The sequence below is a fragment of the Micrococcus sp. UYEF5 genome, assembly GCF_040546065.1.
In the GTDB taxonomy this organism is placed as follows: Bacteria; Actinomycetota; Actinomycetes; order Actinomycetales; family Micrococcaceae; genus Micrococcus; species Micrococcus luteus.
The window spans coordinates 226,356-339,875 of record NZ_JBEPNB010000001.1; the positions used below are offsets into that span (position 1 = coordinate 226,356).

The following is a 113,520-nucleotide window of genomic DNA, read 5'->3' on the forward strand; positions in this document are numbered from 1 at the left end:
CGAGGACGACGTCGTCCGCGCCGACGTCCGGGACGCCGTCGGCGGTCACCTGCAGATGGCCCGGCGCAGGCCGCAGGTGCAGGTGGGCCCACGGGGCCACCACGAGCACGGACGCCCCGATCATCTCGGTCAGCTCCTCCGCGTGCGTCGCGACGTGGTAGGCCAGGGTGCTGCGCCCGATCCCGAAGACGAGCGGCACCGCCTCGAGGACGATCGCGCCGAAGAAGAACACCGCGCCGCCCGCCACCGTCAGCGCTCGGGTCCGGCGGGGCAGGGCGACGGTGCACAGCGCGAGCAGCCCGAGGACGACGATCGCGGCCGGCGCGCCGAGGATCAGCCACTGGAACGCGGGCAGCGGGTTCTCCCCCGCGAACGGCAGGACCTCCCACAGCTGGCCGGCCTGCTCGTGGAGCTGCGTCGACTCGTCCAAGCTCATGGCCGCCAGCAGGGCCGCGGGGGTCAACCACGCGAGCAGGCTCGGCCGCCGGTCCGCCCCCAGCGCGCGACGCACGAGACCCACCGTGGTGAAGCCCGCGGCCCCCAGCAGGAGCAGGCCCGAGCTCCACCACGCCGTGAGGTTGGCCTCGTGGTTCACGTCGAAGACCTCGCGCCACCACGGCACCTGCCGCGGGCCCAGCCCGAACACGAAGGGGAGGGCGAACGACCAGGTGGCGAGCAGGACACTGACGCCGATCAGCCCGCCCGCCGCGCGCCGGGCCCGCGGTGCCCGCCCGGGCGTCGACGGGTCAGACGGAGAGGTCCACCTCGGCCGCACGGGCGGCGCCGATGGCCGCGGCCAGCGTGGCCGCGGTGTCTCCGGACAGCGCCCCGTCCAGGGTCAGCACGGCCAGGGCGGCGCCCTCGTCGTCGCGCGAGACGTCCATGCCGGCGATGTTCACGCCCTGCACCCCGAGGGCCTGGCCCAGGACGCCGATCACACCCGGGCGGTCCTGATAGGCGAACACGAGCAGGTGGTCGGCCAGCGGCACCTCGAGCTCGTGCCGGTCCACGCCCACGAGCTTCTGCACCTGGCGCGGGCCGGTGAGTGTGCCGGTGACGGCGGTCTGGGAGCCCTGCGCGGTCGCGGCGCGCACCGTGACGGTGTTGCGGTAGGACTCGGACACCGCGGTGGTGGTGAGGCGGCACTCGACGCCGCGCTGCTCGGCCAGCACGGGGGCGTTCACGTAGGAGACCTGGTCCGAGACGATGTCCGTGAACACGCCCTTCAGGGCGGCCAGGCGCATCGCGGAGACGTCGTGCTCGGCGATCTCACCGGCGATCTCCACCTCGACGGCCGTGATGGACTGCTCGCCCACCAGCGCGGTGAGCACGCGGCCCAGCTTCTCGGCCAGCGGCAGGCCGGGGCGCACGTCCTCGTGGATCGCGCCGCCGGCCACGTTCACGGCGTCCGGCACGAGCTCGCCGGAGAGGGCCAGGCGCACGGAGCCGGCGACGGCGACGCCCGCCTTCTCCTGGGCCTCGGCGGTCGAGGCGCCCAGGTGGGGGGTGACGACGGCGGAGTCGTGGGCGAAGAACGCCAGGTCCGTGGCCGGCTCGGAGCTGAAGACGTCGATGCCGGCACCCCCGATGGTCCCGGCCTCGAGCGCGCGGGCGAGGGCGTCCTCGTCCACGAGGCCGCCGCGGGCCACGTTCACGATGATCGCGGTGTCCTTCATGCGGGCGAACTGCTCATCGCCGATCATGCCGACCGTCTCGGGGGTCTTGGGCATGTGGATCGTGACCACGTCGGCGCGCTCGAGCAGCTCGTCCAGCTCCACGAGGCTCGCGCCGAGCTGCTGCGCCCGGGCGGTGGTCACGTAGGGGTCGTAGGCGAGGATCTCCATGCCGAACGCCTTCATGCGCTCGGCCACGAGCGCGCCGATGCGGCCCAGGCCGATCACGCCCAGCCGCTTGCCGTACAGCTCGACGCCCGTGTACTTCGACCGCTTCCACTCCCCCGCCTTGAGCGAGCCGTGGGCGGCCGCGATGTTGCGGGCGGCGGCCAGGATGTGGCCGCAGGTGAGCTCGGCGGCGGAGATGATGTTCGACGTCGGCGCGTTGACGACCATGACGCCGGCCTCGGTGGCGGCGGGCACGTCCACGTTGTCCAGTCCGACGCCGGCGCGCGCGATGACCTTCAGCTGCGGCGCGGCGGCGATCGCCTCGGCGTCCATCTGGGTGGCCGAGCGGATCAGCACCGCGTCGACGTCGCGCAGGTCCTCGAGGAGGCGGGCGCGGTCGGCGCCGTCCGTGCGGCGGATCTCGAAGTCGGGGCCGAGGGCCTCGACGGTGGCGGGCGAGAGTTCCTCGGCGATCAGGACGACGGGCTGGGCTGCGCTCACGGGTGCTCCTGGAGGTGTGGTGCGGTGGGATGGGAGGCGGGCCGGCCCGCGCTCCGGTCCGAGCCTAGACGCGCGAACGGGCCGTGGCCGGAATGCGACGCCGGCCCCGGAGCGCGATGCCCGGGGCCGGCGTCGGGGGCTCAGGCGGCTCAGCGGGCCGCCGTGCCCTCGGTGTAGTCGTCGTCCGCGTCCTTGAGCCAGGAGAACATCTGGCGCAGCTCGCGGCCGGTCTTCTCGATCGGGTGGGCCTCGCCCCGGGCGCGCAGCTCCTTGAACTCGGGCGCACCGGCCCTCTGGTCGTCCATGAAGCGCTGCGCGAAGGCGCCGGACTGGATGTCGGCGAGGACCGCCTTCATGTTCTCCTTCACGTCGGGGGTGATGACGCGGGGGCCGGAGACGTAGTCGCCGTACTCCGCGGTGTCGGAGATGGACCAGCGCTGCTTGGCGATGCCGCCCTCGACCATGAGGTCGACGATGAGCTTCAGCTCGTGCAGCACCTCGAAGTAGGCGATCTCGGGCTGGTAGCCGGCCTCGGTGAGGGTCTCGAAGCCGTACTGCACGAGCTGGGAGGCGCCGCCGCAGAGCACGGCCTGCTCGCCGAACAGGTCGGTCTCGGTCTCCTCGGTGAAGGTCGTCTCGATGACGCCGGCGCGGGTGCCGCCCACGGCCTTGGCGTAGGACAGGGCGAGGGCGTGGGCCTGGCCGGAGGCGTCCTTCTCGACGGCGATCAGCGCGGGCACGCCGCGGCCGGCCTCGAACTCGCGGCGCACCACGTGGCCCGGGCCCTTGGGGGCGACCAGGGCGACGTCGACGCCCTCGGGGGCCTGGATGTAGCCGAAGCGCACGTTGAAGCCGTGCGCGAAGAACAGGGCGTCGCCCTCCTGCAGGTTGCCGGCGATGTGCTGGTCGTACACGTCGGCCTGGACCTGGTCCGGGGTGAGGATCATGATCAGGTCGGCCTCGGCGGCGGCGGTGGCGACGTCGACGACGCGCAGGCCCTCGGCCTCGGCCTTGGCGCGGGACTTGGAGCCCTCGGCGAGGCCGATGCGCACGTCCACGCCGGAGTCGCGCAGCGACAGGGCGTGGGCGTGGCCCTGGGAGCCGTAGCCGATGACGGCCACGGTGCGGCCCTGGATGATCGACAGGTCGGCGTCGTCGTCGTAGAACTTCTTCACGGTCATGCTGTTCTCCTCACGGGATGGGTGGATCGGGACGGGTCAGCGGGCCAGGCCGCGGTCGGTCATGGACCGCGGCCCCCGGGCGAGGGCGAGGGTGCCCGAGCGGACGAGCTCACGCACGCCGTAGGGCTCCATCATCTCGAGGAAGGCCTCGAGCTTGTCACGGGTGCCGGTGGCCTCGAGGGTCAGGGACTCCGGGGCCACGTCGACGACGTGGGCGCGGAACAGGTCGGCCGCCTGGACGACCTGACCGCGGGTGGCGGCATCGGCGCGCACCTTCACGAGCAGGTGGTCGCGCTGAACGGAGGAGTCGGGCGTGAGCTCGACGACCTTGATCACGTTGATCAGCTTGTTCAGCTGCTTGGTGACCTGCTCGAGCAGATCCGTGTCGGCGTCGACGACCACGGTGATCCGGGACAGGCCCCCGACCTCCGTGACGCCCACGGCCAGCGAGTGGATGTTGAACGCGCGCCGGGCGAAGAGGCCGGCCACGCGGGTCAGGGTGCCGGGCACGTCCTCGACGAGCACGGACAGGGTGTGGCGTTCCATCGGTTGCCCTCCTCAGTCTTCCTGGTCCCAGTCGGGCGTCATGCCCCGGGCCACCTGGATCGCGTCGTTGCTGACCCCCGCGGGGACCATCGGCCAGACCATGGCGTCACGGGAGACCACGAAGTCCACGATCACGGGGCGGTCGTCGATGGCGAGGGCCTGCCGGATGGTGTCGTCCAGGTCCTCCCGGCGGTCGCAGCGCAGGCCCGCGGCGCCGTAGGCGTCGGCGAGCTTGACGAAGTCCGGCACCCGGGCGGTGTCGTAGCCCGTGTTGAGGTCCGTGTTCGAGTAGCGCCCGTCGTAGAAGAGGGTCTGCCACTGGCGCACCATGCCCAGCGAGGAGTTGTTGATCACCGCGATCTTGATGGGGATGCGGTTGATCACGCACGTGGCGAGCTCCTGGTTGGTCATCTGGAAGCAGCCGTCGCCGTCGATGGCCCAGACCACGCGGTCGGGTTCGCCCACCTGCGCCCCCATCGCGGCGGGGACGGCGAAGCCCATCGTCCCGAGGCCGGCCGAGTTGAGCCACTGGCGCGGACGCTCGTAGGCGACGAACTGGCTGGCCCACATCTGGTGCTGGCCGACGCCGGCCACGTAGGTGGCCTCGGGGCCGGACAGGGCCGACAGGCGCGAGATCACCTCCTGGGGCGCGAGGAGGCCGTCCTCGGTCTCGGTCCAGCCCATCGGGTAGGTGTCCTGCAGGCGCCGCAGCACCGCCCACCAGTCGGCGAGGTCGGGCAGCGCCTCGGTGTCCGTCGCGAGCTCGGCCACCAGGTCCGGGATGATCTCCTTGACGTGGCCGACGATCGGCACGTCCGCGGTGCGGTTCTTGGAGATCTCGGCCGGGTCGATGTCCGCGTGGATCACGCGGGCGCCGGGGGCGAACGAGGGCAGGTGACCGGTCACGCGGTCGTCGAAGCGGGCGCCGAGCGTGATCAGCAGGTCGGCCTGCTGGAGCGCGGCCACGGCGGGGACGCCGCCGTGCATGCCCGGCATGCCCAGGTGCTGGGGGTGCGAGTCGGGGAAGACGCCGCGGGCGGTGAGGGTGGTGACCACCGGGGCGCCCGTGAGCTCGGCGAGGGCGCGCAGCTCCTCGTGGGCCTCGCCGCGGGCCACGCCGCCACCCACGTACAGCACGGGGCGCCGGGCCTCGCGGATCAGCCGGGCGGCCTCGCGGATCTGCCGGGGGTGGCCGCGCAGGACGGGGCGGTAGCCGGGCAGGTCGATCCGGGGCGGCCACGCGAACTCGAACTCGCCCTGCTGGGCGTCCTTGGTGACGTCCACGAGCACGGGCCCGGGCCGGCCCGTGGCGGCGATGTGGAACGCCTCGGCGAGGGCCTGGGGGACGTCCTCGGGCCGGGTCACGAGCCGGGAGTGCTTGGTGATGGGCATCGTGATGCCCACGATGTCCGCCTCCTGGAAGGCGTCCGTGCCGATCGCGGCGGAGGAGACCTGGCCGGTGATGAACACGACCGCCTGGGAGTCCATGTGGGCGTCCGCGATGGCGGTCACCAGGTTGGTGGCACCGGGACCGGAGGTGGCGATGGCCACGCCGACCTTGCCGGTGGCCAGGTGGTAGCCCTGCGCCGCGTGACCGGCGCCCTGTTCGTGGCGCACCAGGATGTGGCGGATCCGATCGGAGTCCATGAGCGGGTCGTAGGTCGGCAGGATGGCGCCGCCGGGCAGCCCGAACACGTCCGTGACCCCCAGCTCCTCCAGGGAGCGGATGATGCCCTCGGAGCCGGTCATCCGGGTCGGCTCGACGCGGGAGCCCTCGCCGGGCACCCGCGGCTCGACGATCTCGGGCCGGGGGGCCGGACGGCGCTCCTGGACCCGGGCGGTCTCCGTCGGGCGGGAGGCCGGCGTCGGGACCTGCGGGACCGCCGCGCGGGCGTCGCGGGGGGTCGTGCTCATGGGGTCACCTCACTGCGTTCGTCGCTGCGTGTCCGTCGCGGGGGCGTCGGACGGTCGTCGTTCGGATCCGTCGGGCGTCGGGGACCGTGGCCGCGTCGATGACGGATCGGGCCGGCGTGGTGGAGTCTGAGGTGGGGACACGGGCCGCCGGGTCCTTCGGGGGTGGTCTCAGTATCGACAGCCGTGCGCCCCGTCCGCCATCGACCACCCGCCTGTCTCGCAATGTGAGATAAAGCGTCACATCGTGAGACGACCGGGCGGTCGGGGTCGGATCCCGGGCCTGCGCCCACCCTAGTCAGCCGCCGCGGGGGCGGCCGCCTTCACCCACGTTCCGTGATGGAGCACCCCGCGCACCTCGAGCTCGGGGCCGAAGACGACGGCGTCCGCTCGGCTCCCGGCTCGGAGCCGGCCGACGTCGGGAAGCCCCAGGGCGTCCGCGGGCGCGGCCGTCGCCGCCCGCAGCGCGGCGTCGAGGTCGACCCCGGCGACGACGGCGGAGCGCACCGAGCCGGTGACCGTGGCCGTGGACCCGGCGATGGCCCCGGCTGCGCCGTCCGCGCCGACCACCCGCGCGACGCCGTCGTGGACCCGGACCCGCAGCGGCCCGAGGGGGAACTCGCCGTCGCCGCAGCCGGCGGCGGCCATGGAGTCCGAGACGAGGATCCACCGCTCCCCGGCCTCCCGGGCGACCCGCCGCACCGTGGCCGCATGCAGGTGGACGCCGTCCACGATGGTCTCGATCCCCACGCGCGGGTCCTCCAGCAGGGCGACGGCCGGCCCGGGCTCGCGATGGTGGGTGGGCCGGCACGCGTTGTGCAGGTGCGTGGCCATCCGCGCCCCCGCGTCGATCGCCGCGCGCGTGGTCTCGTAGGAGGCGTCCGTGTGGCCGATCGCGACGACGACGCCCGCCTCCGCCAGCCGGCCCACCGCGTCGAGGGCCCCGGGCAGCTCGGGGGCCAGCGTGACCATCGCCAGGTGGCCCGCGCCGACCTCGACGAGGCGAGCGACGTCCTCGGGCTCCGGCGCCCGCAGCGACGCGGCCCGGTGCGCGCCGCAGTGCAGGGGCGAGAGCCAGGGACCCTCGAGGTGCACGCCGGCCAGCACCCCCTCTGCGCACAGGGGCGTCAGGGCCGTCAGCTGCGCCGCGAGCGCGTCGACCTCGTCCGTGACGAGGGAGGCCACGACCGTGGTCGTGCCCGCGCGGGCGTGGGCCGCGGCCGCCGCGCGTGCCGCGGCCGCGCCGGACTCGACGGCGTGTCCGCCGCCGCCGTGGCAGTGCACGTCCACGCAGCCGGGAGCGAGGAGGGCGTCGCCGAGGTCGTGGACGGGGCCGTGGGTGCGCGGCGGGTCCCCGGTCCCGACGGCCACCACCCGGCCCTCGGCCAGGGCGATCCAGCCGGGGCCGCCGAGGCGCTCGCCGTCATGGACGCGGTCCGCGCGCAGCACCGACGGGGACGCGGCGGCCTGCGGCGCCTGCTCGGCGCGCGGCCGGTGAGGGACCGAGGCGGGCACGGATGCACCTTCCGGGGTGGGCGGGTCGATGGACGAGGGGCGCTCAGAGGCCCTGCCAGGACGGCTTGGCCTCCCACATGTGGCGGTACTCCCCCGCGAGCTCGAGTCGCCCGGCGGCGGCCTCGTCCACGAGGACGGTCACATGCGGGTGCAGCTGCAGGGCCGTGACCGGCCAGCGCGCGCTCACGGGGCCCTCCACGAGCTGCCGCACCGCCTCGGCCTTGCCCTCGCCCCGGGCCAGCAGGACCAGGTGTCGGGCGTCGAGGATCGTGCCCACGCCCTGGGTGAGGCAGTGGGTCGGGACCTGGTCGAGGTCGCCGTCGAAGAAGCGGGCGTTGTCCCGCCGGGTCTGCTCGGCGAGCACCTTGATGCGCGTGCGGGAGGCGAGGGAGGAGCCGGGCTCGTTGAACGCGATGTGCCCGTCCGTGCCCACGCCGAGCAGCTGCACGTCCACGCCGCCGGCCTCGCGCAGCGCCTCCTCGTAGGCGGCGCAGGCGCCCGGGACGTCCGCCGCCCCGCCGTCCGGACCGTGCACGGCCTCCGGGGCGATGTCCGTGCGCACGACGAACTCCCGCTCGATCACGGTGCGGTAGGACTCGGGGTGTCCCGCGGGCAGGCCGACGTACTCGTCCAGCAGGAACGCGCGGCAGGAGCGCAGGGACAGCTCCCCGTCCCGGACCCGGCGGGCGAGCTCGTCGTAGACGGGCAGGGGCGAGGAGCCGGTGGCCAGCCCCAGGACGGCCTCGGGACGGGCCGCCACGTGGGCGGCCACCGCGTCCGCGCCGTGCCGGCCCAGGGCGGCGGCGTCGGGCAGGATGACGACCTCCATCAGCGCGCCTCCCGCCCGGGACGCGGCGCGGGTCCCCCGGCCCGGGCGTCGATCGCGTGCATGCTCATCCTCTGCTCGTCTCGGCGTGCGGGCCGACCGGGCCTCAGCCCAGGTAGGCGCCCTCGGCGGCGGAGTGCACCAGCTTGGCGTACTTACCCAGCACGCCCGTGGTGAACTTCGGCTCCACCGGCTCCCAGGACTCGCGGCGGGCGGCGAGCTCGGCCTCGTCCACGAGCAGGTCCATGGTGCGTCCGGCGATGTCCACGCGGATGCGGTCGCCGTCCTGCACCAGCCCGATCGGCCCTCCCTCGGCGGCCTCGGGGGCGATGTGGCCGATGCACAGGCCGGTGGTGCCGCCGGAGAAGCGCCCGTCGGTGATCAGCAGGACGTCCTTGCCCAGACCCGCCCCCTTGATCGCGCCGGTGATCGCGAGCATCTCGCGCATGCCCGGACCGCCCTTCGGCCCCTCATAGCGGATGACCACCACGTCGCCGGCGGCGATGGTCCCGTCCTCGAGGGCGTCCATGGCGGCGCGCTCCCGGTCGAAGACGCGCGCGGTGCCCTCGAAGACGTCCGCATCGAAGCCGGCGGACTTCACGACAGCGCCCTCCGGGGCCAGCGAGCCGTGGAGGATCGCGATGCCGCCGTTGGGGTGCAGCGCGTCGTCCATGGTCCGGATGACCTTGCCGTCCACCGGGTCCGGATCGAGCGCGGCCAGGTTCTCGGCGAGGGTCTTGCCGGTGACGGTGAGGGTGTCCCCGTGCAGCAGGCCCTCGTCCAGCAGGGCCTTCATGACCACCGGGACGCCGCCGATGCGGTCCACGTCCGTCATGACGTACTGACCGAACGGCTTGAGGTCGGCGATGTGCGGGGTGCGGTCGGCGATGCGGTTGAAGTCGGACAGCTGCAGGTCCACGCCCGCCTCCCGGGCGATGGCGAGCAGGTGCAGCACGGCGTTGGTGGAGCCGCCGAACGCCATGGTCACGGCGATCGCGTTCTCGAACGCGGGCTTGGTCATGATGTCCCGGGCCGTGATGCCCTGGCGGAGCATGTTCACCACGGCCTCGCCGGAGCGGCGCGCGAAGGCGTCGCGGCGGCGGTCCGCGGAGGGGGCGGCGGCGGAACCGGGCAGGGACATGCCGAGGGCCTCACCGATGGAGGCCATGGTGTTGGCGGTGTACATGCCGCCGCAGGCGCCCTCACCCGGGGCGATGGACTTCTCGATGCGGAGCAGGTCCTCCTCGGACATGAGACCGCGGGCGCAGGCGCCGACCGCCTCGAAGGCGTCGATGATGGTCACCTGCCTCTCGGTGCCGTCGGTCAGGCGGGCCACGCCCGGCATGATCGAGCCGGCGTAGACGAACACGGACGCCAGGTCCAGGCGGGCGGCGGCCATGAGCATGCCCGGCAGCGACTTGTCGCAGCCGGCGAGCAGGACGGAGCCGTCCAGGCGCTCGGCCATCATCACGGTCTCCACCGAGTCCGCGATCACCTCGCGGGAGACGAGCGAGAAGTGCATGCCCTCGTGGCCCATGGAGATGCCGTCCGAGACGGAGACCGTGCCGAACTCCAGCGGATATCCGCCGGCGGCGTGGACGCCGTCCTTCGAGGCCTGGGCGAGGCGGTCCAGGGAGAGGTTGCAGGGAGTGATCTCGTTCCAGGACGACGCGATGCCGATCTGCGGCTTGCCGAAGTCCTCGTCCCCCATGCCGACCGCGCGGAGCATGCCGCGGGCGGCGGTGCGCTCCATCCCGTCGGTGACGTCGCGCGAGCGCGGCTTGATGTCGGGAGCGGCGGACGGGGTGCTGGGAGTCGACGCGGCGGAGTCCATGCCGCGGAGTCTAGTGAGCACGGCGCCACCGGGCCGACGCGACGTCCCCGTGTGACGGGTGCCGCAGCATGACACGCGCGGACGGGTCCGCGTACGTTGGGCCCATGGACACGCCCACCCTGCACAGACGGCTGCGCCGCGTCTTCGATGCGCGCGTGTTCAACCACGGCGACTACAACGTCGTCTACGGCCAGCCCTCGGGCTCCTCCTCCCCCCTCGTGATCGGCTACCGCCACCAGCCGCTCGAGATGCTGCTGTGCCCGTTCGACCCCACCTCCACCCCGGACGACCACGACCGCCGCGCGCCGGGCGTGGCCGAGGACGACCCGCACGGCCCGGTGACCGAGGCCTCCACGGACCGCGCCGACGTCGTCGAGGTGGGCCTGGCCAACGTGGCCACCGTGGCGGACACGGGCAGCGGCTATCAGGTGGAGACCGTCACGGGCTTCCGGACGTGGTTCGACGTCCCGGAGCACACGCGGGTGCCGGTGGGCGACCTCACGGAGGACGGCACCGCGGAGCTCGACCAGGCCGAGGACGCCACCGACTTCCACGCCTTCATGACCGCCTTCATGGACGAGCTGGACCGCCTCTACGCGACCCCGGAGACGGACGCGACGGACGTCACGCCCCCCGATTTGCGCGGTGTCTGAAACCCCTGGTAGGGTTTCACCTCGTTGCACGGCGCACCGGAGAGATCCGAGAGGCGGTGCGGCACCTGCACCTCTAGCTCAACCGGTAGAGCATCTGACTCTTAATCAGCAGGTTCCGGGTTCGAGTCCCGGGGGGTGCACCCACCGAAGCGAAGGCCCCGTCTCCACGGAGACGGGGCCTTCGTCGTCCCCGCTCCCCGCCCGGGCCCACCGTAGGCTGGGGCCCATGACCGACACGACCCAGCACCGCCTCCAGCCCGGCGACACGGCACCCGCGTTCACCCTCCAGGACCAGGAGGGCCGGCCCGTCTCGCTGCGCGACAGCGCGGGCAAGCACACGATCGTCTACTTCTACCCGGCCGCGTCCACGCCCGGCTGCACCACGCAGGCCTGCGACTTCCGGGACAGCCTCGCCTCCCTGACCGCGGCCGGCTACGTCGTCCTGGGGATCTCCCCCGACCCGATCGGCAGGATCATCCGGTTCGCCGAGCAGGAGGGCCTGACGTTCCCCCTGCTCTCGGACGAGGACCACGCGGTGGCCGAGGCCTACGGCGCCTGGGGCGAGAAGAAGAACTACGGGCGGACCTTCGAGGGTCTGATCCGCTCCACGATCGTCGTCGGCCCGGACGGGAAGGTCACCCACGCGCAGTACAACGTGAAGGCGACCGGCCACGTGGCCCGACTGCGCCGCACCCTCGGCCTCGACGAGGCCTGATCCGCGCCCGGGCGCCGCACGGTAGGATCGGGCCTCGCCCCGCCCGCGCGGGGTGTGCGCGGGCGTGGCGGAACTGGTAGACGCGCTGGATTTAGGTTCCAGTGTCCTGGACGTGGGGGTTCGAGTCCCCCCGCCCGCACTCCCCGGGCCCGCCCGACCCCGACGTCACCTGCCAGAGGAGGCCGCCATGCAGCCCACTCGCCGCGCCTTCCTCGGCGGGGGCCTGGGCCTGCTCGGCCTGAGCGTGGCCGGCTGCACGACGTCGCCCGCGGCGCCGTCCTCCGCCGCCCCGACCTCCTCGGGCCCGGGCCGACTGCTCGTGGTCGGCGCCCCGGCGCGGGCGCTGACGCGAGATCCGGCCCGCGCGCTGGACGTCGAGTCCTTCCGTCTGATCCGCCAGGTCTTCGAGACGCTGCTCGGCGTGGACGCGGACACCGGCGCCCCCACGCCCCGCCTCGCCGAGCGGCATGAGGAGTCCGACGGCGGCCGCCTCCACACGTTCCACCTGGTCTCCGGGGTGGTGTTCGACGACGGCGAGCCGTGCGACGCCGCCGCCGTGGTCGCGAACATCGAGCGGTGGGCCTCCGCCCCTGCGCCCGTGGACGGGACCGTCGCCCCGCCCTCCTCGTTCGTCTCGGCCTTCGGCGGATACGCCGGGGATGCGGACTCCGCCTTCGCCGGCGTCGAGGCCCGCGGAGAGCTCGAGGTGCGGCTGCGCCTGCACTCCCCCCGCCGTCACCTCGCGGCCGCGCTGGCCTCGCCGGCCTTCGCGATCTCCTCGCCGGCCTCGTGGGACCGCACGGTCGACGTGGACGGCTCCGAGGTCACCACCCCCGCCGGCACCGGCCCCTACCGCTGGGCCGACGCCGCGGAGACCGCCGAGCTCACGCGCGCCCACCCGGGCGCCTCGGGCGCGACGATCCTGGTCCCCAGCGCCCGCCACCGCGGCTCCGATCCGGCGGCGTACCCGGTGGCCGTGCAGGCGTGGGGTCGGGCCTCCGTGCGCCTGCGGGAGCTGCGGCGCGGCTCGGCGGACGTGATCGACGTCGTCGCCCCCGGCCAGCTGCGCCCCCTCGTCGAGGCCGGCACCCAGGTGCTGCCCCGGGACCCCCTGGGCGTGCTCTACGTGGGCATGAACCTGGACCACCCGCGCGTGCGCTCGCAGTACCTGCGCCAGGCGATCGCGTACGCGGTGGACCGCCCGCGCATCGCCGGCAGCGACGTCTTCCTCGAGGGCACCCGCCTGGCCCACGACCTCGTCCCCCCGTCCCTCGGCGTCGGCGACGAGGAGGCGCGGCGCTACGACGTCAACCCGGGCCGGGCCCGCGAGTTCCTCCACCTGGCGGGATACGACGGGGAGCCGTTGGAGTTCCTCTACCCGGCCGGCACGGCCCGCCCCTCCCTGCCCGAGCCGGAGCGGGTCTACGCGATGGTCGCCCGCGACCTCGGCGCGGTGGGGATGCACATCGTGCCCGTGCCCGTGCCGGAGGACCAGGACTACCTGCACGCCGTCGTCTCCCGGCCCACCCGAGCCCTGCACCTGATGGGCCGCACCGGCGACTATCGCGACCCGCACGCGTTCCTCGAGCCCTTCGCGCGCTCGGGCCGCGCCGAGACCGGCTACCGCAACCCGCGCGTCGTCGAGGACGTGGACGCGGCGGCGGCCGAGAACGACGACGACGCGCGCCGCGCCCTGTTCCGCCGCGTCGTCCGGGCCATGGCCCTCGACCTGCCGGCGCTGCCGCTGGTCTATCCGATCTCGGCCCTGGCCACCGGCCCGCGCGTGGCCTCCTACCCGACGTCGCCGCAGCTGGACGAGCCCTTCTCGCGCGTCAGGCTGACCGAAGGCTGAACGCACCGGTAGTACAGTGGGAGATCACGGCGCCCGGCCCGACCGCCACTGCTCGGCCTGGTCGCACTGCGCCCACCCGCCGTCGTTCTGCTTCAGGAGTTGACCGTGCCCACCACCTCGTCCACCGCCACCCACGACGTCGTCCTGATCGGCGGCGGCATCATGAGCGCCACCCTGGGCGTGCTGCTGCAGAAGCTCGAGCCCACCTGGTCCATCGCCCTGTACGAGAGCCTCGATCAGGCCGGCCTGGAGTCCTCCGACCCGTGGAACAACGCGGGCACCGGCCACGCCGCCCTGTGCGAGCTGAACTACTCGCCCATGGACAAGAACGGACGGGTGGACGTCACCAAGGCGCTGGGCATCAACGAGCAGTTCTGGACCACCCGCCAGTTCTGGTCCTCCCTGGTGGCGGACGGCACGCTCAAGGACCCCAAGTCCTTCATCAACCCGCTGCCGCACATGTCCTTCGTGTGGGGTGACGACCACGCGGACTACCTCCGCACCCGCTATGAGGCCATGTCCGCCCAGCCGCTGTTCGCCGGCATGGAGCACAGCGAGGACCCGGAGCAGATCCGTGCCTGGGCCCCGCTGCTGATCGAGGGCCGTGAGCCGGGCCAGCGCCTGGCGGCGTCCCGCAACACCGGCGGCACCGACGTCGACTTCGGCTCCCTCACCCGCCAGCTCATCACGGCCATGGCCGGCGCCGGCGCCGAGGTGCGCTTCGGTCACAAGGTCACCGGCCTCACCCGCGGCACGGACGGCCGCTGGGAGGTCAAGGTCAAGAACAAGGCCGCCGGCTCCGAGCTCGTGGACCGCGCCCGCTTCGTCTTCGTCGGTGCCGGCGGCGGCGCCCTGCCCCTGCTGCAGAAGTCCGGCATCCCCGAGGCCAAGGGCTTCGGCGGCTTCCCGGTCTCCGGCCAGTTCCTGCGCTGCACGGACGAGTCCGTGGTCAACCAGCACATGGCCAAGGTGTACGGCCAGGCCGCCGTCGGCGCCCCGCCGATGTCCGTGCCCCACCTGGACACCCGCTTCGTCAACGGCAAGCGCTCCCTGCTGTTCGGCCCCTACGCCGGGTTCTCCACGAACTTCCTCAAGACCGGCTCCTACCTGGACCTGCCGCTGTCCGTGCGCCCGCACAACCTCAGCACGATGCTGGACGTGGCCAAGGACAACATGGACCTGACCAAGTACCTCGTGACCGAGGTGCTGAAGTCCCGGGACAAGAAGATCGACGCGCTGCACGAGTTCTACCCGGAGGCCGACGGCGGCGAGTGGGAGCTGATCACCGCGGGCCAGCGCGTGCAGGTGATGAAGCGCAAGGGCCGCTTCGGCGGCGTCCTGCAGTTCGGCACCGAGGTCGTCACGCACGCGGACGGCTCGCTCGGCGGCCTGCTCGGCGCCTCGCCGGGCGCCTCCACCGCGGCCCCCATCATGGTGAAGCTGCTCGAGCGCTGCTTCCCCGCGAAGATGGCCGGCTGGGACGGCACGCTCAAGGAGCTCATCCCGTCCCTGGGCCACACGCTCAACGACGACCCGGCGCTGCTGGACGAGGTCCGCACCGTCACGGACGCCGCACTGAAGCTGGCCTGACGCCCCGATGGGAGCGCTCGCACGGTTCTCACTCGGTCGGCGGGCGCTCGTGGCGCTCGTCACCGTGTTCATCGCGGTGTTCGGCGTCCTCTCCGCCGGGCAGCTCAAGCGGGAGCTGATCCCCCCGCTCGAGCTGCCCGTCATCTCCGTCTCGACGCTCTACCCGGGGGCGTCCCCCGAGGTCGTGGACGCTCAGGTGGGCGAGCCCCTCGAGACGGCCCTGCAGGCCGTGGAGGGGCTCGAATCCTCGCGGTCCACGTCGCAGTCCGGCTTCAACGCGGTCCAGCTGGAGTTCGCCTACGGCACAGACCTGAACCGGGCCCGGTCCCAGGTGGACCGCGTGGTGGCCAACCTGGGGCCGCAGCTGCCGGAGGAGGCGGAGACCTCGTCCTTCGCGGGCTCCGTCTCCGACTTCCCGGTGGTCTTCCTCGCCCTGTCCGGGGACGAGGACCTCAACACCCTGCGCCGCCGCGCCGAGGACGTCCTGGCCCCGCGGCTGCAGAAGATCGACGGCGTCCGCGGCGCCGACGTCCTCGGCGGCACGGACGAGAACGTCTCCGTGGTCCCGGACCCGGCCGCGCTCGCCGCCGCCGGGCTGACCACCTCCGACATCACCGACGCGCTCGAGGAGAACGCCGGCCTCTTCCCCGTCGGCCAGGTCACCGAGGGCGCGACCACCTATCCCGTCCAGGCGGGCGCCGCCGTCGAGGACCTCGAGGGCCTGCGCGGGATCGTCGTCGCTCCCTCCGGCGACGGCGAACCGCGCACCCTGGACGAGGTCGCCGACGTCACCCTCGTGGCCGCGGCCCCCACCTCGCTGACCCGCACCGACGGGGTGCCGACGCTGTCCGTCTCCGTGACCGCGACCCCGGACGCCGACCTCGTGGCGGTCTCTCAGGCCGTGCGCGACGCCCTGCCGGAGCTGGCGTCCCTGGTCGGCGGCGGCGCGGACCTGACCGTGGTGTTCGACCAGGCCCCGTTCATCCAGCAGTCCATCGACACGCTGTTCCAGGAGGGCCTGCTGGGCCTGGCGTTCGCCGTGCTGGTGATCGCCGTGTTCCTGCTCTCGGTGCGCTCCACCCTCGTCACCGCCATGTCCATTCCGCTGTCCCTGCTGGCCGCCCTCATCGGGGTCGCGGCCTTCGGCTACTCCCTCAACACGCTGACGCTCGGGGCGCTGACGATCTCGATCGGCCGGGTCGTGGACGACGCGATCGTGGTGGTGGAGAACATCCGCCGGCACCTCGGCCTGGGCGCCGACCGGCGCACCGCGATCCTGGACGGCACGCGCGAGGTCGCCACCGCGATCACCGCCTCCACCCTGGTCTCCGTGGCGGTGTTCCTGCCCATCGCCTTCGTGGGCGGCCTGGCCGGCGAGCTGTTCCGGCCCTTCGCCGTGACCGCCACGGTCGCCCTGCTGGCCTCCCTCGTCGTCGCCCTGACGATCGTGCCGGTGCTGTGCTGGTGGTTCCTGCGCGCCCCGCGGCGCGGGGCCGAGACCACGGCCGCGCCCGCCGTCCCCGGCGACCGGCCCGTGGCGGCCGGCGGATGGCTCACGCGGGCCTACCGCCCGGTGCTGCGCTGGACGCAGCGGCACACCGTGGTCACCCTCGCCGCCGCCCTGGCGCTGCTGGCCGGCACGGCCGCGCTGGTCCCGCTGATCCCCACGAACCTCCTGGGCGACTCGGGACAGAACTCGTTCGTCGTCACGGCGGAGCAGGAGCCGGGGGCGTCTCTGGAGACCACGGCCGCCGCCGCCGAGCGCATCGAACGCGTGCTGCTGGACACCGACGGCGTCGAGACCGTCCAGTGGACGGCCGGCACCGCCGCCGGCCCGATGGGGGCCTTCGGCGGCTCCTCGGCGGACCGGGCCCGGTTCACGGTGGTGACCGACCCGGATGCGGACCAGGTGGCCCTTCAGGACGGGGTGCGCGCCGAGCTCACCGGTCTCGACGGCGTGGGCGACGTGTCCGTCTCCACGCAGCAGGGGCCGAGCGGCGGCCAGGACATCGAGGTGTCCGTCTCCGCCCCCGACCCGCAGGCCCTCACCGCGGCCGCCGATCAGGTCGCCGAGGCGCTGCGGCCCGTCGAGGGCGCCCGCGAGGTGACGACGCCGGCCTCGGACCTGCGCCCGACGTTCCAGGTGGACGTGGACACCGTCGCCGCCGCCCGGCTCGGCCTGACCGAGGAGGCGGTGGCCGGCCAGGCCGCCGCCGCCCTGCAGGCCGCGCCCGTGGGCGACGTCCGCTTCGGGTTCGAGAGCTTCGCGGTGCAGCTGGGTGACCCGGAGCCGGTCGAGTCCCTCGACGCCCTGCGCCAGGTGCCCGTGGAGACGGCCGAGGGACCCGTGCCGCTGGGGGACCTCGCCGAGGTCTCGCGGATGTCCGTACCTGCCCGGGTGACGTCCTCGAACGGCGAGCGGACCGCCGTCGTCACGGTGACCCCGGACGACGAGGACCTCGGGGCCGTCTCGCGCCGGGTCACGCAGGCCGTGGCGGAGCTGGACCTGCCCGAGGGCGTCACCGCGGCCGTGGGCGGCGCGGCGGAGCAGCAGGCGCAGACGTTCCGGGACCTCGGACTGGCGCTGCTGGCCGCCGTGGCGACCGTGTACGTCGTGATGGTGGCGACGTTCAACTCGCTGCGCCAGCCGCTCGTGCTGCTCGTGTCGATCCCCTTCGCCGCCACGGGCGTGTTCCTGGCGCTGCTGGCCACCGGCACGCCGCTGGGACTGTCCACGATGATCGGGCTGCTCATGCTGGTGGGCATCGTGGTGACGAACGCGATCGTGCTGATCGACCTGATCAACCAGTACCGCCGCGACCGCGGCATGACCCTGGACGAGGCGATCGAGGTGGGCGCGCTCAACCGCGTGCGCCCGGTGGTGATGACGGCCCTGGCCACCATCCTGGCCATGACCCCGATGGCCCTGGGCATCACGGGGCACGCGGGGTTCATCTCCCAGCCCCTCGCGGTGGCCGTGGTGGGCGGCCTGGTGTCCTCCACCCTGCTCACGCTCGTGCTCGTGCCCGTGCTGTACCGGCTCACCGAGGTCCGCGGGGAGCGCCGCCTGCAGGAGGAGCGCCGTGTCGCGGCCGAGCGGGAGGCGCAGCGCGTCGCGGCCGAGCGCGCGGCCGAGCAGGCGCGCCGGGCTGAGGAGCGTTGGGCGGCCCCGTCCGAGCTCGACGCCGGACGCCTCGGCCGACTCCGGCAGCGCCTCCGCCGGCGGTGGCGCCGGGCCTGACCTCACGCGTGGCGCGGGCCGGGGCGGCGGGGCGCACCCCCGTCGCTCAGGCGCCGTCGTGCACCGCGAGGCTCGAGCCGCGCCGGTCCTTGCGCACCTCGAGGCGCACGCCGATCTCCTGCCTCATCCGTTCGACGTGGGAGACGAGGCCCACGGTCCGGCCACCGGTCCGCAGGGTGTCCACGACGTCCAGGACGTCGTCGAGGGTGTCCGCGTCGAGCGAGCCGAAGCCCTCGTCCACGAAGAGCGTGTCCAGTTCGATGCCGCCGGCTTCGGCCTGCACGGTGTCCGCGAGCCCCAGGGCGAGGGCGAGGGAGGCCATGAAGGTCTCGCCGCCCGAGAGCGTGGCCGGGTGGCGCGTCTCGTCCACGTAGTGGTCCCGGATGACGAGTTCGAGGCCCTTGTTCCCGCGCCCGCCCACGGCGTCGGAGTACTCGATCGAATACCGCTGGTCCGTCATGGCGAGCAGACGCTCGGTGGCCGCGGCGGCGACCTCCTCGAGCCGCCCGGCGAGGACGTAGCTCGTCAGGGGCATCTTAAGCAGGTTCTCCCCGCCGCCGCGGACGAGGTCGAGCAGCCCCCGCACCCGCGTGTGCTCGGCGATGAGCCCGGCGGACCGCTCCAGGACCTCGGTCAGGGCGGCTGACTGGCGGCGCACCGTGGCGACGAGTGAATCGAGTCGCCCGACCGCCGTCGCCCGGGACGAGCTCGCGGCCTCGGCCGCGGCGAGCGCCTCGGCGGCGGCGCGGGTCTGCTCCTCGGTCGGCGGCTCGACGCCCGCCTCGGCGAGGGCGCGGCCCCGGCGGACGGGCTCGCTCGCCTCGAGCTCGGCGAGGCGGGCCCGTTCGGCGTGCCACTCCTGCACGGCGGCCGTGCGCGCGGCGGCCTCCGTCTCCTCGAGGCGGGCCGCGCGCGCCGCGTCGACGTCGTCGAAGCGCTGTTCGGCCAGCGCGGCGGTGAGCGCCTGGTCGGTCTCGTCGGCGACCGCCCGGGCGCGCGCGTCCTCGTCCTGCGCCGCAGCGAGGGCGGCCAGGACCCGGCGTGCGGCGGTGACCTGGTCGCGGCGGGCGTCGAGGGTCTCGGCGTCACCGCGGGCGGCCTCGACGGCGTCCCGCAGCTCGGTCAGCCGGGCGGCACGGTGGGCGGCGGCCTCGGCGAGCCGACCGTCCTCGGCCGCGAGCGCGGCGGCGGTCTCGTCGGCCCCGGCGAGCGTCTTCTCGGCGGCGGTCAGCCGCCGGCGGTCCGCGGCGAGGTCCTTCGCCGCCTGGTCCAGCGCGGCCCGTTCGGCCTCGGCGCGCTCGAGCGCCTCTCGCGCGGCCTCGGGTGCGAGCCCGGCGGCGGCCTCGCGCGCCGTGCGGAGGGTCTGCTCGGCGGCGCGCAGGGCGGTCTCGGCGTCGGTCGCGGCCCGGTCGGCCGCGGTCCGGGCCTGCTCGGCGTCCCGCACGTCCGCCTCGGTCACCGTGGTGTCCGCGGTGGCGGCCGGGGCCGGGTGCTCGGGCGAGCCGCACACGGCGCACGGCTCGCCGGGCACGAGCCGCTCCGCCAGTTCGGAGGCGGCCTGCTCGTACCGGGCACGCAGCAGACCGACGTGCCGTTCGGCGGCCTCGCGTCGCCGCTCCTGTGCCTCCCGGTGGGCCCGGGCCGCGGTCTCTGCCTCGACGGCGCGGGCGGCCGCGGCCTCGGCGGCCGTGCGGCGAGCGGCGGCCTCGGACACGGCGCGGTCCACGGCCTCCCGGGCGCCGAGACGCTCGGTGCCGCGTTCGACGGCCGCGCGGTGTGCCGCGACGGCCGCCTCACGCTCGGGGCGGGACTCGACCAGGGCGGCGCGGTCGCGGCCGATCTCGGCCCGACGCTCCGCCGCGGCGGCCGCCTCCTGCTCCAGCTCGCCCATCCGGGCACGGTCCTGGACGGCGCGTGCCACCGCCTCCGCGGCGCGCTCGGCCTCCCCCAGCGCCTGGCGGGAGGCGGGCGCGTCGGCGGCCCCGTCCGCCCGGGCGGCGGCGAGCCACGCCGCCGCGGTCGGCTCGTCCTCGACGTGCGCCAGGGCCTCCGTCACCGTCTCCGACGCGGTGCCGGCGGCGTCCGCCGCCGCGGTGGCCCGCTGGGCGGCCGCGAGCACCCGCCCGGCGCGCTCATGGGCGTCGACGGCGCGGCGCCGCGCCGCGGCGGTCTCGGCCTCGGCGTCGTGGTCGCGTCGACGGCTCGCCCACGCCTCGGCCGCGGCCAGGTCCCGCCCGCGGGTCTCCAGCTCACGCGCCGTCACCCGGGCCCGCTGCTCCGCGGCGCGGGCCGTGGCGAGGTCGGCCCGCGCGTCCTCGTGGGCGCGACCTGCGCGCTCGGCGGCGAGGGCGAGCAGCCGGTCGTCCGTGTCCGGTGACGGCTCCGGCGCATGCCAGTCCGGGCCGAGCGCCTCGTGGAGCGCCTCGGCCAGCTGTGCCCGCGCGGTCCGGGCCACGTCCGCGTCCACGGCCACCGCGGTGTCCAGCCGGGCCGTCTCGACGCGCAGGTGCTCCTCGACGCCGTCGAAGCGCTGCGTGCCGAAGAGCCGCCGCAGCAGGACGCGGCGCTCATCCGACTTCGCGGTGAGGAACTGGGCGAACTGTCCCTGAGGCAGCAGGACCACCTGCATGAACTGCTCGGCGTCCAGGTGCAGGACGGCCGCGATCTGCTGGCCGACCTCGTCCGCCCGGGTGAGCGGCGCCGTCCATTCCCCGTCCACGCGTTCCCGCAGGGAGACCGTGGCCTGCGTGGTGACGGTGGCGCCGCCCGCCGCGCTGCGTCTCCGGCGGGGCCGCTCGTGCTTGGGCGAGCGGACCACCTCGAAGCGCCGGCCCTGCACGGTGAACTCGACCTGCACCTCGGGGATCACCGCGCCGGGCTCGCGCAGCGTGGTCACGAGCGACTCGGCCGACCGTCCGCCCGGCACGGTCCCGTAGAGGGCGAAGCACAGCGCGGCCAGCACCGTGGACTTGCCCGCGCCGGTGGGCCCGTCCAGCAGGAACAGGCCGCCCGCGTTGAGCCGGTCGAAGTCGACGTCCTGCGCCTGGGCGTAGGGCCCGAGCCCCTCCAGGCGCATCCGATGGATCCTCATGCGCGCACCTCCCCCGCGCGAGCGGCCTCGAGGGCGTCCCGCAGCAGGTCCTGCTCGGCCCCGCTGGCCGGCCGCTGCCGGACGTGGTCCACGAAACCGACCGCGAGCGCGTGGTCCGAGGGTGCCTGCCGCAGGACCTGGGCGTAGGTCCGCTCCCGGGCCCGCCTCCCGCCGGCCGGTTCGTGGCGGAAGACGAGCACGGAGGGGAACCGGGTCTTCAGGCGCTCCAGGGCCCGCTCGGGGCGTTCGTCGTCGGTGACGGTGACCTGCACCCAGCACTGCTCCGCCCACGCGAACTCCGGGGACTCCAGCAGGTCCTCGATCGGCCCGGACAGCACCGCCAGGCGCCGTCCGGCGTCCCAGTCCACGGCCTCGACGTCGGTGACGGCCCCGCCCGTGACGTGGACGAGCCAGCCGCCCTTGCGGTGGCCCGCCTCGGAGAAGGAGTACGGCAGCGGTGAGCCGGAGTACCGCACGTGCTCTGCCAGCCGCTGGCGGCCGTGCAGGTGGCCCAGGGCCGCGTAGTCGAGCCCGTCGAACACGGAGACCGGCACCTGCCCCAGCGTGCCCACCAGCATCTCGGGCGGGGCGTCCGGCTCGACGTGCTCGCCCTCGCCGATGTCCCGTTCGGACTCGGAGCCGTGGCCCCCGGCCGCGAACAGGTGGGCCAGCACGACGGCGGCCACCGGCTCCGGCGTCTCGGCGCGGCGGGCGGCCAGATCGGCGTGGACGCGGCGGACCGCCTCCGTCAGCACGGCCGTGTGGTGGGCCTCCACGCCCCAGGCCGGTCCCTGGTGGCGCGGTTCGAGGTAGGGGATGCCGTAGACGGCCACGGTCTGGCCCGCACCGCCGTCGACTCCGGGCTCGGTGAGCAGCACGGGGCGGTCCAGCTCCGCCGCGTCCGCGCGCACGTGCACGCCCGCGGCCGCCAGGAGTCCGCCGCCGAAGCCGAGGCGCACCGCCGAGTCGTGGTTGCCGCTCGTGAGCACCACCTGGGCGCCGGCCGCGTGCAGCCGGGTGAGCGTCCGGTCCAGCAGCCGGACGGCGTCCGCCGGCGGCAGCGCGCGGTCGTACACGTCCCCGGCCAGCAGGACGGCGTCCACGCCGCGCTCCGTCACGGTCGCGACGAGGGCGTCCAGGACCTCCTCCTGGGCCTCGAGCAGCCCGGTGCCGTGGAACGACCGGCCCAGATGCCAGTCCGAGGTGTGCAGCAGGATCATGCGGCCCACTCTAGGGAGGGTGTGGACGGGATAAGCACGACGCGGTGCAGCTCGTACGATGGCGGCATGTCCGCCACCGCGCCCGAGCCCACCGCCTCCTCGTCCACGCCCCTGCCCGGCCCCGAGCACGCCGACCGGGTCCTGGCCCTCCTCGCGGCCGGTGCCGCCGGGGACGCGCTGGGCGGCGTCGTCGAGTTCACCCCCGCGTCGGGGATCGCGGCGGTGCACGGCCCCGCCGGCGTCACCGACGCCGCGGACCTGCTCGCCCAGGAGGGCGCCCACGCCCTGCCGATCACGGACGACACGCAGCTGACGCTGTACGTGCTCGACGGCCTGCTCGAGTGGATCGAGTGGCAGAACGACGGCGTCCCGGCCGATCCCGCGGCGTGCGTGTGGCTCGCGTGCCTGCGCTGGTTCGCCACGCAGGACGGCGCGCTGCCCGAGGGCGCTCCCCCGGCCCCGTCCCGCTGGATCGACGCGCACGCGGAGCTGAAGGTGCGCCGCGCGCCGGGCACCGCGTGCCTGACCGGGCTCGCCGAACCGGGGATGGGCCTGCCGGGCGACCCGCACAACCCGGGTTCGAAGGGCTGCGGGACGGTCATGCGCTCGGCCCCGTACGGGATGGTGCCGGGGCTCGAGGACCCGCACGTCGTGTCCCTTGCCCGCCAGGGGGCCGTCCTCACGCACGGCCACCCCACCGCGTGGGTCGCGGCGGCCGCGTACGCCCTCGTCATCGCGGCCCTGCTGCGCGGCCTGGACCTGGCCGCCGCGGTCGCGCACGCCCGCGCGTGGCTCGACACCCTGGGCGAGGAGGCCGAGGAGACCCGCGCCGCCGTCACCGCGGCGGTCGACCTGGCCGGCACCGTCGACGCCGACCCCGGCGCCCCCGGCGCCCTCCCCACCGCGCTCGGCGAGGGCTGGGTCGCGGAGGAGGCCCTGGCCATCGCGCTCTATGCCGCGCTCACCGCGCAGGCGGCACACCCGGCCGATCCGGCGGCGGCGCTCGCCCTGGCGCTGCGGATCGGCGTGAACCACGACGGCGACTCCGACTCCACGGCCTCGCTGGCCGGGCAGGTGCTCGGCGCGGCGCACGGCACCGCCGTGTTCGGCGCGCACGACCCCGCGGACCGCGCCGCGGCCGAGGCCTCCGTCCCGGGGTGGGTCGCCGAGCGCGAGGTCGTCCTGGAGGCCGCCCGGCGCTGGAGCGCCGCGACCACCTGAGTGGTTCAGCGCGCGGCGTCCGGCCAGTTCCCGTCGAGCATCTGCAGGAACTCCCCCTCGGAGACCAGGGCGATGGCCTGCCCACGGTCCCGCCGGCGCAGGGCGTCCCGCGTCTTGCGGTGCGCCAGCGCCGTGGTCACGGCCTGCGGTGCCCCGTCCTCGGCGCGCGGGCGGTGCAGGTCCGCGGCCTCGAAGCCGTCCCCCACGACGAGCATCGTGGTGGCCGCGCCCACCCGGTTCGCGGTCTGCGCGCCGTGCGCGGCCGCGCGCGTCTTGGCACTCTGACGCGACATGCCGATGCCGCCCGTGAACACCACGGTCTGGCCGAACAGGGGGTGGCCCGGGTCGGCGGCCGGGTTCGGGAGCGGATTGACGCCCTCGTCCGGCCAGCGCATGAAGTCGGGCATGGCGCGTTCGTCCCGCAGCGGGACCCGCGCGTCGAAGACGCCCTCGGTACGCCGGGCCTGGCGGGTGGCCTTCGACTCGGCGCCCGATCCCGCCGCCCGGGGGGCGAGGACGCTGACGCTCAGCCCCTGGGCCCGCATCAGGCGGTCGACGCCGCGGCCGGCCGGCGCGTCGGTCAGCCCGGGCAGAATCTCCGCGTCGGCCGGCGGCGCCCCCAGCACGCGCCGGCCGATGTCCACGAGGATGGCCGCGCAGGCCTCGGCGTCGGCCAGTGCGTCGTGGTGGCGCCCCGGGGTGAACCCGGCCTCGCGCGCCGCGGAGGGCAGGGCGTACGAGGGCAGGTCGTAGACGCGGCGCGCCAGCACCAGGGTGCACACGAACTCCAGGCCCGGCACGTCCCGGCCGGAGACCTCGAGGCCGGACTCGATGACGCCGACGTCGAAGCCCGCGTTGTGCGCCGCGAGCACGTCCGTCCCCACGAAGTCCGCGAGCTCGTCGTACACCTGCGCGAACCGGGGGGCGTCCAGGACGCGGTCCTCGGTGATGCCGTGGATGCGCACGTTGCGGGGATCGAACCGGTCGAAGCCGACGGGCGGACGGATCAGCCACTCGGCACGGTCCACCATGACCCCGTCCCGCACCCGGACGGCGCCCACGGCGCACGGGGAGCCGCGGAAGCCGTTGGCGGTCTCGAAGTCGATCGCGGTGAAGTCCAGCCCCGGCACGGGGACGCGCCCGCCGCTCACGGGCGCGCGTCGAGCGCGTCCACCAGGTAGGGCAGCAGGGCGCGGAAGGCGTGCCCCCGGTGGCTGATCGCGTTCTTGTCCTCGGGGCTCAGCTGCGCGGTGGACACGTCCCGGCCCTCGGGCCGCAGGATCGGGTCGTAGCCGAAGCCGCCGTCCCCCACGGGCTCGCGCAGCAGCGTGCCGGGCAGGCGGCCGTGCTCGACGTGCTCGACGTGGATGGCCCGGGCGCCCGCGGCGTCCGGGCCGCTGGGGACCGCGAGCGCGGCGGCGCACACGAACTGGGCACCCCGATGCTCGTCCGGCACGTCGGCCAGCTGGGCCAGCAGCAGCTCGAGGTTGGCACGGTCGTCCCCGTGGCGCCCGGCCCAGCGGGCCGAGAAGATCCCGGGGGCGCCGTGCAGCACGTCCACGGCCAGACCGGAGTCGTCCGCGACGGCGATCAGCCCGGTGTGCGCGGCCACGGCGCGGGCCTTCTTCAGCGCGTTCTGGGCGAACGTGACGCCGTCCTCGACGACGTCCGGGGCGCCCACGGCGCCCGCGTCCACCACCGCGGCCTCCACGTCGAGGCCGGGCACGGCGCCGGCGAGCAGCTGCCGCAGCTCGCGCACCTTGCCCGCGTTGTGCGTGGCGAGCACGATGCGGGCGCCCTCCGGCAGGCCCGCCGACGAGGAGGCGGGCGCGCTCACGCCCGGTCCTCCGTGGCGGCGGCCAGGGTCTCGGCCTGGATGCGGGCCAGCTCACCCGTGCCGATCAGGGCCAGGTCCAGCAGGGTGTCCAGCTCGGCGCGGGTGAACGGCGCGCCCTCGGCGGTGCCCTGCACCTCCACGAACTCCCCGGCCCCGGTGACGACCACGTTCATGTCCGTCTCCGCCTTCACGTCCTCCACGTACGGCAGGTCGAGGACGGGCACCCCGTCCACGATGCCCACGGACACCGCGGCGACGGAGTCCTTGAGGACGGCGGCGCCCTTGGCGAGGATCCCCTCGCGCCGCGCCCAGGCCACCGCCTCGGCGAGGGCGACGTAGGCGCCCGTGATGGCGGCGGTGCGGGTGCCGCCGTCGGCGTCGAGGACGTCGCAGTCCAGGACGATGGTGTTCTCCCCCAGGGCGGACAGGTCGATGACGGCGCGCAGGGACCGGCCGATCAGGCGGGAGATCTCGTGGGTGCGCCCGCCGATCCGGCCCTTGACGGACTCGCGCTGGCTGCGCTCGTTGGTGGCCCGCGGGAGCATCGCGTACTCGGCGGTGACCCAGCCGGTCCCCTCGCCCTTGAGCCAGCGCGGCACGCCCTCGGTGAAGGAGGCGGTGCACAGCACGCGGGTGTTCCCGAACTCGATCAGGGCCGAGCCCTCCGCCTGCCGGGACCAGCCCCGGGTGATGGTGATGGGGCGCAGCTCGTCGACGGCGCGGCCGTCCGGGCGGGGGGCGGTGGGGGCGGGAGAGCTCATGGCCTCCAGTCTAGGCACGCCCTCAGACGCCGTAGCTCAGCCCCGAGACGGCGACGGCCAGCGGGCCGTCGTACACCGCGCGGGCCTCCTGGACGGCGCGCTGCGGATCGTTCCACACCGGCAGGTGTGTGAGCAGCAGCTTCCGGGCCCCGGCCTGCGCCGCCGTCTCGCCGGCCCGTCGGCCGGTCAGGTGGACGCCGTCGATGCCGTCGTCCCGGCCCTCGTGGAAGGCGGCCTCGCACAGGAACACGTCCGCGTCCCGCGCGGCCTCGACGAGCCCCTCACACGCGTCGGTGTCCCCGGAGTAGGTGAGCACGCGGGTGGTGACGTCGCCGTCGTCGTCGACGCGGTCCACCTCGACCCGGATCGCGTAGGCCTCGTCGATGGGATGGCGCACGGGGACCGGGGTGAACCGGAACGGACCGAGCCGCTCGGTGCGGCCGGCGGCCCAGCACCGGAACTCGAAGTCCTGGTGCATCCCCGGCTCGGGGTCCATCCCGTACGCCTCGGCGATGCGGTCGGCGGTGCCGGCGGGTCCGTAGACGGGCAGCCGGCCGCGGTCCCAGCCGGCCGGGTTCCAGCGGATGGCCACGTGCATCCCGCACAGGTCCATGAAGTGGTCCGGGTGCAGGTGAGAGAGCAGGATGCCGTCCAGGTCCTCGAGCTCGACGTAGCGCTGCAGCACGCCGAGGGCGCCGTTGCCGAGGTCCAGCAGGATCCGCCATGTGCGCGGGGTGACGCCGTCCTCGGCCACGCCCTCGGCGGTGAGGAGGTAGCACGAGGCGGGTGAGCCCGGGCCGGGGAAGGACCCGGAGGCCCCGATGATGGTCAGCTTCACGTCACACCCTCCTGCTCGGCGCCCAGCCGCACGAAGGCCGTCGAGCGCGTCGGGACCGGCGCGGCCGCGGGGCGGGGCGCGCCGATCGTCTCCAGGCGGCGCACGGACTCGACCTCGGGTCCGAGGAAGCGGCGCGCGAGGGCCTGGAAGTGGTCGGGGTCGCCGGTGGCGGCGAAGCGGTGGCGGGTGGCCTGGCCGGAGCCCGCGGCCGAGTGGGGGTGCTCGAGGCCGAGGCGGACCAGTTCCCGGTAGAGGTCCTTGGCGGTCTCCTCCGCGGAGGAGACGAGCGTGACGTCCTCCCCCATCACGAGCGAGAGGGCGCCGGTCAGCAGCGGGTAGTGGGTGCATCCCAGCACGAGGGTGTCCACGCCCGCCGCGCGCAGCGGGGCCGTGTACTCCCGGGCGGTCTCCAGCAGTTCGGGGCCGGTGGTGATGCCGGCCTCCACGAACTCCACGAACCGCGGGCACGCGACCGAGGTGATCTCGAGGTGCGGGGCGGCCGAGAACGAGTCCTCGTAGGCGCGGGACCCGACGGTCGCCTCGGTGCCGATCACGCCGATCCGGCCCGTGCGGGTGGCGGCCACGGCGCGGCGCACGGCGGGCTGGATCACCTCGATCACGGGGATGCCGTGGCCTCCCGTGTAGCGCTCGCGGGCGTCGCGCAGCACGGCGGCCGACGCGGAGTTGCACGCGATCACGAGCGCCTTGACGCCGCGCGCGACGAGCTCGTCCATGATCGCCAGGGCGAGGGCCCGTACCTCGGCGATGGGCCGCGGGCCGTACGGCGAGTGCTCCGTGTCGCCCACGTAGAGGATGGACTCGTGGGGCAGCTGGTCCATGATCGCCCGGGCCACGGTCAGCCCGCCCACGCCCGAGTCGAACACGCCGATCGGCGCGGCGGCGTCCACGGCGGCGCGCTGGCCGCTCACTGCTCGTCCTCCGCGTCCCCGGCGCCCGGCGCGGACTCGTCCGCGCCCTCGGGCAGCTCGCTGAGCATCTCCGTCATGAGCGTCTCCAGCAGCCACGAGGTGAAGTTGTAGAGCAGGGCCATGGTGGACTCGACGTCCTCCGCGCTGCGCCAGTCGTCCACGGCGTGCACGCGGGCGGCGTCCTCCTCGGTCTCGACGCCCAGGCGGGCGGCCAGGACGAGGCGCACGTCGTTGAGCGCGCGGCCGAAGGCCGGCGCCTGGTCGTGCGGCACCTCCACGCGCGTCGAGCGCAGCAGCTCGAGGGCCAGGCGCGCGTCCGCGAGCTTCCCCTCCGACAGGGCGTCCTCGGTCAGGGCCCGGTGGGCGCCCTGTTCGGCGGCGCCGGCCTGGGGCATCGCATCCGGCAGGAGGCGTGCGACGGCCGGGTCGGTGGGGGCCGAGCGCTGCGGCTCCGGGTCCTGGCTCAGGTGCAGGCCGGAGACCAGCCCCCAGAACGCGGCGTCGGACGCGTCCAGCCCGGCCACGGGGCCCGCGTCCTGCGCGGCGGACACGGACGGCGGCGCCGCCGGGGGATCTTCGGGCGTGTCGACGCCGTCCTCGGCGGCCGGGGCCTCGGCGGGGTCCGCCTCGGCGGGGCGCACGTCCGCGCGTCGGCCCTCGAGCAGGGCGACGACGTCCCTGACCAGCCCGCGCAGCAGGCGCACCTCCGGCAGCTCCAGCTGCGCCGTGTACCCCCGCCGCGTCCAGCGGAACCGTTCTGCCATGCCCCTCCTCAGTCCTCCGCCTGCTCCAGCGTGGCCCACAGACCGTAGCCGTGCATCGCGCCCACGTGCAGCTCGGCCTTCTCCTTGGTGCCCGTCGCCACCACGGACCGGCCCCGCTCGTGGACCTCGAGCATGAGCCGCTGCGCCTTGGCGGCGGAGTAGCCGAAGTGGGTGCGGAACACGTAGGCGACGTAGCTCATCAGGTTCACCGGGTCGTTCCACACCACGACGTTCCACGGCCGGTCCCGGGCTGTGTCCTCGTGAGGCCGCTCCAGCAGGGCGGTGTCGGTGGCGCCGGCGGGGACGGACTCACCCGGCGCCGGACGCACGGCGCGCGGCGCGGACGGATCGTGGCGGGTCAGCACGGACATGCGCCCCAGTGTACGAGGCGGGCGGGCCAGGACCGGCCCCGCCACGGTCCACTAGGGTGGGCGCGTGAGCCAGAACCCCGTGCCCAGCGCCCCGCGGACCGCCGACGACTGGCAGATCCCCACGGCGCTGATGACCGACCACTACGAGCTGACCATGCTCCAGGCCGCGCTGAAGGCCGGCACCGCGCACCGCCGCTCCCGCTTCGAGCTGTTCACCCGACGCCTGCCCAGCGGCCGCCGCTACGGCGTGGTGGCCGGCGTGGGCCGCGCGCTGGAGGGCCTGTCCCGCTTCCGGTTCGACACGCCCGAGCTCGACTTCCTCGCGGACACCACCGCCCTCGACGACGCCACGCTGGCCTGGCTCGCCGACTACGAGTTCACGGGCGACATCGTGGGCTACGCCGAGGGCGAGGCCTACTTCCCGCATTCCCCCCTCCTGCAGGTGGAGTCGACGTTCGCCGAGGCGTGCATCCTGGAGACCTACCTGCTCTCCATCTACAACTACGACTCCGCCGTGGCCTCCGCCGCCTCCCGCATGACGGCCGTCGCGGACGGCCGCCCGTGCGCCGAGATGGGCTCGCGCCGCACGCACGAGGAGTCCGCCGTGGCCGCCGCCCGCGCCGCGGCCATCGCGGGCTTCACCGCCACCTCGAACCTCGAGGCGGGCCGCCGGTACGGCATCCCGACCGTCGGCACCGCCGCCCACTCCTTCACCCTGCTGCACGACTCGGAGCGCGCCGCCTTCGAGGCCCAGGTCGCCGCGCTCGGAGCGGACACCACCCTCCTCGTGGACACGTATGACGTGGAGCAGGGCGTGCGCACCGCGGTCGAGGTGGCCGGCCCGGCCCTGCGGAACGTCCGGGTCGACTCCGGCGACCTCGTGATCCAGGCCCACCGCGTGCGCGAGCTGCTCGACGAGCTGGGCAACACCGAGACCGGGATCATGGTCACCTCGGACCTGGACGAGTACGCGATCGCCGCCCTGCGCTCCGCCCCCGTCAGCTCGTACGGCGTGGGCACGCGCCTGGTCACCGGGTCCGGCGCGCCCACCGCCTCCATGGTCTACAAGCTCGTGGCCCGCCAGGACGACGACGGCACGTGGGTGGACGTGGCCAAGGCCAGTTCCGGCAAGGCCAGCCGGGGCGGCCGCAAGGAGGCCGCGCGCCGCCGCGACCCGCGGGGCCGGGCCACCGCCGAGGTGATCGGCGTCAACCGCAGCGCCGCGCCCGACGCCGACGACCGTCCCCTGCTGCACCGTTTCGTGCACGCCGGCGAGCTGGCCGAGGGCTGGACCGGCCCCGAGGCCGTCACCCGCGCCGCCGAGCGGCACGCCGCCTCCCTGCGCGAGCTGCCCGCCTCGGTGGGCCGCCTGCAGCCGGGCGACCCCGCCATCCCGACCATCTTCCTGGAGGACTGACCCATGGAGAACCTGAACCGCGCCCTGGTGATCGTGGACGTGCAGAACGACTTCTGCGAGGGCGGCGCCCTCGGCGTGGCCGGCGGCGCCGCCGTCGCGGCCGGGGTCAGCGAGCACCTGGCCGAGCACGCGGACGCCTACGCGGCCGTGGCCGCCACGCGCGACTGGCACGTCGACCCGGGCACGCACTTCGCCGCGGCCACCGGCGCCGAGCCGGATTTCCGCACCACCTGGCCGGTGCACTGTGTGGCCGGCACCGCCGGCGCCGAGCTGCATCCCGACCTGGACGCCGAGCACCTCGACGCCGAGTTCCTCAAGGGCCTGCACACGGACGCCTACTCCGGCTTCGACGGCGCCCTCGGCGAGCCCGACGCCGTCCCGACCGGGGCCGCGGGCGAGCGCCCCTCCGGGACCGTCGGCCCGTACGGGGCCACCGCCGTGGCCGCGGCCGCCGTCGAGTCCGGCGCCCCCGGCCTCGACGAGTGGCTCCGTGAGCAGGGCGTGGACGCGATCACCGTGGTGGGCATCGCCACGGACCACTGCGTGCGCGCCACCGTGCTCGACGCCCTCGACGCCGGCTACGAGGTCACCGTGCTGACCGACCTGGTGGCCGGCGTCGACGAGGCGGCCGCCCAGGCCGCGCTCCACGAGATGGAGGCCGCCGGGGCCATCCTGGCGACCTCGTGAGCGGGTGCGGCCCCGGCGGGCGTGCCGGAGCCGGTCCCCGACGTCGACGAGGAGAGCAGCCATGACCGACTCCCCCATCGCCGCAGACCGGGACGGCATCCGCTACCTCTCCGGGGCGATCCCGGCCGCCGACGATGTCCGCGCCCTCTACGACGCCGTGGGCTGGTCCGCCTCCACGGGGGACATGGACACGCTCATGGGCGGGCTGCAGGGCTCGGCCACCGTGGTGACCGCCTTCGACGGCGGCCGACTGGTCGGTCTGGCCCGCGTGGTCTCCGACGGACACACCATCGCCTACCTGCAGGACATCCTCGTGGATCCGGGGCACCAGCGCCGCGGCATCGCCTCCGAGCTGCTGCGCCGCGTCTTCGCGCGGTTCGGCCAGGTGCGTCAGCACGTGCTGCTCACGGACACCGAGGAGCGTCAGCGCGCCTTCTACGAGGCCCATGGATTCCGCGAGTCCCATGACGTGGAGGGCGACGAGCTGCGCGCCTTCGTGCGCTTCCAGTCCCGGGACGGCTGAGCCCGGCGCTCAGGCCGACACGGCCTGCCGCTCCCCCCGGGCGGGGGCGGCGGTGAGATCGCCGAGCCGCTCGGCCTCGTGCGGGCCGGGCTTCATGGCGCGCAGCGCGTTGACGATGGCCACGACGTCCACGAGCTCCTGGAACAGCGCGCCGACCAGAGCCGGGATGGCGCCCGTGGCGGCGATGACCATCAGGACCAGGGAGAGCGCGATGCCGACCCAGATCGACTGCGTGGCCACCTGCAGGGTGCGCTGGCCGGCGGCCACGGCGACGGCGACCTTGGAGACGTCGTCGGCGAGCACCACCACGTCGGCGGACTCGGAGGCGGCGGTCGAGCCGCGGGCGCCCATGGCCACGCCCACGTCCGCGGCGGCGAGCACGGGGACGTCGTTGACGCCGTCGCCGACCATCATCACCGGGCGCTCAGGGCGCTCGGAGAGCAGGCGGACCTTGTCCGCGGGCAGCAGGTCCGCGTGGACCTCGTCGATGCCCGCCTCACCGGCGATGTGCCGTCCGGTGGCCTCGGCGTCGCCGGTGAGCATGAGGACCCGGCGTGCGCCGAGGCGGTGGAGCGCCTGCACGGTGGCGGCGGACTCGGGGCGGATGCGGTCGGCCAGCAGCAGGACGCCGGCGAAGGCGCCGTCCACGGCCACGTAGACGGCCGACTGACCGGGGGCGAGGTCGGCGGTGACGGTGTCCGGGGCGGCCTGCGTGACGTAGGCGCGCTTGCCGACGACGACGCGGCGCCCCTCCAGCACCGCGACGACGCCGTGGGTGGCCTCCTCCGTGGCATCCTGCGCGGTCGCCAGGGACAGCCCGCGCTCCTCGGCCGCCGCGCGGATGGCGTCGGCGAGCACGTGCACGGAGTACTGCTCGGCGGAGGCGGCCAGGCGCAGCAGCTCGTCCTGGGCGAAGCCGGCGGCCGGGCGCACGCCGACCAGCTCGGGGCGGCCGGCGGTGAGGGTGCCGGTCTTGTCGAAGCCCACGGTCTGCACGGAGCCGAGGGCCTCGATGGTCCCGCCGGACTTCACGATCACCCCGGACGTGGCGGCGCGGGACATGCCGCCGAGGAAGGCCACCGGAGCGGCGATGAGCAGCGGGCATGGCGTGGCCACCACGAGCACCTCGGCGAAGCGGACCGGGTCCTGGGACAGCCACCAGGCCAGGCCGGCGATCAGGTAGGCGACGGCGGTGAACGGCACGGCGTAGCGGTCGGCCAGGCGCACCATGGGGGCGCGGGACTCGGCCGCCTGCTGCACGAGGGAGACGATGGCCGCGTACTGCGAGTCGGCCGCGGAGGCGGTCGCCTCGAGCACGAAGGCGCGGGTGCCGTTGAGCGCGCCGGACATCACGGCCGAGCCGGTGCGGTGCGTGACGGGCAGGGACTCGCCGGTCAGGGAGGACTCGTCCAGGTCCACGGCGACCTCCCCGCCGTCCTCGGCGGAGGCCACGGTGCCGTCCACGGGAAGCACCTCGGCGGGACGCACCAGGAGCCGGTCACCGGGACGCACCTCCTCCACCGGCACGTCCTCCACGGAGCCGTCCGGGCGCAGTCGGTGCGCGCGCTGCGGGGCGCGGTCCAGCAGGGCGGACAGATCCCGCCGGGCGCGGCCGGCCGCGTAGTCCTCGAGGGCCTCCCCGCCGGTGAGCATCAGGCAGACGAGCACGGCGGCGAGGTGCTCCCCCACGAGCACGGTGGCGACGATCGCGGTGACGGCGAGGACGTCCACACCCCAGTGCCCGCGCATGAGGTCCCTGACCATGCCGACCGAGGTCCACGCGGCCACCACCAGGGCGTACGCCGAGGCGATCCAGCGCGCGGGATCCTCCGCCCCCGCCAGGTGCAGGCCGAGGGTGAGGGCGACGACGACCAGTGTCGCGAGCACCCACGGGTACCGCGCGGCGAACCCGAGGACGGCGGGGCGCGACGACGACGGGGACGGGGCGGACACGGGCATGGCGACTCCTGACATCGTGCCCCCATTCCAGCCCGTCCCCGTGCCGGGTGCCAGCCAGGGGAGGCGAACCTCAGCCCGCGAGCGCCCGCCGCGCTCCCGACGGACCTCAGGTCCGGCCGACGAACCACCCGCGCAGGGTGCTCAGCCGCTTCTCCAGCTGCTCGCGGGAGGCCTGGGCCACGGCGGGGCCGCCGGAGATCTCCCGCAGGCGGTTGTGGATCACCCCGTGCGGCTGGCCGGAACGGGCCGCCCAGGCGGACACCGTCTTGGACAGCTCGGAGCGCAGCTCCTTCATCCGCCGGTGGTCCACGACGTCGGCGGGCTCGGCCGCCTGCGCACGCGGCCGGCGCTGGATCTGCTCGGCCTGCCGCTGCCGCAGCAGGGCGGAGACCTGCTCGGCGTCCAGCAGGCCCGGGATGCCGAGGAAGTCCTGCTCCTCCTCCGAGCCGACGGCGCCGCCGAGGCCGAACTCGCCGCCGTCGAAGAGCACCTTGTCGAAGCTCGCCCGGGACTCGAGGGCCTCGAACTTCTCCCGCGTCAGCGCGTCCGAGCCGCTCTCGGCCCGGTTGGCCTCCGCGATGAGGTCCTCCTCGGGGGCGTCCTCGAGGTCCTCGACCTCGACGGCGCCCTCCTTGCGGTCCAGCGCGTGGTCCCGCTCGAGCTCCATCTCGTTGGCCAGCAGCATGAGCGCGGGCACGGACGGCAGGAACACCGAGGCGGTCTCCCCACGCCGGCGGGAGCGCACGAAGCGGCCCACGGCCTGGGCGAAGAACAGGGGCGTGGATGTGGACGTGGCGTACACGCCCACGCACAGGCGGGGCACGTCCACGCCCTCGGACACCATGCGCACCGCCACCATCCACCGCTCGTCCGACGCGGCGAACTCCTCGATGCGATCCGAGGCGCCCTTGTCGTCCGAGAGGATCACGGCCGGCCGCTGGCCGGTCAGCGCCTCGAGCTGCGCGGCGTACGCGCGCGCGTCCTGGTGGTCCGTCGCGATCACGAGGCCGCCGGCGTCGGGCACGTTGCGGCGCACCTCGCTGAGCCGCCGGTCGGCCGCGCGCAGCACGGACGGGATCCACTCGCCCGCCGGGTCCAGCGCGGTGCGCCAGGCGGAGGCGGTGATGTCCTTCGTGGCGGCCTCGCCGAGCTGAGCCTCCATGACCTCGCCGGTGGAGGTCTTCCAGCGCATCTGCCCGGAGTAGGCCATGAAGATCACCGGGCGCACCACGTGGTCCCGCAGCGCCGGGCCGTAGCCGTACGTGTAGTCCGCCTTCGACCGCTCGATGCCGTCCGCACCGAGTTCGTAGCGGACGAAGGGGATGGAGGCGGTGTCCGAGCGGAACGGGGTGCCGGTCAGGGACAGACGCCGCGTGGCCGGCTCGAACGCCTCACGGATGCCCTCGCCCCAGCTCAGGGCGTCGCCTCCGTGGTGGATCTCGTCCAGGATCACCAGCGTCTTGGCGGCCTCGGTGCGGTTGCGGTGCAGGACGGGCTTGTTCGCCACCTGGGCGTACGTCAGCGCCACCCCGCGGTACTCGGCGCCGTGCCGCCCGTCGGCGTTCTTGAAGTTCGGGTCGATGGCGATGCCCACGCGCGCGGCGTTGTCCGCCCACTGGCGCTTGAGGTGGTCCGTGGGCGCGACGACGGTCAGCCGCTGCACGACGCCGGAGTCCAGGAGGATCTTGGCCACGCGCAACGCGAACGTGGTCTTGCCCGCGCCGGGGGTCGCGACCGTCAGGAAGTCCTGCGGCGCGCTCTCGAGATAGCGCTCCAGCGCCTCCTGCTGCCACTGGCGCAGCTTGGGGGCCGTCCCCCACGCCGCGCGCTCGGGCATGGCGGGGGGAAGGTCCTCGCCGATGTGGAACAGGTCGTGCTGGACGCTGCCGTCCGGGGTGCCGCTCGTCAGGGAGCGGCCGTCAGCCACGGCCGCGGCCTCCGAACCAGCCACCGCGCTTGCCGCCGCCGTCGCCGTCGCCGCCGTCCTGCGGCTCGCGCAGGCCCTCGTAGATCTCCTTGCACGTGGGGCACACGGGGAACTTGTTCGGGTCCCGGCCCGGCACCCACACCTTGCCGCACAGGGCGATCACGGGGGCACCGGTGACGGCGGACTCCGTGATCTTCTCCTTGCGGACGTAGTGGGCGAAGCGCTCGTGGTCGCCCGGCTCGATCTCCTGGCGCAGCTCCTCACGCTCGAGGACGGACGTGCCGCCGCCGGCGGGCGCGAAGGGGTCGTTCAGGTCGGGTTCGCCGGTCACACTCATGCGGGCCAGTCTAGCCGCGCCCCTCAGAAGGCGGCCACGGCCTGGTAGGTCTCGGCCTGCGCGCGGTCGTACCAGCGCGCCCCCAGGCGCACGCCCAGCCACAGCGCGACAGCGCCCCACGCGAGCCCGAGCGCCACCGTCACCCACCCCCACACGGCGGCCCCGGTGATGAGCCGGACCACGAAGGGCACCAGGAACGGCACCGCGAGCGCCAGGCTGACCAGCATCGCGGCGCCCTGGACGAGCATCGTGCGCATGGCCGCGCCCTGCGGCGTCGCGAACGGGCTGTCCCCCGGCTTCGGGACCGGGTAGACGAAGCGGGCGGAGACGAACGCGGACAGCCCGGCGGTCGTCCCGAACAGGCCGAGGGCCAGGCCCAGCATCGGCGCCAGCAGGGACCAGTCACCCGCCGCCGCCGCCACCGTCGCCGTCGTCACGAGCAGGATCATCGGCACGCCCCAGCCCGCCAGGCCCAGGACCCGGCCCCAGCGGTCGTCCACGCCCCGCACGCCCGAGACGACGTGCAGGTGGAACGCCGTGTGGTCGTAGGCGATGTCCGCGGAGATCGAGTAGGCCAGGGACCAGGCGGTGATCGGCCCGAGGACCAGCAGCAGGCCCAGTCCGGGGCCCCCCTCCCCGGCCATGCCCCCGGTGAACCACAGCAGGACGGCCATGAGCGGGATGATGATGAGCCCGGCCGCGTACCGCGGGTCGGCCAGCCAGTAGCGCTGGGCGCGGGCCGCGATCGCGGTGCGCGGGCCCGTGGCCGGTCGGCCCAGCCAGCGCAGCGGCGTCGGGTCCGCTCCCGCGGCGACGCGGCGGGACCGACCGCCGCCCACGGCCACCGGCTCCACGGTGCGGCGCACGGCCAGGTGCCACAGGGCCAGGGCGGCCAGGCACCAGGCGGCCGCCACCGCGAGGTGGAGCGCGACGGCGGCGCCGCGGCCCTCGGCGGCCGCCCACGCCGCGGCGGGGCCCGCCCCGAACGGGGTCCACGCCGCGCCGCGGGCGATCTGGGGCGCGATCGCCAGGAAGTCCTCGAACGACGCGACGGCCCGCGAGAGGGCGAGGCCGCCGAGCATGAGCGGGATGAACAGCAGGACGGAGACGACGTCCCGCACCCGACGCCGGCTCGCGTAGGCGGCCAGGAGGCCGGCGAGGCCGGAGCCGATCGCCACGGCGGTCACCGCGGTGATCGCGCCCCCGGCCAGGCCCGCTGCCAGCGCGGCCGGCCGGTCCCACCAGCTGGCCCCCAGGCCCACCAGCACGGCCAGCGTGGCGAGCCCGACCGGCGTCGTGAAGGCGCTCAGGACCAGACCGGCGATGAGGGTGCGGGCCGGGACGGGGAAGAGCACGAAGCTGTGCGGGTCGAGGGTGGCGTCCACGCCCGTGACGAACGGCGGGATGACGAGCCAGGCGAGCACCACGACGGCGGCGGCCAGCACGGTCGTGGCGCCGCGGGCCTCGTCCGGCAGGGCGGGCAGGCCCGTGACGAGCAGCGTCACCGCCACGGCGGCCATGCCGAGCACGTACAGCGCGCCGAGCACGCTCATCACCAGGGTGAACGGGGACCGCCGCCACTGGTTCAGGGTCAGCGTCCAGCGCAGTCGGACGAGCGTCAGAGCCATGTCAGCCCCGCCGAGCCGTGGCGGCCGCCGACGAGGTCCACGAAGCGGTCCTCGAGGTCGCGCCCGTCCCGGACCTCCTCGAGCGTGCCGGCGGCCCGCAGCGTCCCGGCCGCGATCACGGCGACGTGGGTGCACATGCGCTGGACGAGGTCCATCACGTGGCTCGAGACGATCACGGTGCCGCCCCGCTCCACGTACGAGTGCAGGATGTCCCGGATGTTCGCGGCGGAGACCGGGTCCACGGCCTCGAACGGCTCGTCCAGGACGAGCAGGTCCGGGGCGTGGACCATGGCGGCCGCCAGGGACACCTTCTTGGTCATGCCGGCGGAGTAGTCGGCGACGAGCTTGTGGCCGGCGTCCTCCAGGTCCATCACCCGCAGCAGGTCCGTGGTCCGCTCGGCCACGGTGTCCGCGTCGAGCCCGTGCAGCAGCCCGGCGTAGGTCACGAGCTGCGCGCCCGTGAGGCGGTCGAAGGTGCGCACGCCGTCGGCGAGCACGCCGACCCGTCGCTTGGCCTCGAGGGGCTGCTCCCACACGTCGACGCCGTGGATCCAGGCGCGGCCGTGGTCCGGGCGCAGCAGCCCGGTGGCCATGGACAGGGCGGTGGTCTTGCCCGCCCCGTTGGGCCCGACCACCCCGAAGAACGATCCGGCCGGGACGTCCAGGTCCAGCGCGTCGAGCGCCAGCTTGTCCCCGAACCGCTGGGTCAGCCCGCGCGTGACGAGGGCGAGGTCCGGATCGGGGGCGTCCACCGCGCGACGACGGGCGGCGGCCGCCAGGTGGGCGGGGGCAGGCTCGGGCGCATGCGGAGTCATGCCTGGGACGTTACCCACCGTCAGGCGGACACGGCGTCCTCCTCAGGGATGAACCGTGGGTCCCTCAGAACAGCGCTGCGGCCAGCCGACGCCGCGAGGCCTGAACACGGGGATCGTCCGTGCCCACCACGGTGTAGAGGTCCACGAGGTGGGCGCGTGCCGTCTCGCGGTCGTCGCCGGGGTGGAGGGCGATGAACCGCACGAGCCGGGCGAAGGCGTCCTCCACGTGGCCGCCGAGCACGTCCAGGTCGGCGACGGCGAGCTGGGCGGCGACGTCGTCCGGGCCGTCCGCGGCGGCCGCGCGCACCGCCGCAGCGTCGGCGTCACGGGTGCGCAGCATGAGGCGGGCCGCGGACAGGCCCTGCTGGGCCACGGCGTCCGCGGGGCTGTCGGCCAGCGCCGCCTCCCACGCCGAGACGGCCCCGGGCAGGTCGTCGGCGGCGAGGGCCTCATGGGCGGCCCGGTGCAGCGGCGGCACGGGCGGAGCCTCCGCGGCCGCGGCGTCGGCGTCCTGGCGCGCCGGGGCGACGGGGGGCACGGTGCCGGCGACGCCGTTCTGACGGGCCACCTCGAGGATCTCCCCCATGAGCTGGCGCAGCGTCTCCTCCGGCACCTCCTGATTGACCAGCGGCACCGGCTGCCCCGCCACCACGGCCATGACCGCGGGGCCGGCCCCCAGGCCGAGCGCCTGCAGCACGGCGGGCTCCTTCGCCACGTCCAGACGCGCGAGCACGAGCCGTCCCGCCTGGGCGTCGACCGCGTCCGCGAACTGCCGGTAGAGCGCCTCGCTCGCCGCGTCCCCGGGCACGTGCAGGTGCAGCAGCACCGGCACCTGGGCGGAGAGCTGGACCAGCTGCTGCAGCAGACCCTGGTCGGCGTCCGCGATCACCCACGAGCCGCCGCCGGCGCCGGCGTCGGCCCCCGGCGCGGTCCGCCCGGCCGGGGCCGGGGTGCCGAGCGAGGACAGGTCGACGGCGCCGCGCAGGTGGGACGGGGCGTCGGAGGGGGGCTGGGCGGTCACGTCGGTCACGATCCTTCCGGTCCGGGTCCGCCCCGTCGCCGGCGCGAGAGGCGTTGTCACTGCGCCCCACGGTAGCCTCCCCGGCGTGGCGCGGTCAGGCCGGGGCCCTGACGTACGCTGAGCGCGTGGAGGAGAAGGAGACCGCATCCGGCCCGGACGCCGCCGGCGTCGCCGACGTCCGCGCCCCGGCCGAGCCCGAGGGCACCGAGCAGCCGCCCGTGGCCGGCATCCCCGTGGAGCCGGTCGGGGTGGCCGCCGCGCCGCCGTCGCACGGGCCGACGCCCGCCGGGCGTCGTCGACTGCCCCGCCTGGGCTCCGTCCTGCGGCGGCGCCGACCCTTCCTCGAGGAGGACCGGGTGGACCCCGAGTCGGTCCCCGTCGACGGCGCCGAGGATCCGGCGGTCGCGGCCGTGGCCGTCGAGTCCCCCGGGCTGACCGGCTTCCTGCTCGCAGTCGGCGTGGCCCTGGCCATCGGCGTCGTCTCGGTGCTGCGCACGAACGGACAGCTCATCGTGTGGATCGCCGCGGCCCTGTTCATCGCCCTGGGCCTGGATCCGCTGGTGCGCCGGGTCGAGTCCTGGGGCGCGCCCCGCTGGGTCGGCGTGCTCACGGCCGCGCTCGGCCTGGCCGCCGTGGCCGGGGCGTTCGTCGCCCTCCTGGTCCCCACGGTGATCGAGCAGTCCACGCAGCTGGTCCAGGACCTGCCGGCCATCATCGACGGGGTGATGACCGCCGAGTGGTTCGTGCAGCTCGACGAGGAGTTCCACCTCCAGGAGGCCGTTCGCGCCCAGACCGAGCGCCTCGCCGCCGACGGCGTCGCCGTCACCGACCTGTTCGGCGGGCTCCTCGGCTTCGGCCAGACCGTGCTGAACGCCGTCTTCTCGGTGCTCGTGGTGGTCGTGCTGACGCTGTACTTCCTCTCCTCCCTGCCGCACATGAAGTACTGGGCCTACCGGCTCGCACCGCGCTCGCGCCGGCCCCGGATCGAGGCGCTGTCCGAGCAGATCACCTCCTCGGTCGGCCACTACGTGATGGGCCAGTCCTTCGTGGCCGCCCTCAACGGCGCGGTGGCGTTCACGGCGCTGGCCATCGCCGGCGCCCCCTTCGCCGTCCTGCTCGCCGCGATCGCCGCCTTCATGGCGTTCATCCCGCTGGTGGGCGCCGCGATCGGCGGCACGCTGCTGACCCTCGTGAGCCTGCTGACGTCGTGGCAGACCGCCGCCGTGTTCGCGGCCATCTACTTCGTCTATCTGCAGATCGAGGCCTACGTCATCTCGCCGCGCGTCATGGCGCGCGCGGTGTCCGTGCCGGCGGCCGTGGCCGTGATCGCGGTGATCGCCGGAGGCGCGCTGCTGGGCGTCCTCGGCGCCCTCATGGCGATCCCGCTCGCCGCCGCGCTGCTGCTGCTGGTCCGCGAGGTCTTCATCCCCCGTCAGGACGCCCGGTAGGCCCACGACGGCGGCGCGGCCCGGACCGTCGCGGTCAGCGGCTCGGGCGGGTGCGCCAGCACACCGGGTGCCAGTGCCGCCGGTCCGCTCCCGCGTCCTCGTCCCCCATGATCCAGTCGGCGCGCCAGGCCACGAGGTGCGCCTGGCCCTGCCGGATCACCCGGCCGCAGCCGGGGCACGTGTAGTCCTTCACCGCGCGCCACGCGGGGATCTGCCGGACGTGCCAGCCGCCGTCGGACCCGGACTGGCGCGAGTAGCCCGCGTCCAGGCCGAGGAGCTCCTCGAGCGGGTCGGACCGCCCCGGCGACGGCCGGGACCGCCGGGAGACGCCGGAGGCCCCGCGCTCGCTCCGCCGAGGCGCGGACGAGCGGCGGGGACGGTTCGAACGGGGCATGTCCCCATGCTGACACACGAGCGGGTGGGCACGGTCCGCCTAGGATGGACCGGTGCGACTCGTCATTGCCCGCTGCTCCGTGACCTATGAGGGCCGCCTGAACGCCCACCTGCCCACCGCCACCCGCCTGCTCATGGTGAAGGCGGACGGCTCGGTGCTGGTGCACTCCGACGGCGGTTCCTACAAGCCCCTCAACTGGATGTCGCCGCCCGCGACCCTGCACGTGGAGGAGCCCTCCCCCGATCAGGCCGACCAGGGGGTGACGCAGGTCTGGCGCGTGCAGGCCAAGAAGTCCGACGACCGACTCATCGTGCTCATCGAGGAGGTCCTGGCGGACGACTCCCACGAGCTCGGCGTGGACCCCGGCCTCGTCAAGGACGGCGTGGAGGCGGATCTGCAGCGTCTGCTGGCCGAGCAGATCAGCCTGCTCGGCGACGGCCACACCCTCGTGCGCCGCGAGTACATGACGGCGATCGGCCCCGTGGACATCCTGGCCCGCGACGCCGACGGCGGCACCGTGGCGGTCGAGCTCAAGCGCCGTGGGGACATCGACGGGGTCGAGCAGCTCACCCGCTACCTCGAGCTGATGAACCGGGACCCGCTCCTGGCGCCCGTGCGCGGCGTGTTCGCGGCCCAGCAGATCAAGCCCCAGGCCCGCACCCTCGCCGAGGACCGCGGCATCCGCTGCGTCACCCTCGACTACGACGCGATGCGCGGCGTGGACGACGCCGAGTCCCGCCTGTTCTGAGGCGCCGGGCGGGCTCAGCGGCGCCAGAAGGACGACGCCGCGGACGGCCCCGCCTCGCTCCAGGCGCGCAGGGCGCCGGCGTCGTCGGGGTCGACGACGACGCGCACCGGACGTGTGCCGGCGCTCAGCTCCAGGACGGCCCGGCCGGCCTCGTCCGCCGGGAGGCGGTCGATCTGCAGGCGGCTCCGGTCCGCGCTCCAGCGCTCTCGCGAGAGGCGCCAGCCCCCGGTGAGGCGCAGGCGGGACTCGTCGTACACGCCGATCACACGCTCACGCCCCGGGCCCTCCCGCTCCAGGACCGCAGGGAAGGCGGCCGTGACACGGGCGAGGGCCCGGCGCCGCATCACCAGGGCGAGTGCCGACAGCACGATGACTGCCACCACGGTCGCCGAGGCGATGAGCACCGGGCCCTCCACCGTCAGGTCCTGCCGCGCCGCGTCAGGCCGCCGCGGCGTCGCCCAGCCGGGCGGACGTCGCGGCGATCACGACACGGTCGTGGTCCACGGAGAAGAAGCCGCCGCGGGCCTGCGCGGTGACGGTGCCGCCGTCCGTGGTCCGCACCACGACCTCGCCGTCGCCGAGGACGGCGAGCATCGGGGTGTGGCCCGGGAGGATGCCGATCTCACCGTTGACGGTGCGCGCCGACACGGCCGACGCGGCGCCCGACCAGATGGACCGCTCCTCGGAGACGATCTCGACGTTGAGCTCAGCCATGATCGATCAGCCCTCGGCCTGGATCTTGGCCCACTCGCGCTCGACGTCGTCCAGGCCGCCCACGTTGTAGAAGGCCTGCTCCGCGACGTGGTCCAGGTCGCCGTCGGCGATGGCCTTGAAGCCCTCGACGGTGTCCTTGACCGGCACGGTGGAGCCCTCGACGCCGGTGAACTGCTTGGCGGTGTAGGTGTTCTGCGAGAGGAACTGCTCGATCTTGCGGGCGCGGCCCACGGTGATCTTGTCCTCCTCGGAGAGCTCGTCCACACCGAGGATCGCGATGATGTCCTGCAGCTCCTTGTTCTTCTGCAGGATCTGCTTCACGCGGATGGCCACGTCGTAGTGGTCCTGGCCCACGTACTGCGGGTCGAGGATGCGCGAGGTCGAGGCCAGCGGGTCCACGGCCGGGTACAGGCCACGGGACGCGAGGTCACGGGTCAGGTTGGTGGTCGCGTCCAGGTGCGCGAACACGTTGGCCGGGGCCGGGTCGGTGTAGTCGTCCGCGGGGACGTACACGGCCTGCATCGAGGTGATGGAGTGGCCGCGGGTCGAGGTGATGCGCTCCTGGAGCACACCCATCTCGTCCGCCAGGTTCGGCTGGTAGCCCACGGCGGAGGGCATGCGGCCCAGCAGCGTGGAGACCTCGGAACCGGCCTGCGAGAAGCGGAAGATGTTGTCGATGAACAGCAGCACGTCCTGGTTCTGCACATCGCGGAAGTACTCCGCCATGGTCAGCGCGGACAGGGCCACACGCAGACGCGTGCCCGGCGGCTCGTCCATCTGGCCGAACACGAGGGCGGTGTCCTTCAGGACGTCCGCCTCGTCCATCTCGACCCAGAGGTCGTTGCCCTCACGGGTGCGCTCGCCGACGCCGGCGAACACGGAGGTGCCGCCGAAGTTGCGGGCCACACGGGTGATCATCTCCTGGATGAGCACGGTCTTGCCCACGCCGGCGCCGCCGAACAGGCCGATCTTGCCGCCCTTGATGTAGGGGGTCAGCAGGTCGATGACCTTGATGCCGGTCTCCAGCATCTCGGTGGAGCCCTCGAGGGACGCGAAGTTCGGGGCCGGGCGGTGGATCGGCCAGCGGTCCTCGGCCTGCAGCTGCGAGGCGGGCATGTCCAGGGTCTCGCCGAGCACGTTGAAGATGTGGCCCTTCACGGCGTCGCCGACCGGCACCGAGATGGGGGCGCCGGTGTCCACGACGTCGGTGCCGCGCACCAGGCCGTCGGTGGACTGCAGGGAGATGGCGCGGACCATGTTGTCGCCGAGGTGCTGGGCGACCTCGAAGGTGACCGTGCGGCGCTGGCCGTTGAGGTCGATCTCGGTGGTCAGCGCGTTGTAGATCTCCGGCATCGCGTTGGCCGGGAACTCGGCGTCGATCACGGGGCCGATGACGCGTGACACGCGTCCGGTGGCACCGCCGGTGGGGGTCCCGGTGCCCTGGTCAGTGATGGTGGCAGTCATCTCTCTCACTTCTATCGTGTGTGGATGGCGAGTCTGGTGAGTCCCGAACGGGCTCAGGAGTTGTTGAGCGCGTCCGCGCCCGCGATGAGCTCGGTGAGCTCCTGGGTGATCTCGGCCTGACGGGCGTTGTTCATCAGGAGGGTGTAGTCCTTGATGAGGCTCGTGGCGTTGTCGCCCGCCGACTTCATGGCGCGCTGACGGTTGGCGAGCTCCGAGGCCGCCGACTGCAGCATCGCGTTGAAGATGCGCGACTCGATGTACTTGGGCAGCAGCGCGTCGAGGACCTCCTCCGCGTCCGGCTCGTACTCGTAGAGCGGCAGCACGTCCTCGGCGGTGGCGGCCTCCTCCTCGACGACCTCGAGGGGCAGCAGACGCACCACGTGGGGGTTCTGCTTCACGAGCGAGACGAACTCGGTGAACACGACGTGGATCTCGTCCACGCCGCCGTCCGCCGTGTCCGTGAGGAACGCGTCCACGAGCACCTCGCCGATCTCGGCGGCGCGCTCGGCGACGGGGGCGTCCGTCTGACCGGTCCACAGCTTCCTGTAGCCGCGGCCGCGGAAGTCGAAGTACGTCTGCGCCTTGCGGCCGACGACGTACACGTCCACGTCCTTGCCCTCCTCGCCGAGGCGGGCGAGGAGCTGCTCGGCCTTGCGCAGCACGTTCGCGGAGTACGCACCGGCGAGGCCGCGGTCCGAGGACATGATGAGCACGGCCGCCCGGGTCGGGTTCTCGGGCTCCGTGGTGAGGACATGATCGATGTCGTGCTGGCTCGACACGGCCGAGACGGCGCGGGTGATCGCGTTCGCGTAGGGCAGCGACGCGCTGACGCGCTCACGTGCCTTGGTGATGCGAGACGTGGCGATCAGCTCCATCGCCTTGAAGATCTTCTTCATCGACGACGTCGACGCGATCTTCTGACGGTAGACCCGGATCTGGGCTCCCATGGTGGTCCTTTCCCTGGCGGGAGGGCGGCCCGGCGTCGTCCCCGTGGGGTCCGACGCCGGACCGCTCCCTCACCGACCGGCGGTCAGCGCTTCTGCTTGGTGATCTGCTCCTGCGCGACCTGGTCCTGCTCGATCGCGCGGTGCTCCTCGTGGCCGGCCTGCACGCCGCCGTCCTCGGAGGACTGGAAGCCCTTGGAGAACTCGGCGACGGCCGACTCGAGCGCGGACACGGTGCCGTCCTCGAGCTTGCCGGTGGAGGCGATGTCGGTCAGGACGGAGGTGTGGCGACGCAGGTGGTCGATGAACTCGCGCTCGAAGCGCAGCACGTCCTGCACCGGCACCTCGTCGAGGTGGCCCTTGGAGCCGGCCCAGATGGACACGACCTGCTCCTCGACCGGGTAGGGCGAGTACTGCGGCTGCTTGAGCAGCTCCATGAGGCGCTCACCGCGGGCGAGCTGGCGGCGGGTGGCCGGGTCCAGGTCGGAGGCGAACATGGAGAACGCCTGCTGGTCGCGGTACTGCGCCAGGTCCAGCTTCAGCGTGCCGGAGACCTTCTTCATGGCCTTGACCTGGGCGGCGCCGCCCACGCGGGACACCGAGATGCCCACGTCCACGGCAGGACGCTGGTTGGCGTTGAACAGGTCCGACTGCAGGAAGATCTGGCCGTCGGTGATGGAGATGACGTTGGTCGGGATGTAGGCCGACACGTCGTTCGCCTTGGTCTCGATGATCGGCAGGCCGGTCATCGAGCCTGCGCCCATCTCGTCCGAGAGCTTGGCGCAGCGCTCGAGGAGCCGGGAGTGCAGGTAGAAGACGTCGCCCGGGTAGGCCTCGCGGCCCGGCGGGCGGCGCAGCAGCAGGGAGACGGCGCGGTAGGCCTCGGCCTGCTTCGACAGGTCATCGAAGATGATCAGCACGTGCTTGCCGCCGTACATCCAGTGCTGGCCGATGGCCGAGCCGGCGTAGGGGGCGAGGTACTTGAAGCCGGCCGGGTCGGACGCCGGGGAGGCCACGATGGTGGTGTACTCCAGGGCGCCGTGCTCCTCCAGCGTGGCGCGGACGCCGGCGATGGTGGAGGCCTTCTGGCCCACGGCCACGTAGACGCAGCGGACCTGCTTCTCGACGTCGCCCGACTCCCAGTTGGCCTTCTGGTTGAGGATCGTGTCGACGGCGATCGCGGTCTTGCCGGTCTGGCGGTCACCGATGATCAGCTGACGCTGGCCACGGCCGATCGGGATCATGGCGTCGATGGCCTTCATGCCGGTCTGCAGCGGCTCGTGGACCGACTTGCGCTCGGTCACGGTCGGCGCCTGCAGCTCGAGGGCACGGCGGCCCTCGGCCTCGATCGGGCCCAGGTCGTCGATGGGCTGGCCCAGTGGGTCCACCACGCGGCCCAGGAAGGCGTCGCCCACCGGAACGGAGAGGATCTCGCCGGTGCGCTGCACCTCCATGCCCTCGCGGATCTCCTGGAACTCGCCGAGGACGACGACACCGATCTCGCGGGTGTCGAGGTTCTGGGCCAGGCCCTGGATGCCGTTCTCGAAGCGCAGCAGCTCGTTCGCCATGACGGAGGGCAGACCCTCCACACGAGCGATGCCGTCCGCCGCGGAGATGACACGGCCGACCTCGGTGCGATCGGTGCCCGACGGTTCGTACGATGCCGCGAAATCATTCAAGGCATTGCGGACATCGTCAGCGTTGATGGTCAATTCGGCCATCTGCAGTCCCTGCTCTCTGTGCTTGGTGATCATCGACGTGACGATGATGCTTACGTTCGTGGGTGTTCCGGATGCGGGCGGGAGCCGGCGTCAGCCGGCCATCCGCCGCTGGAGGTCGTGGAGGCGCGAGGCCATGGACCCGTCGACGACGTCGTCGCCGACCTGGACGCGGATGCCGCCCACCACGTGGGGGTCCACCGTCACGTCCATGACGAGATCGCGGCCGAAGGCGCGGCGCAGGCCCAGGGCCAGCCGCTCCTGCTGCTCGGCCTCGAGCGGCCGGGCCACGGTCACCTCGGCGATCCACTGGCGCTGCCGCTCGGCGACGACGTCCGCGGCCTTGCGGACGGCGGCCGACGGCTTCAGGCCGCGCGGGGCCGAGACGGCGCGCTCGACCAGCAGTCGGCCGGCCGGGCTGGCCGACTCGCCCAGGAGACGACCGGCCAGAGCGGCCCGTGCCTCGAGGGGTGCGTGCTGATCGGTGAGCGCCCGCTGCACCTCGTGCGAGTCCTCCACCGTGCGGTTGAAGGCCAGCAGCTCGCCCGAGAGGGCGGCCAGGCCCGCGTGTCCGCCGCGTGCGGCCTCCGCGGCGGCCGCGTGCGCGGCCACCGTCTCGAGGGCGTCCCCGAGATCGCGCTCCGCCGACCAGCGGCGGCCGGCCAGGTCCTTCAGGACCTGCAGTGCACCGGGGGTCACCCGGGCGCCGAACAGCGAGTCGACGAGGCCGTGACGGCGCTCGGTGGTCCAGGCGGGGTCGGTCAGGGCGCGGCGCAGCGCGCCGTGCTCGTCCACCACGTCCAGCGCGCCGAACAGCTCGCGTGCCAGGGCCACGCCGCCCTCGTCCAGCACCGGACCGACGGCCTCCAGGGAGGCGGCCAGGGAGTCCCTCGATGCGCCCGTCATCATTCGGCGACACCTGCGCTCTGGTGACGGTCCAGGTCAGCCAGGAAGCGGTCGACCACGCGCTGCGAGCGGGCGTCGTCCTCGAGGGACTCGCCCACGATCTTGCCGGCCAGGGTCGTGGCCAGCGAGCCGACCTCGCCCTTGAGCTGCGCGGCGGCCTGCTGACGCTCGGCGGCGATCTGCGCCTGCGCCTGCTCGGAGATGCGCGTCGCCTCGGCGGTCGCGCGCTCGCGCGCCTCGGCCACGATCTCGGCGGCCTCGGTGCGGGCATCCTCGCGGATGCGGTTCGCCTCGGTGCGGGCGTCCGCCAGCTGCGACTCGTAGTCCGCCATCATCGCGTTCGCCTCGGCCTGGGCCTTCTCAGCCTTGGCCAGACCGCCCTCGATCGCCTCGACACGGTCCTGGTAGGACTTCTCGAGGGTCGGGACGATGAACTTGATGACGATGAACATGAGCAGGGCGAAGCCCACCACGACGACGAGGATCTCCCACGGGTTGGGGATCAGGGGGTTGGCCCCCTCAGCCGCCGCGAGGATCAGTCCGTTGCTGATCATGTTTCAACCATCCTTCGGTCAAGAGTCCTGTGGAGAGGGAGCACCGACGGTCTCACCGTGCGGGCGCTCCGTGGACGCGGCGCGTCAGGCGCCGATGACGAAGGCGAAGACGAGGCCCAGGATGGCGAGGGCCTCGGCGAGCGCGAAGCCCAGGAGGGCGATCGGCTGCAGGATGCGCTGGGCCTCCGGCTGACGGGCGACGCCGTTGATGTAGGCGGCGAAGATCAGGCCCACGCCGATGGCGGAGCCGATGGCGGCGAGGCCGTAGCCGATCATGTTGAGCGAACCGTGCAGTTCCATGGTGTTCCTTTCACGAGGCCGAGGTGTCCGGCCGGGTTGTGGAGGGTCGGCCTCCCGGGTGGTCCTCCTGCGGAGGGCCGGGAAGACTGGTGGCGGGCTCTCCCGCCGTACCGCGGCCGCCTGGGTCGTGCCCGAGGCGGCCCCGGAAGATCAGTGGTCGTTCGCGTCGATCGCGCCCTGGATGTAGATCGCGGTCAGCAGCGTGAAGACGAAGGCCTGCAGGTACATGATCAGCAGCTCGAGGAAGTACAGGGCCACCGAGCCGAGGATGACCAGGATGCCGGTGCCCTGCAGGGCCAGGCTGCCGGTCTGCGTGATCAGGTAGGCGGCACCGGCGCCGGCGAGCATCACGATCATGTGGCCGGAGAGCATGGTGGCCATCAGACGCAGGGAGTGGGTCAGCGGGCGCACGATGAAGTTGGAGATGATCTCCAGCGGCACGAGCAGCGGCAGGATCCAGCCGGGCACACCCGAGGGCACGACGGCCAGCTTCAGGTAGCGCACGCCGTGGCGCTTGATGCCGACGCCGATCCAGATCGCGTAGACGATGAGGGCCAGGCCGTAGGCGGCGCCCGCGTGGGAGAAGGTCGGCAGCTGCAGCACCGGGATGGCGCCGAACAGGTTGTTCAGCAGCACGAAGAAGAAGATGGAGAAGAGCAGCGGGACCCACTGCTTGAAGTTCTTCTCGCCCAGGATGTCCTTCGCGATGTCGTTCCGGACGAAGGAGTAGCCGGACTCGGCGAGCCACTGGGCCTTGCCGGGCACGAGCCGGGGACGGCGCATGGCCCACGCGAAGAAGGCGGTGATGAGCACTACGGAGAGCAGGACGAGCAGCATCTGCTTGCCGAAGCCGGTGCCGTACTCCGCACCCCAGGGGAAGATCTCCGGGAGGTGACCATCAGAGATGGTGGGGGGCACGAATGATGCGTTGGCCAGCACGAGGGTCAGCACGCGGTTCCTCTCCGAAGTGATGCAGTCGACGGGACCGCAGCCTCGTCCCCGGACCACAGGCGGGCGCCGCGACATTGCGGGGGTACCGGTGCGATGCGAGACACGGATGGCGGCAGGTGGGCGCCGTCGAAGTGTTCGCCGCCAACGATACCAAACGGTGACCCGTGCTCCGTACCGCAGAAGGGGCCCACGACATGGCCCCCGGCTCGGTGTCTTCGCCCCTCGGGCGGGTCAGTCGGTGTAGATCCCGCGGCGGGTCCGCGCGAAGACGAGGACCTCCGCGGCCTGCCAGACGAGGATCGTCACGAGGGCGGCGATCGCCGCCGCGTCCGCCCGGACCCAGCCGGGGCGGGGCAGGACCCCCAGCAGCACCGCGAACACCGCGATCTTGAGCACGAACAGCCCCACGCTGACCGGCAGCGCCGCCTCGCGCGCCCGGTCCCACACGAGTGCCGTCGTCGCCCCGGTGAGCGCCGAGAGCGCGAGCACCGCGCCGCCGCCCAGCAGGGCGCTCCCGGCCGCCTCCCCGCCGACGGAGAGCAGCCACGCGGCGCACGTGATCGCCAGGGCAGCCCCCGCCGCGGTCAGGGACCACCCGAGGATCCCCCACCAGCCGCGGCGGTTCTCCCAGCGGCGCCGGCGTCGGCGGCCGCCCGCCCCGGTCACGCGTCCCCCCGCTCGTCCGGGTGGGCCGCGGCGTCGTGCCGGTCCGCGCGACGGCGCTCCACGATCGGATGCAGGGTGAGGTAGCCGGCTCCGGCCAGGGCCACGGCGAGCACGGGCAGGACGATCATGTGGTCCACGAAGTTCAGGGACACCGCGCCCCATGCCACGAGGAACGCCCAGAGCCAGAGCAGCGCGACGGCCTGCGCCTGGGTGTAGCCGCCGTCCACGAGCTTGTGGTGCAGGTGCCCGCGGTCCGCCGAGAAGGGGCTGGTGCCCTTGGCCGTGCGCCGCAGCACGGCCAGGGCGAGGTCCGCGAGCGGCAGGGCGAGGACGGCGACGGGCAGCAGGATCGGCATGTAGGCGGGGACGTTGCGGAAGCGCATCCCGTCCAGGGCGTTGACGTCGGCGGTCACGGCGACCGCGGCCGCGGCCATCAGCAGGCCGATGAGCATGGCCCCCACCTCGCCCATGAAGATGCGGGCCGGGGACAGGTTCCACGGCAGGAAGCCCACGCACGCGCCGACGAGCAGGGCCATGAGCAGGGTGGCGAGGTTGGCGTAGTCGAACTGGTTGATGGTCCGCGTCAGCAGATACGAGTAGACGAAGAAGGCCGAGCCGCCGATCAGCGCGACGCCCGCCGCCAGGCCGTCCAGACCGTCCACGAAGTTGATCGCGTTCATCGTCAGCACCACGGCGAACACCGTGAGGATGACCTGCGTGGTCTCGTTCCCCACCGGGATCCAGCCCACCGGCATCGCCTCGATGCGGATCCCGCCCAGGGCCACCGCGAGTCCGGCCAGCACCTGGCCGGCCATCTTCACCCACCAGCGCAGGTCCCACATGTCGTCGGCGATGCCCACGACGAGCACGACGGCGACGGCGACCAGGAGCCCGCGCATCGCGGCGTCGTCCGCGTAGATCCCCTGGAGGAACGGCACGACTCCCCCGACGGCGAATCCCACCAGCACGGCCGCGGCCATGGCCACGCCGCCCAGCTTCGGCACGGGGTGCCGGTGCACATCCCGCTGGCGCAGCGGGGTGAACACGCGCGCGCCCAGCCCCAGCCGGCGCATGAGGGGCGTCAGGGCCCCGCAGGCGACGGCCGTGACCATGACCAGGACGAGATACGCGCGCATGGGGGCCGGTCAGGCCTCCCGGTCGGCGGGGCGCGCCGCGGCGGCGTCGTCGGCGGCCGCGATCCGCTCGGCGGCGACCGGCGGCTCCTCGCCCTCGGCGAGCAGGTCCGGCACCACCGCGCGCAGCTCCTCCAGGGGCACGGAGCCCTGCCGGGCCACGCGGAACGGGGTGACGGTGCAGTCCACGATCGTCGAGGGATCCCGGCTCTCGCGGGGGCCGGCGTCGAGGTAGAGGGCCACGGACTCCCCCAGCATCGAGCGGGCGGCGTCGGCGGTGGTGGCGGCGTCCATGCCGGTGCGGTTCGCGCTGGAGACGGCCATGGGGCCGACGGCGTAGAGCAGTTCGCGGGCCACCGCGTCGTCGGGCACGCGCAGGGCGACGGTGCCGCGGGTCTCGCCGAGGTCCCAGGTCAGCGTGGGCTGGGACTTGAGGATGAGCGTGAGGGCGCCGGGCCAGAAGCGCCCGGCGAGGGCCTCGGCCTCCTCCGGCACGTCGTACGCGAGGCCGGCCATGACGCGGCGGTCCGCGATGAGCACGGGCGGCGGCATGGTGCGGCCACGGCCCTTGGCGGCCAGCAGCACGGCCACGGCCAGCGGGGAGAACGCGTCCGCTCCGATGCCGTAGACGGTGTCCGTGGGCAGGACCACGCAGCCGCGGTCCGCGAGGACCTCGCGGGCGCGGGCCACGGCATCCTCGAGGGCGGCCGGATCCGAGACGTCGATGAAGTCACTCACGTCGGTCATTCTTCCACCTCCGCGCCCGCCACGGCGTCGCAGGACCGGCGCGCCGTGAGGAACCGGTCTCGTCCGGTGAGGTCCTGGTGGACTCGGACGCCCGTGAACCGCCGGTCCGCGCCGAGGGCGGCCAGGAGGGCCGGGCCCTGCGTCTCGTGGTGCTCCATGGCGAACAGGCCGCCCGGGACGAGCAGGTCCGCCGCCCGGTGCGCGATGGCGCGCGGGATCCGCAGCCCGGGCGCGTCCCCGCCGTAGAGCGCCCGCGCCGGGTCCAGTCGGGCCTCGGGCTGGGCGGGCACCTCGGCCTCGGGCACGTAGGGCGGGTTGCTCACGACGACGTCCACGCGGCCCTCGAGGTTGGGGCACGCGACAAGGGCATCGGCTTGTCGCAGGTCGACCCCGCGCGGGGCGAGGTTCCGCCGGGCCCAGTCGGCCGCCGTCGGGTCGAGCTCGACGGCGGTGACGGCGAGCGGGCGGCCCCGCGCCTCGCCCCACGCCGCGACGGCCGCGGCGATCGCGCCGGAGCCGGTGCACAGGTCCACCACGGCGCCCGCCGCGGGCCGCGCGGCCAAGTCGGCCACGACGGTCTCCACGAGCAGCTCGGTCTCCGGCCGCGGGACGAAGACGCCTGGGCCGACCGCCAGGTCGAGCCCGTGGAAGTGCGCGACGCCGGTCAGGTGCTGGACGGGCTCGCGGGCGGCGCGGCGCCCGACGAGCGCCTCGAAGGCCGCCGCCTGCGCGGGCTCGGCCACGGCCCCGGCGAACACCCGGGCCAGCAGCGCGCCGCGGTCGAGGCCGAGCACGTGGGCCAGCAGCAGCTCGGCGTCCACACGCGGCGAGTCGATGCCCACCGCGGTCAGGCGGGCGGCGGCGTCGCGCAGCAGCGCGGACCAGGCCGGTGCGCTCACGCGTCCCCGCCCAGCGCGGCGAGCCGCCGCTCCTCGTCGAGGGCGAGGCAGGAGGCGATCACGGCCTCGAGGTCGCCGTCGAGGACCGCGTCGAGGTTGTGCGCCTTGTAGCCGGTGCGGTGGTCCGCGATCCGGTTCTCCGGGAAGTTGTAGGTCCGGATGCGTTCCGAGCGGTCCATGGTGCGCACCTGCGCGGCGCGCGCCGCGGAGTTCTCGGCGTCCTGCTCCGCCCGCTGCCGCTCGAGCAGCCGCGACCGCAGCACGCGCAGCGCGGCCTCGCGGTTCTGGATCTGGGACTTCTCGTTCTGCATGGAGACGACGATCCCCGTGGGCAGATGCGTCAGACGCACCGCGGAGTCGGTCGTGTTGACGGACTGGCCGCCCGGCCCGGAGGAGCGGAAGACGTCCACTTTGAGGTCGTTCGGATCGAGGTGGACCTCGTCCGGGGCGTCCACCTCGGGCAGCACGAGCACGCCGGCGGCGGAGGTGTGGATGCGGCCCTGGGACTCGGTGACGGGCACGCGCTGCACTCGGTGCACGCCGCCCTCGAACTTGAGCCGGGCGTAGACGCCGTCGGCCGGGTCGGCCGCGCTCCCCCGCACCGCCACGTGGACGTCCTTGTAGCCGCCCAGGTCGGAGTGCGTGGCGGAGAGGACCTCCGTCTTCCAGCCCCGGGACTCGGCGTAGCGCAGGTACATGCGCAGCAGGTCGCCGGCGAACAGGGCCGCCTCCTCGCCGCCCTCGCCGCCCTTGATCTCGAGGATCACGTCACGCGCGTCGTCGGGGTCGCGCGGGATCAGCAGCCGGCGCAGCCGTTCGGCGGCCTCGGCCTCGGCCGCCTCCAGACCGGGCACCTCGGCCGCGAAGGCCGCCGCGTCGTCGTCGCCGGCCGCGGCCAGCTCCCGCGCGTCGGCCAGCTCCTCCGCGGCCGCCGACCAGGCGCGGTGCGCCGTCACCACGGCGCCGAGCTCGGCGAACCGCCGGTTCAGCCTCCGGGCGAGCGCCGGGTCCTGGTGCACCGCCGGGTCGGACAGGCGCGCCGTCAGCTCGCGATGCTCCGCCAGGAGCCGATCCACGGCCTCGCGCCGCTGCTCCGAATCGAACACGTGCGTGCCTCTCCTCCTCCGGCCTCAGCGGGCCGGGCTGTCCGACGCGGACGGCCCCGCCCCGTCCGGCGGAGACGAGCTCCCCCGGGCGGGACGGGGCCGTGCGACGGGGCGGTCAGTCGTCGCCCTTGGACCCCAGCGTGGTCTTGGAGACCAGCATGAGGAACTCGGCGTTGGACGCGGTGTCCTTGATCTTGTTGGTGAGCAGGTCGAGGGCCTGCTGCTGCTCGAGGCCGGAGAGCACCCGGCGCAGCTTCCACATGATCTTGACCTCCTCCTGCGAGAGCAGGGCCTCCTCGCGGCGGGTGCCGGACGCGTTGACGTCCACCGCCGGAAAGATGCGGCGCTCCGCGAGGTGACGGGACAGGCGCAGCTCCATGTTGCCGGTGCCCTTGAACTCCTCGAAGATCACCTCGTCCATGCGCGAGCCGGTCTCGACCAGCGCGGTGGCCAGGATGGTCAGCGAGCCGCCGTTCTCGATGTTGCGGGCGGCGCCGAAGAACTTCTTCGGCGGGTACAGCGCCGAGGAGTCCACACCGCCGGAGAGGATGCGGCCCGAGGCCGGGGCGGCCAGGTTGTAGGCGCGGCCCAGGCGGGTCATGGAGTCGAGCAGCACGACGACGTCGCGGCCCATCTCCACGAGGCGCTTGGCGCGCTCGATGGCCAGCTCGGCGAGAGTGGTGTGGTCGTCCGCCGGGCGGTCGAACGTGGAGGCGATGACCTCGCCGTCCACCGACCGCTGCATGTCGGTGACCTCCTCGGGGCGCTCGTCGACGAGCACCATCATGAGGTGGACCTCGGGGTTGTTCGTCTTGATCGCGTTGGCGATCGACTGCAGGATCATCGTCTTGCCGGCCTTGGGCGGGGAGACGATGAGGCCACGCTGGCCCTTGCCGATGGGGCTGACCAGATCGATCACGCGGGGGCCGATCAGCTTGGGATCGGTCTCCAGGCGCAGGCGCTCCTGCGGGTACAGGGGCACGAGCTTGCCGAACTCCACGCGCTGCGGGTGCTCGACGGCGGGCTGACCGTTGACCGAGGAGATCTTCACCAGGGCGTTGAACTTCTGACGGTTGGAGCCGCCGCCGTGGTGCTGCTGCTTCTCACCGTCGCGCGGGGCGCGGATCGCGCCGACGACGGCGTCGCCCTTGCGCAGACCGTACTTCTTCACCATGGCCAGGGAGACGTAGACGTCGTTCGGGCCCGGCAGGTAGCCGGAGGTGCGGACGAACGCGTAGTTGTCCAGCACGTCGAGGATGCCGGCCACGGGCTGCAGGACGTCGTCCTCGGTCAGCTCGGTCTCGTCGACCTCGGGGCCGCCGCGGCCACGGCGGTTGCGGCCGCGCTCGTTGCGGTTGCGGCGGTTGCGACGGTTGCGGCCGCCCTCGTCGTCGCGGTCGTCGCGGCGGCTGCGGTCCCCGCGTCCGCCGTCGCCCCGGCCGCCGTCCTCGGACTTGTCGCCGCGCTGCTCGCGGGAGCCGTCGCGGCCGTTCTCACGGTCCCGATTGTTCTCGCGGCCGTTCTCGCGGTCGCGGCCGTTCTCGCGGTCGCGGCCGTTGTCGCGGTCCCGCCCGTTGCGGCCGTTGCGGCCGCGGCCGTTCTCGCGCCCGTTGTCGTCACGGTCCTCCCGGTCGCCGCGGCGGTCCGCGTCGGCGCCGTCCTCGCCCTGGGCGCCGTCGGAGCGACGGTCCTGACCCTGCTGGGCGTCGTCGTCGCCGGCGCGGCGGCGGCCGCGGGAACGGCGCTCGGACTGCGGGCGGTCCTCGCCCTCGTCGCGGGTCTCGGACCCCCCGGACCGATCCTGGTCCGAGGCGGTCTCCCGGGGGCCCTGCTCGGTCTGGGCCTCGCGGGCCTCGGCCTGGGGCTGCCCGTCCTGGGCGACGGCGGCCGGAGCGGAGGTGTCGGCGTCGGCGCGGCGCGAGCGGCGGCGGGCGGGGCGCTCGGCGGCCGGGGCGGCGTCCTCGGAGGACGCGGCCGCCGGGACGGCCTCGGCGGCGGGGGCCGCGGGGGCCTGGGCCGCGCGCTCGGCGGCGTCGCGGTCCGCCACGGAGCCGCCGCGCTGGTGGTCGGAGATCGCGGTCACCAGGTCGGCCTTGCGCATGCGCGAGCCGCCGGCGATGCCGAGCTGGGAGGCCAGGGCCTGGAGCTGGGCGAGCTTGAGCGAGGCCAGGCCACCGCCGTTCGTCGGCGTGGTCTGTTCCGTGGATTCGGTCACGAAGGTTCCTTCTCCCTCGAATGCGGCCCGGCGGCGCGTGGCGCGTCGGGCTGCGGTGTGCATCCGGTCGGGCCGCGCAGCGGCGCCCCAGAAAACCGGGTTTCATGGTGTGAACTCAGCAGTGGCGCCTCCCCTGATCGTGCGCAGTCGCTGCGTGACGGGGCGGAGGCGTCCGGACTCGACCGAGCCGGAGGGGGTCCCGCACGCCGGCCGTGCGCAGCACGGGATGGATCGCGGCGGGGTTCCGGCCGACGGCGCACGGTGCGTCCGGCCGTCACAGGCCCGGGCACCGGAGACCCGGGCCGCGCGAGGCGGTGGGGTCAGCCGTGGTGGAGTGATTCCACCCTAACACCGTCCACGGCCACGCACGGCACCAGCACGCGCCAGGCGGCCGCCCCGTCCGCCGTCAGAGCACGCGCCGCCTCCGCGGCGTGCTCGGCCGCCTGGACGCCGTCGCACAGCGCGAGCACCGTGGGACCCGCGCCGGAGACGACGGCGGCGTGGCCGCGCTCGCGCAGCCCCGCGACCAGTGCGGCGCTGGCCGGCATGGCCACGGCGCGCGGCTCCTGGTGCAGCCAGTCCCGCGTGGCGGCCGGCAGCAGCGCGGGGTCCTCCGCCAGCGCGTGGACAAGCAGCGCGGCACGGCCGGCCTGGGCCGCCGCCACGGCGTGGGGCACCTCGGCGGGCAGCACGCCCCGGGCGACGTGGGTGGACAGCTCGGTGTCCGGGATCGCGACCACCGGCACCACGCGCTCGTGCAGCCGCAGCCGCGCCGTGGCCGGGCCGGGGACGTCGTCACGGGTCCAGGAGACGGTGGCCCCGCCCACGAGCGCGGGGGCGACGTTGTCCGGGTGCCCCTCGAAGCGGGTGGCCGCCTCGAGCAGGTCCGCGGGCGCCCGGCGCAGCGCGGCCGGCAGCAGGGCCTCGGCCGCGGCGTAGGCCGCGACGACGGCGGCCGCGGACGAGCCGAGCCCGCGGGCGTGCGGGATCCGGTTCACGGCGCGCAGGTGCAGCCCCGGCGCGGTGAACCCGCGGTCCCGCAGGTGCTCGTGCGCCAGGCGCAGGATCAGGTGCGCGCCGTCCCGCGGCAGGGTGGCCTCCCCCTCCCCCTCGACCTCCGCGACGTCGGGGCCCGCCACGACCGTGAGCGTCACCTCGTCGCGCAGCTCCAGGGCCAGGCCCATCGAGTCGAAGCCGGGGCCGAGGTTGGCGGAGGTGGCGGGGACGGAGACGGACGCGGCGGTCCCGGGCGCCAGCGGCTGCGGTGCGGCCATGGCTCAGCTCAGGCCGAGGGCCTGGGCGACGGTGACCACGTCGAACGGCACCGAGCGCGGGGTCACGTCGGCGCCGTCGGCGCCGCGCAGGGCCCACTGCGGGTCCTTGAGGCCGTGGCCGGTGACGGTGATGACCCAGCTCTTGCCGGCCGGCACGTTCCCGGCGGCGTGGTGCTTGAGCAGCCCGGCGACGCCGGCGGCGGAGGCGGGCTCGACGAACACGCCCTCCTTCGCGGAGAGCCAGCGATGGGCCTCGAGGATCTCCTCGTCCGTGACGGAGTCGATCATCCCGCCGGACTCGTCGCGGGCGGCCTCGGCCTGCTCCCACGAGGCCGGGTTGCCGATCCGGATGGCGGTGGCGATCGTGTCCGGGTCGGTCACGGGGTGGCCCTGGACGATCGGGGCGGCGCCCGCGGCCTGGAAGCCCCACATCACGGGGGTCTTCGTGGCCACCGCGGGCAGCTCGGCGTCCGAGGCGCCCTCGTGCGGGTTCACGTAGGGGGCGGCGTACTCGCGGTAGCCCTTCCAGTACGCGGTGATGTTGCCCGCGTTGCCCACGGGCAGCAGGTGGTAGTCCGGGGCGTCGCCGAGGGTGTCCACGACCTCGAACGCGCCGGTCTTCTGCCCCTCGATGCGGGCCGGGTTGACGGAGTTCACGAGGAACACGGGGTAGTTCTCGGCCAGCTTGCGGGCCACCTCGAGGCAGTCGTCGAAGTTGCCCTGCACCTGGAGGATCTCCGCGCCGTGGGCCACGGCCTGGGACATCTTGCCCATCGAGATCTTCCCCTCGGGCACGAGCACGGCGCACGTGATCCCGGCCTGCGCGGCGTAGGCCGCCGCCGAGGCGGAGGTGTTGCCGGTGGACGCGCAGACGACGGCCTTCGCACCGTCCGCGACGGCCGCGGTGATCGCCATGGTCATGCCGCGGTCCTTGAAGGAGCCGGTCGGGTTCATGCCCTCGAACTTCACGTGCACGGTGCCCTGCACCAGCTCGGAGAGGTGGGGGGCGTGGATGAGCGGGGTGCCGCCCTCGCCGAGGGTGATCACGCGCGTGTCCTCGGTGACGGGCAGGCGGTCGGCGTACTCGCGGACGACGCCGCGCCACTGGTGGGCCATGGGTCAGTTCCCTTCGACTCGGAGGACGGACGCGACCTCGTGGACGACGTCCAGGGCGGCGAGCGCCCCGACGGTGGCGTCGAGGTCGCGCTGCCGCGCACGGTGGGTGATCAGCCGCAGGGACGCGCCGGGGGCGTCCTCGCGCTCAGATGGGACCTGGCGCAGCGTCTCGATGGAGACGCCGTGCTCCTCGAACACCCCGGCGACACGGCGCAGCACGCCGGGCTGGTCCGCCGCGCGCAGCACGACCATGAAGGAGGTGTGGGCCTCGGCCGGGTCCAGGGCGGGCAGGGCGGTGACGGGGGTGCGCAGGCGCGCCGGGCCGCCGCGCACGATGCGCTGGGCGATCGAGACGACGTCGCCCATCACCGCGGAGGCGGTGGGGGCGCCGCCGGCGCCGGGACCGTAGAACATGAGCTCGCCGGCGTTGTCGGCCTCCACGAAGACGGCGTTGAACGCCCCGCGCACGGAGGCCAGCGGGTGCTCCCGCGGCAGCAGGGTGGGGTGCACGCGCAGGACCGCGCCCTCGGCGCCGTCGGCGGCGCGGCCGCGCTCGGCGATCGCCAGCAGCTTGATGACGTAGCCCGCCTCCGCGGCGGCGGCGTTGTCCTCGGCCGTGATCGCGGTGATGCCCGCGACGGCCACCTGGTCCAGGGTGTACGGCGCGCCGAACGCGATGGTCGCCAGGATCGCGGCCTTCGCGGCGGCGTCGTGGCCCTCGACGTCGGCGGTCGGGTCGGCCTCGGCGTAGCCGAGCCGCTGGGCCTCGGCGAGGGCGTCGTCGAAGTCCGCCCCCTCGGAGTCCATCCGGTCGAGGATGAAGTTGGTGGTGCCGTTGGCGATGCCCATCACGCGGGTGACGCGGTCGCCGCCCAGGGAGTCGCGCAGCGGGCGCAGGATCGGGATGGCGCCGGCGACGGCGGCCTCGAAGCTGAGCTGCGCGCCGGTGGCGGCGGCCGCGGCGTACAGCTCCTCGCCGTGCTGGGCCAGCAGTGCCTTGTTGCCGGTCACCACGGACGTGCCGGCGGCCAGGGCGCGCAGGATCAGGGTGCGGGCCGGCTCGATGCCGCCCATCAGCTCGATGACGACGTCCGCGCCGTCCACGAGCGCCTCGGCGTCGGTCGTGTAGAGCGCCGGGTCCGCCTGCCAGTCGCGCGTCGCGCCCGTGTCCCGCACCGCGATGCCCGTGAGCTCGAGGTCGGCGCCCACGCGGTCCCGCAGGATGTCGGCGTCCTCGGTGAGGATCCGGGCGGTCTGGGACCCCACGGTCCCGCCGCCCAGCAGGGCGACCTTGAGTGCGGTGGGGGCGTCGGTGTGCTGGGGCATGGTCCTCCGTGATCCAGGGTGGGTCGGGCCCGCGCGACCGCGCGGCCCGGCTGGCCTCGAATCTAGCGCGGCGCCCCGGCCCGTCCCACCGCGCGACACTCGGTGTCCGCAGAGCGGGACGGACCCACCCGGGCTCGAGGCCGGCGGCCGGGTGCGCCGCGCCCGCGTCCTCAGCGGGCGAGGCGCGGATCGGCCTCGCGGGCGAACAGGTCCTCCTGCGTCTCGCGACGGATGATCACCCGCGCCTGCCCGCCGGAGACCGCGACGACGGCCGGGCGGGCCAGCGCGTTGTAGTTCGAGGACATCACGTGCGTGTACGCGCCCGTGGCCGGCACGGCCAGCAGGTCGCCGCGGCCCAGGTCGGCCGGCAGGTACACGTCGCGGACGAGGATGTCGCCGGACTCGCAGTGCTTGCCCACCACGCGGGAGAGCACCGGCTCGGCCTCCGAGGTGCGGCGCGCGGAGACGGCGGTGTAGTCGGCGTCGTAGAGGACGGGACGCGGGTTGTCGGACATGCCGCCGTCCACGGCGACGTAGCGGCGGGCCGCCGTGCCGCCGTCGGGGGCGTCCGCGTCCACGGTCTTGGTCACCCCGACCGTGTAGAGGGTCAGCCCCGCGGGGCCCGAGATGGCCCGCCCCGGCTCGAGCGAGACCCGCGGACACCTCAGGCCGAGGCGCTCGACGGTCTTCTGGACGTCGTCGGCGAGGGCGTCGGCGATCTCCGCGGCCGGGCGCGGCTCGTCCACGGCCGTGTAGGCGATGCCGTGGCCGCCGCCGAGGTCGAGCTCGGCCAGCTCCACCCCGTGCTCGGCCTTGACCTCGGCGAGGAACTCGAGCACGCGTCCGGCCGCCAGCCCGAAGCCCTCGGCCTCGAAGATCTGGGACCCGATGTGGCAGTGCACGCCCAGCAGGTCGATCGACTCGGCCGCCAGGGCCGCGGCCACGGCGACGGCGGCCGGCGAGCGGCCGGCCACGTTGCCGTCCCGGTCGCTGGACGCCGGGGCCAGGGAGAGGCCGAACTTCTGGTCCTCGTGCGCGGTGGCGATGAAGTCGTGGGTGTGCGCGTGCACGCCCGGGGTCAGCCGGAGCATCACGGGGGCGCGGCGGCCGGCCTCGGCCGCGAGCGCGGCCAGGTGGGTGAGCTCGTCGAGCGAGTCCACGATGATCCGGCCCACGCCCGCCTCGAGGGCGGTCCGCAGCTCGGCGTCCGACTTGTTGTTGCCGTGCAGGCCGATGTGGGCCGGGTCGACGCCGGCGGCCAGCGCGATCGCCAGCTCGCCGCCGGAGGCGGTGTCCACGCGCAGGCCCTCCTCGGCCGCCCAGCGGGCGGTGGAGAGGGTGAGCATGGACTTGCCGGCGTAGTAGACGTCCGCTCCCCCGCACAGGTCGGCGAACGCGGCGTCGAAGCCCTCGCGGAACGCGCGGGCGCGGGCGCGGAAGTCGTCCTCGTCCACCACGAGCAGCGGCGTGCCGAACTCCGCGGCGAGCGCGCTCGCGCGCAGGCCCTGGACGGTGAGCTCGCCGTCGGCCGCGCGGTCCACGCCGGCGGCCCACAGGCCGGGCACGAGCGCGTCCGGGTCCCCCGGCGCGGGGAGCCAGGCGGGGGCGAGCGGGGAGGCGGGGGCGGGCTGCGTCGTCGTCATCCGGGCGCTCACATCTTCTCCGGGGCGGACACGCCGAGCAGGCCCAGGCCGTTGGCCAGCACCTGGGCGGTGGCGTCGTTGAGCCACAGGCGGGTGCGGTTGAGGGTCTCGACGGGACGCGGCGTGCCGTCGTCGGTGGGCATGGGCACGATGCGGCAGGCGGCGTACCACGAGTGGTAGGCCCCGGCGATCACCTCGAGGTGGCGGGCCACGCGGTGCGGCTCGCGCAGGCGCGCCGCCGCGGCGACGACGGCCGGGAACTCCGCCAGCTGGGCCAGCAGCTCCGACTCGGTGGCGTGGGTGAGCAGGGCGGCGTCGAACTCGGAGCGGTCCACGCCGTGGGCCTGCGCGGTGCGCGCCGCGCCCGAGGCGCGGGCGTGGGCGTACTGCACGTAGTAGACGGGGTTGTCGTTCGTGGCGGAGCGCAGCAGATCGGGGTCGATCGTCAGGGGCGAGTCCGCGGGATAGCGGGCCAGGTCATAGCGCAGGGCGTCGCGGCCGAGCCACTCCACGAGGTCCTTGAGCTCGATGATGTTGCCGGCGCGCTTGGAGAGCTTCGCGCCGTTGACCGAGATGAGCTGGCCGATGAGGATCTCGATGTTCGTCGCCGGGTCGTCGCCGGCGGCGGCGGCGATCGCCTTGAGGCGGTTCACGTAGCCGTGGTGGTCGGCGCCGAGCAGGTACACCTTCTCCTCGAAGCCGCGGTCGCGCTTGTGGAGGTAGTAGGCGGCGTCGGCGGCGAAGTAGGTCGGCTCGCCGTTGGCGCGGATGAGCACGCGGTCCTTGTCGTCGCCGAAGTCGGTGGTCTTGAGCCACACGGCGCCCTCGCGGTCCTCGATGTGGCCCTGCTCGCGCAGCCGCTGCACGGCCTGTTCGATCGCGCCGGAGTCGTGGAGCGTCTGCTCCGAGGTGAACACGTCGAAGTGCACGTCGAAGGCGGCGAGCGTGTCCTTGATGTCCTGCATCTGGAGCCGGTACGCGGCCTCTCGGACCACCGGGCGGGCGGCCTCGTCCGTCAGCTCGCGCACGTCCGGGTGCTCGAGGGCGACGGCGTCGGCCAGCTCCTGCACGTACGCGCCGGGGTAGCCGCCCGCGGGGACGTCGCGGCCGTGCAGGCGGGCGAGGACCGAGTCGGCGAACACGTTCATCTGGTTGCCGGCGTCGTTGACGTAGTACTCGGCGGTGACGTCCGCGCCGGAGGCGCGCAGCAGGCGGGCGATCGCGTCGCCCAGCGCGGCCCAGCGGGTGTGGCCGATGTGCAGCGGGCCGGTGGGGTTGGCGGAGACGAACTCCATGTTCACGGTGTGCCCGGCCAGGGCGTCGTTGCGGCCGTACTCCGGGCCGGCCTCGACGATCTCGCGGGCCAGGGCGCCGGCCGAGGCCGCGTCCAGGGTGACGTTGAGGAAGCCGGGGCCGGCGACGTCGACGGCGGCGATGCCCGGCTTCCCGGTCAGGCGCTCGGCCACGAGCCCGGCGAGGTCGCGCGGGGCCATGCCGGCCTTCTTGCCCAGCTGGAGGGCGACGTTGGTGGCCCAGTCGCCGTGCTCGCGGCTGCGGGGTCGCTCCACCTTCACGCGCGCGGGGGTGATCTCCTCCCGCAGCGCGGCGGGGAGGTCACCGGCATCGACGGCGTCGGTGAGGACAGCGGACAGCAGGGCGGAGAGGTCTTCGGGCTTCACCCGCGCAAGTCTACGGAAGGGCCGCCGCGCCCGTGCGCGTGCGAACGAGCCCTGCGAGATGGCCCCCTCCGGCCCGCGGCGGGGGCCCTTTCGCAGGGTTCGTCGGGGTGGGGGGTCAGGCGGGCCAGGCGGCGAGGCCGCCGGCGAGGGACAGGACGCGCCCGCCCGAGCTCGGGTCGGCCCCGACGACGGCGTCCCGCGCCCGGGCCGACCGGGCTCCGGCCGCGCAGTAGACCACCAGGACGCGGTCCTGCCCGGGCGCGTGGGCCGCCGGCTCCGCGAGGACGGCCTCGAGCGGGACGTGCCGATCGGCCACCGCCGCGGGGGCCTCGACCCGGCGCAGGCGGCGCTCCCAGTCCTCGCGGACGTCGAGCAGGGTGAGGGACGCGGCCCGGGCGGGGTCGGCGAGCAGGGCGGCCAGCGCGGCGGGGGCGATCTCCCCGCCCGCGGCGCCGCACGCCTCCGCCGAGTCGGGGGCGTCGGCGTCGTCCGGGCGGGGGGCCTGGGCCACGTGGGCGGACAGGTCCGTCACGGGGGTCCGCTCGGGGTCGGCCACGAGCCGCAGCTCACGGAAGCGCATCGTCAGGGCGTCCACGGAGAGCAGCCGCCCGACCAGGGGCTCGCCCACCCCGGTGAGCAGCTTGATCGCCTCGGCCGCCATGAGGGAGCCGATGATCCCGGGCAGCACCCCGAGCACCCCGGCCTGCGCGCACGAGGGCACCTCGCCGGGTTCGGGCCGCTCCGGGAACACGTCCCGGTACAGCGGCCCGCCCGGGGCGAACACGCTCACCTGCCCCGCGAACCGCAGGATCGCGCCCCACACCACGGGCACGCCGGCGATCTCGCACGCATCGGCCACGAGGTAGCGGGTCGCGTAGTTGTCCGTGCCGTCGAGCACGAGGTCCACGGCGCCGACCCGCTCGAGCGCGTTGGTCGCGGTCAGGCGTTCGCGATGCTCGACCACGCGCACCTCGGGGTGCAGGCCGCGCATCGTCGCGGCGGCGGAGGCGGTCTTGGGGCGGCCGAGGTCCGCCTCGGCGTGGATCACCTGGCGGTGCAGGTTGGAGCGGTCCACCACGTCGTCGTCGATCACGTGGACCTCCCCCACGCCCGCGGCGGCGAGGTAGGTCAGCACGGGCGCCCCGAGGCCGCCGGCACCCACCACGAGGACGCGGGAGCGCAGCAGCGCCAGCTGGGCCTCGGGGCCGAAGCCGTCCAGGCTCAGGTGGCGGGCGAAGCGCTCGAGCTGGGTGTCGGACAGCGCGGTGAGGTCGCGGGGCTCACGGGCGGCGGGGTCCAGGGCGGCGGTCACCGCTCGTCCTCCTCGGCCGTGACCCGCCCGGCCATCGGCGAGGAGGCCAGGGCGTGCTCGCGGCGCGGGATGCGCCCGGCACGGCGGGCGTGGAAGCCCGCCTCGAGCGCGAGCCGGCACGCGTGGGCCATGCGGGCGGGCTCGGCGGCGCGGGTGATCGCGGAGGCGGCGAGCACGGCGTCGCAGCCGGCCTCCATCGCCAGGGCGACGTCCGAGGCCGTGCCCACGCCGGCGTCGAGCACGATCGGCACGGAGGCGCGCGAGACGATCAGCTCCAGGTGTGCGCGATTGAGGATGCCCAGCCCCGAGCCGATCGGCGAGCCCAGCGGCATGACGGCGGCGGCGCCGGCCTGCTCGAGACGCAGCGCCATGGCGGGGTCGTCCGAGGTGTAGGCCAGGACGGTGAAGCCGTCGGCGGCGAGCCGCTCGGTGGCCTCCAGGGTCTCGACGACGTCGGGCAGCAGGGTGCGCTCGTCGGCGATGACCTCGACCTTCACGAGGTCGGTCTCGAGCGCCTCCCGGCCGAGCCGGGCGGTGAGCACGGCGTCCCGGGCGGTGTAGCAGCCGGCGGTGTTGGGCAGCACGTCGATGCCGAGGCGGTCCAGCAGCGCGACCAGGCCGTCGCGGGTGTCCGCGGACCAGCGGCGCAGCGCCACGGTGGTGAGCGTGGTGCCGGAGGCGACGAGGGCGCCCTCGAGCGCCGTGAGGTCGGTGATGCCGCCCGTGCCCATGATGAGCCGGGAGGCCAGGTCGTAGCCGCCGATCCGCAGCGGCGGGATCGCGGGGGCGGCGGGCGGGGTGCGGTGCTCGGCCATCGCTCAGCCCCCCTGCACCGCGGTGACGACGTCGACCTCGTCCCCGGCGGCCAGCGCCCGGGTGGCCCAGGCCGACCGGGGCACGACCTCGCCGCCGACCGCCACGGCCACGCCGAGTCGCCGCCCGTCCGCGGCGGCGCCGTCGTCGCCGATCGCGCGCCCGGTGACGTGCGCGACGACGTCGCGGACGGTGGCCACGGCCAGCTCGGCGGGCTCTCCGTTGAGGGTCAGGGGGAGGGTGCTCATGCGATCTCCTTCAGGCGGGCGTGCAGCAGCTCGAGGATCCGCCCGGCCGCCCAGGGGGCGAGCAGGATCCCGTGACGGTGGAAGCCGGTGGCGACGACGGCGCCCGGGGCCTCGGGCACGGCGAGCACGCGCGGGGCGTCGTCGGGGGTGCCGGGGCGGGCGGCGGTGGTGATCTCGACGAGCTCGCACTCGCGGACGGCGGGCAGGATCGCGGCGGCGTCGGCGAGCAGGTCCAGCACGGCCCCGGCGGAGGTCCCGGCCAGCCCGTCCTCGCGGGCCGAGGCGCCGACCACGAGGGTGCCGTCCGCGCGGGGCACGAGGTAGACCTGGCGCCCGTGGACGAGGCCGCGGACGGTGCGGGTGATCAGGTGCGACTCCCCCGGCAGCAGCTGCTCGGGGCGCACCCGCAGGCGCAGCACGTCGCCGTGGACGGGGCGCAGCGGGACCTCGACGGCGGTGGCCGCACCGCCGATCCCGCGATGGCCCAGGCCCGCGGCGAGGACCGCCCCGTCAGCGGTGAGGACGCCCCCGTCGGCCAGCGTGAGGCGCACTCCCTCGCCCTCCGGGTCGGCGGCGGTGACGCGTCCGGCCACGAACCGGGCGGCGGGTCCGGCGCCGGTCGGGAGCGGGCCGCCGTCGGGTCCGGTCTCGGCGCGCAGGGCGGCGACGCAGGCGGCGGCGAGCCGTCGCGGGTCCACCTGATGGTCGTCCGGCGCGTCGAAGCCGGCGGCCAGGCCCGGGGTCAGGGCGGGCTCGGCGCGGCGCAGCGCGCGGACGGAGACGGGCTCGACACGGCGGCCGAGGATCGAGGCGTGCTCGAGCACGTGGTCCCACGCGCGGGCGTCGGAGGGGTCCGCGGCCACGATCCAGGCGCCCTGTGCGAGGAAGCCCGTCTCGACGTCGGTGAAGGCGGCGAGCAGGTCGACGAGCGCCGGGTAGGCCTCCCAGCCGGCCTGCAGCAGCGGGGCGAGGTCGTCCTGGCTGAACTGGGTCTCGGCGAGCGGCGCGAGCATCCCCGCCGCGGCGTGGGTGGCCCCGGCCACGGCGTGTGGGCGCCCGGCGGTGTCCAGCTCGGGGGCGATCAGGGTGACGGCGTGGCCTGCGGCGCGCAGACGCACGGCGGCGGTGAGGCCGATGATCCCGGCCCCGACGACGGCCACGTGCACGGACCGGTCCTCCTCACGGCGGCATGACCCGCATCGAGTGGTGATGGTCGGCCGCGCCGGCGCGGCGCGCCCCTGCGGCCCTCTCAGCCCGGCGTGTGCGGCCCGGGCTCCCATGGAACTGCGGCCAGTCTGCCACAGTGGGCGCATGCACTCCCCCGATCCGCTCCTGATGACCGCGGCCGGCCGCGACGACGGCGGCACCGGCCCCGGCGCGGGCCGTCGCGCCCGCCTCGCCGCCTCCCGGCTGTACGTCTGCACCGACCTGCAGCCGTTCCTGCGCCCGGACGGCACGCTCGACTCGGCCGCGTTCGCTCACTTCTGCGCGGCGGCGTTCCGCGGCGGGGTGGACGTGATCCAGGTGCGGGACAAGGCCGTGGACGTGGCGGTCGAGCTGGCCGCGTTCGCCGTGCTCGTCCCGCTGGCCCGGGAGCACGGGGCGCTCTCGGCCGCCAACGACCGCGCCGACGTCGCCGCCCTGGCCGGGGTGGACGTGTTCCACACGGGCCAGACCGACCTGACCACCGCGCAGTGCCGCGCCCTGCTGGGCCCGGACGTGGTGCTCGGCCGCTCGTGCCACACCGGGGCGCAGGTGCGCACCGCCCGCGCGGAGGACGGCCTGGACTACTTCTGCACGGGGCCGGTGTGGGCGACGCCCACGAAGCCGGGCCGGGCCGCCGTCGGACTGGGGCTGCCGGCCCTCGCCGCGCGCCTGGACGTCGAGGACCTGGCGGGGGCGCGGCCGTGGTTCGCCATCGGCGGCGTCGACGCGGACCGGCTGCCCGAGGTCCGCGCGGCCGGGGCGGAGCGGATCGTGGTGGTCCGCGCCGTGACGCAGGCCGAGGACCCCGAGGCCGCGGCCCGGACGCTGCGCGCGGGCCTGCCCGACTGACGCGCCCCGCGGGGAGGTCACGGACGGGCCGTCCTGATGGTGTAGAGTCGACGAGTCCGCAACGCGTTCGGCGCGTCGCGAACCCCCGCCTCCGTAGCTCAGGGGATAGAGCGTCTGCCTCCGGAGCAGAAGGCCGCAGGTTCGAATCCTGCCGGGGGCACGAGCGAACAGAGCCGGACCCCCGTGGCGACACGGTGGTCCGGCTCTTCTGCGTTCTGCGGACCCGGACGCTCGAGCGGAGCGGGAGGTCCGGGTCACCGGCATTCGAGGCGGGAAATCGACCTCATGGGACGTCCCGAGGTGCGTATTCGCCGGATTTCCCGCCTCGAACGTGTCGAAGCCCGGAGGTCCCGCCCTCAGCCCCGCTGCGCATGACCGTGGTCGACGGGCCCGTGCCACGTCGGCCGCGAGGCGTCCCCGACCGCGAGCGCCTCCCCCGCCCGCATCGCGTCGGCCAGCCACGGCTTGGCCCGCTCGAGTGCGTCCTCCCAGCTCAGGCCCGCCCCGGCCAGCGTGGCCAGGGCCGAGGAGAGGGTGCAGCCGGTGCCGTGCGAGGCGCGGGTCGCCACGCGCGGGCCGCGCACCTCGTGCACGGCTCCGTCCACGCGCACGACGGCGTCCGGCATCTCCGCCGCCTCGGCCTCGTCCAGGTGCCCGCCCTTGAGCAGGACGGTCACGTCGTGCTCGGCTGCCAGGCCCCGGGCCGCGTCGAGGGCGGCGTCCCAGCCCGTCGCGTCCCGCCCGGTCAGCCGGGCCAGCTCGGGCAGGTTGGGGGTCACCAGGTGCGCCGCCCGCAGCAGCCGGGACCACGCGGCGCGCCCGTCGTCGTCGCCCACCGCGGTGAGAGCGTCCCCGCTCGAGGCCACCATGACCGGGTCCAGCACGACGACGGCGGGCAGGGTCTCCTCGAGCCAGCCGGCGACGGCCCGCATGAGCTCCACCGTGCCGAGCATGCCGATCTTCACGGCGTCCACGGCGATGTCGGCGGCGACCGAGTCGAGCTGGGCGCGCACCACGTCCACCGGCAGCGGGTGGACGGCCTGCACGCCCTGCGTGTTCTGGGCGGTGATCGCGGTGATCGCGGTCATCCCGTAGCCGCCCCACGCGGCGATGGTCTTCAGGTCGGCCTGGACACCGGCGCCGCCGCCGGAGTCGGAGCCGGCGATGCTGAGCACGCGGGGGACGGCGGGGGTCATGCGGGGGCTCCTTCGGGTCGGGGCGGATCGGCCGTCCGGGCCGGGCCGATCCCGCCCATGAGAATGTAGTCGCATGTCCCACGTCACAGAGAGCTCCCCCGCGCACCCCGGCCAAGCCGAGGAGTCGGCGCCGCTGCGGCCGACCTCCCCGCTCGGGATCGCCGCCACGTTCATCGGCACCACCATCGGCGCCGGGTACGCCTCGGGCAACGAGATCCTGCAGTACTTCGTGAGCTTCGGCCTCTGGGGCGGCACGGGGGCGCTCGTGATCGCCGGCGCACTGTTCTTCCTGCTCGCGGTGATCGTGCTGCGGCTGGCGCAGAAGCTGCGGACCACGGACATCCACCGGATCGTGAACCCCACGACGTCGCGCGTGCCCACCTGGTTCGCGGACCTGTGCATCACCACGTCCCTGCTGGGGACGCTGGTGATCATGCTGGCCGGGGCCGGGGCGGCGGTGCACACCGCGTTCGGGCTGCCCTCGCTCGTGGGCTCGCTGGTGATGGCGGCCGTCTGCGTGGTCTCGGTGCTGGCCGGCATCACGGGCCTCGTGCGCGTCCAGGCCGTGGTGGTCCCCCTGATCATCGTGGTCGCCGTCGGCGTCGCGGTGTGGGGGTTGGCGAACCCGGGGGCCGCGGTGGACGACGTCGCCGCGCTCGTGACCTCGTCCCCGCTGATCAACCAGTGGTGGCTCTCGGGCGTGCTGTACGTGGCGTTCAACATCCAGCTGGCCTACGCGGTGCTCGCCCCGATCGGCGAGGAGAGCTCCTCGCCGGGCTGCTCCCTCGTCGCCGGGGCCGGGCTCGGGGCACTGGGCCTCGTGGTGATGGCCGGCGCGGTGATGGCCGCGATGACCGCCCACGCCCAGCTGATCGGCCGCGCCGAGCTGCCCATGGTCGAGCTGGCCGCGATGATCGGCGGCTGGGCCGCCCTGCTGTACACGGTCGTCCTGCTGCTGGCGCAGTTCACGACGGCGGTCTCGTGCCTGTACGGCGGGGTGGAGCGCATCGCCCTGCTGTCCTCGATGCGCCGCGTGCCGGGCTGGGTCATCGCCGTCGTCACGGCCCTGGCCGCCACCCTGCTCTCGAGCGTCGGCTTCTCCGACCTCGTGGGCACCGTCTACCCCGTCCTCGGCTACGCCGGCATCGTCATCATCGTGATGCTGGTCGTGACGTGGATCGTCGAGCGCACCACGGTACGCCGGCGGGCGGCCCGCGCGGCGCGCGCCTGAGCGGCCCGCCGCATGGCCGCTGCCGACGGCGGTGAGGCCCCGCAGGGGACGTGCTAGGGTCGTTCGCATCCCACGGGAGCCCCACGGCACGGGGCTGAGACCGGGCTGACGCCGCCCGGAGACCGTCTGAACCTGTCCGGGTCATTCCGGCGAAGGAAGAAGGAGCCGCGGCCATGTCCGTTTCCGAGCGCACCCCCCTGCCCGCAGCCGAGTCGACGGCCGAGGTCGTCGCCGAGGAGAACTACCCCACGCACCGTCTGGGCTGGCTCGAGGACGCCGAGCACGGCATCCGCGTGCCCGTCACCGAGGTCCACCAGGACGACTCCCCCAACGGCACGCCCAATGCGCCCCTGACCGTCTACCGCACCATGGGCCCGGGCTCCGTGCCCGAGCGCGGCCTGCCCGCCCAGCGCGCCGAGTGGATCCGCGCCCGCGGCGACGTCGAGGAGTACGAGGGCCGCGAGCGCGACCTGCTCGACGACGGCCGCTCGGCCGTGCGCCGCGGCGCCGCCTCACAGGAGTGGGCCGGCGAGCGCCGCCCCCCGCTGCGTGCCAAGGAGGGCGCGCGCGTCACCCAGATGCACTACGCCCGGCGCGGCGAGATCACCCCGGAGATGCGCTACGTCGCCCTGCGCGAGGGCGTGGACGTGGAGCTGGTGCGCTCCGAGGTCGCGGCCGGCCGCGCCATCATCCCGGCGAACGTGAACCACCCCGAGTCGGAGCCGATGATCATCGGCAAGGCGTTCGCCGTGAAGGTCAACGCGAACATCGGCAACTCGGCGGTGACGTCGTCGATCGCCGAGGAGGTCTCGAAGCTGCAGTGGGCCACCCGCTGGGGCGCGGACACCGTGATGGACCTGTCCACGGGCGACGACATCCACACCACCCGCGAGTGGATCCTGCGCAACTCCCCCGTGCCGATCGGCACCGTGCCGATCTACCAGGCCCTCGAGAAGGTCGGCGGCGACCACCAGGCCCTGACCTGGGAGATTTTCCGCGACACCGTGATCGAGCAGTGCGAGCAGGGCGTGGACTACATGACCGTGCACGCCGGCGTGCTGCTGCGCCACGTGCCGCTGTCCGCGGACCGCGTGACCGGCATCGTCTCCCGCGGCGGCTCGATCATGGCCGGCTGGTGCCTGGGCCACCACAAGGAGAACTTCCTCTACGAGAACTACGACGAGCTCTGCGAGATCTTCGCGCGCTACGACGTCGCGTTCTCCCTGGGCGACGGCCTGCGGCCGGGCTCCGTGGCCGACGCCAACGACGCCGCCCAGTTCGCCGAGCTCGACACGTTGGCCGAGCTGACGGAGCGGGCGTGGGCGTACGACGTGCAGGTCATGGTGGAGGGCCCCGGCCACATCCCGCTGCACCTGGTGAGGGAGAACGTGGAGCGCCAGCAGGAGCTGTGCAAGGGCGCCCCGTTCTATACGCTCGGCCCCCTCGTCACGGACATCGCCCCGGCGTACGACCACATCACCTCGGCCATCGGCGCCACCGAGATCGCCCGCTACGGCACCGCGATGCTCTGCTACGTCACGCCCAAGGAGCACCTGGGCCTGCCGAACCGGGACGACGTGAAGACGGGGGTGATCACCTACAAGATCGCCGCGCACGCCGCCGACGTCGCCAAGGGCCACCCCGGCGCCCGCGACCGCGACGACGCCCTGTCCAAGGCGCGCTTCGAGTTCCGCTGGCGCGACCAGTTCGGCCTCGGCCTGGACCCCCAGCTCGCCGAGGAGTACCACGACGAGACGCTGCCGGCCGAGCCCGCCAAGACCGCCCACTTCTGCTCGATGTGCGGGCCGAAGTTCTGCTCCATGCGCATCAGCCAGGACATCCGCAGCGAGTTCGGCGGCGCGTCCGAGCAGGCGCGGATCGCCGAGGCCGGCATGGCCGCGAAGTCCGCGGAGTTCCGGGCCGCCGGTGGGTCCGTGTACCTGCCGGAGCCGAGCCTGCGCCGGCCCCAGGGGGACGCGGTGCTCGCGAGGGACTGAGCGGTCCGTGCCGCGGCGGGGGCCAGGGTGCCGGCCTTGAGCACCTCCCCCGCGCGCGGTGCGAACCTGCCCTGGGCGCGCTCCCGGGCGGCGTCGCCCCGACCGCGGTCGTTCCCAGCGTCTCCCCCTTCGCCACACGTGGCGGCTGCGGGCCGGGCGGCTCGAGTGACGAGGTCCGGCCGTGCCTCCTGCACAGGTGTCCGCATACGGCGTTGCGTCCCCGGGCGTCGCGTTCCGGCTCCGGAAGTCCGGGGCCGCTCCTAGGCTCGGGTGCATGAGCGCGCACCACGCCGACGACGGCCTCCCCACCCCCGCCGAGGATCCACCGGCGGGCGGGCGACAGGCGCCGCCGAGTGGCGTCGTCGTGGGTGAGGACGGGCGAGCCCGCCCGCCGTGGGCGGCACGGGATCCGCTGCTGCGGGAGTACTACGACACGGAGTGGGGCCTGCCCGTCACGGACGAGCAGGGCCTGTTCGAGCGCCTCGTGCTCGAGGCGTTCCAGTCGGGCCTGAGCTGGCGGACCGTCTTGGCCAAGCGGCCGCGGTTCCGTCAGGTGTTCGCGGGATTCGACGTGGACGCCGTCGCGGCGTTCGGGGACGCGGAGGTCGAGGCGCTGCTGGCGGACCCCGGCATCATCCGGAACCGGCGCAAGATCGAGGCGGCGATCGCGAACGCACGAGCCGTCGTCGGGATGCGCGGCGAGCGGTTCGCCCCGCTGCACCCGGGCTCCCCCGGCGCGGGCCCCGCCTGGCACGGCGACGGCGACCGGCCGGTCCGCGGTCTGCCGGGGCTGGTCTGGGCGCACCAGCCTGCCGCGACCCCCCGGCCGGAGACGGTGGCGCAGGTCCCCTCGACCTCGGACGAGTCGCGCGCGCTCGCGAGGGCGCTGAAGGCGCACGGCTGCCGATTCGTGGGGCCGACCACGTGCTTCGCCCTGATGGAGGCCGCCGGGATCGTGGACACCCACCTTCTCGGCTCCTGGCGAAGAGGGGCGTCCGGGATCTGGGAGTGAGCGGGGGCCTCCGGCAGGATGGGGAGCTCAACGCAGGACGTCCACACGAAAGGGTGACGACTGATGACCACCACCTCCGCCTCTCAGGGCTACCGCACGATCAACCCGGCCACCGGGGAGCTGCTGAAGTCCTTCGACAACGCCACGGATCAGCAGATCGCCGACGCCCTCGACGCCTCGCAGGCCGCGTACGAGCAGTGGTCCCGGAAGTCGGTGGCCGAGCGCGCCGCCGTCGTGAAGCGGATCTCCGAGCTGCTGGCCGAGCGCTCCAAGGATATCGCCGCGCTGATCACCACGGAGATGGGCAAGTCCCTCGGCGCGGCGGTCGGCGAGGTGCGCTACGGCGCCCAGATCTTCGGGTACTACGCGGACGAGGCCGAGGAGCTGCTCGCGGACCAGCGGATCAAGCAGTTCTCCGGGCAGGAGGCGTTCATCCAGCGGCTGCCGCTCGGCCCGCTGCTGGGGATCATGCCGTGGAACTTCCCGGTGTACCAGGTGGCCCGTTTCGTGGCGCCGAACCTCGTGCTGGGCAACACCATCCTGCTCAAGCACGCCGAGATCAACCCGCAGGTGGCGCAGCTGCTGGAAGAGCTCTTCACCGAAGCCGGGCTCCCGGAGGGCGTGTACCAGAACGTGTTCGCCACCCACGACCAGATCTCCACGATCATCGCCGATCCGCGCGTGCAGGGCGTGTCCCTCACCGGTTCGGAGCGGGCCGGCGCCACCGTCGCCGAGCAGGCCGGTCGGCACCTCAAGAAGGTCGTGCTCGAACTCGGCGGCTCCGATCCGTACATCGTGCTCTCCGCGCCGGACGCCCGCGCCGCCGCCCGCGACGCACTGGCCACCCGGATGGGCAACTGGGGCCAGGCCTGCAACTCGAACAAGCGCATGATCGTCATGGAGGACATCTACGACGACTTCGTGGATGAGCTGGTCCAGCGCTCCTCGGCGATGAAGCCCGGCGACCCGACCTCGCGCGACGCCGACGTCTACGGCCCGCTGTCCTCCGAGTCCGCGGCCGACGGGCTCACCGAGCAGATCGCCGCGGCCAAGGAGGCCGGCGCCACCGTCCACGTGGGCGGCGAGCGCGTCTCCGGCCCGGAGGGCGAGGGCTTCTACGTCTCCCCGGCCGTGATCACGGACGTGGACCAGGAGAACCCCGCCTACACGCAGGAGCTGTTCGGCATGGCCGCCGTGGTCTACAAGGTGTCCTCGGCCGAGGAGGCCGTGGCGCTGGCCAACGACTCCCAGTACGGTCTCGGCGGCGCCGTGTTCTCCACGGACCTGGACGAGGCCAAGCGCGTGGCCGACCAGCTCGAGGTGGGGATGGCGAACGTGAACCTCGCCTCCGCCGCCGGCGCGAACCTGCCCTTCGGCGGCGTGAAGCGCTCGGGCTTCGGCCGCGAGCTCGGCCCCATGGCCGTGGACGAGTTCGCCAACAAGCGCCTGTACGCGGTGCAGGGCCCCCTGGAGGGCTGACCCCGGGCCGGGTCGGCCGGGCGGGTCCACCGCTCCGGCCGGCCCGTCGGCCCCTCAGCCGCGCAGCGGGACGGTCGCCAGCACCTCGTGCAGCGGCCCGCCGGACCGGCCCTCGCCGAGCCGGGACGCCACGACCTCGACCTCGTCCGCGGTCCACTCCGGCCCGCGGTACATGGCGAGCGCGTGCACGGCCTCGGCCAACAGGACGGTGGCCGGCGCCGGCGGACGGGGCTCGCCCCGCCTCCGACCCCGGGGCCGCGGTGCAGCCGCCGAGGCCCGCGCCACGGTGAGGTGGGCGCGCCGGCGGTCCCGGCCGTCGTCGTCGGCGAGCCAGGGCTCCGCCAGGAGCGCGCCGAGCTCCCGGACCTGCCCACCCACCCCCACCCAGAGCGTGCGGTGCGAGAACTCCCCCGCCCCGGCCAGGTGCAGGTCCAGCGGCGCATGGCCCGCCGCGATGCGGCCGGCGACGGCGACGACGTCGTCCACGGCGCCGGCGGGCACCTCCGGGTGGAACGCCAGCGTCAGGTGCCGCTGCTCCGGCTCGGTCCAGCACAGCGCGCGTCCGGCCCGGTCCCGGACGCCGTCGAGGGCCGGCTCGAGGTGGTCGAGCACGGCCCTCGGCGGACGGATCGCGAGGAAGAGCCTCACGCCTGCGCGCGCGGATCTGCGGCGGCTGCGGTCGAGCCCCCGGCGGCGTCCCGCGTCATGGCGGCCGGGGCCACGTCCGGGTGCGGCTCGCGGCCGGCCACGATGTCGATCGCGCCGGTGAACTCGGCGTCGATCCGCCGCTGCACCCGGCGCGAGCGCTGGGTCACGAGGGACACCACCACACCCACCACGAAGGCGGCGACGAAGCCCGGCAGCAGCTCGTACAGGCCGAACCACTCCCACGTCTCGGCACTGGCCTCGGACCACACCCAGGCGACGGCGGCGCCGGTGACCATGGCGGCCATCGCCCCCCACGAGGTGAACCGCGGCCAGTACAGGGCGAGCAGGATCACAGGGCCGAAGGCGGCGCCGAAGCCGGCCCACGCGAAGGAGACGAGCTCGAGCACGGAGGAGTCCGGGTTGAGGGCGAGCAGCCCCGCCACGAGCGCCACCACCAGCACGCCGATGCGGCCGAGCCACAGGGTGAACGTCGGGGAACCGGTGCGCCCGCGCAGCATGTAGAGGTCCTCCACCAGGGCGGAGGAGCACACGATCAGCTGCGAGGAGAGCGTGGACATGATCGCGGCGAGGACGGCGGCCAGCACCAGGCCGGCCACGAACGGGTGGAACATGATCGAGGCAAGCACCAGGAACACGGTCTCCGGGTCCTCGAGCGTGGTGCCGGGGTTGGCCTGGAAGTAGGCGATGCCCACGAGGGCCACCATCACGGCACCGAACACGGACAGCGCCATCCAGCCGATGCCGACGCGCCGGGCGACGGCCGCGTCGTGCGGGGTGCGCAGGGCCATGAAGCGGACGATGATGTGCGGCTGGCCGAAGTAGCCCAGGCCCCAGGCGAGGGAGGACAGGACGCCGATCAGCGTTGCGTTCTCGAACATCGAGAAGTGGTTCACTCCGCCGCCGGCGGCGTCGGCGGCGCGGATGCCCTCGACGACGGCGTCCCAGCCGCCCATGGTCAGGATCACGACGATGGGGACGGCCAGCAGGGAGAGGAACATGAGGATGCCCTGGGCCACGTCCGTCAGCGAGGCGCCGAGGAAGCCGCCGAACAGGGTGTAGAGCACCGTGATGCCCGCGACCACGAGCATGCCGGTGAGGTAGTTGATGCTGATGCCCTGGGCGTAGAAGGAGTCGGGGCCGAAGGTGGACTCGACGAACTTGCCGCCGGCCACCATGCCCGAGGACACGTAGAAGGTGAAGAACACGAGGATGATCAGGCCGGCCACGATCCGCAGGATGTGCGTGCGGTCCTTGAATCGGTTCTCGAGGAAGGACGGGATCGTGATCGAGTTCCCGGCCACCTCGGTGTAGGAGCGCAGGCGGGGGGCGACCACGCGCCAGTTCACCCACGCGCCCACGGTCAGGCCGACCGCCATCCAGCCCTCGACCAGGCCCGCGGCGTAGATCGCGCCGGGCAGGCCCATCAGGAGCCAGCCGGACATGTCGGACGCACCCGCGGAGAGCGCCGCGACGGACGGCTTCATGTCGCGTCCTGCGAGCATGTAGTCGTCGAGGTCGGTGTTCTTGCGGGAGGCGTACAGGCCGATCGCGATCATCGCGAGGAAATAGAGGCCGATCGCCGCCAACAGGAAGACGGTGTTCGTGTCCATGGGCTCCAGAGAATCACATCCGGACTCTCAGCCCCAGTCCCAGGTCCGTCCCAGATTCGCCCCGTCCGGGTCGGCCCGGGCCCCCGCGCGCCTAGGATGGAGGCCGTCATGACGCAGACTCCCCCGCCCTCCACGCCCGCCGCGCAGCCGTCGGCGACGCCCCACGACGCCGTCGCGATCACGTTCCCCGAACACCTGCCGGTGGCGGAGCGCCGTGAGGAGATCATGGCCGCGATCCGCGACCACCAGGTGGTGATCGTCGCGGGCGAGACCGGCTCGGGCAAGACCACGCAGCTGCCGAAGATGTGCCTGGCCCTCGGGCTCGGGGAGGCCGGCTCGATCGGCCACACCCAGCCCCGGCGCATCGCCGCCCGCTCCGTGGCCGAACGCATCGCGCAGGAGCTGGGCGAGGAGATCGGGCAGACGGTCGGCTACCAGGTCCGCTTCACGGCGCAGACCTCGAAGGCCACCCGGGTCAAGGTCATGACGGACGGCATCCTGCTGGCCGAGATCCCCCACGACCCGCAGCTGCGCCGCTACTCCGTGATCATCGTGGACGAGGCCCACGAGCGCAGCCTCAACATCGACTTCCTCCTGGGCTACCTGCGCAACCTGCTGCCCCAGCGCCCGGACCTGAAGGTGATCATCACCTCGGCCACCATCGACCCGGAGCGCTTCGCCCGGCACTTCGGCCGGCCGCTGGCCGCGGGCGAGGACCATGCGGACGCGGTGGAGGCCGACGACGGCGGCCGCGTGGTCCCGGCGCCGATCATCGAGGTCTCGGGGCGCACCTACCCCGTCGAGATCCGCTACCGGCCGCTGACCGACGAGCCCTCCCCCGACGACCCCGAGGACGATGCGGACGACGCCGCCGAGACCCGCGACCCCCTCGACGCGATCGGCGACGCCGTCCTCGAGCTGGCCGCCGAGCCGCCGGGTGACATCCTCGTGTTCCTGCCGGGCGAGCGGGAGATCCGCGAGGCCGCGGACCACCTGACAGGCGTCGTCGCCGGCACCACGCGCCTGGCCGGCACGGAGATCCTGCCGCTGTTCGGCCGCCTGTCCATGGCGGAGCAGCACCGCGTGTTCGGCCGCGCCGGGGCCGGGGTGCGCCGGCGGATCGTGCTGGCCACGAACGTCGCCGAGACGTCCCTGACCGTGCCGGGCATCAAGTACGTGATCGACACGGGCACCGCGCGCATCTCGCGCTACTCGAACCGCACCAAGGTGCAGCGCCTGCCGATCGAGCGCGTCTCCCAGGCCAGCGCGAACCAGCGCGCGGGCCGGTCCGGCCGCACCTCGGACGGCATCGCGATCCGCCTGTACTCGGAGGAAGACTACCTCTCCCGCCCCGAGTTCACGGACCCGGAGATCCTGCGCACCTCCCTGGCCTCGGTGATCCTGCAGATGCTCTCCCTCGGCGTGGCCCGCACCCCGGGCGACGTCAAGGAGTTCCCCTTCGTCCAGCCGCCGGACGGCCGTCAGGTCACCGACGGCGCCACCACGCTCACCGAGCTCGGCGCGCTCGAGGCCGGCGGCGCCCGCGCGGGCACCATCACCCGGGTCGGACGCCGCCTGGCCCGCCTGCCCGTGGACCCGCGGCTGGGTCGCATGATCCTCGAGGCCGGTGAGCGCGGCTGCGTCCGGGAGGTCATGGTGATCGCCGCGGCCCTGACCATCCAGGACCCCCGCGAGCGCCCCACGGAGCAGCGCGAGGCCGCGGACGAGCTGCACCGCCGGTTCGCGGACGAGAACTCGGACTTCTCCGCGATCCTGAACCTCTGGGCCTACCTGCACGAGCGGCAGAAGGAGCTCTCCGGCTCCCAGTTCCGCAAGCTGTGCCGCCGTGAGCACATCAACTGGCTGCGCGTGCAGGAGTGGCAGGACCTGGTGCGCCAGCTGCGCCAGCTCGCCAAGGACGTGGGCCTCACCGTCGAGTCCGGACCCGTGGACCCGGTCGGCCGGCACGAGGCGGTGCACAAGTCCCTGCTCACGGGCCTGCTCTCGCAGATCGGCGCCTACGACGAGCGCCGTCGCGAGTACGTGGGCGCCCGCGGCACCCGCTTCGCCGTGTTCCCCGGCTCCGCCCTGTTCAAGAAGCGCCACCCGTTCGTCATGGCCGCCGAGCTCGTGGAGACCTCCCGGCTGTGGGCGCGCACGGTGGCCCGGATCGAGCCGGAGTGGGCCGAGGAGGTCGCCGGCCACCTCGTCAAGCGGACCTACAACGAGCCGCACTGGTCGCGGCGGGCGGCTTCCGTCGTCGCGCGCGAGAAGGTGACGCTGTTCGGCGTCACTCTGATCCCGGACCGCTCGGTCCGGTACGGCCGGATCGACCCGGAGCTCTCCCGCGAGCTGTTCATCCGGCACGCCCTCGTGGAGGGCGACTGGCGCACGCGTCACCGGTTCTTCGCCCGCAACCGGGCTGCGCTCGAGGAGGTCGACGCCCTCGAGACGCGCCTGCGCCGCCGCGACCTGCGGATCGGGGACGAGGACCTGTTCGCCTTCTACGACGCGCGGATCCCGGGAAACGTCGTCTCCGAGCGGCACTTCGACGCGTGGTGGAAGAAGGCGCGCCAGGATCAGCCGGACCTGCTGGACCTCGACGTCGCCGCCCTGCTCACCGCCGACGCCGAGGACCTGGACACCGACGCGTTCCCCACCACGTTCACGTATCCGATGCCCGGCGGCGACGTGGAGCTCGACCTCGAGTACACGTTCGACCCGACCGGCGCGGCCGGCACCGACGGCGTGACCGTGGCCGTGCCGATCCTGCTGCTCAACCAGGTCTCCCCCGGCCCCTTCGCGTGGCTGGTCCCCGGCCTGCGGGTCGAGCTCGTCACCGCCCTCATCAAGGCGTTGCCCAAGGCCGTGCGCAAGAACCTCGTGCCCGCCCCGGACGTGGCCCAGCAGCTCGTCGCGGACCTCGAGGCCCACGCCGACCCGCTGCGGGACGAGCTGCCGGACGCGCTGTCCGCGGCCGTGCGCCGGGTGCGCGGCGTGGTGGTGGAGCCCGGACTGTGGGCCCCGGACGCGGTGCCCCTGCACCTGCGGATGGACTACCGCGTCGTGGACGCCCGCGGCGCCGTGATGGGCGCCGGCCAGGACCTGCCCGCGCTGCAGGCCCGGCTCGCGCAGGCCAACCGCTCCGCGATCGCCGCCCGGCTCGCCGGCACCGACGACCCCGCCTCGGCCCGGCCGGGGCCGCGCGGCACGGGCCGCGGCGGCCGGGCCCAGGCCGACGGGCGGGCCGGGGCCGAGGGACGCCGTCGCCCGGAGGGCCCCGGGCGGTCCGGCGCGACGCCGGCCTTCGAGGAGCGGCACGGGCTGACCTCATGGAGCATCGGCACGGTGCCGAAGACCGTCTCCACCGCGGCCGGGGCGCGCGGCCCCGCCATCACGGGCTACCCGAGCCTGGTGCCCGAGACCACGCCCGACGGCGGCCCCGCGGCCGGCCTGACCGTGGCCCGGTCCGCGGAGGACCAGGCGGCCTGGCACCGGGCCGGGGTGATCCGGCTGCTGCTGGCCACCCTGCCCAGCCCCCAGCGCTACGTGCTGGACCACCTGGACAACAGGGAGAAGCTCACCTTCACCCAGAATCCGCACGGCTCGGTGGACTCCCTCGTCGCGGACTGCACGCAGGCCGCCGTCGACCGTCTCGTCGGGGACGAGCTGCCGTTCGACGAGGCCGCGTTCCGCGCCCTGTTCGACCGGGTGCGGGCCGACCTGATCGACACGGTCTTCGCCGTCACGTCCCTGGTGGAGCAGGTGCTCTCCCGGGCCGCGCAGGTGCGACGCCGGCTCAAGGGCTCGGTCTCGCTCGCCCTCGCGCCGGCGCTGTCGGACGTGAAGGCACACCTCGAGCAGCTCGTGTTCCCCGGCTTCGTGGCCACCACGGGCTGGGAGCGGCTGCAGCACCTGCCGCGCTACCTGCAGGGCATGCTGACGCGCCTGGACCGGTTGGACGCCGGCGGCCACCTGCAGCGCGACGGGCAGCACATGGCGGTGGTGCAGGGGCTCGAGGACGAGTTCGACGCCGCCGTCGCGGCCCACCGCGCCCGGTTCGCGGGCACGCCCGTGCCCGCGGAGCTGGAGCGGGTGCGCTGGCTCATCGAGGAGCTGCGCGTCTCGTTCTTCGCCCAGGAGCTGGGCACGGCGGTCTCGGTCTCCGAGAAGCGGGTGCGTCAGGCGCTCGCCCGGGCCACGCGCGCCTGAGTCGGGCCCGGGCGGCGCGGGCCGTCAGTCCTGCGGGACGACCTCGCCGTGGCCCAGGTCCCGCAGGGCCGCGCGGAGGCGGGCGGCGGCGTCGTCCAGGTCCGCCGGATCGGGGGCGTTGTCCACGCGAGCCAGGTCGAAGTCGGCGAGCGAGGTGGAGGGCCACACATGCACGTGCAGGTGCGGGATCTCATAGCCGGCGATCATGAGCCCGGCCCGGCGGGCGGAGAACGCCGCCACCTGCGCCTTGCCGATCTGCTGGGCGACCGTCGTCAGGTGCGTGACCAGCGCCGGGTCGACCTCCACCCATTCGTCCACCTCCTCACGGGGCACCACGAGCGTGTGCCCCGGCTGGAGCGGCGCGGCGGACAGGAACGCGACGCACGTCGGGTCCTGCCACACGAAGCGGGCGGGCAGCTCGCCGGCGATGATCCTGCTGAAGACGGTGGCCATGGGGGGTCCTCCTGGGGGTCGGCGGGGCGGGGCCCCGGGGCTCGTCAGTCCCGGCCGGACGCGCCGTAGGGCTCGGGGCCGACCGCGACGGCGTTGGACGGGTCCTGGACCCATGCTGACCACGAACCCGGGTAGAGCGCCACTCCGGGTCGCCCCGCGACGGCCAGGGTGAGCACGGCGTGCGCCGCGGTGATGCCCGAGCCGCAGTACACGGCCACGGGAGTGGCGTCGTCCACGCCGACGGCGTCGAACCGCTCCGCCAGCTCTGCGGCGGGCCGCAGGCGGCCGTCCTCGGCGATGCTCTCCGCCGTGGGCACGTTCCGCGCCCCGGGGATGTGCCCGGCCACGGGGTCGAAGGGCTCGACCTCCCCGCGGTAGCGTTCGGCCGCCCGCGCGTCGAGGAGCAGACCGCCGGAGGCCATCGCCTCGGCGCCGGCCGTGTCCACGACGGGCATGCGGCCCCACGACGGCCGGGCGGTGCCGGGCACCGGGATGACCTCACCGGGCTGCAGGGGCAGGCCCGCGGCGCGCCACGCCTCGAGGCCGCCGTCCAGGAGCACGGAGTCCCGCAGCCCCGCGTGGCGCAGCAGCCACCAGGCGCGCGCGGCGGACAGGCCGTGGTCGTCGTCGTAGACCACGATGGTGTCCCCCTCGTCGATCCCCCACATCCGCACGGTCTCCGCGAACTGGCGCGCGTCCGGCAGGGGGTGGCGCCCCGCCGCCGGACCGGCGTGGCCGGCGAGCTGGCTGGGCAGGGAGACGTAGACGGCGCCGGGCAGATGGCCCTGGAGATAGGCGGCGTGGTCCGGCCCGCCCCCCGTGGCCCGGAACCGGACGTCGAGCAGGATCACCCGGTTCGGGCGGCATCGGCCCGGCTGGGCGTAGGCCGGGCCCCCGGGCACCGGCGGCAGGTCCTCGACGGGGGCCAGGCCGAGCCAGCCGGCCAGCACGTCCACCGTCACCAGGGTGGGCGGCTCGGCGGCCTCAGGGTCGACGCCGTCGATGTCCGCGTCCGGGTCGCCGCCGGCGTCATGGGACGAGGACGGGGCCGCCGTGGGCGCCGGGACCACGCGGCCCTGCCCCTCGTCGACGACGATCAGCGGGTCGGGTCGATCGGGGGCGGCGCCGTCGCGGTCCGGGACAGGGGATGGGTCCGGGCTCTCGCTGTGCACCCGGACACCCTACTCCACGCCCCATTCGGCGCCGCTGATAACCTGGAGGATGGCCCGCGCGGACCTGTTCCGGACCGCGCGGAGGAGGCGGCAGCCGCCGCAGAAGGAGTCGTGAGCACCGTGAGCGCCCCCCAGCCCAGCCCCCGGGCCGCCCGTCCCCGGGCGACCCGGCAGAAGGCCGCCGTCGACCGAGCCCTGAACCGCATCCCGGACTTCGTGAGCGCGCAGGAGCTCCATGCCCGCCTCCAGGACCAGGGCGAACGCGTCTCGCTGGCCACCGTGTACCGGACCCTGCAGCAGCAGCTCGACGACGGCCTCGTGGACATGCTCCGCCGCGACGACGGCGAGACCGTGTACCGCCGGTGCGAGGACGAGGGCCACCATCACCACCTGGTGTGCCGGATCTGCTGGACCACCGTCGAGGTCACCGCCCCCCACGTCGAGGCGTGGGCCACCGCCGTCGCCGCGGAGCACGGCTTCACGGACGCGGACCACACGGTGGAGATCACCGGCGTCTGTGCCCGCTGCCGGGCCGAGGGGCGCACCCGCGCGGCCTGACCCCGGGGCCGGGCCCCGGTCAGTGGCGGATGCCGCCCGCGGGGTCGTCCAGGAAGTCCGCCGCGTCCTCGACTGCCTTGGAGGGCCCGTGCAGGGCGCCCCGGCCGTAGGCGATGTCCAGGTTCTCGACCGTGAGCACGTTCCGCGGCGGGCCGGAGGCCACGACACGCCCGCCCATCAGGACCACATGGTCCGCCTCCGCAGCCTCGTCGAGATCGTGGGTCGTGTAGACCACGGACACCCCGCGCGTCGGCTCCTCGTGGAGGAGGTCGTCGATCGTGCGGGCGGAGACGATGTCGAGGCCCGTCATCGGCTCGTCGAGCAGCAGCACGTCGTGGTCCTGGGCGAGGCCCTGGGCCACGTAGGCGCGCTGGCGCTGGCCGCCGGAGAGCTGGTCGAGGTGCCGCCGCGCCAGGTCCGCGACCTGCATGCGCTCCATGGCGGCCCGCACGATGTCCCGGTCCTGCGTCCGGAACCGGCGGAACCACCCGAGCGTGGGGTACCGGCCCATGCCGACGACGTCGCGCACCGTCACCGGCACGCCCTGGGGCACGCCGATGGACTGCATCACGAAGGAGGTGCGCTGCGTGCGCCGCCGCGGGTTCTCGCCGAGCACCTCCAGCGCACCGGAGGCCGGGTCGCTCAGGCCCGCCAGGGCGGTCAGCAGCGTGGACTTGCCGGAGCCGTTGGGCCCGATCACCGCGATCAACCGCCGGGCCGGCAGGGTGAAGTCGGAGGGCCGGACGGCCACGTGCGAACCGTGGCGCAGTTCGAGCGCCCGGGCGACCGCGAGGGGAGGCGTGGCCGCCGCGGCGCCCGCGGGGAAGGACGCGTTCATCGGGCGACCTCCGCTCCGGGCAGGGCCACGACCGGCGCCTCCTGCTCACGCTGCGCGCGCGAGCGCACGTGCCGGCCCAGGAGCGCCAGCACGGCGGCGCGGACGGCGAGCACGACGAAGAACAGCAGGATCGGCATGAGCGCCATGGTGGCCGAACCCGCCGTGCCCAGCCGGTAGCTGAGGGTGAGCCCGGTGACGACGCACGCCGCGCCGATCACGACGGAGACGAGCATCATCTGGGGGACACTGCGCGTCAGCAGCGCCGCCGTCGCGGGCGGTCCCACGAGCAGGCCGAACACGAGCACCGTGCCCACCGCCTGGAACGAACCGATCACGGCTGCACCGATCATCACCAGCAGCAGCGTGTGCGTCAGCCCCGGCCGCATGCCCAGCGAGCGCGCCTTGACCTCGGAGAAGCTCAGCGCCAGCAGGGGCCGGTAGAGCAGCAGGGCCAGGGCGATCACCACGACGGCGATGACCGCCTGGGTCACGATGCCGTCCACGCTGACACCCAGCACATCGCCGAACAGGATCGACGTGAGCGAACCCGTGTAGGAGTCCGACTTGGAGATGATCACCACGCCCAGGGCCATCATCCCCACGAAGAGCAGGCCGATGGCCGTGTCCTCCTTGAGGGTGGTGGCCCGGTGCACCAGCGAGATGCCCGCCATCATGACGACGGCGGCCACCGCCGCACCGAGGTGGGGGCTGCCACCGGTGACGACCGCCAGGGCGATGCCCGGCAGGACACCGTGCACGAACGCGTCCCCGAAGAAGCTCATCCCGCGCAGCACCAGCCACGTGCCCACGACCGAGCACATCACCACCGCGATGAGTCCGCCGACGAGGGCGCGCTGCTGGAATCCCATCTGGAAGGGTTCGAGCAGCCAGTCCATCCTCAGCCCTCCAGCGCGTCGGCGAGGGTGCGGGCGTTGGCGAGCATGGCCTCGGCGTAGTCCGCCTCCGGGGTGTCCTTCGGGCCGACGCCGCTCTCGTAGACCTCGATGACCGGCAGGTTGCCGGCCTCCTCGGCCACGGTGTCCACGAGGCTGTTGCGCGCGCCCACGGACGTGATCACGGCGTCCGCGCCGCCGTCACGGATGGACCGGGCGAGCTCGGCGATCTCCTGAGAGGAGGGCTCGCCGTCGGTGGAGCCGCCCGGGACGACGACGCCGGACACGGTGAAGTCGTAGGCGTCGCTGAAGTAGCCGTAGGCGTCGTGGTCCGTGACCAGCGTGCGGCGGTCCTCCGGGACCCCGGCGAGGATCTCCCGGACCTGCGCGTCCGTCTGCTCGAGTTCCCCGCGGACGGTCGCGCCGCACTCGGCGAACCTCTCGTCACCCCGCTCCTGGGCGAGCGTGTCGCCCATCAGCTCGGCGGCCCTCGCCATGCGGGCGACGTCCATCCAGACGTGCGGATCCTCGGACCCGTGGTCGTGGCCCTCGTGGCCCGCCCCCTCCTCGGCGTGGTCATGGCCGCCGAAGGGCAGCGGATCCAGCTGGGGCGCCACCTCGACGACGGTCGCGCCGTCCGCCTCGGCGTTGGCGAGGGCGGACTCCATGCCGCCCTCGAGGCCGAGGCCGTTGGAGAACACGAGGCCGGAGGAGACCATGTCCTTCACCTGCGCGGACGAGGCGGAGAAGTCGTGCGGATCATCCCCCGGGCCCATCACCGTGACGCTGCGGGCGTCGGCGCACGCGACCACGCGGTCGAGCACGGAGCCGAGCTGCGTCGTCGTGGCGACGGCCACGGGCGCGCCCGCGGCCGAGCCGGACCCGGCGGCAGCAGAGGCGCCCGCGGCCTGCTCGCCCGCGGAGTCGCCGCTGGTCCCGCCGCACGCGGCGAGGCTCAGGGTGAGCGCGGTGAGGGCCCCGGTCAGGGCGGGCAGACGACGGCGGCGGAGCATGGGGCGACCTCGTTCGTGTCGGGAGGATGTGTGAAATCGGTTCTCAACAGTAGCACCGCGCCGCCCGCGCGACGCTCACGCGGGCCGGAACCGACGTGGCGACTGCGTCACGTCGTTGATCTCCCCGACGAGCTCCTCGAGCACGTCCTCGAGGAAGAGGATGCCCGCGGTCTCGCCCTCGGGCGTGATGACCCGGGCGAGGTGGGAGCCCGTGCGCTGCATGAGCGCGAGTGCGTCCTCGACCTCGTCCTCGAGCCGCACGTTGGCCAGCGAGCGCACGCGCGTGAGCGGGATCGGCTCGTCGTGTCCCGACGGGCCCACGGTGAGGACGTCCTTAAGGTGCAGGTAGCCGGTGTAGCCGCCGTCGGGGTCCTCGACCACGAACCGGGAGAAGCCCACGCGGCCCACGGTCCACTCGAAGTCGTGCGGCGTGATCCCCTCGGGGACGGTGACGACCCGCTCGAGCGGCACCATCACGTCCCCGGCCCGGTGGTCCGAGAACTCGAGGGCCGAGTGCAGCACGCCGGACTCGTCCTCCAGGGTGCCCGAGCGGGTGGACTCGGCCACGATCGACTGCACCTCCTCGAGCGTGTAGGAGGAGGCCACCTCGTCCTTCGGCTCGATGCGCAGGGCGTGCAGCACGAGGTTGGCCGTCCAGTTCAGCGCGGCCACGACGGGATGCAGCAGCTTCGAGAGCCACACGAGCGGCTGGGCCAGCAGCATCACGGCGCGGTCCGCGAACGAGACGGCGGCGTTCTTGGGCACCATCTCGCCCAGGGTCACGTGCAGGAAGGTGACCACCAGCAGCGCGAGCACGAAGGCGGTCACGTCCGCCGCCGCGGACGGGACCCCGAGGGCGGCCATCGGGACGACGAGCAGGTGGTGCAGCGCCGGCTCGGACACGTTGAGGATGAGCAGGGAGCACACCGTGATGCCGAGCTGGCAGACGGCCAGCATCTGGGAGACGTGCTCCATCGCGTAGAGCGCCACCTGGGCCTGGCGGGAGCCGGCCTCGGCCCGCGGCTCGATCTGCGCCCGGCGGGCGCCCATGACGGCGAACTCGCCCGCCACGAAGAAGGCGTTGGCGGCCAACAGGACCACCAGCCACAGCAGTCCGACGACGTCCCCGTTCATGCGCGCGTCTCCTCGTCCTCAGCGGCCGGGTCGAAGCGCACGCGCTCGATGCGGCGGCCGTCCATCCGCTCGACCGTCAGGGTGCCGCCGTCCACGTCCACCACGTCCCCGACCTCCGCCAGGCGCCCCAGTCGGGCCAGGATGTACCCGCCGACGGTCTCGTAGGCCCCGTCCTCCGGCACCACGAGGGCCGGGATCTGGGTCCGCACCTCGTCGGGCCGCAGCTCCGCCGGGAAGTACCAGCGGCCGGAGGCCGTCTGGAGGACCCCCGGGGTGACGCGGTCGTGCTCGTCCGCGACCTCGCCGACGATCTCCTCCACCACGTCCTCGAGCGTGACCACCCCTGCGGTGCCCCCGTACTCGTCCACGACGACGGCCATCTGCAGGTTCGCGTCGCGCAGCTCGGCCAGCAGCTGGTCCAGGTGCACGGTCTCCGGCACGCGGATGACCTCCGTCATCAGTGCACCGGCCTCGAGGTCGGCGCGGCGCTCCCGCGGCACGGCCACGACCTTCTTCACGTGCACCACGCCGCGGATGTCGTCCGAGGAGTCGCCGATCACGGGGAACCGCGAGTAGCCGGTGCTGCGGGCCAGGTCCAGGACCTCGGGCAGAGCCTGGTCCTCCCTCACCGTCTCCACGCGGATGCGCGGGGTCATCACGTCCGCGGCGGTGCGGTCCGCGAAGCGCAGCGTCCGGTCCAGGAACGTGGCGGTCTGCGCGTCGAGCGTGCCCAGCTGGGCCGAGCGGCGGACCAGCGAGGAGAGCTCCTCGGGGCTGCGGGCGCCGGAGATCTCCTCCTTGGCCTCGATGCCCACGCGGGCCAGCACGCCGTTGGAGAACCCGTTCAGGACCAGGATCGCCGGCTTGAACACGGTGCTGAACACGAGCTGGGGCCGGGCGAGTGCGCGGCCGATCGCCATGGGCTCGGCGATGGACATGTTCTTGGGGATCAGCTCGCCGAGGAGCATCGAGAGCAGGGTCGCCACGACCATCGCGACGACGAGCGAGACGGTGCCCACCACGCCGGCCGGCAGCCCCACCTGGAGCAGCAGCGGGTCGATGAGCCGGCTGATCGCCGGGTCCATCACGTAGCCGGTGAGCAGTGTGGTCAGAGTGATGCCCAGCTGGCACGCGGAGAGCTGGGTCGAGAGTGACTTGAGACAGCGCAGCAGGGGCTCGGCGCCGCGGTCACCCGCGTCCACCATGCGCTGCACGGTGGGCACGTCGATCGCGATCATGGCGAACTCGACGGCCACGAAGAACCCGGTGCCCACGATCAGGGCCAGGCCGAGGATCAGCAGGAGCCACTCCACCCGACCTCACCCCCTCGACGGCGGGCCGGGCGGCGGTGCGGGGCACCGGGACTGGAAGGCTCCGATCCGGCCGCGTCCGCGTGGGCGGACGAGCGGTCTGGCACACAGGTGTCAGGGTGATCCATAGTCCGCCCAGTATAGGGGCGTCAGGCCCCGGCGGAACGAGCAGGGGCATGCGGCCGCCTCACCACGACGAGGCGACCGGCCGGCCCTCCTCGTAGCCCGCCGCGGACTGCAGGCCGACGACGGCGCGCTCACGGAACTCCGCCAGGTCGTGGGCGCCGGCGTAGGTCAGCGACGAGCGCACACCGGACGTGATGGTGTCCAGCAGGTCCTCCACCGAGGGGCGGCGCGGGTCCACGTACATGCGCGAGGAGGAGATGCCCTCCTCGAACATCGCCTTGCGGGCCTTGGTGAAGGCGTCCTCGTGGCGGGTGCGGTGCTGGACCGCGCGGGCCGAGGCCATGCCGAAGCTCTCCTTGTACCGCCGACCGTCCGGACCGTGCACGAGGTCGCCCGGAGACTCGAGCGTCCCCGCGAACCACGAGCCGATCATCACCGAGCTGGCTCCGGCGGCCAGCGCGAGCGCCACGTCCCGCGGGTGCTTCACCCCGCCGTCCGCCCACACGCGTGCCCCGAGCTCGCGGGCCGCGGCGGCGCACTCCAGGACCGCCGAGAACTGGGGCCGGCCCACCGCGGTCTGCATGCGCGTGGTGCACATCGCGCCCGGTCCCACGCCCACCTTGACGATGTCCGCGCCGGCCGCGACCAGGTCCCGGACGCCGTCGCCGGAGACGACGTTGCCGGCCACCACGGGCACGCCGGGGTCGAGGGCCCGCACGGCGGCGAGCGCGTCCAGCATGGTCCGCTGATGACCGTGCGCGGTGTCCACGACGAGCACGTCGACGCCGGCCTCGACCAGGACGGCGGCCTTCTCCCCCACCGCCCCGTTGATGCCGACGGCGGCGCCGACGCGGAGCCGTCCGTCGTCGTCGAGACCGGGCGTGAACAAGGACGAGCGCAGCAGGCCCGCCGCGGTGACGACCCCGCGCAGCACGGGGGCGGCGGTGCCCACCGCCGGGTCCACGACGGGGGCCATCTCCTGGTGCGCGGCGTGCAGGCGCTCGAAGGCCGCCCGCAGCGCGTCCTTGTCCGGGGCGCCGTCCGTGCCGCCGAGCTCGGCGAGCGTGAGGGTCACCACCGGAGGGTGCATGACGGAGGCGGCCGAGGTGAAGCGGTCCACGTCCTCGCAGTCCTGGGGGCGGACCACGCCGAGCAGCCCGCCGTGCGCGTCCACCACGCAGACGGCCCCGTGGTTGCGGCGGTCCACGAGGTGGAGCAGGTCCAGCACCGTGTCCTGCGGGCCGACGGTCAGGGCGGTGTCCGCCACGGGGTGGGCCGCCTTCACCCGACGCACGACGTCCCGGATGACGTCCGCCGGGATGTCCTGCGGCAGGATCCCGAGACCGCCGCGCCGGGCCATGGTCTCGACCATCCGGCGCCCGGTGACGGCGGTCATGTTGGCGGAGACCAGGGGGATGGTGGCGCCCGTGCCGTCATCCGGGGCGATGTCCACGTCCATGCGACTGGCGACGTCCGAGTGCGAGGGCACGAGGAAGACGTCGTTGTACGTCAGGTCGACGGCCGGGTCGGTGAGGAAGCGCATGGTGTCAGTCTCCCAGACGCGGTGGACGCCGAGAGCCCCCCGCGCGTCCGCCGGGAGCGGAGTCGAGCCGAGGCCGCGGCATTCCGACCGGGGGCGTCGAAGAACTATGATGTCTCGAGGCGTTCCCGGCCCCACGCGCGCCGCGCGGGTGGCCCGGCGCAGCACATCGCATCCCAAGGCTCAGGAAGAGGCGTTACACAGTGCCAGAACTCACGTCGGACCGGCTCGCACAGGAGTTCCCGGGGAACGAACGGCTCGTGGCCGAGATCTACCGGAAGTACCGCGAGGACTCCGGTTCCGTGGACCGGCAGTGGGCACAGATCTTCGCCCGTCTTGAGGCCAGCGCCCCCGCCGAGGCCGAGCCGAAGGCCGGCGCCCAGACCGAGCCGAAGGCCGCCGCCCAGACCGAGCCGAAGGCCTCCGCCAAGGTGACCGAGCCGAAGGCGGCGACCGCCCCGGCCCGGGGTCCGCAGCCCAAGGAGACCTCGGTCAGCACCGGCCCCAAGCCCAAGAAGACCCCGGCGGCCCAGGCCGTGCCCTCCGAGCCCGCCGACACCACCGCCACCACCGCGGACGAGAAGCAGGAGAAGGCCACCGTCCTCAAGGGCATGGCCAAGGCCGTGGCCACGAACATGGACGCCTCCCTGTCCATGCCCACCGCCACCACCGTGCGCGACCTGCCGGCCAAGGTGCTGATCGACAACCGCGTGGTCATCAACAGCCACCTGGCCCGCACCCGCGGCGGCAAGGTCTCCTTCACCCACCTCATCGGCTACGCCGTGGTCCGCGCGCTCGCGGCCATGCCCTCGATGAACGTGACCTACGAGGAGCGCGACGGCAAGCCCACCATGGTGGAGCCGGCCCACGTGAACTTCGGCCTCGCCATCGACCTGCCCCGCCCGGACGGCACCCGCGCGCTCGTGGTCCCCAACGTCAAGGCCGCCGAGACCCTCGACTTCCGCGGCTTCTGGAAGGCGTACGACGACCTCGTCCAGCGCGCCCGCAAGAACAAGCTGACGATGGACGACTACGCCGGCACCACGGTCTCCCTGACCAACCCGGGCGGCATCGGCACCGTGCACTCGGTGCCCCGCCTGTCCCAGGGCCAGGCCGCCATCATCGGCGTCGGCGCGCTGACCTATCCGGCCGCCTTCCAGGGCGCCGCCGAGTCCACGCTGCACGACCTGGCGATCTCCAAGACGATCACGCTGACCTCCACGTACGACCACCGCGTGATCCAGGGCGCCGGCTCCGGCGAGTTCCTGAAGATCGTGCACGGCCTCCTGCTGGGCGAGGACGGCTTCTACGACGAGGTCTTCCACTCCCTGCGCATCCCCTACGAGCCCGTCCGCTGGGCCCAGGACGTGCAGGTGAACCCGGAGGAGCAGATCGGCAAGGTCGCCCGCATCCAGCAGCTCATCCACGCGTACCGGGACCGCGGCCACCTGCTGGCCAACGTGGACCCGCTCGAGTACTCGATGGCCTACCACCCGGACCTCGACATCCGCGAGCACGGGCTGACCCTGTGGGACCTGGACCGCAAGTGGCCCACCGGCGGCTTCGGCGGGGCGAGCAGCCTGACGCTGCGCAAGATCCTCGGCGTGCTGCGTGACGCGTACTGCCGCACCATCGGCGTCGAGTACATGCACATCCAGGACCCGGCCGAGCGCGCCTGGTTCCAGGAGAAGCTCGAGCAGCCGTACGCCAAGCCCACCCGCGAGGAGCAGCTGCGCATCCTGGGCCGACTCAACGCCGCGGAGGCGTTCGAGACGTTCCTGCAGACCAAGTACATCGGCCAGAAGCGCTTCTCCCTGGAGGGCGGCGAGTCCCTCATCCCGCTGCTGGACGGCATCCTCGGCGACGCCGCCGACGCCGGGCTGGACGAGGTCGCCATCGGCATGGCGCACCGCGGTCGCCTGAACGTGCTGACCAACATCGCCGGCAAGACCTACAGCCAGGTCTTCCGCGAGTTCGAGGGGGCCACCCCGGGCGGCGCCTCGGGCTCGGGCGACGTGAAGTACCACATGGGCACCGAGGGCACCTTCGTGTCCGACGCCGGCAACAGCACCCGCGTGTACCTCGCCGCCAACCCCTCGCACCTGGAGGCCGTGGACCCGGTCCTCGAGGGCGTCGTGCGTGCCAAGCAGGACCGCCTCGATCTGGGTGGCCAGCGCCCGGACTCCTTCTCCGTGCTGCCGATCCTCGTGCACGGCGACGCGGCCTTCGCGGGCCAGGGCGTCGTGACCGAGGTCCTGCAGCTCTCGCAGCTGCCCGGCTACCGCACCGGCGGCACGATCCACGTGGTCGTGAACAACCAGGTGGGCTTCACCACGCCGCCGACCCAGGCGCGCTCCGCGGTGTACTCCACCGACGTGGCCAAGACCATCCAGGCCCCGATCTTCCACGTCAACGGCGACGAGCCGGAGTCCGTGGTGCACGTGGCCCAGCTCGCCTTCGAGTACCGCCAGCGGTTCAACAAGGACGTCGTCATCGACCTCGTCTGCTACCGCCGCCGCGGCCACAACGAGGGCGACGACCCGTCGATGACGCAGCCGCGCATGTACAACCTCATCGAGCAGAAGCGCTCCACCCGCAAGCTGTACGTCGAGTCCCTCGTGGGCCGCGGCGACATCACGCAGGAGGAGGCGGACAGCGCCCTGAAGGACTACCAGCAGCAGCTGGAGCGGGTCTTCGCGGAGACCCACGAGGACGCGCCCGCCTCCGGCGGGGAGGGCCTCCGCCCGGCCGAGGACCGGGACGCGGCCCCGGAGGCGCCGGCGTCCACGGCCATCTCGGCCGAGACGCTGCGGGCCATCGGGCAGGCGCACATCGACGTGCCCGAGGGCTTTACGGTCCACCCCAAGCTCGCGGCCCTGCTCGAGCGCCGCGCCAAGATGGCCGTCGACGGCGGCATCGACTGGGGCTTCGCCGAGCTGGCGGCCTTCGGCTCGCTGCTCATGGAGGGCGTGCCGGTCCGCCTGGCGGGCCAGGACTCCCAGCGCGGCACCTTCACGCAGCGCCACTCGGTGTTCCACGACCGGATCACCGGCGACACGTGGGCGCCGCTGAGGCACCTCTCCGAGGACCAGGCGAAGTTCTGGGTCTACAACTCGCTGCTGTCCGAGTACGCCGCCCTCGGCTTCGAGTACGGCTACTCCGTGGAGCGCTCCGACGCCCTCGTGCTGTGGGAGGCCCAGTTCGGCGACTTCGTGAACGGCGCGCAGACGATCATCGACGAGTTCATCTCCTCGGCCGATCAGAAGTGGTCGCAGACCTCGTCCGTGGTCCTGCTCCTCCCCCACGGCTACGAGGGACAGGGGCCGGACCACTCCTCCGCCCGCATCGAGCGCTTCCTGCAGATGTGCGCCGAGGACAACATGCGCGTGGTCAACCCCTCCACGGGCGCGAACCACTTCCACCTGCTGCGCGAGCACGCCTACGCCCGCCCGCGTCGGCCCCTCATCGTGTTCACCCCGAAGCAGCTGCTGCGCCTCAAGGCCGCCGCGAACTCGGTGGAGGACTTCACCGAGGGCGGCTTCCAGCCGGTCATCCCGGACGCCGGGGTGGACGCCAAGGACGTCACGCGCGTGGTGCTGGTCTCCGGCCGGCTGTACTACGACCTGCTCGCCCGCCGCGAGAAGTCCGGTGACACGTCCACCGCGATCGTGCGGGTGGAGCAGCTCTACCCGCTGCCGCTCGACGAGATCCGCAAGGCGCTCCGCGCCTACCCGGTCGCCGACGTCACCTGGGTGCAGGACGAGCCCGCGAACCAGGGCCCGTGGCCGTTCATGGCACTGAACCTCGTGCCGCAGCTCGACGGCCCCGTGACCCTCGTGTCCCGCCCGGCCTCGGCCGCGACCTCCGCGGGCACCAAGGGCCGCCACGACCAGGAGCTCAGCACGCTGCTGGACGCCGCCTTCGGCCGCTGACCCGGACCGACCCTGCGCCGCCGCCGCACCCTCCGGTGCGGCGGCGGCGCCGGATCGGCCGACGAAAGGACACACTGTGCACAACCGCCGGATCCGGATCGCCGCCGTCGGCGACCAGCTGCTGGCCGGTGCGGGCGACGCCCGCGCCATCGGCTGGTGGGGCCGCGTGCTCGCCCGCACCCAGGCCCCCGACGTGGAGCTGGAGAACTACGTGCTGGCCGTGCCGCACGAGACCACCGAGGACCTCAACGAGCGCTGGTGGGGCGAGGCCTCGCGGCGCTTCTCCGAGGAGACGGAGAACCGCCTCGTCGTGGCCCTGTCCGACGCGGACCTGGACCTGGAGGCCACCTCGACCGCCCGCTCGCGGCTGAACCTGGCCAACGTCCTGGACACCGCCTCGCAGCGGAACATCCCGGTGCTCGTGGTGGGCCCCACGCCCACCCTGGACGAGCAGCGCAACGCCCGGCTCGCCGAGCTCAACGCCGCCTACCTGGATGTGGCCGACCGGCGCAACCACGTGTACGTGGACACGTTCACCCCGCTGGTGGGCCACGAGCAGTGGCGCTCGGACCTGGCCTCCGGCCAGGGCCGGCCGGGCCAGGCGGGCCACGGGCTCATCGCGTGGCTCGTGCTGCATCGGGGCTGGTACCAGTGGCTCGGTCTGCCCGAGCCCACGGCCTGATGTGACAGAATGGACCACCGACCGACTCGTTGAAGGGAGACGTCATGAGCAAGCGTGCACGCAAGCGTCGCGACCGCCGCAGGAACGGCGCCAACCACGGCAAGCGTCCCAACGCCTGATCCGCTGATCGGCGTCGCGGACCGGCCGGGTGCCACCCGGCGACCGCAGAGACCACGAAGGGCCGTCCCCTCAGGGGACGGCCCTTCGTCATCGTCGGGGCGCCCGATCGGGTGCCCACGGGTCCGCATGTCGCGGTGTCAGCCCCAGGTGACGGTCGTCGTCGAGATCTGGGTGATGCGGGTCATGATGGTGGCCCGCAGCTGCGCGGGCGCCTTCTCCTGACAGCACCGACGCACCGCCGAGCGGATGAGCTCCTCGAGCTCCTTCTGGTGCCGGCAGTCCGGACACTCCGCCACGTGGGCGCGCACCTGCTCGATGTCCTCGGGCGTCAGGGCGCCGTCCAGGTACTGGTACAGCCGCTCCAGGGAGGCGTCCTGGGCGACGCGGCACTCATGGCCGTGCTGGTCCGCGGTCATCGCGTGGCCTCCTTCGTGCTCGTCTCGGTCTGCTTCGTGCCGCCGCGCCCGGTCTTCTTCTTCGGCTGGGCCTTGATGCCGCGCGCGGCCGCGTAGTCCGCGAGGCGCTCGCGCAGCTGCTTGCGGCCGCGGTGCAGCCGCGACATGACGGTGCCGATCGGCACGTCGAGGATCTCGGCGATCTCCTTGTAGGCGAAGCCCTCCACGTCCGCGAAGTAGACGGCGAGCCGGAACTCCTCCGGGATCGCCTGCAGGGCGTCCTTCACCTGGGAGTCGGGCAGCCGGTCGAGGGCCTCCGTCTCGGCCGAGCGCAGGCCACCGGAGGTGTGCTCGGCGGCCCGGGCCATCTGCCAGTCCTCCACCTCAGGGTTGTCCGCCTCGAGGGGCTGGCGCTGCCGCTTGCGGTAGAGGTTGATGTACGTGTTCGTGAGGATCCGGTAGAGCCAGGCCTTGAGGTTGGTGCCGGGCCGGTACTGGTGGAACGAGGAGTAGGCCTTCGTGTACGCCTCCTGGACCAGGTCCTCGGCGTCCTGCGGGTTGCGCGTCATGCGCAGCGCAGCGGAGTACAACTGGTCCACGAACTCGAGGGCGTCACGCTCGAACCGGGCACGGCGCTGCTGTTCGGACTCGGCGGCGACGTCGATGTCGGCGCGGTCGTGCTCGGGGGCGTCCTCGGGCCGGGCGAATTCCGGCCGGCTGTTGTCAGTGCTCATCGCGGGCCAGTCTACGGTCCGGGAGGGATGCGTCAGCAGGGCGGCGCTCATGCGGGGCTCCTCTCCGGCTGCGGTCCGCGGCGAGCGGGACCGGTGCGCCGACACGGGTACGGGGTCGTCCAGTGGAGCGCCAGGAGCGTTCCAGGTATTCCCCCGCGACAGGCCGACCCCGGCCGACAGCCGCCGGATAGGCTGGTCCGGTGACCCGCCCCACGCGTGCCGCCGCGCACTCCCCCGCCCCCCGTCCCGACGCCGCCGAGACCTGGCCCGCGCCCGTGGCGCGCGGCCCGGTGCGCGGAGAGGTGCGGCTGCCGGGATCGAAGTCGCTGACGAACCGGCATCTCGTGCTCGCCGCGCTCGCCGACGGTCCGTGCGTCCTGCACGGCGTCCTCGAGTCGCGGGACACGGCATTGATGCGCACGGCGCTCACAGCGCTCGGGGCCCGGTTCGAGCCCCTGTCCGACGGCGGACTGCGGGTGCATCCGATGCCGGTCGGCGAGCCGCTGGCCGGGGATGTCGCCGTGGACTGCGGACTGGCGGGGACGGTCATGCGCTTCGTCCCGTTCGTCGCCGCGCTGCGGCCCGGCCGGGTCCGCTTCGACGGCGACGCCGGCGCGCGCCTGCGCCCGATGGCCCCGGTCCTGGACGCGCTGCGCCAGCTCGGGGTGGCCGTCAACGAGGAGGGCGAGCCCGGTCGCCTGCCCTTCACGATGACGACCCGCGCGGACGCGGCCACGGTGGCCCCCGACGGCGACGTGCCGGAGGTCGCGGTCGACGCCTCCGGCTCCTCCCAGTTCCTGTCCGCCGCGCTGCTGGCGGCCGCGGGGATGCCGCGCGGCCTCCGGCTGCGGCACACCGGGCAGACCGTGCCGAGTCCGGAGCACGTCGCGATGACCGTCGGGGTGCTGCGCGCGCTCGAGGTGGACGTCGCCGAGACGGGTCCCGGGGCGTGGACCGTGGCCCCGGGGCGCATCCCGGCACACGAGGCGACCGTCGAGCCGGACCTGTCCAACGCAGGCCCCTTCCTGGCCGCCGCCGTGGCCACGGGCGGCTCCGTGACGGTGCCGGACTGGCCCACCCGCACGACGCAGATCGGCGACCGCTGGCGGCGGATCCTGCCGCAGTTCGGGGCGAGCGTGGCCCTCACGGTCGACCGCACGGACCGCTCCCGCGGCCGGCTCACGGTGACGGGGGCGGTCCACGACGACGGCGCGCCCCGCATCACCGGCGCCGGTGAGATCGCGGACACGGCCGAGCTCGCCCCCACCGCGGCCGCGCTCGCCCTGCTGGCCTCCGGGCCCACCCGCCTGACGGGGATCGGCCATCTGCGGGGCCATGAGACGGACCGGCTCGCCGCGCTCACCGCCGAGGCCGCCCGCCTGGGGATCACCGTGGACGAGGACGAGACGTCGCTCGGCTTCCCGGGGACGGACGCGTCGGGGCCGCTGTCGCCCGCCGCCCTCGAGACCTACCACGACCACCGGATGGCGACCTTCGCCGCCGTCGTCGGCCTGCGCGTGCCGGGGACCGGCATCGTGGACGTGGCGACCACCGCGAAGACGATGCCGGACTTCCCCGCACTGTGGACCGCGCTCGTGGCACCCGGCGATGCGGCCGAGGAGGCCCGCTGATGGCCCGGCGCCTCGATCCCTCCGCGTGGGACGAGTCCGATGTCCGGGTGCGCCCGTCCAAACGCGGCACCCGCCCGCGCACCAAGGAGCGGCCCAAGCACGAGGATGCGCAGGTCGGCATGGTCACCACGGTGGACCGCGGCCGGTACGCCGTGGTGCTGCCGGATCGCCTGGACGAGCGGATCACGGCGATGCGCGCCCGCGAGCTGCGCCGCACGCCGATCGCCACGGGCGACCGGGTGGCCGTCGTCGGGGACCTCTCCGGGGACGAGGGCACGCTCGCACGCATCGTCCGTGTCGAGGAGCGCAGCACGGTCCTGCGCCGGTCGGCGGACGACTCGGACGAGGTCGAGCGGGTGGTGGTGGCCAACGCCGACCTGCTGGTGATCATGGTGGCCGCGGCCAATCCGGAGCCCCGGACCGGCTTCATCGACCGCGCCCTGGTCGCCTGCTACGACGCCGGCATCCACCCGGTGCTGCTCATCACGAAGACCGACCTGCGTGATCCGGCCGCGCTGGTGGCGCACTACGAGGCCCTGGACCTGGAGGTGATGACCTCCGGTGCGGCGACCTTCGAGGCCGAGACCGGGGACACCGCCCTGGACGCCTCGCTCGTGGCCCGGGTGGCCGAGCGGCTGATCGGGCACACGAGCGCGTTCGTGGGGCCCTCCGGCGTCGGCAAGTCCACGCTGCTGAACGCGCTCACCGGCGCGGAACGGGCCACCGGCCACGTCAACGCCGTCACCGGCCGGGGCCGGCACACCTCCTCGTCCGCGCTCGCACTGCCGCTGACGGGCGACGACGGCGCCCCCCTGCCGGACACCTGGGTGGTGGACACCCCCGGCATCCGGTCCTTCGGGCTGGGCTGGGTCGAGCCGGACCGCGTGGTGGAGGCGTTCGACGACCTCGCCGGCGGGCTGGCGGACTGCCCGCGCGGCTGCACCCACACCGCCGACTCCCCCGGCTGCGGCCTGGACGCATGGGTGGCCGCGGGCCACGCCGGCCCCTCGGGAGCGGCACGCCTGGCCTCGCTGCGGCGTCTGCTCGGCAACCGGCTGGCCCCCTCGGGGGCGGAGGACGCGGCGTCGTCCGAGGACTGAGGCGGCCCGCGCGGTATAGCGTGGGCGGCATGGAGCGACCTGAGAACCCTGCGACCCGCGGCCGCGACCTCACGGAGGACCTGCGGCTGGCCCACATGCTGGCGGACAACGTGGACTCGATCACGATGTCCCGGTTCAAGGCCCAGGACCTCGAGGTCAGCACCAAGCCGGATCTCACCCCTGTCACGGATGCGGACCGCGCCGCGGAGGAGTCCATCCGCTCCACCCTGTCCCGTGCCCGGGCGCGCGACGGCATCGTGGGTGAGGAGTTCGGCGGATCTCTGAGCCGCTCCGGCCGGCAGTGGGTGGTCGACCCCATCGACGGCACCAAGAACTTCGTGCGCGGCGTGCCCGTGTGGGCCACCCTCATCGCGCTGCTGATCGACGGCGAGCCCGTCGTCGGCGTCGTCTCCGCCCCCGCCCTGCACCGGCGCTGGTGGGCCGCGGCCGGCCAGGGCGCCTTCGCGGGCACCTCGCTCACGCGTGCTCAGCGGATCACCGTGTCCGGCGTGGATCGGGTCGAGGACGCGTCGCTGTCCTTCTCCTCGATCGAGGGCTGGCGCGAACGCGGCTCGATCCGCGCGTTCCTGCAGCTCACCTCGGACGTGTGGCGCGTGCGCGGCTTCGGTGACTTCTGGTCCTACATGCTCGTGGCCGAGGGCGCCGTGGACATCGCGGCCGAGCCCGAGCTCGAGCTGCATGACATGGCCGCTCTGGTGCCGATCGTGCGCGAGGCCGGCGGCCGCTTCACCTCGCTGGACGGCGAGGACGGCCCGTTCGGCGGGCACGCGCTGGCCACGAACGGCCTGCTCCACGACGACGTCCTCGCCCGCCTCCGCGCGGGTGACGAGACCGAGGGCGGCGCCTGATGGCCGCGCGGGGGGAGACGACGGCCGACCGGAGGGGCGGGCGCGGGACGGATCGCCGGCCCGGCACTGCGGGTGCGGTGGCCCTCGGCGGTGCCGCGGGCGTGCTGTGCGGTGCGGGGGTGATGAACGCGGTGACCGCGCTGGCCGGGGCGCCCAACTTCCGCGGCACGTTCGGCGCCGCGTTCGGGGCGGTCGACGTGCTGGTCCAGGCCCTGCCGCTGTTCGTGGTGAACGTGCTCGGCTCGTTCCTGCTCGGCCTGCTGTGGGCGGCCTCGCGCTGCCGCGGGCCGGACTGGCGTCCACGCCTGGTGGCGGGGCTGGGAACCGGCTTCCTCGGTGCGTTCACCACCATCTCCAGCGCCGTCGCCCTGGTGCTGTGGCCGGTGCGGCTGGGCGCTGCGGCGTCCGGGGCGGGTGGCGTCCTCGCCGCGGCGGTAGCGGTGCTGCTGGTGCTCGCGCTGATGGCTGCACTCTCGACGGCGGCGGCCGTGCTCGGCCTGCGCGCCGGGGGCGCCCCGGGGTCGCGCGCGGTCGGGACGGATCGTTCGGCGGAGGACGCATGAGCGGCGCGGGATACGAGGTCTTCGCTCTCCTCCAGGTGGCCCTCCTGGCCTGCCTCGCGGCGGGCGGGGCGCTCGGCGCCCTGGTGCGCCGGCGCCTGACCGACCGGCTCGGCCCCCGGGGTCTGCTCACCGCCAACACGACGGCGGCCCTGCTCCTCGGCGTCACCGTCGGCCTGGCCGTGCCGGAGCTGGTGTACGCCTCCGGGGGCGGGGGCGACGGGCAGGGGCTCGTGCTCGTCGCGGCGGTGTCGGCCGTGGTGTCCGGGTTCTGCCTCGCCCTGGGGACGTGGTCCACCGTGGCCGCTGAGGCGGCTGACGCCGTGCTCGCCCGTCGATGGGGCACAGCCGCCCGCCTGTGGGCCGCGCATCTGGGTCTGGGGCTGGTGGCCGTCGTCGTCGGCTGGGGCGCCGGCCTGGGCCTGCACGCGGTCCTGGCCGGCTGAGGGGCGGGCCGCCGCAAACCGGTCGCGGACACGAGGAAGGCCCCGGAATCGGGGTGATTCCGGGGCCTTCCCGTGGTGGTGAGTGGAGCCGGCGGGAATTGAACCCGCGTCCGATGAGGTGTTGCCAGGTCTTCTCCGGGCGCAGTCTGCTGTGGGTGTTGCTCGGTCCTGGCCGTCCCGCAGACGGGCGGCCAACCCGGACCCAGCCGGATTGATGTCGGCGTCACGACCCCCGGCGAGGGTGACGCCCAGTGGCTATCTAGCTGACGCCACGATCCGAGGCGACAGCGACCTCGGGGTGACGGACTCGATCACTGATCAGGCAGCGAGAGCGAAGTCAGTGCGCTTGGATTCGGCACTTATTGGTTTGCAGAGAGCGTTTGACGAGATGACTCTGCATCCTCGGCCCGCTTCTCCCGACGCGACACACACCGTCGAAACCGATCGGCCCCATGGGGGCGACTCCTCTATGAGGTTGTCAATCACCACTGCAGGCGGAGGGCGCGAGGCCCGCCGGTCCTGAAACCGGCCCTGCGAGAGATACAACGTAGCACGCCCCCCGGGCATTCCCAAGGGGCCTGCCGCGCTCAGGCCACGCCGGCGCGCCGGTTGCGCATCCGCATGGCCCGCTGGGCCTCGCGGTTGTCCTGCTGCTCGCGCAGCTTGTGCCGCTTGTCGTATTCGCGGTTGCCGCGCGCGACGCCGATCTCCACCTTCACGCGCCCGTTCAGGAAGTACAGGGACAGCGGCACGATGGTCAGGCCCGGATCCTGGATCTGGCGGGAGATCTTCGTCAGCTCGGCGCGGTGCAGCAGCAGCTTGCGGCGGCGGCGGGCGGCGTGGTTGGTCCACGAGCCGTTGAGGTACTCCGGGATGTAGACCTGCTCGAGCCACAGCTCGTCCCGGTAGAAGACCGCGAAGCCGTCCACGAGCGAGGCCTTGCCCTCGCGCAGCGACTTCACCTCGGTGCCGGTGAGCACCATGCCGGCCTCGTACGTGTCGAGGATGGTGTAGTCGTGGCGCGCCTTCTTGTTGTTGGCGATCACCTGGCGCTCGCCGGGGGCCGGCTGCTTGGCGGCCTTGCCCTTGCTGTTCTTGCCCATGGCCTCACGTCCTTCCAGCGTCCACGGCGACGGCCGCGCCCCGATCAGGGCGCGGCCGTCCAGTCTATCCCGTGCCGGTCCGATGCCCGCCGAGGCGGTGCGCCGGGGCCGCGGGGCGGCGTCGTCGGCTCAGTCCAGCGACGCGCCGGTGAGCGCGCGGACCTGCTCCTCGGTGACGCCGGGCGCGGTCTCCACGAGCGCCAGGCGGGGCTGTTCCGGGGTGCCGACGACGTCGATGACGGCCAGGTCCGTGATGATGCGGTCGACGACGGCGCGGCCGGTCAGCGGCAGGGTGCACTGGTCGACGATCTTGGGGGTGCCGTCCTTGGACACGTGGTCCATCATGACGATCACGCGGCCGGCGCCGTGGACGAGGTCCATCGCACCGCCCATGCCCTTGACCATCTTGCCGGGCACCATCCAGTTGGCCAGGTCGCCCGCGGCGGAGACCTCCATGCCGCCCAGGACGGCGACGTCGATCTTGCCGCCGCGGATCATGCCGAAGCTCAGCGCGGAGTCGAAGAAGGACGCCCCCGGGTTCACGGTGACGGTCTCCTTGCCCGCGTTGATCAGGTCCGGGTCCACGGCGTCCTCCGTGGGGTACGGGCCCGTGCCGAGGATGCCGTTCTCGGACTGCAGCACCACGGACCGCCCGGCGGGGATGTGGTTGGGGATCAGCGTGGGCATGCCGATGCCGAGGTTGACGTAGGCGCCGTCCGGCAGCTCCTGCGCGGCGCGGGCCGCCATCTGGTCGCGGCTCAGGCCCTGGGGACGCCCGGTGGTCTGCTCGCTCATGCCTGCTCCTCCCCCGACGCGCGCACGGTGCGCTTCTCGATCCGCTTCTCGATGTCCGTGCCGACCTCCACGATCCGGTGCACGAAGACGCCGGGCAGGTGCACGTCATCCGGGTCGATCTCGCCGGGCTCGACGAGCTCCTCCACCTGGGCGATGCACACGCGGCCGGCCATGGCCGCGGGCGGGCCGAACTGGCGGGTGGCCTTGCGGAACACGAGGTTGCCGTGGCGGTCGCCCTTCCACGCGTGCACGAGGGAGAAGTCGGTGACGATGGAGCGTTCGAGCACATAGGTCTCGGGCTCGTCCGGGGTCTGGCTGAGGTAGCCCTCGCCGAGCACGAACGTGTCCGTGGGCTTGGCCTGCGAGGACTTCACCACGGTGCCGTCCGCGTCGTAGCGCATGGGCAGGCCGCCTTCGGCCACCTGGGTGCCGACGCCGGAGCGGGTGTAGAACGCCGGGATGCCGGCGCCGCCGGCGCGGAGCTTCTCCGCGAGGGTGCCCTGCGGGACGAGCTCCACCTCGAGCTCGCCCTCGAGGTACTGGCGGGCGAACTCCTTGTTCTCCCCCACATAGGAGGAGGTCATCTTCCGCAGCCGGCGCGCGCCGAGCAGGATGCCCAGGCCCCAGCCGTCCACGCCGCAGTTGTTGGAGACGACGGACAGGTCCGTGGCGCCCTGCTCGAGCAGGGCCTCGATGAGCTGCACGGGGTTGCCGGAGAGCCCGAAGCCGCCGACGGCCAGGGACGCGCCGTCCGGCACGTCCGCCACCGCCTCGGCGGGCGTGGCCACGGTCTTGTCGAGAGCCATGTCCGGGGTCCTTTCTGTCAGGGGCGGTCTGTCAGCGGAAGAGGATCAGGGCCTCGCCCTGGCCGCCGCCGCCGCAGAGCGAGACGGCCGCGCGGCCGCCGTCGCGCCGGTCGAGCTCGAGGGCGGCGTGCAGGGCCAGCCGGGCGCCGGAGGCGCCGATCGGGTGGCCCAGGGCGATGGCGCCGCCGTGGATGTTGGTCTTCTCGTGCGGGTAGCCGAGGTCGCGCAGGGACTGCACGGCCACCGCGCCGAACGCCTCGTTGATCTCGATGAAGTCGAGGTCGGCCACGTCCCAGCCCTGCTTCCGCACGGCGGCGTTGATCGCGTCCGAGGGCTGGGAGTGCAGCTGCGAGCTGTCCGGGCCGGCGGTCTGGCCGGGTGCGCCCACCGTGGCGAGGATCGTCAGGCCCTTCTCCTCGGCGAAGGCCCGCGAGGTCACCACGAGGGCGGCGGCGCCGTCGGACAGGGGCGAGGAGTTGCCGGCCGTGATGGTGCCGTCCTTCGCGAACGCCGGGCGCAGGGCGCCCAGCGACTCGGCGGTCGTGTCCGGGCGGACCCCTTCGTCCTGGGAGACGACCAGCGGGTCGCCCTTGCGCTGCGGGATCTCCACCGGGGCGATCTCGCCCTCGAAGACGCCCTCGGACTGGGCCCGGGCGGCCCGCTGGTGCGAGGCCGCGGCGACCTCGTCCTGCTCGGCGCGGGCGATGTTCCGCTCGCCGTTGCCGGACTCGGTCAGCTCGCCCATGGCCTCGTGGCTCAGGGAGTCGGTGAGGCCGTCCCACGCGACGGCGTCGAGCATGGTGGCCGGGCCGTACTTGAAGCCCGTGCGCGCGCCGGGCAGCAGGTGCGGGGCGTTGGTCATGGACTCCTGACCGCCGGCCACCACCACGTCCGCCTCGCCGAGGCGGATGAGACGGGCGGCGTCGATCACGGCGGTGAGGCCGGACAGGCACACCTTGTTGATCGTCATGGCCGGGACGTTCCACGGGATGCCCGCGGCGAGCGCGGACTGGCGGGCCGGGTTCTGGCCCGCGCCGGCCTGCACGACCTGGCCCATGTAGACCATGTCCACGTCCTCGGGGGCCACGCCGGCGCGCTCGAGCGCGTGCGTGATCGCGTGGGCGCCCAGGTCCACGGCGCGCAGGTCGGCCTGCTGCGAGAGCAGCCGGGTGAAGGGCGTGCGGGCACCGCCCACGATCACGGCATCGGTGGGCTGAGGCTGGGGCAGCTCGGCGGTCATGCGGTCCTCCTGGGACGTTCAACTCGGTTCATCACGATTCACTCAAATGCAGTCTATGACCCCGGTCACAGGCGCGCCAGGGAGCGACGCGTCTGTGACGGCGCGCCGCGGCACAGGGACCACGACGGCCCGCACCCGCAGCGCGCGGGTGCGGGCCGTCGTCGGGACGTCCGGGGATCGGGCCGGAGCCTCAGAGGCCCTGGCCGGTGGGCGAGACGAGGATCTTCACGGCCGTCTCGTTGTGGTGGATGAGGGTCTCGAAGCCCTGGTCGACCAGGTCGTCGAGGCCGATCTTGCCGGTGATGAACGGCGCGAGGTCCACGGCGCCGTCCTCGACCATGCGGATGGTGTCCGCGTGGTCGTTCGCGTACGCGATGGTGCCGCGCAGGTCGATCTCCTTCATCACCAGCTTGTGCAGGGCCACGGCGGGCTCGTGGCCCCAGATGGACTCGTTGACGATCACCCCGCCGGGACGCACCGCGTCCAGCAGCATGTCCAGCACCACGTCCACCGAGGTGCACTCGAAGCCCACGTCCGCGCCCTGGCCGTCGTGCAGCTCGCGGATCTTCGCGGGCACGTCCACCTCGCGGGGGTCGAATGCCTCGTCTACCACGCCGGCCTCGAGCACCTTCTGGCGGCGCAGCTCCGAGAGCTCGGAGACGTACACCGTCAGGCCCTTGCCCTTGAGCACGGCCGCCGTGAGCGCGCCGATGGGGCCGGCGCCACCGATCACTGCCACGCCCGACGTCGGAGAGCCGGCCCGCACCCACGCGTGGTGGGCCACGGAGAGCGGCTCGATGAGCGCGGCCTGGTCGAGAGGCACGGAGTCGGCCACCGGGTGGACCCAGCGGCGCTGCACCGCGATCTGCTCGGCCAGTCCGCCGCCGTCGCCGCCCAGGCCGATGAAGTTCATGTCCGGCGCGAGGTTGTAGTCCGGTCGGTCCCGGTCCTCCTCGCGCACGATGTACGGCTCCACGACGACCTTCTGGCCGACCTCGAGGTCCGTGACGCCCTCGCCCAGGGCGGCGACGGTGCCGGACATCTCGTGGCCGAGCGTGACGGGGGCGGCGTCGCCGGAGATCGGGTGCGGGTGCCCGGCCGGCGGGATGAAGATCGGGCCCTCGAGGTACTCGTGCAGGTCCGTGCCGCAGATGCCGCACCACGCGACGTCCACGAGGACCTGCCCCGGGCCGGCCGTGGGCGAGTCGATCTCCTCGATGCGGATGTCCTTCTTGCCGTGCCAACGGGCGGCGCGCATGGTCATGCTGGTCGACCTCCTGGGTGGGAATGGAGTCTGGTGCCGGACCGGCGCGCGGGGGCGCCTGCCCGGTGCTTCGAGCATCCCACCGGGCCGGTCTCCCGGGCCAGGCCCGAGGCCCCTGCGGGGGCTTGAACGGCGACGCCGGCCGACGCCTCACTGCGGAGGTGCGGGCCGGCGTCGTGGTGGCCTGGGCGGCGGGGCCGCGCCGTGGGGCTCAGTCCTCCTGGGCGGCCTTGACCTGCTCGGCGCGCCAGCGGATCCCGGCGTCCACGAAATCGTCGATGTGGCCGTCGAACACGGAGGAGGGGTTGCCCTCCTCGTGGCCCGTGCGCAGGTCCTTGACCATCTGGTACGGGTTCAGCACGTAGGAGCGCATCTGGTCGCCCCAGGACGCCTTGACGTCGCCGGCCATCTCCTTCTTCTTCGCGTCCTCCTCGGCCTTGCGCAGCAGCAGCAGACGGGACTGGAGCACGCGCAGGGCGGCGGCACGGTTCTGGATCTGCGACTTCTCGTTCTGCATGGACACGACGATGCCGGTGGGCAGGTGCGTCATGCGGACGGCGGAGTCCGTGGTGTTCACGGACTGGCCGCCGGGGCCCGAGGAGCGGAACACGTCCACCTTGATCTCGGACTCGGGGATCTCGATGGAGTCGTCCGACTCGATCAGCGGCACCACCTCGACCGCCGCGAAGGACGTCTGGCGGCGGCCCTGGTTGTCGAAGGGGCTGATGCGCACGAGGCGGTGCGTGCCGGCCTCCACGGAGAGGGTGCCGAACGCGTAGGGCGCGTTGACCTCGAAGGTGACGGACTTCAGGCCGGCCTCCTCCGCGTAGGAGGTGTCCATGACCTTGGTGGACCAGCCGCGCTGCTCGGCCCAGCGCAGGTACATGCGCATGAGGGTCTCGGCGAAGTCGGCCGCGTCCACGCCGCCGGCGCCCGCGCGGATGGTCACGACGGCGTCGCGCTGGTCGTACTCGCCGCTGAGCAGCGTGACGACCTCGAGTTCCTCCAGGGCCTTGCGGATGGAGGTCAGCTCCTGGTTCGCGTCGTCGAGGAGGGAGGGCTCGTCCTCCTCCGCGGCGAGCTCGACCATGGTCTCCAGGTCCTCGATGCGGCTCTCCAGGGAGGTGATGCGCTTGAGGTCCGTCTGACGGTGGGAGAGCTTGGAGGTGACCTTCTGGGCCTCCTCCGGGTCGTCCCAGAGGTCCGGTGCGGAGGCCTGCTGCTCCAGTTCGGCGATGTCCGCCTTGATGCGGTCGAGGTCCGAGACCTGCTCGATGGAGGCCAGGGTGTGGCGCAGGGAGTCGATCTCCGCAGAGAAGTCAGTGTCAGCCATGATTCGGCCAGCCTACCGCGTGGGGTGGACGCCGGTCGTGTGCCAGCGGCGGATCGCCGCCGCGACGGCCTCGGGCTCCGTGACGTGCGGCCAGTGGCCCGTGCTGACATCGACGACGGTGGCGTGCTGCGTGACCGCGTCCAGGTCCCGTTGGTGGACGTCCCGGGTGCTGCGCACGTATAGCGTCGGGACGGTGATGCCGGCCCAGAGGGCACGGGTGTCCGCGGCGAGGACGGCGGCCCAGAGCTCGCGCATCGGATGGTCCGGCGTGGCGTCCAGGTCGGTCAGGATCCGCTCGCGCCACGGCTCCGGGACGAGGAGGTCCCGCGCGAGCGAGGCGCGGAGCACGCTCCGCCAGTCCGGGCGGGCGGCGAGGCGGGCCTTGGCCGCCCGGGCGGCCAGGGCGGTGTCCGTCACCGGGACGTTCGAGTCGATGACCACGAGGGCGCGGGGCCGCACCAGCCCGTCGGCGACGGCGCGCAGCGCGATGACCCCGCCCGTGCTGTGGCCGATCAGCAGCCCCGGCACGGGGCCGGCCTGCGCCGCCCAGGTGCGGGCGGCGTCGAGGACGGGGTCCGCATCGGTCGCCGGCCGTGCGGCCCGGGGGCGGCCCTGACCGCCGGCGTCCGTGCCCGGGTGGCCGGGCAGGGCGGGCGAGGCGGCGAGGTCGGCCACGGCGCCGAGGGCGTCAGCAAGGGGCTCGAAGTGGGCGGGCCGGCCACCGATGCCGTGGAGGAAGCGGATCACCGGGCCAGGCTAGTGCGACTGCTGCCCGTCGCCTCGAGGGGGACCGACAGGGGCAGTGTCCCCGCGAACGGGCCGGTCATGGCGAACAGATCGGCCCGGGCGTCGAGGGTGACGACGACGGTGGTGCCGTCGTCGGCCACGCGGGCGTTCATCCCGCCGAGCCCGGGCACGGCCTCCTGGGCACCGACGGCCGCGAGGTGTGCGCTGGCGGAGGCGGCGACGTCGTCGTCGGAGAGCACGACGCCCGGGTCCTCCCCCAGCCGGAAGCCGAGCTCCTCTGCCCCGGCGATGGCGGCCGAGTCCGCGAGCGACTGCAGGCGGCGGTGCTGCAACTGCACGGTGGTGACCGCGAGCATGACCAGCATGAGGGCCACGAGCACGGCGCACAGGCCGACGGTGAGGACGGTGGTCTGCCCGTCGTCGTGACCCAGGCGAGCGGTGAGGCGGCGGCGCATCAGAACCTCGGCACAGTCTGCCGGGCGTCGGAACCCACCGTCACGGGGGTCAGCGACCACGCTGCCGGCGTGAGAGGGACGGGCACCCCCACGTCCACCCGCACGGCGACGACCTCGCCCGGTTCGAGCGTGCCACAGCCGCCCTGATCGCAGCCGACGGTCAGGTCGTACTGGCCGGCGCCCACGCCGTAGTCGGCCAGCGTGAGCTCGACGGTGGCGTGGGCGGCGCCTGCGCTGGGGTGATCAGCCTCGGCGACCACGGCCTTGACGGCCTGGTCAGCGGCGGCGACCGAGGCGAACGCCGCGGCCTGGACCTGGGAGACGTAGATCATCAGGTACACCACGGGGATCAACAGGACGAGGGTGAGGCCCAGGAATTCGACCGTGGCCGCTCCCCGCTCGTCGCGGACGTCATTGACGGAACGCATGACCGCTCACCTCCACGGGGATCGGGCCCGGCAGGAACCCCAGGCCGGGCAGCGAGCTCGAGACCGTGACGCGCAGGACCGGGACCCCGTCCTGGCTGGTGAGCTCCGCGGCGACGTCGGCCCCGGACTGGCCGGGCACGCCGGCCGAGAGCAGCTCCCGAGCCCGCTGGACGCCGTCCTCGGGGCTCCGGTCCGCGAGCGCCCCGTACCGGGCGCCGGCGGAGGCGGCGTCGATCATCACGTTGCGCGTGTGGATCACGACGCCGGCCTGGAGCAGCGCCGCGAAGAGCAGGACGACCAGGGTCATCACCATGGTGGACTCGGCCACCGCGGCGCCCCGGTCGTCCCGCCAGCGGACACCCGTGTGGCCGCCACGGGGCGCCTGCGCGCCGTGGGCAGCACCCCGGGGCATGCTCAGCCGCCCTGGGACACCTGGGAGATGGCCTGGTTGAACAGTCCCTGGAGCGCCGGCAGGGCGAGGGCCAGCAGGCCGGCCACGAGCACGGCGGACATGAGGGTGATCATCACCCAGCCGGGGACGTCGCCGCGCTCGTCGCGGACGTCGTCGTGGATGAGGGCGCGCAGGGCGGCCAGGACGGTGATGGCGTGGTGGTGGAGCATGGTCCCCTCCTCGGGTGGCCGGCCGCCCGTGCGGCCGGAGTGGATGGTGATCGTGGGTGGATGGATGGACTATTCAGTTGTGGGTCTTCAGAACCCCAGGCGCATCAGGGAGATGCCGGGGAAGACGGCGAAGATCACCGTGAGCGGGAGGATGCCGAACACGAGGGGCACCATCATCTGTATCTCCTTCCGGCCGGCGGCCTCCATGAGCTCGCGGCGACCCATCTCACGCACGTCCTGGGCCTGCGCGCGCAGGACGTCGGCGAGGGGCGTGCCGCGGTCGAGCGCGATGAGCACGCCCCCGATGAACCGTTCGACGGGGGCCAGCTGCACGCGCCGTCCCATGGCCTTGAGCGCCGCGGACAGCGACGCCCCGGCACGCATGTCGGCGAGCGTGGTGCGGAACTCGCCGGCCAGCTCCCCGCGCGCCGTCCCCGCGATGCGTTCGAGCGCTCCGGCGGCGCTCTCCCCCGCGCCCACCGAGAGCGCGAACAGCTCGGCCACGGACGGGAACTCGGAGAGGATGGCCTCGCGCCGCCGTCGCACCCGCAGGGAGAGCAGCTGCTCCCGGAGCAGGAACCCGGCCATGCCGCCGGCGATCACGAGGGCGACCCCCGTGATCACCGGCACGCGGCCCGTGACGGTGAGGCTGAGCGCGAGGACGGCCGCCACGGCGGCCCCCGCGGCTCCGCTCAGGACCTGCTGGGCACGGAAGTCCGTCGACGTGACCGCGAGCCCCGCGGCGGCCAGCTTGCGGTCGAGCGCCACCCCGCCCGGGGAGATGCGCTGGACCCAGCCGACTCCGGCCTGCACCACGGGATCGAGGATGCGTCCCCACGCTCCCCAGGGTGAGGCGCCCGCACGTTCCTCCTCGAGGAGGCGGGAGGCCGGGATGTGGTGGCGCAGCTGCGGTTCGACCCGTTGCTCGAGGCTGGGGCGCCAGCCCACCGGCTGGGTGACCAGGATGAGGAGCAGTCCCGCCCCGAGGGTGAGGCCCAGGAGCGCGGCCCAGATCAGCGCGGACGTCATGCGAACACCCGCTTCTCCCGGGGCAGCGCGCCGATGCGGAGCATGACGCGGTAGCAGACGACGGAGGCCACCATGCCGGCGAGGAGCACGGCCCCGCCGGCGGCGGACCGGTAGGCCGCGACCGCGGCGGGCTGGGTCCCCAGCAGCAGGAGCACGAGCCACGGGGCGCACACCGCCAACCGGGCCGCGTTCACGGTCCACGACTGCCGGGCCTCGAGCTCGGCGCGGATGCGGGCGTCCTGCCGGAGGAACTCGGAGAGGGTCTGCAGCAGACGGCCGATGTCGGCGCCGCCGACCTCGCGGGTCAGGCGCAGCGAGACCACCAGGCGGTCCGCGACGGGGTCGGCCATCCGGGCCTTGAGCCGGTCCAGTGCGTCCACGAAGCGGGCTCCGGCCCGGTAGTCCCGGGCGAACTGCTGGAACGGCTCGCGCAGCCCCTCCGGCCCGGTCTCCCCGAGCTGGATGAGCGCCTCCGGGAGAGTCAGGCCCGCGCGGATGGCCGACCGGGCGTGGTCGATCGCGTCCGGCCACAGCTCGCGCAGTGCCGTGGACCGCCGGCGGGCCTGCCAGGACAACAGCAGCCAGGGCACGGCCGCGCCGAAGACGGCGAAGCACGCGGCGATGGTCCACGTACTGGTCAGCGACAGGACGAGCAGCCCGACCACGAGACCGCCGACGGCCATGGCGGACACGACGCCGGCCGGGCTGAGACGCTGGATGCCGGACTGGGCGATCAGCACACGCAGGCGCGAGTCGGGGCGGGCGGCCCCGGGTTTCTCCGTGGGAGGGGACCAGAGGGACCACCACAGCAGGAACAGGCCGCAGCCGAGCGCGAGCCCCAGCAGCGCGGCCATCAGCGCAGCCCCACCAGCTCGTGGACGTCCACGCCGCGACGGGCGAGCGCCTCGAACTCCAGGTTCGCACCCTCGTTGAGGCGCAGGTCGCCCTCGGCGTCACGCTGGAAGAGCGCCGACGTCTCGATGACCCCGCCCTCCACCCGTGAGCCGACGGTGAGGATCTCCCGCACCCGCCGGCGGCCCTGACGGTCGCGCTCGCAGTGCACGACGACGTCGATGCACGTGGCGACCGTCGGGACGACGAAGTCCCGGGAGATGTTCTCCCCGGCCAGCAGCGGCAGCGTGCAGAGCTTCGTGAGCGCGTCCGCGGCCGAGTTCGCGTGGATCGTGCACATGCCGGCCAGGCCGGAGTTCAGAGCGACGAGCATGTCCAGCGCCTCGGCCTCGCGCACCTCGCCGACGATCAGGCGGTCCGGGCGCATCCGCAGCGCCTCCTTGACGAGGCGACGCAGCGGGATCTCGCCGTGGCCCTCCAGGTTCGGCTGGCGGCACTGCAGCCCGACGACGTCGCGCACCGGGATCTGCAGCTCGAAGATCTCCTCCACGGTGATCACCCGCTCCCGCGGGCCGATGGCCGAAGCCAGGCAGTTGAGCAGGGTGGTCTTGCCCGCCTGGGTGGCCCCGCTGACGAGGATGTTCATGCCCGCGTCCACGGCCGCGTCCAGGAAGCGGGCCGCCGTCGGAGTGAGGGAACCGCCCCGGACGAGGTCGTCCAGCCGGCGCGCCCGGGCGATGAACTTCCGGATGTTCACGGCCCAGTGCCGCCGCGTGATGTCGGGGATGGCCACGTGCAGGCGCGAACCGTCTGGCAGGGCCGCGTCGACGAACGGCATCGACAGGTCCAGCCGCCGGCCCGAGGACTTCAACATGACTTCGACGAGGTCCTGCACCTCCTCCTCGGTCAGGACGATGCCCGTCAGCTCGGAGCGGCCGGACCGCGCGCAGTAGACGGCGTCCGGCGCGTTCAGCCAGATCTCCTCCACGGAGGGATCGTCCATGAGCCGCTGGAGCGGCCCGAGGCCCGCGATGCGGTCGAACAGGTCCTGCCGCGCCGCCACGGGATCCTCCAGGTCCGGCAGCGAGCTGACCATCGCGCGGGACTCGTAGTCCGCGGCCGCGTCCTGGATGAGCGTCAGGACCCGGGCGTGCTCACGCTGCGGGTCGATGCCCTGCCGCCGGACGATCTCCCGGATCTCGTCCTCGAGAATGCGCACCGCATCCATGTGTCCCTCCTGTGCCCGATTCGGCGCCATCCCCAGCGCCGCACATGTCTCGATCAGGAAGATACCCCGTTCCGTCGATGCGTGTGGTCCAGGACACCATGACTGTGGACAACGTGGCGGCGGTCCCGTTCGACGGGGAGTTGTCCACAGGCCGCCCGAACCGCCATCAGGCCGTGGCAGGGTCGTCCCCAGGCGGCCGGACGGGCCGGTCGCCGGTCTCAGGAGGGAGGGGCGGGGATGGCCTGGAGCGTGCGGATCCTGGGCGGGGCCGCTCCCGAGACATGGCGGGTGGAGCACTTCCCCGCCGACGCGGACGAGCAGGACCGGGCGGTGCGGGAACGTTTTCCCGCCCGGTCGCTGCACCGGTGCGCTGCCGGGCCGCGCAGCGTGACGTACGCGGAACGGGTCGGGAGTGCACCGGCCCGGGGGCCGGAGCTCGCGGTGGTCACCGAGCACGGACCCGACGCCGGCCGCCTCGTCCCTCTGGGGGAGGGCGGGTTGAGCGTGGGACGCGGTGGGGCGCGGCTGCTGCTGGACGACCCCTCTGCCCCGTCGCGGCCGATGCGTCTGCGGCTCGCGCCCACCGGGCTGCACGTCCACGACGGCCCTCGGGGCACCGGACGCCTGTGGGACGGCCGGAGCCCGCTCCCGGTGGGCCGGACCGCCCTGGGTCTGGTCCGCGGGCCCGGGTCCGCCCTGCCGCGGCCGATCACGCCGGAGCCGCCCGCCGTCGACCTCGGCTCCCCACCGGCCCGGCAGTCCGTCGTGATCCCGCTGGTGGC

Annotated in this window: 102 protein-coding genes, 3 tRNA genes and 1 other RNA gene (2 of these 106 running past the window's edge); 30 read left to right on the top strand and 76 right to left on the bottom strand. The window is 74.0% G+C overall.

What is annotated here, in order from left to right; translation table 11 throughout:
• From ABIB16_RS01115 to ilvD, 8 genes are all read right to left on the bottom strand, one after another.
• A protein-coding gene (locus ABIB16_RS01115) for a DUF8692 domain-containing protein (RefSeq protein ID WP_354436006.1) crosses the window boundary here: on the bottom strand, positions 1–646 show its 5' portion. 44 nt of this gene lie to the left of the window's left edge; only the first 646 of its 690 coding nucleotides appear in the window; it begins with the start codon at positions 644–646; the stop codon falls past the left edge of the window.
• Between the two features lie 100 nt (positions 647–746).
• Positions 747–2,342, bottom strand: a complete 1,596-nt coding sequence (serA, locus tag ABIB16_RS01120; protein ID WP_002854199.1) for a phosphoglycerate dehydrogenase — start codon at positions 2,340–2,342, stop codon at positions 747–749.
• A gap of 149 nt (positions 2,343–2,491) precedes the next feature.
• Positions 2,492–3,523 (bottom strand): ketol-acid reductoisomerase, encoded by a 1,032-nt coding sequence (gene ilvC / locus ABIB16_RS01125; RefSeq protein WP_251649634.1) that lies wholly within the window; start codon positions 3,521–3,523, stop codon positions 2,492–2,494.
• Between the two features lie 36 nt (positions 3,524–3,559).
• Entirely contained in the window at positions 3,560–4,069 is a 510-nt protein-coding gene (gene ilvN / locus ABIB16_RS01130) for an acetolactate synthase small subunit (protein WP_095353809.1), read from the bottom strand.
• A 12-nt stretch (positions 4,070–4,081) separates the two neighbouring features.
• Entirely contained in the window at positions 4,082–5,983 is a 1,902-nt protein-coding gene (locus ABIB16_RS01135; RefSeq protein WP_354436007.1) for an acetolactate synthase large subunit, read from the bottom strand.
• A 291-nt stretch (positions 5,984–6,274) separates the two neighbouring features.
• On the bottom strand, positions 6,275–7,495 hold the full coding sequence (locus tag ABIB16_RS01140; protein WP_134376922.1) for an N-acetylglucosamine-6-phosphate deacetylase: 1,221 nt from the start codon (positions 7,493–7,495) through the stop codon (positions 6,275–6,277).
• Positions 7,496–7,538: 43 nt separating this feature from the next.
• On the bottom strand, positions 7,539–8,324 hold the full coding sequence (nagB, locus tag ABIB16_RS01145; protein ID WP_036382115.1) for a glucosamine-6-phosphate deaminase: 786 nt from the start codon (positions 8,322–8,324) through the stop codon (positions 7,539–7,541).
• Positions 8,325–8,427: 103 nt separating this feature from the next.
• Positions 8,428–10,155 carry a dihydroxy-acid dehydratase gene (gene ilvD / locus ABIB16_RS01150; protein WP_036382119.1) on the bottom strand — a complete coding sequence of 576 codons (1,728 nt, stop codon included), beginning with the start codon at positions 10,153–10,155 and terminating at the stop codon, positions 8,428–8,430.
• Positions 10,156–10,259: 104 nt separating this feature from the next.
• Here ilvD and ABIB16_RS01155 point away from each other — a divergent pair, with 104 nt between their 5' ends.
• From ABIB16_RS01155 to ABIB16_RS01185, 7 genes are all read left to right on the top strand, one after another.
• Entirely contained in the window at positions 10,260–10,808 is a 549-nt protein-coding gene (locus tag ABIB16_RS01155; RefSeq protein WP_095353806.1) for a hypothetical protein, read from the top strand.
• Between the two features lie 67 nt (positions 10,809–10,875).
• Positions 10,876–10,948: transfer RNA gene (locus ABIB16_RS01160), tRNA-Lys, on the top strand.
• Positions 10,949–11,034: 86 nt separating this feature from the next.
• Positions 11,035–11,523 (top strand): thioredoxin-dependent thiol peroxidase, encoded by a 489-nt coding sequence (bcp, locus tag ABIB16_RS01165; RefSeq protein WP_036382122.1) that lies wholly within the window; start codon positions 11,035–11,037, stop codon positions 11,521–11,523.
• Between the two features lie 58 nt (positions 11,524–11,581).
• Positions 11,582–11,662 (top strand) — tRNA-Leu (locus ABIB16_RS01170).
• A 48-nt stretch (positions 11,663–11,710) separates the two neighbouring features.
• Complete coding sequence (locus tag ABIB16_RS01175; RefSeq protein ID WP_095353805.1) at positions 11,711–13,375, top strand: ABC transporter substrate-binding protein; 1,665 nt, start codon at positions 11,711–11,713, stop codon at positions 13,373–13,375.
• Positions 13,376–13,474: 99 nt separating this feature from the next.
• A complete protein-coding gene (locus ABIB16_RS01180; protein ID WP_205805183.1) occupies positions 13,475–14,965 on the top strand; it encodes a malate:quinone oxidoreductase in 1,491 nt (496 codons plus the stop codon).
• Between the two features lie 7 nt (positions 14,966–14,972).
• A complete protein-coding gene (locus ABIB16_RS01185; protein WP_095353804.1) occupies positions 14,973–18,206 on the top strand; it encodes an efflux RND transporter permease subunit in 3,234 nt (1,077 codons plus the stop codon).
• A gap of 46 nt (positions 18,207–18,252) precedes the next feature.
• Here ABIB16_RS01185 and ABIB16_RS01190 read toward each other — a convergent pair whose 3' ends face one another.
• Together ABIB16_RS01190 and ABIB16_RS01195 are read right to left on the bottom strand one after the other, a co-directional pair.
• Complete coding sequence (locus ABIB16_RS01190; protein WP_134376924.1) at positions 18,253–21,297, bottom strand: AAA family ATPase; 3,045 nt, start codon at positions 21,295–21,297, stop codon at positions 18,253–18,255.
• Entirely contained in the window at positions 21,294–22,517 is a 1,224-nt protein-coding gene (locus ABIB16_RS01195) for an exonuclease SbcCD subunit D (protein ID WP_135101836.1), read from the bottom strand. Before ABIB16_RS01195 ends, ABIB16_RS01190 begins: the two co-directional genes overlap by 4 nt.
• 66 nt (positions 22,518–22,583) lie before the next feature.
• On the opposite strand from ABIB16_RS01195, the gene ABIB16_RS01200 reads away from it, so the two are divergent.
• On the top strand, positions 22,584–23,738 hold the full coding sequence (locus ABIB16_RS01200; RefSeq protein WP_354436008.1) for an ADP-ribosylglycohydrolase family protein: 1,155 nt from the start codon (positions 22,584–22,586) through the stop codon (positions 23,736–23,738).
• Between the two features lie 5 nt (positions 23,739–23,743).
• On the opposite strand, the gene ABIB16_RS01205 is transcribed toward ABIB16_RS01200, so the two are convergent.
• From ABIB16_RS01205 to clpS, 7 genes are read right to left on the bottom strand one after another with little or no spacing between them, the layout of a single operon-like run.
• On the bottom strand, positions 23,744–24,889 hold the full coding sequence (locus ABIB16_RS01205; protein ID WP_069941943.1) for a 3'-5' exonuclease: 1,146 nt from the start codon (positions 24,887–24,889) through the stop codon (positions 23,744–23,746).
• Positions 24,886–25,575 (bottom strand): non-canonical purine NTP pyrophosphatase, encoded by a 690-nt coding sequence (locus ABIB16_RS01210; RefSeq protein WP_044659188.1) that lies wholly within the window; start codon positions 25,573–25,575, stop codon positions 24,886–24,888. The genes ABIB16_RS01205 and ABIB16_RS01210 overlap by 4 nt, the downstream gene beginning before the upstream one ends.
• Positions 25,572–26,336 (bottom strand): ribonuclease PH, encoded by a 765-nt coding sequence (gene rph, locus ABIB16_RS01215; RefSeq protein WP_036382145.1) that lies wholly within the window; start codon positions 26,334–26,336, stop codon positions 25,572–25,574. The genes ABIB16_RS01210 and rph overlap by 4 nt, the downstream gene beginning before the upstream one ends.
• Before the next feature lie 22 nt (positions 26,337–26,358).
• Entirely contained in the window at positions 26,359–27,174 is an 816-nt protein-coding gene (locus tag ABIB16_RS01220; RefSeq protein ID WP_069941944.1) for an MBL fold metallo-hydrolase, read from the bottom strand.
• Entirely contained in the window at positions 27,171–28,103 is a 933-nt protein-coding gene (gene murI / locus ABIB16_RS01225; RefSeq protein ID WP_049145229.1) for a glutamate racemase, read from the bottom strand. The genes ABIB16_RS01220 and murI overlap by 4 nt, the downstream gene beginning before the upstream one ends.
• Entirely contained in the window at positions 28,100–28,867 is a 768-nt protein-coding gene (locus tag ABIB16_RS01230) for a DUF2017 family protein (protein ID WP_069941945.1), read from the bottom strand. The genes murI and ABIB16_RS01230 overlap by 4 nt, the downstream gene beginning before the upstream one ends.
• A gap of 8 nt (positions 28,868–28,875) precedes the next feature.
• Entirely contained in the window at positions 28,876–29,238 is a 363-nt protein-coding gene (clpS, locus tag ABIB16_RS01235; RefSeq protein ID WP_002857236.1) for an ATP-dependent Clp protease adapter ClpS, read from the bottom strand.
• 64 nt (positions 29,239–29,302) lie between these two features.
• On the opposite strand from clpS, the gene ABIB16_RS01240 reads away from it, so the two are divergent.
• The 3 genes from ABIB16_RS01240 (at position 29,303) to ABIB16_RS01250 (ending at position 31,865) form a co-directional block, all read left to right on the top strand.
• Positions 29,303–30,655 (top strand): nicotinate phosphoribosyltransferase, encoded by a 1,353-nt coding sequence (locus tag ABIB16_RS01240; RefSeq protein WP_010079001.1) that lies wholly within the window; start codon positions 29,303–29,305, stop codon positions 30,653–30,655.
• 3 nt (positions 30,656–30,658) lie between these two features.
• Complete coding sequence (locus ABIB16_RS01245) at positions 30,659–31,342, top strand: isochorismatase family protein (protein WP_049145233.1); 684 nt, start codon at positions 30,659–30,661, stop codon at positions 31,340–31,342.
• A gap of 61 nt (positions 31,343–31,403) precedes the next feature.
• Positions 31,404–31,865 (top strand): GNAT family N-acetyltransferase, encoded by a 462-nt coding sequence (locus ABIB16_RS01250; RefSeq protein WP_159833055.1) that lies wholly within the window; start codon positions 31,404–31,406, stop codon positions 31,863–31,865.
• 9 nt (positions 31,866–31,874) lie between these two features.
• Here the strand turns inward: ABIB16_RS01250 and ABIB16_RS01255 are convergent, their stop codons facing one another.
• The 6 genes from ABIB16_RS01255 to ABIB16_RS01280 form a co-directional block, all read right to left on the bottom strand.
• Positions 31,875–33,824: a heavy metal translocating P-type ATPase gene (locus ABIB16_RS01255; RefSeq protein WP_159833053.1), complete on the bottom strand. Its 1,950-nt coding sequence runs from the start codon at positions 33,822–33,824 to the stop codon at positions 31,875–31,877.
• Between the two features lie 106 nt (positions 33,825–33,930).
• Complete coding sequence (locus tag ABIB16_RS01260) at positions 33,931–35,751, bottom strand: DEAD/DEAH box helicase (RefSeq protein WP_159833051.1); 1,821 nt, start codon at positions 35,749–35,751, stop codon at positions 33,931–33,933.
• Complete coding sequence (locus ABIB16_RS01265) at positions 35,744–36,088, bottom strand: DUF3039 domain-containing protein (RefSeq protein WP_010079007.1); 345 nt, start codon at positions 36,086–36,088, stop codon at positions 35,744–35,746. Before ABIB16_RS01265 ends, ABIB16_RS01260 begins: the two co-directional genes overlap by 8 nt.
• A 23-nt stretch (positions 36,089–36,111) precedes the next feature.
• Entirely contained in the window at positions 36,112–37,716 is a 1,605-nt protein-coding gene (locus ABIB16_RS01270) for a Tat (twin-arginine translocation) pathway signal sequence (RefSeq protein WP_159833049.1), read from the bottom strand.
• The gene (locus ABIB16_RS01275; RefSeq protein WP_159833047.1) at positions 37,707–38,531 is read right to left on the bottom strand and encodes an ABC transporter ATP-binding protein; all 825 of its coding nucleotides are present in this window, start codon (positions 38,529–38,531) and stop codon (positions 37,707–37,709) included. The genes ABIB16_RS01270 and ABIB16_RS01275 overlap by 10 nt, the downstream gene beginning before the upstream one ends.
• Before the next feature lie 64 nt (positions 38,532–38,595).
• Positions 38,596–39,552, bottom strand: a complete 957-nt coding sequence (locus ABIB16_RS01280) for a co-chaperone YbbN (RefSeq protein ID WP_225348405.1) — start codon at positions 39,550–39,552, stop codon at positions 38,596–38,598.
• A 125-nt stretch (positions 39,553–39,677) separates the two neighbouring features.
• Here ABIB16_RS01280 and ABIB16_RS01285 point away from each other — a divergent pair, with 125 nt between their 5' ends.
• The gene (locus tag ABIB16_RS01285) at positions 39,678–41,000 is read left to right on the top strand and encodes an AI-2E family transporter (protein WP_036382174.1); all 1,323 of its coding nucleotides are present in this window, start codon (positions 39,678–39,680) and stop codon (positions 40,998–41,000) included.
• Between the two features lie 34 nt (positions 41,001–41,034).
• Here ABIB16_RS01285 and ABIB16_RS01290 read toward each other — a convergent pair whose 3' ends face one another.
• Entirely contained in the window at positions 41,035–41,394 is a 360-nt protein-coding gene (locus ABIB16_RS01290; protein WP_036382177.1) for an Rv1322 family protein, read from the bottom strand.
• A gap of 52 nt (positions 41,395–41,446) precedes the next feature.
• Here ABIB16_RS01290 and nucS point away from each other — a divergent pair, with 52 nt between their 5' ends.
• A complete protein-coding gene (nucS, locus tag ABIB16_RS01295; protein WP_002857250.1) occupies positions 41,447–42,142 on the top strand; it encodes an endonuclease NucS in 696 nt (231 codons plus the stop codon).
• Positions 42,143–42,156: 14 nt separating this feature from the next.
• On the opposite strand, the gene ABIB16_RS01300 is transcribed toward nucS, so the two are convergent.
• The 24 genes from ABIB16_RS01300 to ABIB16_RS01415 form a co-directional block, all read right to left on the bottom strand.
• Positions 42,157–42,546, bottom strand: a complete 390-nt coding sequence (locus ABIB16_RS01300; RefSeq protein ID WP_230259842.1) for a DUF2550 family protein — start codon at positions 42,544–42,546, stop codon at positions 42,157–42,159.
• 34 nt (positions 42,547–42,580) lie between these two features.
• Entirely contained in the window at positions 42,581–42,856 is a 276-nt protein-coding gene (locus tag ABIB16_RS01305; protein WP_036313044.1) for a F0F1 ATP synthase subunit epsilon, read from the bottom strand.
• 6 nt (positions 42,857–42,862) lie between these two features.
• On the bottom strand, positions 42,863–44,320 hold the full coding sequence (gene atpD, locus ABIB16_RS01310) for a F0F1 ATP synthase subunit beta (RefSeq protein ID WP_044659202.1): 1,458 nt from the start codon (positions 44,318–44,320) through the stop codon (positions 42,863–42,865).
• A gap of 53 nt (positions 44,321–44,373) precedes the next feature.
• The gene (locus ABIB16_RS01315; RefSeq protein WP_158183659.1) at positions 44,374–45,267 is read right to left on the bottom strand and encodes a F0F1 ATP synthase subunit gamma; all 894 of its coding nucleotides are present in this window, start codon (positions 45,265–45,267) and stop codon (positions 44,374–44,376) included.
• Positions 45,268–45,350: 83 nt separating this feature from the next.
• Positions 45,351–46,985: a F0F1 ATP synthase subunit alpha gene (gene atpA / locus ABIB16_RS01320; protein WP_036334989.1), complete on the bottom strand. Its 1,635-nt coding sequence runs from the start codon at positions 46,983–46,985 to the stop codon at positions 45,351–45,353.
• A gap of 90 nt (positions 46,986–47,075) precedes the next feature.
• Positions 47,076–47,888 carry a F0F1 ATP synthase subunit delta gene (locus ABIB16_RS01325; RefSeq protein WP_044659210.1) on the bottom strand — a complete coding sequence of 271 codons (813 nt, stop codon included), beginning with the start codon at positions 47,886–47,888 and terminating at the stop codon, positions 47,076–47,078.
• Positions 47,888–48,442, bottom strand: coding sequence for a F0F1 ATP synthase subunit B (locus ABIB16_RS01330; protein WP_002857262.1), 555 nt, complete (start codon positions 48,440–48,442; stop codon positions 47,888–47,890). Before ABIB16_RS01330 ends, ABIB16_RS01325 begins: the two co-directional genes overlap by 1 nt.
• Positions 48,443–48,526: 84 nt before the next feature.
• Positions 48,527–48,742 (bottom strand): ATP synthase subunit C, encoded by a 216-nt coding sequence (locus ABIB16_RS01335; RefSeq protein ID WP_002857264.1) that lies wholly within the window; start codon positions 48,740–48,742, stop codon positions 48,527–48,529.
• Between the two features lie 150 nt (positions 48,743–48,892).
• Positions 48,893–49,693 (bottom strand): F0F1 ATP synthase subunit A, encoded by an 801-nt coding sequence (atpB, locus tag ABIB16_RS01340; RefSeq protein ID WP_036382182.1) that lies wholly within the window; start codon positions 49,691–49,693, stop codon positions 48,893–48,895.
• Between the two features lie 231 nt (positions 49,694–49,924).
• On the bottom strand, positions 49,925–50,359 hold the full coding sequence (locus ABIB16_RS01345; RefSeq protein ID WP_036382185.1) for a hypothetical protein: 435 nt from the start codon (positions 50,357–50,359) through the stop codon (positions 49,925–49,927).
• Positions 50,356–51,495, bottom strand: a complete 1,140-nt coding sequence (locus ABIB16_RS01350) for an MraY family glycosyltransferase (RefSeq protein ID WP_036382187.1) — start codon at positions 51,493–51,495, stop codon at positions 50,356–50,358. Before ABIB16_RS01350 ends, ABIB16_RS01345 begins: the two co-directional genes overlap by 4 nt.
• Before the next feature lie 9 nt (positions 51,496–51,504).
• Positions 51,505–52,239, bottom strand: a complete 735-nt coding sequence (locus ABIB16_RS01355) for an L-threonylcarbamoyladenylate synthase (protein ID WP_036313064.1) — start codon at positions 52,237–52,239, stop codon at positions 51,505–51,507.
• On the bottom strand, positions 52,236–53,138 hold the full coding sequence (gene prmC, locus ABIB16_RS01360; RefSeq protein ID WP_036382189.1) for a peptide chain release factor N(5)-glutamine methyltransferase: 903 nt from the start codon (positions 53,136–53,138) through the stop codon (positions 52,236–52,238). Before prmC ends, ABIB16_RS01355 begins: the two co-directional genes overlap by 4 nt.
• On the bottom strand, positions 53,135–54,244 hold the full coding sequence (gene prfA / locus ABIB16_RS01365; protein WP_036382191.1) for a peptide chain release factor 1: 1,110 nt from the start codon (positions 54,242–54,244) through the stop codon (positions 53,135–53,137). Before prfA ends, prmC begins: the two co-directional genes overlap by 4 nt.
• A 115-nt stretch (positions 54,245–54,359) precedes the next feature.
• Entirely contained in the window at positions 54,360–56,459 is a 2,100-nt protein-coding gene (gene rho, locus ABIB16_RS01370) for a transcription termination factor Rho (protein ID WP_049147163.1), read from the bottom strand.
• Positions 56,460–56,779: 320 nt separating this feature from the next.
• A complete protein-coding gene (thrB, locus tag ABIB16_RS01375) occupies positions 56,780–57,733 on the bottom strand; it encodes a homoserine kinase (RefSeq protein WP_230282173.1) in 954 nt (317 codons plus the stop codon).
• 3 nt (positions 57,734–57,736) lie between these two features.
• Positions 57,737–58,849 carry a threonine synthase gene (thrC, locus tag ABIB16_RS01380; RefSeq protein WP_036313078.1) on the bottom strand — a complete coding sequence of 371 codons (1,113 nt, stop codon included), beginning with the start codon at positions 58,847–58,849 and terminating at the stop codon, positions 57,737–57,739.
• Positions 58,850–58,852: 3 nt separating this feature from the next.
• Complete coding sequence (locus ABIB16_RS01385) at positions 58,853–60,175, bottom strand: homoserine dehydrogenase (protein ID WP_049147165.1); 1,323 nt, start codon at positions 60,173–60,175, stop codon at positions 58,853–58,855.
• A 170-nt stretch (positions 60,176–60,345) separates the two neighbouring features.
• Positions 60,346–61,818 (bottom strand): diaminopimelate decarboxylase, encoded by a 1,473-nt coding sequence (gene lysA, locus ABIB16_RS01390; RefSeq protein ID WP_271437763.1) that lies wholly within the window; start codon positions 61,816–61,818, stop codon positions 60,346–60,348.
• Positions 61,819–61,826: 8 nt separating this feature from the next.
• Positions 61,827–63,497 (bottom strand): arginine--tRNA ligase, encoded by a 1,671-nt coding sequence (gene argS / locus ABIB16_RS01395; protein ID WP_271437764.1) that lies wholly within the window; start codon positions 63,495–63,497, stop codon positions 61,827–61,829.
• A gap of 115 nt (positions 63,498–63,612) precedes the next feature.
• Positions 63,613–64,809 carry a molybdopterin-synthase adenylyltransferase MoeB gene (gene moeB / locus ABIB16_RS01400; RefSeq protein ID WP_271437765.1) on the bottom strand — a complete coding sequence of 399 codons (1,197 nt, stop codon included), beginning with the start codon at positions 64,807–64,809 and terminating at the stop codon, positions 63,613–63,615.
• Entirely contained in the window at positions 64,806–65,624 is an 819-nt protein-coding gene (locus ABIB16_RS01405; protein ID WP_036316581.1) for a thiazole synthase, read from the bottom strand. Before ABIB16_RS01405 ends, moeB begins: the two co-directional genes overlap by 4 nt.
• 3 nt (positions 65,625–65,627) lie before the next feature.
• The gene (gene thiS, locus ABIB16_RS01410; protein ID WP_101965570.1) at positions 65,628–65,870 is read right to left on the bottom strand and encodes a sulfur carrier protein ThiS; all 243 of its coding nucleotides are present in this window, start codon (positions 65,868–65,870) and stop codon (positions 65,628–65,630) included.
• Positions 65,867–67,036, bottom strand: coding sequence for an FAD-dependent oxidoreductase (locus ABIB16_RS01415; protein WP_101965571.1), 1,170 nt, complete (start codon positions 67,034–67,036; stop codon positions 65,867–65,869). The genes thiS and ABIB16_RS01415 overlap by 4 nt, the downstream gene beginning before the upstream one ends.
• A 145-nt stretch (positions 67,037–67,181) precedes the next feature.
• Here ABIB16_RS01415 and thiE point away from each other — a divergent pair, with 145 nt between their 5' ends.
• Both thiE and ABIB16_RS01425 read left to right on the top strand, forming a co-directional pair.
• Positions 67,182–67,925, top strand: a complete 744-nt coding sequence (thiE, locus tag ABIB16_RS01420; protein WP_271437766.1) for a thiamine phosphate synthase — start codon at positions 67,182–67,184, stop codon at positions 67,923–67,925.
• 87 nt (positions 67,926–68,012) lie between these two features.
• Positions 68,013–68,085 (top strand) — tRNA-Arg (locus tag ABIB16_RS01425).
• Positions 68,086–68,281: 196 nt separating this feature from the next.
• On the opposite strand, the gene thiD is transcribed toward ABIB16_RS01425, so the two are convergent.
• The gene (gene thiD / locus ABIB16_RS01430) at positions 68,282–69,121 is read right to left on the bottom strand and encodes a bifunctional hydroxymethylpyrimidine kinase/phosphomethylpyrimidine kinase (protein WP_271437767.1); all 840 of its coding nucleotides are present in this window, start codon (positions 69,119–69,121) and stop codon (positions 68,282–68,284) included.
• 73 nt (positions 69,122–69,194) lie between these two features.
• Here thiD and ABIB16_RS01435 point away from each other — a divergent pair, with 73 nt between their 5' ends.
• From ABIB16_RS01435 to ABIB16_RS01450, 4 genes are all read left to right on the top strand, one after another.
• Positions 69,195–70,352 (top strand): YkvI family membrane protein, encoded by a 1,158-nt coding sequence (locus ABIB16_RS01435; RefSeq protein WP_158184553.1) that lies wholly within the window; start codon positions 69,195–69,197, stop codon positions 70,350–70,352.
• Between the two features lie 173 nt (positions 70,353–70,525).
• Complete coding sequence (gene thiC, locus ABIB16_RS01440; protein WP_242934214.1) at positions 70,526–72,349, top strand: phosphomethylpyrimidine synthase ThiC; 1,824 nt, start codon at positions 70,526–70,528, stop codon at positions 72,347–72,349.
• 274 nt (positions 72,350–72,623) lie between these two features.
• Positions 72,624–73,361, top strand: a complete 738-nt coding sequence (locus tag ABIB16_RS01445; RefSeq protein WP_242934213.1) for a DNA-3-methyladenine glycosylase I — start codon at positions 72,624–72,626, stop codon at positions 73,359–73,361.
• 63 nt (positions 73,362–73,424) lie between these two features.
• Entirely contained in the window at positions 73,425–74,840 is a 1,416-nt protein-coding gene (locus ABIB16_RS01450) for an NAD-dependent succinate-semialdehyde dehydrogenase (RefSeq protein WP_036381712.1), read from the top strand.
• 54 nt (positions 74,841–74,894) lie between these two features.
• Here ABIB16_RS01450 and ABIB16_RS01455 read toward each other — a convergent pair whose 3' ends face one another.
• Together ABIB16_RS01455 and putP are read right to left on the bottom strand one after the other, a co-directional pair.
• The gene (locus ABIB16_RS01455) at positions 74,895–75,452 is read right to left on the bottom strand and encodes a 2'-5' RNA ligase family protein (protein WP_438861366.1); all 558 of its coding nucleotides are present in this window, start codon (positions 75,450–75,452) and stop codon (positions 74,895–74,897) included.
• A 32-nt stretch (positions 75,453–75,484) separates the two neighbouring features.
• Complete coding sequence (gene putP, locus ABIB16_RS01460; protein WP_144919008.1) at positions 75,485–77,119, bottom strand: sodium/proline symporter PutP; 1,635 nt, start codon at positions 77,117–77,119, stop codon at positions 75,485–75,487.
• Between the two features lie 108 nt (positions 77,120–77,227).
• Between putP and hrpA the strand changes: the two genes are divergently transcribed.
• Positions 77,228–81,331, top strand: coding sequence for an ATP-dependent RNA helicase HrpA (gene hrpA, locus ABIB16_RS01465; protein ID WP_354436009.1), 4,104 nt, complete (start codon positions 77,228–77,230; stop codon positions 81,329–81,331).
• A 24-nt stretch (positions 81,332–81,355) separates the two neighbouring features.
• Here hrpA and ABIB16_RS01470 read toward each other — a convergent pair whose 3' ends face one another.
• A complete protein-coding gene (locus ABIB16_RS01470) occupies positions 81,356–81,784 on the bottom strand; it encodes an HIT family protein (protein ID WP_044659226.1) in 429 nt (142 codons plus the stop codon).
• A gap of 44 nt (positions 81,785–81,828) precedes the next feature.
• Entirely contained in the window at positions 81,829–82,956 is a 1,128-nt protein-coding gene (locus ABIB16_RS01475) for a sulfurtransferase (RefSeq protein ID WP_044659227.1), read from the bottom strand.
• Positions 82,957–83,067: 111 nt separating this feature from the next.
• Here ABIB16_RS01475 and ABIB16_RS01480 point away from each other — a divergent pair, with 111 nt between their 5' ends.
• A complete protein-coding gene (locus ABIB16_RS01480) occupies positions 83,068–83,514 on the top strand; it encodes a Fur family transcriptional regulator (RefSeq protein ID WP_061867901.1) in 447 nt (148 codons plus the stop codon).
• Positions 83,515–83,533: 19 nt separating this feature from the next.
• Here ABIB16_RS01480 and ABIB16_RS01485 read toward each other — a convergent pair whose 3' ends face one another.
• The 6 genes from ABIB16_RS01485 to guaB1 form a co-directional block, all read right to left on the bottom strand.
• Positions 83,534–84,352, bottom strand: a complete 819-nt coding sequence (locus ABIB16_RS01485) for a metal ABC transporter ATP-binding protein (RefSeq protein WP_354436010.1) — start codon at positions 84,350–84,352, stop codon at positions 83,534–83,536.
• The gene (locus ABIB16_RS01490; protein WP_004167653.1) at positions 84,349–85,248 is read right to left on the bottom strand and encodes a metal ABC transporter permease; all 900 of its coding nucleotides are present in this window, start codon (positions 85,246–85,248) and stop codon (positions 84,349–84,351) included. Before ABIB16_RS01490 ends, ABIB16_RS01485 begins: the two co-directional genes overlap by 4 nt.
• A 2-nt stretch (positions 85,249–85,250) precedes the next feature.
• Entirely contained in the window at positions 85,251–86,258 is a 1,008-nt protein-coding gene (locus ABIB16_RS01495; RefSeq protein WP_170720431.1) for a metal ABC transporter substrate-binding protein, read from the bottom strand.
• 75 nt (positions 86,259–86,333) lie between these two features.
• Positions 86,334–87,392 carry a hemolysin family protein gene (locus ABIB16_RS01500; protein WP_041104317.1) on the bottom strand — a complete coding sequence of 353 codons (1,059 nt, stop codon included), beginning with the start codon at positions 87,390–87,392 and terminating at the stop codon, positions 86,334–86,336.
• Positions 87,389–88,705 (bottom strand): hemolysin family protein, encoded by a 1,317-nt coding sequence (locus tag ABIB16_RS01505; RefSeq protein ID WP_041104315.1) that lies wholly within the window; start codon positions 88,703–88,705, stop codon positions 87,389–87,391. Before ABIB16_RS01505 ends, ABIB16_RS01500 begins: the two co-directional genes overlap by 4 nt.
• A 184-nt stretch (positions 88,706–88,889) precedes the next feature.
• A complete protein-coding gene (guaB1, locus tag ABIB16_RS01510; protein WP_049147194.1) occupies positions 88,890–90,371 on the bottom strand; it encodes a GMP reductase in 1,482 nt (493 codons plus the stop codon).
• A 200-nt stretch (positions 90,372–90,571) separates the two neighbouring features.
• On the opposite strand from guaB1, the gene ABIB16_RS01515 reads away from it, so the two are divergent.
• From ABIB16_RS01515 to ABIB16_RS11345, 3 genes are all read left to right on the top strand, one after another.
• The gene (locus tag ABIB16_RS01515; RefSeq protein WP_060974334.1) at positions 90,572–94,300 is read left to right on the top strand and encodes a multifunctional oxoglutarate decarboxylase/oxoglutarate dehydrogenase thiamine pyrophosphate-binding subunit/dihydrolipoyllysine-residue succinyltransferase subunit; all 3,729 of its coding nucleotides are present in this window, start codon (positions 90,572–90,574) and stop codon (positions 94,298–94,300) included.
• A gap of 76 nt (positions 94,301–94,376) precedes the next feature.
• Positions 94,377–94,982, top strand: coding sequence for a GDSL-type esterase/lipase family protein (locus ABIB16_RS01520; RefSeq protein ID WP_004167659.1), 606 nt, complete (start codon positions 94,377–94,379; stop codon positions 94,980–94,982).
• A gap of 44 nt (positions 94,983–95,026) precedes the next feature.
• On the top strand, positions 95,027–95,101 hold the full coding sequence (locus ABIB16_RS11345; protein ID WP_095346645.1) for a 50S ribosomal protein bL37: 75 nt from the start codon (positions 95,027–95,029) through the stop codon (positions 95,099–95,101).
• A gap of 138 nt (positions 95,102–95,239) precedes the next feature.
• On the opposite strand, the gene rsrA is transcribed toward ABIB16_RS11345, so the two are convergent.
• Positions 95,240–95,518: a mycothiol system anti-sigma-R factor gene (gene rsrA, locus ABIB16_RS01525; RefSeq protein WP_060974333.1), complete on the bottom strand. Its 279-nt coding sequence runs from the start codon at positions 95,516–95,518 to the stop codon at positions 95,240–95,242.
• Positions 95,515–96,231, bottom strand: coding sequence for a sigma-70 family RNA polymerase sigma factor (locus ABIB16_RS01530; RefSeq protein WP_036314006.1), 717 nt, complete (start codon positions 96,229–96,231; stop codon positions 95,515–95,517). The genes rsrA and ABIB16_RS01530 overlap by 4 nt, the downstream gene beginning before the upstream one ends.
• Positions 96,232–96,431: 200 nt before the next feature.
• Here ABIB16_RS01530 and aroA point away from each other — a divergent pair, with 200 nt between their 5' ends.
• From aroA to ABIB16_RS01555, 5 genes are all read left to right on the top strand, one after another.
• On the top strand, positions 96,432–97,862 hold the full coding sequence (gene aroA, locus ABIB16_RS01535; protein ID WP_044659233.1) for a 3-phosphoshikimate 1-carboxyvinyltransferase: 1,431 nt from the start codon (positions 96,432–96,434) through the stop codon (positions 97,860–97,862).
• Positions 97,862–98,962 carry a ribosome small subunit-dependent GTPase A gene (gene rsgA / locus ABIB16_RS01540; protein ID WP_044659234.1) on the top strand — a complete coding sequence of 367 codons (1,101 nt, stop codon included), beginning with the start codon at positions 97,862–97,864 and terminating at the stop codon, positions 98,960–98,962. The genes aroA and rsgA overlap by 1 nt, the downstream gene beginning before the upstream one ends.
• Positions 98,963–98,991: 29 nt before the next feature.
• Positions 98,992–99,831 (top strand): histidinol-phosphatase, encoded by an 840-nt coding sequence (gene hisN / locus ABIB16_RS01545; protein WP_041104303.1) that lies wholly within the window; start codon positions 98,992–98,994, stop codon positions 99,829–99,831.
• A 77-nt stretch (positions 99,832–99,908) separates the two neighbouring features.
• Positions 99,909–100,394 carry a FluC/FEX family fluoride channel gene (locus ABIB16_RS01550; protein WP_060974332.1) on the top strand — a complete coding sequence of 162 codons (486 nt, stop codon included), beginning with the start codon at positions 99,909–99,911 and terminating at the stop codon, positions 100,392–100,394.
• Positions 100,391–100,837, top strand: a complete 447-nt coding sequence (locus tag ABIB16_RS01555; protein WP_060974331.1) for a CrcB family protein — start codon at positions 100,391–100,393, stop codon at positions 100,835–100,837. The genes ABIB16_RS01550 and ABIB16_RS01555 overlap by 4 nt, the downstream gene beginning before the upstream one ends.
• A gap of 80 nt (positions 100,838–100,917) precedes the next feature.
• Here the strand turns inward: ABIB16_RS01555 and ssrA are convergent.
• From ssrA to ABIB16_RS01630, 15 genes are all read right to left on the bottom strand, one after another.
• Positions 100,918–101,289: a transfer-messenger RNA gene (ssrA, locus tag ABIB16_RS01560) on the bottom strand.
• A gap of 135 nt (positions 101,290–101,424) precedes the next feature.
• Positions 101,425–101,940, bottom strand: a complete 516-nt coding sequence (gene smpB / locus ABIB16_RS01565) for an SsrA-binding protein SmpB (protein WP_044659238.1) — start codon at positions 101,938–101,940, stop codon at positions 101,425–101,427.
• Between the two features lie 129 nt (positions 101,941–102,069).
• Positions 102,070–102,735: a CoA transferase subunit B gene (locus tag ABIB16_RS01570; RefSeq protein ID WP_060974330.1), complete on the bottom strand. Its 666-nt coding sequence runs from the start codon at positions 102,733–102,735 to the stop codon at positions 102,070–102,072.
• Positions 102,732–103,541 (bottom strand): CoA transferase subunit A, encoded by an 810-nt coding sequence (locus tag ABIB16_RS01575; RefSeq protein ID WP_060974329.1) that lies wholly within the window; start codon positions 103,539–103,541, stop codon positions 102,732–102,734. The genes ABIB16_RS01570 and ABIB16_RS01575 overlap by 4 nt, the downstream gene beginning before the upstream one ends.
• A 31-nt stretch (positions 103,542–103,572) precedes the next feature.
• Positions 103,573–104,781: an acetyl-CoA C-acetyltransferase gene (locus tag ABIB16_RS01580; RefSeq protein ID WP_060974328.1), complete on the bottom strand. Its 1,209-nt coding sequence runs from the start codon at positions 104,779–104,781 to the stop codon at positions 103,573–103,575.
• A 190-nt stretch (positions 104,782–104,971) separates the two neighbouring features.
• Positions 104,972–106,039: a 2,3-butanediol dehydrogenase gene (locus tag ABIB16_RS01585; protein WP_041104337.1), complete on the bottom strand. Its 1,068-nt coding sequence runs from the start codon at positions 106,037–106,039 to the stop codon at positions 104,972–104,974.
• 217 nt (positions 106,040–106,256) lie between these two features.
• Entirely contained in the window at positions 106,257–107,378 is a 1,122-nt protein-coding gene (gene prfB, locus ABIB16_RS01590; RefSeq protein WP_049147200.1) for a peptide chain release factor 2, read from the bottom strand.
• A gap of 12 nt (positions 107,379–107,390) precedes the next feature.
• Entirely contained in the window at positions 107,391–108,125 is a 735-nt protein-coding gene (locus tag ABIB16_RS01595; RefSeq protein WP_049147203.1) for an alpha/beta fold hydrolase, read from the bottom strand.
• The gene (locus tag ABIB16_RS01600) at positions 108,122–108,580 is read right to left on the bottom strand and encodes a Tad domain-containing protein (protein ID WP_036381775.1); all 459 of its coding nucleotides are present in this window, start codon (positions 108,578–108,580) and stop codon (positions 108,122–108,124) included. Before ABIB16_RS01600 ends, ABIB16_RS01595 begins: the two co-directional genes overlap by 4 nt.
• On the bottom strand, positions 108,580–109,008 hold the full coding sequence (locus ABIB16_RS01605; protein ID WP_036313982.1) for a hypothetical protein: 429 nt from the start codon (positions 109,006–109,008) through the stop codon (positions 108,580–108,582). Before ABIB16_RS01605 ends, ABIB16_RS01600 begins: the two co-directional genes overlap by 1 nt.
• A complete protein-coding gene (locus ABIB16_RS01610; protein WP_036381779.1) occupies positions 108,992–109,420 on the bottom strand; it encodes a TadE/TadG family type IV pilus assembly protein in 429 nt (142 codons plus the stop codon). The genes ABIB16_RS01605 and ABIB16_RS01610 overlap by 17 nt, the downstream gene beginning before the upstream one ends.
• A 2-nt stretch (positions 109,421–109,422) precedes the next feature.
• Complete coding sequence (locus ABIB16_RS01615; protein ID WP_010079078.1) at positions 109,423–109,629, bottom strand: hypothetical protein; 207 nt, start codon at positions 109,627–109,629, stop codon at positions 109,423–109,425.
• Positions 109,630–109,716: 87 nt separating this feature from the next.
• A complete protein-coding gene (locus tag ABIB16_RS01620) occupies positions 109,717–110,658 on the bottom strand; it encodes a type II secretion system F family protein (protein ID WP_041104286.1) in 942 nt (313 codons plus the stop codon).
• Complete coding sequence (locus ABIB16_RS01625; RefSeq protein ID WP_010079080.1) at positions 110,655–111,512, bottom strand: type II secretion system F family protein; 858 nt, start codon at positions 111,510–111,512, stop codon at positions 110,655–110,657. The genes ABIB16_RS01620 and ABIB16_RS01625 overlap by 4 nt, the downstream gene beginning before the upstream one ends.
• Positions 111,512–112,738: a TadA family conjugal transfer-associated ATPase gene (locus tag ABIB16_RS01630; RefSeq protein WP_010079081.1), complete on the bottom strand. Its 1,227-nt coding sequence runs from the start codon at positions 112,736–112,738 to the stop codon at positions 111,512–111,514. The genes ABIB16_RS01625 and ABIB16_RS01630 overlap by 1 nt, the downstream gene beginning before the upstream one ends.
• 237 nt (positions 112,739–112,975) lie before the next feature.
• Between ABIB16_RS01630 and ABIB16_RS01635 the strand changes: the two genes are divergently transcribed.
• On the top strand, positions 112,976–113,520 hold the beginning of the coding sequence (locus ABIB16_RS01635) for an FtsK/SpoIIIE domain-containing protein (RefSeq protein WP_170720470.1). It continues 2,455 nt past the right edge of the window; 545 of the gene's 3,000 nt are visible here — the first part of the coding sequence; the start codon lies at positions 112,976–112,978; the stop codon falls past the right edge of the window.

What these genes read in the sequence shown, in the direction of transcription:
- ilvC (WP_251649634.1), bottom strand. Translation starts at nt 3,523, where the DNA reads ATGACCGTGAAGAAGTTCTACGACGACGACGCCGACCTGTCGATCATC.
- ilvN (WP_095353809.1), bottom strand. Translation starts at nt 4,069, where the DNA reads ATGGAACGCCACACCCTGTCCGTGCTCGTCGAGGACGTGCCCGGCACC.
- ABIB16_RS01135 (WP_354436007.1), bottom strand. Translation starts at nt 5,983, where the DNA reads ATGAGCACGACCCCCCGCGACGCCCGCGCGGCGGTCCCGCAGGTCCCG.
- nagB (WP_036382115.1), bottom strand. Translation starts at nt 8,324, where the DNA reads ATGGAGGTCGTCATCCTGCCCGACGCCGCCGCCCTGGGCCGGCACGGC.
- ilvD (WP_036382119.1), bottom strand. Translation starts at nt 10,155, where the DNA reads ATGGACTCCGCCGCGTCGACTCCCAGCACCCCGTCCGCCGCTCCCGAC.
- ABIB16_RS01155 (WP_095353806.1), top strand. Translation starts at nt 10,260, where the DNA reads ATGGACACGCCCACCCTGCACAGACGGCTGCGCCGCGTCTTCGATGCG.
- bcp (WP_036382122.1), top strand. Translation starts at nt 11,035, where the DNA reads ATGACCGACACGACCCAGCACCGCCTCCAGCCCGGCGACACGGCACCC.
- ABIB16_RS01175 (WP_095353805.1), top strand. Translation starts at nt 11,711, where the DNA reads ATGCAGCCCACTCGCCGCGCCTTCCTCGGCGGGGGCCTGGGCCTGCTC.
- ABIB16_RS01185 (WP_095353804.1), top strand. Translation starts at nt 14,973, where the DNA reads ATGGGAGCGCTCGCACGGTTCTCACTCGGTCGGCGGGCGCTCGTGGCG.
- ABIB16_RS01190 (WP_134376924.1), bottom strand. Translation starts at nt 21,297, where the DNA reads ATGAGGATCCATCGGATGCGCCTGGAGGGGCTCGGGCCCTACGCCCAG.
- ABIB16_RS01195 (WP_135101836.1), bottom strand. Translation starts at nt 22,517, where the DNA reads ATGATCCTGCTGCACACCTCGGACTGGCATCTGGGCCGGTCGTTCCAC.
- ABIB16_RS01200 (WP_354436008.1), top strand. Translation starts at nt 22,584, where the DNA reads ATGTCCGCCACCGCGCCCGAGCCCACCGCCTCCTCGTCCACGCCCCTG.
- rph (WP_036382145.1), bottom strand. Translation starts at nt 26,336, where the DNA reads ATGAGCTCTCCCGCCCCCACCGCCCCCCGCCCGGACGGCCGCGCCGTC.
- ABIB16_RS01230 (WP_069941945.1), bottom strand. Translation starts at nt 28,867, where the DNA reads ATGGCAGAACGGTTCCGCTGGACGCGGCGGGGGTACACGGCGCAGCTG.
- clpS (WP_002857236.1), bottom strand. Translation starts at nt 29,238, where the DNA reads ATGTCCGTGCTGACCCGCCACGATCCGTCCGCGCCGCGCGCCGTGCGT.
- ABIB16_RS01245 (WP_049145233.1), top strand. Translation starts at nt 30,659, where the DNA reads ATGGAGAACCTGAACCGCGCCCTGGTGATCGTGGACGTGCAGAACGAC.
- ABIB16_RS01250 (WP_159833055.1), top strand. Translation starts at nt 31,404, where the DNA reads ATGACCGACTCCCCCATCGCCGCAGACCGGGACGGCATCCGCTACCTC.
- ABIB16_RS01255 (WP_159833053.1), bottom strand. Translation starts at nt 33,824, where the DNA reads ATGCCCGTGTCCGCCCCGTCCCCGTCGTCGTCGCGCCCCGCCGTCCTC.
- ABIB16_RS01265 (WP_010079007.1), bottom strand. Translation starts at nt 36,088, where the DNA reads ATGAGTGTGACCGGCGAACCCGACCTGAACGACCCCTTCGCGCCCGCC.
- ABIB16_RS01270 (WP_159833049.1), bottom strand. Translation starts at nt 37,716, where the DNA reads ATGGCTCTGACGCTCGTCCGACTGCGCTGGACGCTGACCCTGAACCAG.
- ABIB16_RS01275 (WP_159833047.1), bottom strand. Translation starts at nt 38,531, where the DNA reads ATGACTCCGCATGCGCCCGAGCCTGCCCCCGCCCACCTGGCGGCCGCC.
- ABIB16_RS01290 (WP_036382177.1), bottom strand. Translation starts at nt 41,394, where the DNA reads ATGCCCCGTTCGAACCGTCCCCGCCGCTCGTCCGCGCCTCGGCGGAGC.
- ABIB16_RS01305 (WP_036313044.1), bottom strand. Translation starts at nt 42,856, where the DNA reads ATGGCTGAGCTCAACGTCGAGATCGTCTCCGAGGAGCGGTCCATCTGG.
- atpD (WP_044659202.1), bottom strand. Translation starts at nt 44,320, where the DNA reads ATGACTGCCACCATCACTGACCAGGGCACCGGGACCCCCACCGGCGGT.
- ABIB16_RS01315 (WP_158183659.1), bottom strand. Translation starts at nt 45,267, where the DNA reads ATGGGAGCCCAGATCCGGGTCTACCGTCAGAAGATCGCGTCGACGTCG.
- atpA (WP_036334989.1), bottom strand. Translation starts at nt 46,985, where the DNA reads ATGGCCGAATTGACCATCAACGCTGACGATGTCCGCAATGCCTTGAAT.
- ABIB16_RS01325 (WP_044659210.1), bottom strand. Translation starts at nt 47,888, where the DNA reads ATGACGGGCGCATCGAGGGACTCCCTGGCCGCCTCCCTGGAGGCCGTC.
- ABIB16_RS01330 (WP_002857262.1), bottom strand. Translation starts at nt 48,442, where the DNA reads ATGATCAGCAACGGACTGATCCTCGCGGCGGCTGAGGGGGCCAACCCC.
- ABIB16_RS01335 (WP_002857264.1), bottom strand. Translation starts at nt 48,742, where the DNA reads ATGGAACTGCACGGTTCGCTCAACATGATCGGCTACGGCCTCGCCGCC.
- ABIB16_RS01350 (WP_036382187.1), bottom strand. Translation starts at nt 51,495, where the DNA reads ATGCGCGCGTATCTCGTCCTGGTCATGGTCACGGCCGTCGCCTGCGGG.
- ABIB16_RS01355 (WP_036313064.1), bottom strand. Translation starts at nt 52,239, where the DNA reads ATGACCGACGTGAGTGACTTCATCGACGTCTCGGATCCGGCCGCCCTC.
- thrB (WP_230282173.1), bottom strand. Translation starts at nt 57,733, where the DNA reads ATGGCCGCACCGCAGCCGCTGGCGCCCGGGACCGCCGCGTCCGTCTCC.
- thrC (WP_036313078.1), bottom strand. Translation starts at nt 58,849, where the DNA reads ATGGCCCACCAGTGGCGCGGCGTCGTCCGCGAGTACGCCGACCGCCTG.
- ABIB16_RS01385 (WP_049147165.1), bottom strand. Translation starts at nt 60,175, where the DNA reads ATGCCCCAGCACACCGACGCCCCCACCGCACTCAAGGTCGCCCTGCTG.
- lysA (WP_271437763.1), bottom strand. Translation starts at nt 61,818, where the DNA reads ATGACGACGACGCAGCCCGCCCCCGCCTCCCCGCTCGCCCCCGCCTGG.
- ABIB16_RS01405 (WP_036316581.1), bottom strand. Translation starts at nt 65,624, where the DNA reads ATGGCCGAGCACCGCACCCCGCCCGCCGCCCCCGCGATCCCGCCGCTG.
- thiS (WP_101965570.1), bottom strand. Translation starts at nt 65,870, where the DNA reads ATGAGCACCCTCCCCCTGACCCTCAACGGAGAGCCCGCCGAGCTGGCC.
- thiE (WP_271437766.1), top strand. Translation starts at nt 67,182, where the DNA reads ATGCACTCCCCCGATCCGCTCCTGATGACCGCGGCCGGCCGCGACGAC.
- thiD (WP_271437767.1), bottom strand. Translation starts at nt 69,121, where the DNA reads ATGACCCCCGCCGTCCCCCGCGTGCTCAGCATCGCCGGCTCCGACTCC.
- ABIB16_RS01435 (WP_158184553.1), top strand. Translation starts at nt 69,195, where the DNA reads ATGTCCCACGTCACAGAGAGCTCCCCCGCGCACCCCGGCCAAGCCGAG.
- thiC (WP_242934214.1), top strand. Translation starts at nt 70,526, where the DNA reads ATGTCCGTTTCCGAGCGCACCCCCCTGCCCGCAGCCGAGTCGACGGCC.
- ABIB16_RS01445 (WP_242934213.1), top strand. Translation starts at nt 72,624, where the DNA reads ATGAGCGCGCACCACGCCGACGACGGCCTCCCCACCCCCGCCGAGGAT.
- ABIB16_RS01450 (WP_036381712.1), top strand. Translation starts at nt 73,425, where the DNA reads ATGACCACCACCTCCGCCTCTCAGGGCTACCGCACGATCAACCCGGCC.
- putP (WP_144919008.1), bottom strand. Translation starts at nt 77,119, where the DNA reads ATGGACACGAACACCGTCTTCCTGTTGGCGGCGATCGGCCTCTATTTC.
- hrpA (WP_354436009.1), top strand. Translation starts at nt 77,228, where the DNA reads ATGACGCAGACTCCCCCGCCCTCCACGCCCGCCGCGCAGCCGTCGGCG.
- ABIB16_RS01470 (WP_044659226.1), bottom strand. Translation starts at nt 81,784, where the DNA reads ATGGCCACCGTCTTCAGCAGGATCATCGCCGGCGAGCTGCCCGCCCGC.
- ABIB16_RS01485 (WP_354436010.1), bottom strand. Translation starts at nt 84,352, where the DNA reads ATGAACGCGTCCTTCCCCGCGGGCGCCGCGGCGGCCACGCCTCCCCTC.
- ABIB16_RS01490 (WP_004167653.1), bottom strand. Translation starts at nt 85,248, where the DNA reads ATGGACTGGCTGCTCGAACCCTTCCAGATGGGATTCCAGCAGCGCGCC.
- ABIB16_RS01495 (WP_170720431.1), bottom strand. Translation starts at nt 86,258, where the DNA reads ATGCTCCGCCGCCGTCGTCTGCCCGCCCTGACCGGGGCCCTCACCGCG.
- ABIB16_RS01500 (WP_041104317.1), bottom strand. Translation starts at nt 87,392, where the DNA reads ATGAACGGGGACGTCGTCGGACTGCTGTGGCTGGTGGTCCTGTTGGCC.
- guaB1 (WP_049147194.1), bottom strand. Translation starts at nt 90,371, where the DNA reads ATGCGCTTCCTCACCGACCCGGCCGTCGACCTGACGTACAACGACGTC.
- rsrA (WP_060974333.1), bottom strand. Translation starts at nt 95,518, where the DNA reads ATGACCGCGGACCAGCACGGCCATGAGTGCCGCGTCGCCCAGGACGCC.
- ABIB16_RS01530 (WP_036314006.1), bottom strand. Translation starts at nt 96,231, where the DNA reads ATGAGCACTGACAACAGCCGGCCGGAATTCGCCCGGCCCGAGGACGCC.
- rsgA (WP_044659234.1), top strand. Translation starts at nt 97,862, where the DNA reads ATGGCCCGGCGCCTCGATCCCTCCGCGTGGGACGAGTCCGATGTCCGG.
- hisN (WP_041104303.1), top strand. Translation starts at nt 98,992, where the DNA reads ATGGAGCGACCTGAGAACCCTGCGACCCGCGGCCGCGACCTCACGGAG.
- ABIB16_RS01555 (WP_060974331.1), top strand. Translation starts at nt 100,391, where the DNA reads ATGAGCGGCGCGGGATACGAGGTCTTCGCTCTCCTCCAGGTGGCCCTC.
- smpB (WP_044659238.1), bottom strand. Translation starts at nt 101,940, where the DNA reads ATGGGCAAGAACAGCAAGGGCAAGGCCGCCAAGCAGCCGGCCCCCGGC.
- ABIB16_RS01570 (WP_060974330.1), bottom strand. Translation starts at nt 102,735, where the DNA reads ATGAGCGAGCAGACCACCGGGCGTCCCCAGGGCCTGAGCCGCGACCAG.
- ABIB16_RS01575 (WP_060974329.1), bottom strand. Translation starts at nt 103,541, where the DNA reads ATGGCTCTCGACAAGACCGTGGCCACGCCCGCCGAGGCGGTGGCGGAC.
- ABIB16_RS01580 (WP_060974328.1), bottom strand. Translation starts at nt 104,781, where the DNA reads ATGACCGCCGAGCTGCCCCAGCCTCAGCCCACCGATGCCGTGATCGTG.
- ABIB16_RS01585 (WP_041104337.1), bottom strand. Translation starts at nt 106,039, where the DNA reads ATGCGCGCCGCCCGTTGGCACGGCAAGAAGGACATCCGCATCGAGGAG.
- prfB (WP_049147200.1), bottom strand. Translation starts at nt 107,378, where the DNA reads ATGGCTGACACTGACTTCTCTGCGGAGATCGACTCCCTGCGCCACACC.
- ABIB16_RS01600 (WP_036381775.1), bottom strand. Translation starts at nt 108,580, where the DNA reads ATGCGCCGCCGCCTCACCGCTCGCCTGGGTCACGACGACGGGCAGACC.
- ABIB16_RS01605 (WP_036313982.1), bottom strand. Translation starts at nt 109,008, where the DNA reads ATGCGTTCCGTCAATGACGTCCGCGACGAGCGGGGAGCGGCCACGGTC.
- ABIB16_RS01610 (WP_036381779.1), bottom strand. Translation starts at nt 109,420, where the DNA reads ATGCCCCGGGGTGCTGCCCACGGCGCGCAGGCGCCCCGTGGCGGCCAC.
- ABIB16_RS01615 (WP_010079078.1), bottom strand. Translation starts at nt 109,629, where the DNA reads ATGCTCCACCACCACGCCATCACCGTCCTGGCCGCCCTGCGCGCCCTC.
- ABIB16_RS01620 (WP_041104286.1), bottom strand. Translation starts at nt 110,658, where the DNA reads ATGACGTCCGCGCTGATCTGGGCCGCGCTCCTGGGCCTCACCCTCGGG.
- ABIB16_RS01625 (WP_010079080.1), bottom strand. Translation starts at nt 111,512, where the DNA reads ATGGCCGCGCTGCTGGGGCTCGCGCTCGGCTGCGGCCTGTTCCTGCTG.
- ABIB16_RS01630 (WP_010079081.1), bottom strand. Translation starts at nt 112,738, where the DNA reads ATGGATGCGGTGCGCATTCTCGAGGACGAGATCCGGGAGATCGTCCGG.